Source organism: Bifidobacterium apicola (genome assembly GCF_042846865.1).
GTDB classification, from domain to species: Bacteria; Actinomycetota; Actinomycetes; order Actinomycetales; family Bifidobacteriaceae; genus Bombiscardovia; species Bombiscardovia apicola.
The window spans coordinates 1557133-1672475 of record NZ_BAAFQQ010000001.1 but is presented as its reverse complement, the minus strand read 5'-3'; the positions used below and the strand labels follow the sequence as shown (position 1 = coordinate 1672475).

106 protein-coding genes, 6 tRNA genes and 1 pseudogene (2 of these 113 only partly in view) are annotated in these 115343 nt (G+C 59.9%); 27 read left to right on the top strand and 86 right to left on the bottom strand.

The window, feature by feature from the left end:
• The 3 genes in view from ACGG9J_RS06935 to ACGG9J_RS06925 are tightly spaced (at most 44 nt apart) and all read left to right on the top strand, a layout consistent with a single transcriptional unit that may run on beyond the window.
• On the top strand, positions 1–1251 hold the 3' portion of the coding sequence (locus ACGG9J_RS06935) for a DUF4037 domain-containing protein (RefSeq protein WP_390134812.1). Its footprint begins 780 nt before the window's first position; only the last 1251 of its 2031 coding nucleotides appear in the window; the start codon falls outside the window, past its left edge; it ends in the stop codon at positions 1249–1251.
• Positions 1252–1263: 12 nt separating this feature from the next.
• Positions 1264–1920 (top strand): DUF4125 family protein, encoded by a 657-nt coding sequence (locus tag ACGG9J_RS06930; RefSeq protein WP_390134810.1) that lies wholly within the window; start codon positions 1264–1266, stop codon positions 1918–1920.
• Between the two features lie 44 nt (positions 1921–1964).
• Positions 1965–3521, top strand: a complete 1557-nt coding sequence (locus tag ACGG9J_RS06925) for an alpha/beta hydrolase family protein (RefSeq protein ID WP_390134808.1) — start codon at positions 1965–1967, stop codon at positions 3519–3521.
• Between the two features lie 349 nt (positions 3522–3870).
• Here ACGG9J_RS06925 and ACGG9J_RS06920 read toward each other — a convergent pair whose 3' ends face one another.
• A complete protein-coding gene (locus ACGG9J_RS06920; protein ID WP_390134806.1) occupies positions 3871–5775 on the bottom strand; it encodes a PspC domain-containing protein in 1905 nt (634 codons plus the stop codon).
• A gap of 139 nt (positions 5776–5914) precedes the next feature.
• Between ACGG9J_RS06920 and ACGG9J_RS06915 the strand changes: the two genes are divergently transcribed.
• Positions 5915–7201, top strand: a complete 1287-nt coding sequence (locus tag ACGG9J_RS06915) for a PspC domain-containing protein (protein ID WP_390135341.1) — start codon at positions 5915–5917, stop codon at positions 7199–7201.
• A gap of 201 nt (positions 7202–7402) precedes the next feature.
• Complete coding sequence (locus ACGG9J_RS06910; RefSeq protein WP_390135340.1) at positions 7403–8023, top strand: LuxR C-terminal-related transcriptional regulator; 621 nt, start codon at positions 7403–7405, stop codon at positions 8021–8023.
• An 8-nt stretch (positions 8024–8031) separates the two neighbouring features.
• Here ACGG9J_RS06910 and ACGG9J_RS06905 read toward each other — a convergent pair whose 3' ends face one another.
• The gene (locus tag ACGG9J_RS06905) at positions 8032–8679 is read right to left on the bottom strand and encodes an HAD family hydrolase (RefSeq protein WP_390134804.1); all 648 of its coding nucleotides are present in this window, start codon (positions 8677–8679) and stop codon (positions 8032–8034) included.
• Between the two features lie 191 nt (positions 8680–8870).
• Between ACGG9J_RS06905 and ACGG9J_RS06900 the strand changes: the two genes are divergently transcribed.
• Positions 8871–9536, top strand: coding sequence for a Type 1 glutamine amidotransferase-like domain-containing protein (locus tag ACGG9J_RS06900; RefSeq protein ID WP_390134802.1), 666 nt, complete (start codon positions 8871–8873; stop codon positions 9534–9536).
• Between the two features lie 10 nt (positions 9537–9546).
• Here ACGG9J_RS06900 and ACGG9J_RS06895 read toward each other — a convergent pair whose 3' ends face one another.
• The 8 genes from ACGG9J_RS06895 to ACGG9J_RS06860 all read right to left on the bottom strand — a co-directional run bounded on the left by ACGG9J_RS06895 (position 9547) and on the right by ACGG9J_RS06860 (position 17011).
• Positions 9547–11079 (bottom strand): ClC family H(+)/Cl(-) exchange transporter, encoded by a 1533-nt coding sequence (locus ACGG9J_RS06895; RefSeq protein ID WP_390135339.1) that lies wholly within the window; start codon positions 11077–11079, stop codon positions 9547–9549.
• Positions 11080–11233: 154 nt separating this feature from the next.
• Complete coding sequence (locus tag ACGG9J_RS06890) at positions 11234–11821, bottom strand: YbaK/EbsC family protein (RefSeq protein ID WP_390134800.1); 588 nt, start codon at positions 11819–11821, stop codon at positions 11234–11236.
• Positions 11814–12311: a hypothetical protein gene (locus ACGG9J_RS06885; protein WP_390134798.1), complete on the bottom strand. Its 498-nt coding sequence runs from the start codon at positions 12309–12311 to the stop codon at positions 11814–11816. Before ACGG9J_RS06885 ends, ACGG9J_RS06890 begins: the two co-directional genes overlap by 8 nt.
• Before the next feature lie 194 nt (positions 12312–12505).
• Positions 12506–12590: transfer RNA gene (locus ACGG9J_RS06880), tRNA-Ser, on the bottom strand.
• A gap of 99 nt (positions 12591–12689) precedes the next feature.
• A complete protein-coding gene (gene serS / locus ACGG9J_RS06875) occupies positions 12690–13976 on the bottom strand; it encodes a serine--tRNA ligase (protein ID WP_390134796.1) in 1287 nt (428 codons plus the stop codon).
• A gap of 110 nt (positions 13977–14086) precedes the next feature.
• Positions 14087–15409, bottom strand: coding sequence for an aromatic amino acid transport family protein (locus ACGG9J_RS06870; protein ID WP_390134794.1), 1323 nt, complete (start codon positions 15407–15409; stop codon positions 14087–14089).
• Positions 15410–15446: 37 nt separating this feature from the next.
• Positions 15447–16322 carry an L-serine ammonia-lyase, iron-sulfur-dependent, subunit alpha gene (gene sdaAA, locus ACGG9J_RS06865; protein ID WP_390135338.1) on the bottom strand — a complete coding sequence of 292 codons (876 nt, stop codon included), beginning with the start codon at positions 16320–16322 and terminating at the stop codon, positions 15447–15449.
• Positions 16323–16333: 11 nt separating this feature from the next.
• Positions 16334–17011, bottom strand: a complete 678-nt coding sequence (locus ACGG9J_RS06860; protein ID WP_390134792.1) for a serine dehydratase beta chain — start codon at positions 17009–17011, stop codon at positions 16334–16336.
• A 250-nt stretch (positions 17012–17261) separates the two neighbouring features.
• Between ACGG9J_RS06860 and ACGG9J_RS06855 the strand changes: the two genes are divergently transcribed.
• The 4 genes from ACGG9J_RS06855 (at position 17262) to rpiA (ending at position 22095) form a co-directional block, all read left to right on the top strand.
• Positions 17262–18356 (top strand): diacylglycerol/lipid kinase family protein, encoded by a 1095-nt coding sequence (locus ACGG9J_RS06855; protein WP_390134790.1) that lies wholly within the window; start codon positions 17262–17264, stop codon positions 18354–18356.
• 66 nt (positions 18357–18422) lie between these two features.
• Positions 18423–20096, top strand: a complete 1674-nt coding sequence (gene pgm, locus ACGG9J_RS06850; protein WP_390134788.1) for a phosphoglucomutase (alpha-D-glucose-1,6-bisphosphate-dependent) — start codon at positions 18423–18425, stop codon at positions 20094–20096.
• Positions 20097–20184: 88 nt separating this feature from the next.
• The gene (locus ACGG9J_RS06845) at positions 20185–21291 is read left to right on the top strand and encodes a ribonuclease H family protein (RefSeq protein ID WP_390134786.1); all 1107 of its coding nucleotides are present in this window, start codon (positions 20185–20187) and stop codon (positions 21289–21291) included.
• A 105-nt stretch (positions 21292–21396) separates the two neighbouring features.
• A complete protein-coding gene (gene rpiA, locus ACGG9J_RS06840; protein ID WP_390134784.1) occupies positions 21397–22095 on the top strand; it encodes a ribose-5-phosphate isomerase RpiA in 699 nt (232 codons plus the stop codon).
• A gap of 134 nt (positions 22096–22229) precedes the next feature.
• On the opposite strand, the gene ACGG9J_RS06835 is transcribed toward rpiA, so the two are convergent.
• Positions 22230–22319, bottom strand: a complete 90-nt coding sequence (locus ACGG9J_RS06835; RefSeq protein ID WP_004268639.1) for a 30S ribosomal protein bS22 — start codon at positions 22317–22319, stop codon at positions 22230–22232.
• Positions 22320–22386: 67 nt separating this feature from the next.
• Positions 22387–23037, bottom strand: a complete 651-nt coding sequence (locus ACGG9J_RS06830) for a hypothetical protein (protein ID WP_390134762.1) — start codon at positions 23035–23037, stop codon at positions 22387–22389.
• A gap of 90 nt (positions 23038–23127) precedes the next feature.
• Between ACGG9J_RS06830 and radA the strand changes: the two genes are divergently transcribed.
• The 4 genes from radA (at position 23128) to ACGG9J_RS06810 (ending at position 27172) form a co-directional block, all read left to right on the top strand.
• Positions 23128–24537, top strand: coding sequence for a DNA repair protein RadA (gene radA, locus ACGG9J_RS06825; RefSeq protein ID WP_390134759.1), 1410 nt, complete (start codon positions 23128–23130; stop codon positions 24535–24537).
• Between the two features lie 124 nt (positions 24538–24661).
• Positions 24662–25525: an ABC transporter substrate-binding protein gene (locus ACGG9J_RS06820; protein WP_390134757.1), complete on the top strand. Its 864-nt coding sequence runs from the start codon at positions 24662–24664 to the stop codon at positions 25523–25525.
• A 25-nt stretch (positions 25526–25550) separates the two neighbouring features.
• On the top strand, positions 25551–26408 hold the full coding sequence (locus ACGG9J_RS06815) for an amino acid ABC transporter permease (RefSeq protein ID WP_390134755.1): 858 nt from the start codon (positions 25551–25553) through the stop codon (positions 26406–26408).
• On the top strand, positions 26405–27172 hold the full coding sequence (locus tag ACGG9J_RS06810) for an amino acid ABC transporter ATP-binding protein (RefSeq protein WP_390134753.1): 768 nt from the start codon (positions 26405–26407) through the stop codon (positions 27170–27172). The genes ACGG9J_RS06815 and ACGG9J_RS06810 overlap by 4 nt, the downstream gene beginning before the upstream one ends.
• Before the next feature lie 22 nt (positions 27173–27194).
• Here ACGG9J_RS06810 and ribF read toward each other — a convergent pair whose 3' ends face one another.
• From ribF to nusA, 5 genes are all read right to left on the bottom strand, one after another.
• Complete coding sequence (gene ribF / locus ACGG9J_RS06805; RefSeq protein WP_390134751.1) at positions 27195–28328, bottom strand: bifunctional riboflavin kinase/FMN adenylyltransferase; 1134 nt, start codon at positions 28326–28328, stop codon at positions 27195–27197.
• Positions 28329–28447: 119 nt separating this feature from the next.
• Positions 28448–29557, bottom strand: coding sequence for a tRNA pseudouridine(55) synthase TruB (gene truB / locus ACGG9J_RS06800; RefSeq protein ID WP_390134749.1), 1110 nt, complete (start codon positions 29555–29557; stop codon positions 28448–28450).
• A complete protein-coding gene (rbfA, locus tag ACGG9J_RS06795; RefSeq protein ID WP_390135337.1) occupies positions 29517–29999 on the bottom strand; it encodes a 30S ribosome-binding factor RbfA in 483 nt (160 codons plus the stop codon). Before rbfA ends, truB begins: the two co-directional genes overlap by 41 nt.
• Positions 30000–30128: 129 nt before the next feature.
• Positions 30129–32897, bottom strand: coding sequence for a translation initiation factor IF-2 (gene infB / locus ACGG9J_RS06790; RefSeq protein WP_390134747.1), 2769 nt, complete (start codon positions 32895–32897; stop codon positions 30129–30131).
• Between the two features lie 183 nt (positions 32898–33080).
• Positions 33081–34139 carry a transcription termination factor NusA gene (nusA, locus tag ACGG9J_RS06785; RefSeq protein ID WP_390134744.1) on the bottom strand — a complete coding sequence of 353 codons (1059 nt, stop codon included), beginning with the start codon at positions 34137–34139 and terminating at the stop codon, positions 33081–33083.
• A 71-nt stretch (positions 34140–34210) separates the two neighbouring features.
• Here nusA and ACGG9J_RS06780 point away from each other — a divergent pair, with 71 nt between their 5' ends.
• Positions 34211–35095, top strand: a complete 885-nt coding sequence (locus ACGG9J_RS06780) for a hypothetical protein (RefSeq protein ID WP_390134742.1) — start codon at positions 34211–34213, stop codon at positions 35093–35095.
• A gap of 469 nt (positions 35096–35564) precedes the next feature.
• Here ACGG9J_RS06780 and ACGG9J_RS06775 read toward each other — a convergent pair.
• From ACGG9J_RS06775 to ACGG9J_RS06735, 9 genes and pseudogenes are all read right to left on the bottom strand, one after another.
• Positions 35565–35650 (bottom strand) — tRNA-Ser (locus tag ACGG9J_RS06775).
• A gap of 107 nt (positions 35651–35757) precedes the next feature.
• Positions 35758–36699 (bottom strand): tRNA pseudouridine synthase A, encoded by a 942-nt coding sequence (locus ACGG9J_RS06770; RefSeq protein WP_390134740.1) that lies wholly within the window; start codon positions 36697–36699, stop codon positions 35758–35760.
• Positions 36700–36924: 225 nt separating this feature from the next.
• Positions 36925–37443 (bottom strand): annotated as a pseudogene (rplQ, locus tag ACGG9J_RS06765) (50S ribosomal protein L17); the annotation flags it as partial.
• A 126-nt stretch (positions 37444–37569) separates the two neighbouring features.
• Entirely contained in the window at positions 37570–38565 is a 996-nt protein-coding gene (locus ACGG9J_RS06760) for a DNA-directed RNA polymerase subunit alpha (protein ID WP_015022327.1), read from the bottom strand.
• Positions 38566–38640: 75 nt separating this feature from the next.
• Positions 38641–39039 (bottom strand): 30S ribosomal protein S11, encoded by a 399-nt coding sequence (gene rpsK, locus ACGG9J_RS06755; protein ID WP_015022328.1) that lies wholly within the window; start codon positions 39037–39039, stop codon positions 38641–38643.
• Between the two features lie 80 nt (positions 39040–39119).
• Positions 39120–39497 (bottom strand): 30S ribosomal protein S13, encoded by a 378-nt coding sequence (rpsM, locus tag ACGG9J_RS06750; RefSeq protein WP_015022329.1) that lies wholly within the window; start codon positions 39495–39497, stop codon positions 39120–39122.
• A 132-nt stretch (positions 39498–39629) separates the two neighbouring features.
• A complete protein-coding gene (gene rpmJ, locus ACGG9J_RS06745; protein WP_015022330.1) occupies positions 39630–39743 on the bottom strand; it encodes a 50S ribosomal protein L36 in 114 nt (37 codons plus the stop codon).
• 25 nt (positions 39744–39768) lie between these two features.
• Complete coding sequence (infA, locus tag ACGG9J_RS06740) at positions 39769–39987, bottom strand: translation initiation factor IF-1 (protein ID WP_015022331.1); 219 nt, start codon at positions 39985–39987, stop codon at positions 39769–39771.
• Between the two features lie 184 nt (positions 39988–40171).
• Entirely contained in the window at positions 40172–40633 is a 462-nt protein-coding gene (locus tag ACGG9J_RS06735) for an Hsp20/alpha crystallin family protein (protein ID WP_390134735.1), read from the bottom strand.
• Between the two features lie 383 nt (positions 40634–41016).
• Here ACGG9J_RS06735 and gdhA point away from each other — a divergent pair, with 383 nt between their 5' ends.
• Entirely contained in the window at positions 41017–42363 is a 1347-nt protein-coding gene (gdhA, locus tag ACGG9J_RS06730; protein WP_390134733.1) for an NADP-specific glutamate dehydrogenase, read from the top strand.
• Positions 42364–42905: 542 nt separating this feature from the next.
• On the top strand, positions 42906–45080 hold the full coding sequence (locus ACGG9J_RS06725) for a MucBP domain-containing protein (RefSeq protein WP_390134731.1): 2175 nt from the start codon (positions 42906–42908) through the stop codon (positions 45078–45080).
• Between the two features lie 377 nt (positions 45081–45457).
• On the opposite strand, the gene ACGG9J_RS06720 is transcribed toward ACGG9J_RS06725, so the two are convergent.
• The 31 genes from ACGG9J_RS06720 to ACGG9J_RS06570 all read right to left on the bottom strand — a co-directional run bounded on the left by ACGG9J_RS06720 (position 45458) and on the right by ACGG9J_RS06570 (position 67839).
• Positions 45458–45793: a hypothetical protein gene (locus tag ACGG9J_RS06720; protein WP_390134729.1), complete on the bottom strand. Its 336-nt coding sequence runs from the start codon at positions 45791–45793 to the stop codon at positions 45458–45460.
• 263 nt (positions 45794–46056) lie between these two features.
• Positions 46057–46251, bottom strand: coding sequence for a hypothetical protein (locus tag ACGG9J_RS06715; RefSeq protein WP_390134727.1), 195 nt, complete (start codon positions 46249–46251; stop codon positions 46057–46059).
• Positions 46252–46525: 274 nt separating this feature from the next.
• Complete coding sequence (locus ACGG9J_RS06710) at positions 46526–48538, bottom strand: ABC transporter ATP-binding protein (RefSeq protein ID WP_390134725.1); 2013 nt, start codon at positions 48536–48538, stop codon at positions 46526–46528.
• Positions 48531–50336 (bottom strand): ABC transporter ATP-binding protein, encoded by a 1806-nt coding sequence (locus ACGG9J_RS06705; protein ID WP_390134723.1) that lies wholly within the window; start codon positions 50334–50336, stop codon positions 48531–48533. The genes ACGG9J_RS06710 and ACGG9J_RS06705 overlap by 8 nt, the downstream gene beginning before the upstream one ends.
• Before the next feature lie 337 nt (positions 50337–50673).
• A complete protein-coding gene (locus tag ACGG9J_RS06700; protein ID WP_390134721.1) occupies positions 50674–51246 on the bottom strand; it encodes an adenylate kinase in 573 nt (190 codons plus the stop codon).
• A 257-nt stretch (positions 51247–51503) separates the two neighbouring features.
• Entirely contained in the window at positions 51504–52832 is a 1329-nt protein-coding gene (secY, locus tag ACGG9J_RS06695) for a preprotein translocase subunit SecY (RefSeq protein ID WP_390134719.1), read from the bottom strand.
• Positions 52833–53016: 184 nt separating this feature from the next.
• Positions 53017–53481 carry a 50S ribosomal protein L15 gene (gene rplO, locus ACGG9J_RS06690; protein ID WP_390134717.1) on the bottom strand — a complete coding sequence of 155 codons (465 nt, stop codon included), beginning with the start codon at positions 53479–53481 and terminating at the stop codon, positions 53017–53019.
• A gap of 2 nt (positions 53482–53483) precedes the next feature.
• On the bottom strand, positions 53484–53669 hold the full coding sequence (gene rpmD, locus ACGG9J_RS06685; protein ID WP_110452580.1) for a 50S ribosomal protein L30: 186 nt from the start codon (positions 53667–53669) through the stop codon (positions 53484–53486).
• A complete protein-coding gene (gene rpsE, locus ACGG9J_RS06680) occupies positions 53669–54430 on the bottom strand; it encodes a 30S ribosomal protein S5 (protein ID WP_045924815.1) in 762 nt (253 codons plus the stop codon). The genes rpmD and rpsE overlap by 1 nt, the downstream gene beginning before the upstream one ends.
• Positions 54427–54798 carry a 50S ribosomal protein L18 gene (gene rplR / locus ACGG9J_RS06675; protein WP_015022343.1) on the bottom strand — a complete coding sequence of 124 codons (372 nt, stop codon included), beginning with the start codon at positions 54796–54798 and terminating at the stop codon, positions 54427–54429. The genes rpsE and rplR overlap by 4 nt, the downstream gene beginning before the upstream one ends.
• Before the next feature lies 1 nt (position 54799).
• Entirely contained in the window at positions 54800–55339 is a 540-nt protein-coding gene (gene rplF / locus ACGG9J_RS06670; RefSeq protein WP_015022344.1) for a 50S ribosomal protein L6, read from the bottom strand.
• A 16-nt stretch (positions 55340–55355) separates the two neighbouring features.
• Positions 55356–55754: a 30S ribosomal protein S8 gene (gene rpsH, locus ACGG9J_RS06665; protein WP_024626787.1), complete on the bottom strand. Its 399-nt coding sequence runs from the start codon at positions 55752–55754 to the stop codon at positions 55356–55358.
• Between the two features lie 80 nt (positions 55755–55834).
• Positions 55835–56020: a type Z 30S ribosomal protein S14 gene (locus tag ACGG9J_RS06660; RefSeq protein ID WP_015022346.1), complete on the bottom strand. Its 186-nt coding sequence runs from the start codon at positions 56018–56020 to the stop codon at positions 55835–55837.
• A 1-nt stretch (position 56021) separates the two neighbouring features.
• Entirely contained in the window at positions 56022–56594 is a 573-nt protein-coding gene (rplE, locus tag ACGG9J_RS06655; protein WP_024626788.1) for a 50S ribosomal protein L5, read from the bottom strand.
• A complete protein-coding gene (rplX, locus tag ACGG9J_RS06650; protein ID WP_015022348.1) occupies positions 56591–56926 on the bottom strand; it encodes a 50S ribosomal protein L24 in 336 nt (111 codons plus the stop codon). The genes rplE and rplX overlap by 4 nt, the downstream gene beginning before the upstream one ends.
• Before the next feature lies 1 nt (position 56927).
• A complete protein-coding gene (gene rplN, locus ACGG9J_RS06645) occupies positions 56928–57296 on the bottom strand; it encodes a 50S ribosomal protein L14 (RefSeq protein ID WP_015022349.1) in 369 nt (122 codons plus the stop codon).
• 79 nt (positions 57297–57375) lie between these two features.
• A complete protein-coding gene (gene rpsQ / locus ACGG9J_RS06640; protein WP_015022350.1) occupies positions 57376–57642 on the bottom strand; it encodes a 30S ribosomal protein S17 in 267 nt (88 codons plus the stop codon).
• 2 nt (positions 57643–57644) lie between these two features.
• Positions 57645–57908, bottom strand: coding sequence for a 50S ribosomal protein L29 (gene rpmC, locus ACGG9J_RS06635; protein WP_390134712.1), 264 nt, complete (start codon positions 57906–57908; stop codon positions 57645–57647).
• Entirely contained in the window at positions 57908–58327 is a 420-nt protein-coding gene (gene rplP, locus ACGG9J_RS06630) for a 50S ribosomal protein L16 (protein WP_015022352.1), read from the bottom strand. Before rplP ends, rpmC begins: the two co-directional genes overlap by 1 nt.
• 3 nt (positions 58328–58330) lie before the next feature.
• Positions 58331–59176: a 30S ribosomal protein S3 gene (gene rpsC / locus ACGG9J_RS06625; protein WP_390134709.1), complete on the bottom strand. Its 846-nt coding sequence runs from the start codon at positions 59174–59176 to the stop codon at positions 58331–58333.
• Positions 59176–59535, bottom strand: a complete 360-nt coding sequence (gene rplV, locus ACGG9J_RS06620; RefSeq protein WP_015022354.1) for a 50S ribosomal protein L22 — start codon at positions 59533–59535, stop codon at positions 59176–59178. The genes rpsC and rplV overlap by 1 nt, the downstream gene beginning before the upstream one ends.
• A 21-nt stretch (positions 59536–59556) precedes the next feature.
• Entirely contained in the window at positions 59557–59835 is a 279-nt protein-coding gene (gene rpsS, locus ACGG9J_RS06615; RefSeq protein ID WP_015022355.1) for a 30S ribosomal protein S19, read from the bottom strand.
• Positions 59836–59850: 15 nt separating this feature from the next.
• A complete protein-coding gene (gene rplB, locus ACGG9J_RS06610) occupies positions 59851–60681 on the bottom strand; it encodes a 50S ribosomal protein L2 (protein ID WP_015022356.1) in 831 nt (276 codons plus the stop codon).
• A 35-nt stretch (positions 60682–60716) separates the two neighbouring features.
• Positions 60717–61019: a 50S ribosomal protein L23 gene (rplW, locus tag ACGG9J_RS06605; protein ID WP_015022357.1), complete on the bottom strand. Its 303-nt coding sequence runs from the start codon at positions 61017–61019 to the stop codon at positions 60717–60719.
• A gap of 5 nt (positions 61020–61024) precedes the next feature.
• Positions 61025–61699, bottom strand: a complete 675-nt coding sequence (gene rplD, locus ACGG9J_RS06600; RefSeq protein ID WP_390134705.1) for a 50S ribosomal protein L4 — start codon at positions 61697–61699, stop codon at positions 61025–61027.
• 4 nt (positions 61700–61703) lie between these two features.
• Positions 61704–62357 (bottom strand): 50S ribosomal protein L3, encoded by a 654-nt coding sequence (gene rplC, locus ACGG9J_RS06595; protein ID WP_015022359.1) that lies wholly within the window; start codon positions 62355–62357, stop codon positions 61704–61706.
• Between the two features lie 16 nt (positions 62358–62373).
• Positions 62374–62682 (bottom strand): 30S ribosomal protein S10, encoded by a 309-nt coding sequence (gene rpsJ, locus ACGG9J_RS06590; protein WP_006295278.1) that lies wholly within the window; start codon positions 62680–62682, stop codon positions 62374–62376.
• 287 nt (positions 62683–62969) lie between these two features.
• Positions 62970–65753, bottom strand: a complete 2784-nt coding sequence (gene adhE / locus ACGG9J_RS06585; RefSeq protein ID WP_390134702.1) for a bifunctional acetaldehyde-CoA/alcohol dehydrogenase — start codon at positions 65751–65753, stop codon at positions 62970–62972.
• A gap of 288 nt (positions 65754–66041) precedes the next feature.
• The gene (gene rpsI, locus ACGG9J_RS06580) at positions 66042–66533 is read right to left on the bottom strand and encodes a 30S ribosomal protein S9 (RefSeq protein WP_015022361.1); all 492 of its coding nucleotides are present in this window, start codon (positions 66531–66533) and stop codon (positions 66042–66044) included.
• A 20-nt stretch (positions 66534–66553) separates the two neighbouring features.
• Entirely contained in the window at positions 66554–67003 is a 450-nt protein-coding gene (gene rplM, locus ACGG9J_RS06575; RefSeq protein ID WP_390134699.1) for a 50S ribosomal protein L13, read from the bottom strand.
• Positions 67004–67206: 203 nt separating this feature from the next.
• Complete coding sequence (locus ACGG9J_RS06570) at positions 67207–67839, bottom strand: AbrB family transcriptional regulator (protein WP_390134697.1); 633 nt, start codon at positions 67837–67839, stop codon at positions 67207–67209.
• A 108-nt stretch (positions 67840–67947) separates the two neighbouring features.
• Here ACGG9J_RS06570 and ACGG9J_RS06565 point away from each other — a divergent pair, with 108 nt between their 5' ends.
• Positions 67948–68610, top strand: a complete 663-nt coding sequence (locus tag ACGG9J_RS06565) for an IMPACT family protein (RefSeq protein WP_390134695.1) — start codon at positions 67948–67950, stop codon at positions 68608–68610.
• Between the two features lie 227 nt (positions 68611–68837).
• On the opposite strand, the gene ACGG9J_RS06560 is transcribed toward ACGG9J_RS06565, so the two are convergent.
• Positions 68838–68927 (bottom strand) — tRNA-Ser (locus ACGG9J_RS06560).
• 228 nt (positions 68928–69155) lie between these two features.
• Between ACGG9J_RS06560 and dinB the strand changes: the two genes are divergently transcribed.
• Complete coding sequence (dinB, locus tag ACGG9J_RS06555) at positions 69156–70427, top strand: DNA polymerase IV (protein WP_390134693.1); 1272 nt, start codon at positions 69156–69158, stop codon at positions 70425–70427.
• On the opposite strand, the gene dapC is transcribed toward dinB, so the two are convergent.
• The 9 genes from dapC to ACGG9J_RS06510 form a co-directional block, all read right to left on the bottom strand.
• Positions 70411–71577: a succinyldiaminopimelate transaminase gene (gene dapC / locus ACGG9J_RS06550; RefSeq protein ID WP_390134691.1), complete on the bottom strand. Its 1167-nt coding sequence runs from the start codon at positions 71575–71577 to the stop codon at positions 70411–70413. The genes dinB and dapC overlap by 17 nt on opposite strands.
• Before the next feature lie 70 nt (positions 71578–71647).
• Entirely contained in the window at positions 71648–71965 is a 318-nt protein-coding gene (gene fdxA, locus ACGG9J_RS06545; RefSeq protein ID WP_015022367.1) for a ferredoxin, read from the bottom strand.
• A 56-nt stretch (positions 71966–72021) separates the two neighbouring features.
• Positions 72022–73545, bottom strand: a complete 1524-nt coding sequence (locus tag ACGG9J_RS06540) for an amino acid permease (protein ID WP_390134689.1) — start codon at positions 73543–73545, stop codon at positions 72022–72024.
• 215 nt (positions 73546–73760) lie between these two features.
• Complete coding sequence (locus ACGG9J_RS06535; RefSeq protein WP_390134687.1) at positions 73761–75353, bottom strand: UxaA family hydrolase; 1593 nt, start codon at positions 75351–75353, stop codon at positions 73761–73763.
• A gap of 133 nt (positions 75354–75486) precedes the next feature.
• On the bottom strand, positions 75487–80046 hold the full coding sequence (locus ACGG9J_RS06530; RefSeq protein ID WP_390134685.1) for a pectinesterase family protein: 4560 nt from the start codon (positions 80044–80046) through the stop codon (positions 75487–75489).
• 181 nt (positions 80047–80227) lie between these two features.
• Positions 80228–81853, bottom strand: coding sequence for a glycoside hydrolase family 43 protein (locus tag ACGG9J_RS06525; RefSeq protein WP_390134683.1), 1626 nt, complete (start codon positions 81851–81853; stop codon positions 80228–80230).
• Positions 81854–81861: 8 nt separating this feature from the next.
• Positions 81862–82863: a carbohydrate ABC transporter permease gene (locus ACGG9J_RS06520; RefSeq protein WP_390134681.1), complete on the bottom strand. Its 1002-nt coding sequence runs from the start codon at positions 82861–82863 to the stop codon at positions 81862–81864.
• 3 nt (positions 82864–82866) lie between these two features.
• Positions 82867–83787, bottom strand: a complete 921-nt coding sequence (locus ACGG9J_RS06515) for a carbohydrate ABC transporter permease (RefSeq protein WP_390134679.1) — start codon at positions 83785–83787, stop codon at positions 82867–82869.
• 72 nt (positions 83788–83859) lie between these two features.
• The gene (locus tag ACGG9J_RS06510) at positions 83860–85257 is read right to left on the bottom strand and encodes an ABC transporter substrate-binding protein (protein ID WP_390134677.1); all 1398 of its coding nucleotides are present in this window, start codon (positions 85255–85257) and stop codon (positions 83860–83862) included.
• Between the two features lie 247 nt (positions 85258–85504).
• Here ACGG9J_RS06510 and ACGG9J_RS06505 point away from each other — a divergent pair, with 247 nt between their 5' ends.
• The gene (locus tag ACGG9J_RS06505) at positions 85505–86554 is read left to right on the top strand and encodes a LacI family DNA-binding transcriptional regulator (protein ID WP_390134675.1); all 1050 of its coding nucleotides are present in this window, start codon (positions 85505–85507) and stop codon (positions 86552–86554) included.
• Positions 86555–86605: 51 nt separating this feature from the next.
• Here ACGG9J_RS06505 and uxaC read toward each other — a convergent pair whose 3' ends face one another.
• The 3 genes from uxaC to ACGG9J_RS06490 all read right to left on the bottom strand — a co-directional run bounded on the left by uxaC (position 86606) and on the right by ACGG9J_RS06490 (position 90277).
• A complete protein-coding gene (gene uxaC, locus ACGG9J_RS06500; RefSeq protein ID WP_390134673.1) occupies positions 86606–88069 on the bottom strand; it encodes a glucuronate isomerase in 1464 nt (487 codons plus the stop codon).
• A 133-nt stretch (positions 88070–88202) separates the two neighbouring features.
• The gene (locus ACGG9J_RS06495; RefSeq protein WP_390134671.1) at positions 88203–89213 is read right to left on the bottom strand and encodes a LacI family DNA-binding transcriptional regulator; all 1011 of its coding nucleotides are present in this window, start codon (positions 89211–89213) and stop codon (positions 88203–88205) included.
• Positions 89210–90277 carry a LacI family DNA-binding transcriptional regulator gene (locus tag ACGG9J_RS06490; protein ID WP_390134670.1) on the bottom strand — a complete coding sequence of 356 codons (1068 nt, stop codon included), beginning with the start codon at positions 90275–90277 and terminating at the stop codon, positions 89210–89212. The genes ACGG9J_RS06495 and ACGG9J_RS06490 overlap by 4 nt, the downstream gene beginning before the upstream one ends.
• A gap of 301 nt (positions 90278–90578) precedes the next feature.
• Between ACGG9J_RS06490 and ACGG9J_RS06485 the strand changes: the two genes are divergently transcribed.
• Positions 90579–92165, top strand: coding sequence for a mannitol dehydrogenase family protein (locus tag ACGG9J_RS06485; RefSeq protein ID WP_390134667.1), 1587 nt, complete (start codon positions 90579–90581; stop codon positions 92163–92165).
• A gap of 74 nt (positions 92166–92239) precedes the next feature.
• A complete protein-coding gene (locus ACGG9J_RS06480; protein ID WP_390134665.1) occupies positions 92240–93367 on the top strand; it encodes a mannonate dehydratase in 1128 nt (375 codons plus the stop codon).
• A gap of 369 nt (positions 93368–93736) precedes the next feature.
• Here ACGG9J_RS06480 and ACGG9J_RS06475 read toward each other — a convergent pair whose 3' ends face one another.
• The 4 genes from ACGG9J_RS06475 to ACGG9J_RS06460 all read right to left on the bottom strand — a co-directional run bounded on the left by ACGG9J_RS06475 (position 93737) and on the right by ACGG9J_RS06460 (position 98511).
• A complete protein-coding gene (locus ACGG9J_RS06475) occupies positions 93737–95182 on the bottom strand; it encodes a tagaturonate reductase (RefSeq protein ID WP_390134663.1) in 1446 nt (481 codons plus the stop codon).
• A 96-nt stretch (positions 95183–95278) separates the two neighbouring features.
• A complete protein-coding gene (eda, locus tag ACGG9J_RS06470; protein ID WP_390134661.1) occupies positions 95279–95944 on the bottom strand; it encodes a bifunctional 4-hydroxy-2-oxoglutarate aldolase/2-dehydro-3-deoxy-phosphogluconate aldolase in 666 nt (221 codons plus the stop codon).
• A 92-nt stretch (positions 95945–96036) separates the two neighbouring features.
• Entirely contained in the window at positions 96037–97041 is a 1005-nt protein-coding gene (locus ACGG9J_RS06465; RefSeq protein WP_390134658.1) for a sugar kinase, read from the bottom strand.
• A gap of 240 nt (positions 97042–97281) precedes the next feature.
• Positions 97282–98511 carry an FAD-binding protein gene (locus tag ACGG9J_RS06460; RefSeq protein WP_390134656.1) on the bottom strand — a complete coding sequence of 410 codons (1230 nt, stop codon included), beginning with the start codon at positions 98509–98511 and terminating at the stop codon, positions 97282–97284.
• Positions 98512–98896: 385 nt separating this feature from the next.
• On the opposite strand from ACGG9J_RS06460, the gene ACGG9J_RS06455 reads away from it, so the two are divergent.
• From ACGG9J_RS06455 to ACGG9J_RS06435, 5 genes are all read left to right on the top strand, one after another.
• Positions 98897–99961: a uroporphyrinogen decarboxylase family protein gene (locus ACGG9J_RS06455; RefSeq protein ID WP_390134653.1), complete on the top strand. Its 1065-nt coding sequence runs from the start codon at positions 98897–98899 to the stop codon at positions 99959–99961.
• Positions 99962–100011: 50 nt separating this feature from the next.
• On the top strand, positions 100012–101202 hold the full coding sequence (locus ACGG9J_RS06450) for an ABC transporter substrate-binding protein (RefSeq protein ID WP_390134651.1): 1191 nt from the start codon (positions 100012–100014) through the stop codon (positions 101200–101202).
• 9 nt (positions 101203–101211) lie between these two features.
• Entirely contained in the window at positions 101212–103032 is a 1821-nt protein-coding gene (locus ACGG9J_RS06445; protein WP_390134649.1) for an ABC transporter permease, read from the top strand.
• Positions 103029–104810 carry an ATP-binding cassette domain-containing protein gene (locus ACGG9J_RS06440; RefSeq protein ID WP_390134647.1) on the top strand — a complete coding sequence of 594 codons (1782 nt, stop codon included), beginning with the start codon at positions 103029–103031 and terminating at the stop codon, positions 104808–104810. The genes ACGG9J_RS06445 and ACGG9J_RS06440 overlap by 4 nt, the downstream gene beginning before the upstream one ends.
• Positions 104811–104922: 112 nt before the next feature.
• Positions 104923–106254 (top strand): O-acetylhomoserine aminocarboxypropyltransferase/cysteine synthase family protein, encoded by a 1332-nt coding sequence (locus ACGG9J_RS06435; RefSeq protein ID WP_390134645.1) that lies wholly within the window; start codon positions 104923–104925, stop codon positions 106252–106254.
• A gap of 144 nt (positions 106255–106398) precedes the next feature.
• On the opposite strand, the gene rpmG is transcribed toward ACGG9J_RS06435, so the two are convergent.
• The 12 genes from rpmG to ACGG9J_RS06375 form a co-directional block, all read right to left on the bottom strand.
• A complete protein-coding gene (gene rpmG / locus ACGG9J_RS06430) occupies positions 106399–106566 on the bottom strand; it encodes a 50S ribosomal protein L33 (RefSeq protein WP_015022386.1) in 168 nt (55 codons plus the stop codon).
• 46 nt (positions 106567–106612) lie between these two features.
• Positions 106613–106686 (bottom strand) — tRNA-Met (locus tag ACGG9J_RS06425).
• Positions 106687–106690: 4 nt separating this feature from the next.
• Positions 106691–106762: transfer RNA gene (locus ACGG9J_RS06420), tRNA-Thr, on the bottom strand.
• A 1-nt stretch (position 106763) separates the two neighbouring features.
• A tRNA-Tyr gene (locus ACGG9J_RS06415) sits at positions 106764–106845 on the bottom strand.
• 116 nt (positions 106846–106961) lie between these two features.
• On the bottom strand, positions 106962–107957 hold the full coding sequence (gene nrdF / locus ACGG9J_RS06410) for a class 1b ribonucleoside-diphosphate reductase subunit beta (RefSeq protein WP_029678084.1): 996 nt from the start codon (positions 107955–107957) through the stop codon (positions 106962–106964).
• A gap of 170 nt (positions 107958–108127) precedes the next feature.
• Entirely contained in the window at positions 108128–110323 is a 2196-nt protein-coding gene (gene nrdE, locus ACGG9J_RS06405; protein ID WP_390134641.1) for a class 1b ribonucleoside-diphosphate reductase subunit alpha, read from the bottom strand.
• Between the two features lie 51 nt (positions 110324–110374).
• Positions 110375–110872 carry a class Ib ribonucleoside-diphosphate reductase assembly flavoprotein NrdI gene (gene nrdI / locus ACGG9J_RS06400; protein ID WP_390134638.1) on the bottom strand — a complete coding sequence of 166 codons (498 nt, stop codon included), beginning with the start codon at positions 110870–110872 and terminating at the stop codon, positions 110375–110377.
• 175 nt (positions 110873–111047) lie between these two features.
• The gene (gene nrdF, locus ACGG9J_RS06395) at positions 111048–112043 is read right to left on the bottom strand and encodes a class 1b ribonucleoside-diphosphate reductase subunit beta (protein WP_390135336.1); all 996 of its coding nucleotides are present in this window, start codon (positions 112041–112043) and stop codon (positions 111048–111050) included.
• Positions 112044–112108: 65 nt separating this feature from the next.
• Entirely contained in the window at positions 112109–112597 is a 489-nt protein-coding gene (gene nrdI, locus ACGG9J_RS06390) for a class Ib ribonucleoside-diphosphate reductase assembly flavoprotein NrdI (protein WP_390134636.1), read from the bottom strand.
• Positions 112598–112775: 178 nt separating this feature from the next.
• Complete coding sequence (locus ACGG9J_RS06385; protein WP_390135335.1) at positions 112776–113876, bottom strand: histidinol-phosphate transaminase; 1101 nt, start codon at positions 113874–113876, stop codon at positions 112776–112778.
• Between the two features lie 145 nt (positions 113877–114021).
• Positions 114022–114315 carry a co-chaperone GroES gene (groES, locus tag ACGG9J_RS06380; protein WP_015022393.1) on the bottom strand — a complete coding sequence of 98 codons (294 nt, stop codon included), beginning with the start codon at positions 114313–114315 and terminating at the stop codon, positions 114022–114024.
• Positions 114316–114489: 174 nt separating this feature from the next.
• Positions 114490–115343, bottom strand: partial view of a hypothetical protein gene (locus ACGG9J_RS06375; RefSeq protein WP_390134633.1) — the 3' portion only. It continues 517 nt past the right edge of the window; the window shows 854 of its 1371 coding nt (coding positions 518–1371); its start codon lies beyond the right edge, outside the window; its stop codon occupies positions 114490–114492.

Below are 115343 nucleotides of genomic sequence, written 5' to 3'. Positions count from 1 at the left end.
GCAGACACCTACCGCAAGGCCTTGGCCATCATTGAGGATCGGTACGGCAAGGGCAGCGACTACTACCAGATCACCAAGGCCAATCTGGACCAGGCCCAGGCCGCTGCTGAGAAAAACAGGGACAAGGACCAATCCAACCAGGCCGACGCACCTGCATCCAGCCAGCCGAGTACCGGCTCAGGCCGGCCACCGGCCGGCAATCGCAGCAATGACAACGATCAGCATGACTCCCGCCCGGATATTCAAGGGCTGGACCTGGCCAAGGCCTACTGGGAGCAAGTGGGCCGTCCCATGCTGGCGGAACGCTACCCCCAATATCGCAACCGGATCGCCGTGGGCCTGATGGGCCATGGCTCAGACTGCTACGGCTTTGACGATGTCACCTCCCGAGACCATGATTTCGGCCCCGGCTTCTGCCTGTGGCTGACCAGTGAGGATTATCAGGCCATCGGCGACCAGCTGCAGAAGGACTATGAGGCCCTGCCCGCCGAATTCATGGGGTTCGGGTCGCGAACCGACAGCGTCAGAGCCAAGGGGGCCAACCGACGCGTGGGCGTTTTCGAGATCGGCGCCTTTTTCGAATCTCTGACCGGCTACCGGCAGGCGCCCCCGGAAGATCACCCCCACGAGTGGCTGCTCCTGGACGAGGCCACGCTGGCGGCGGCGACCAATGGCAAGATCTTCGCGGATCCTCTGGGACAGATGCTGGCCGCCCGGCAGGGGTTCAAGGCTATGCCCGACGACGTGCGCTTCTGTCTGATCTCCCGTCGCTTGGGCATGATCGCCCAGGCGGGACAGTACAACCTGCCGCGGAGCCTAAATCGGGGCGATGGGGCTGCGGCAATGCTGTCGATCAACGAATTCGTCAAAGCCTGCGCCTCTCTGATCTTTCTGATCAACAACCCGTTGACAGTCGGCTATCTGCCCTATTACAAGTGGACCTTCGCGGCCTTACGGCGACTGAGCGGGCGAATGGCCACCAGACTGGCCGACCTGACCGAGCAGCTGGAAGACATCCTGCGCCTGGCCTCGGCGGCCTGTTACGGTGGGCATGGCTTTGGCGAAGGCGGCAAGGGAGCCCGACCTGCTGCCGGACGCGTCACCAAACTTGTGGAGTCAATCTGCGCAAGAATCGTAGAAGAGTTGCAAGCGGAGGGCTTGACCAACAGCCCTGAGACCTTCCTGGAATGGCAGCGCCCCTATGTCGAGGCTCACATTTCCAGCGACGATCCGGTTCTGCACAGCATCTGAAAGGAGCCAAGGATGACAAACGACGAGCAGTGCCAGGATGACGAGTCCCTGCGTGAGCGGATCGTCCGCCACGAATGGGCACAGTTCCAGCAGGTAAACAACGAAGGCGGGCCAGCCAACTGTCAGGGCAACTGGCCCATGTTCCACCAGATGCGCCTGAGCCAGTTTCTGACCTGGCCGCATCCCCTGCTGGCCAGTTATGCGGACGATCTGGATCAGGCTGACACACAGGGGCGCAACCTGCTGACTGAAAAGTACGGGCGGATGATGGAATCCACCGCCCCGGAGCAGTACCACAAGAGCATTGCCCCCTACCTGCCCAGGCTGGGCCTGGAGCGCCAGGAGCAACAGGAGCGCATCATCGATCGACAGGTGGCCTGGGCCAAGAACTTCCGCGAGCGCTACCCCCGTCTGGGTCAGGAGATGCGGGTCCTGCGCACCAGCGAGGACACGCCGGAGGCCACTTCCTTCGAGACCTATCTGCGTGGCGAACTGGGCACCTATTCAGCCGAGACGCTGGATCTGTATCAGTCCATGGTTGACCGAATCGAGGCACGGGGCGGCAACTTGACCGAGGAAACCATCCTGGCCACAGTGCGGATGAACGGTTTTAAGACCTTGGACGAGGCCGAACAGGCCCAGGATCGACCTTCTGAACCACAATCATGAGGTCGATCTCTGCAACCAGTCGAGCGGTCGGGTAGAGTTGACGGGTGCAAAAGCTGAAACGGGCGGGTTTCACCGCCGCCTCCTTCGTGATCATCCTGCTGGTCATGCTCCTTTTAGGCCAAGCCATGACGCCGGACTGGCAGGTGGAACCCTACCGTGGCCATCTGCAGGTCTCGACCCGGTCCACCGCAGTCGCCTCGAGCCTTGGAACCACCACCCCTGAGGGCACCCACCCCGTCAGGGAACAGAAAATCAGCATCACTCTGGATGGCGGAGTTCGCATCCAGGCCATTGTCAGAGAGCCGAGCGACCGAAAGGGCACTGGACCAGCCTGCCTGTTCATCCATGGCGCCGGCACAGGCAAATCCTCCGAAGTTTATGGCGACCTGGCTTCAGCTATGGCCTCGGCCGGCATTACCACCCTGGTGCCGGACAAGCGTCTAGACACCTACACCACCTTTCACCGCGACTATCAGGCCATGGCCGCCGACTATGGGCGCTCCCTTGACCGTCTGCGCTCCTGGCCTGGCGTGGATCCAACCAAAACGGGTCTGTACGCCGAGTCCGAGGGCACCTGGATATCGACCATCATGACCGCCAAGGACCCCAGCATCGCCTTCTCCGTCCTGACCTCGCCTCCCGTCTACCCGGGACGACGGCAGATGGCCATGGCGGCCACCAGCTACTTGGATCTGATTGGCGCGCCCAAGGGAATCCGCAATGTGATACCCCGACTCATGGGCATGGACCTGTCCCTGCTGGGTCTGGAGTACGCCGACTTCCCCTCCTTGCCCTACCTGGATCAGCTGCGGATGCCGGTCATGATCAACTTCGGGACCATGGACGTCTCCATGCCAGTCGAGCAGGGTGCGCGCGAGATCATCCGCAGAACTCATGCAAGCGGCAACGACAACGTGATCCTGCGCTACTATCCCACCAACCATCAGATTCGCACCGGCAGCCGGCTGGCCAAGGCCGGGTTGCCCCTGGAACCCAGGTATACGCATAATTTGGAAGACTGGATCAACGCCGTATCACTGGGCACCAAAGCCGATCAATGGTCAACTCCTATGATTGCCGGCAGCCAGCCCCATCAGCTCAATCAAGTGCCCAAGCACACAAATACAGGGTTGATACCTTCGTTGACCGCCCTGTTGACCCTGATGGCCAGCGGTCCCATTCTACTGGCTGCCGCCCTTGTATCTGCCCTGATTGGAGCCTTGAGCTCTCATCTGCGGGCACGAGGCAATGACCACCGACAGTCAGGTTTCAGCAAAGGCCTGGCCGGACGGCTCTGGTTGCTAGGCCTGCTAGCCGCAGGACTTATGGCTGCCCTGCTGGCCTATGCCTTTACTGTGGTCCGCCAGGCGCTTGGCCTGGCCCATCTGTCCTCGATGATGGCATCATGCTGGTCCCTGTTGTCCGTCCTGTGTCTGGTGCTCATCCTGCTCTTGGCGAGCACCCTGACCTCTATCTTCAGCCGATCTGACGGCAAGTCAGCTGTTGCTGGGACGGGCCATTGGCTGACCCTGACCCTGACCTTGCTGGGGTCTCTGACCATCCTTGGCAGCCTGATCTTCTGGAATATCCTGGTCTTTTGAGACAGATCGGGTGCGCCTTGCTGATGCCAGCCAGGCTAATACAGACGCGCCAATCAACACCACGCCCAGGCCAGCAAAAATCAATGGAATAATCCGCTGCCAGGGTATGACTATGGTCAGATCCGTACCGTAACGCAGAAAGACCAATCCTAGAGCCAACATGGTCAGAGCCAAAAGTCCAACCAGGGCGCCAAAAATAATGGTAGGCAGGCTGGGGCCGCTAGGACGGACCGGCTCCGGCGGCTGCATCCGAACCTGGTATATCGGGGGTGCCGGTGATTCAACCGGCATGACCTTGGTGGCGCGCTCCTGGCGATCCAGCGGCTGGCCTCCTTCTGGTTGCTGCATATCAGTCATCTTCCTGATCCTCCCCAAACTGCCATGGATTGTAGCTATAATCCCAATATTCATTGATCAAGCCGCTGTAGAGCTGCGCCCGCTTCGGCTGGGTAGCACTCCCCTGGGCGTGCACGGTGACCCGTGCACCGGCCATGAGATTGGCTTCGACGATCAATTCGGGATCGTCGGGCATATGCCACTGATCCTCCTTGGACGCTCGCAAAGCTTCCTCCCAATTGCATCGTTCAGCTGATGACGACGTATCGCCCCACCACATCCGGTTTCCCTGTTCCGTCTCGGTTATCCAGTCAGCCGCGCCCGATCCCAAGACCCTGTAGAGGTCGGTGTGTTCCCTATAGGACAAACTGCATCCCTTAGGAATGAGCAGGCGAACGTCAGCATAGGCCACAGCCAGGCGGACGGTGCCCGTCGGGCAGCCTGAGACTGTGCTCACCGCATCATCCATAATCTGAACACGATGGGTGCCGTGTTCCTGCTCAAAACCAGTCAGATCAATGACGGCACTTCCCCGATCCTGCGGGTCTCCAACCAGCGCGGTGCCGCGGCGGTAACGCCTCATGTCTGCACTGTTCGCCCCCAACAAGCGCCCATAGTTGTTGCCGTTAACTTGAACTGTGGAGTAGTCAGCCAAGATCCTGCGGTTCTGGGTTTGCTCAATGCCTGGTATGGCCGAACCGGCAGCCAGAATCAGGACAACCAGGCAGGCCATCAAGGCAATGGGGGTCAATCCTCCTGACCTGCGGCCCATCAAGCCCAGGATCAGTATGACCACGCCAAGTATCAGCGTGACGCCTCCAGCCCAAATCAGAGCATAGGTCAAGGCCGCATTCAATCCGCGATAGGGGTTCGTGGCCATCCACCAGACCCCTGCTCCGGAGACCAGGATGAGTCCTGACAAAAGACTGACCAGCACAGGTCCGGCGGGGCGACGTCGCAGCCGGGGCGGAACCGACGGAGCCTTGCAGGCTATTCCCGGCCTTGCCGAGAATGACCCTGCTGTGCCATAGCCCGGCCAGGCACTGAATCCATATGACTGATTCATGTTCCCGGCAGGTTCTGCAGAACCCTCTGCCTCCGTCCAACCTCCGGGAGCTGCACCGATGACAGGATTCTCACAGCCATGCGTATTATTCGAATCCCTAGCAGCGTTTGCAGAATCCGCTGTCTCAAAAATATGTCCGGAAGCAGTCGCATCCCCTCGTTGTTCCCGAGTTTCATACGAATCGGAATGCCCTGGCTGGTCCTTGTATCCTTCTGTGCTCGCATTGCTGCCTGTCTGCGTATTGCTTCGTGTCCCTGTGTAATCCTGGTACCCCTCATACCCCGAAAAGCTTGGGTACTCAGGCTGATTCGGATACCATTGCGAACCTGCACCACTCGGCCGTTCCGAATACTGAGGTCCCATCACCCAAGGATCGCCGGAAACCGGCCTGCCGGCATCCGGCCCAGCCCAGTACCCTCTTTGGTACTCCAGGGCCTTATTGCGACTCCACCGGATGAAGAGATACAGGATCAGGGCACCAAAGGCCAGTGAAAAGATTCCGACTCCAGGAATCAGGATGGCCAGCAACCAATAAATGATGATGCCCACCATGGAAGCGTGCCAAATTCCGTGAATCAGCTCCTGGGCGATAATGACTCCACGCCGGTCCGGTAAGACGAACCAGGCAAAACCGTAGAAGGCGGCACCGGTGCCGAAGAGAAAGACCGCCAAAATCATCAGCGCTCTGACTAGGGTCACGCTCCAGCCCAGCCGACGGGCCAAGGCTACGCAGACGCCTCCGATCCATCCCTGGTCGCGGATCAGGTAGGACTCCCTGCAGGCGCGGAAGAACTTGTCGGACTTCCGCTGCCAGCCGTTATCAGGGCCAGTGCCGTTCATGTCGCTGTTCATATCTTCATTACAACACCCTACGAGCGCAAATCTTATGGGGGAACACCCTGATTCGACCCTGATTTCTTCCGCTTATTGCCTTATCGCACCATCCGAAAACGATAATGGAGACATGAACGCACCCATGCAGGAACAGCAAATGCTGAAGGAACCACCTCCTCTGCACCCGGCGCGAATACCCCTGATGAGGCCGCACAAGGGCAGGATCCTGTGCGGAGTCTGCAAGGGCGTCAGCCTGCACCTGGGCATTCCCGTCTTCTGGATACGCCTGGTCATGGTTCTCCTGGCTCCCAAAATGGTCACCTGCGTGGTCTACTGCTTTCTTTGGTTGACGCTCCCCCAGGGCGATCCCACCCAGGCAGTCCAACCGAATGACCCGAAGTCAGCCCCGCTGGCGCCCAGCATCCTTACTGAACAGCCAGATCAGAAGGAGGATCACGGCATCAGTCCCGGGCGGATAACCAGACTGCTGGCAGGCCTGGGCATCATCCTTCTGCTGACTGCGGTCTTTCTGCTCAACAGCGGTATGCGCCCCGCCTTTGTCGTCCCCTGCCTGCTTTTCTGCGCAGGACTGGTTCTGGCCTGGCTGAGGCCGGAAAACCAAGGAACTGGCTACCACCTGCCGACCCTGATAGGCAGCCTGGCCCTGATCCTGTCTGCTGCGGTGATCTTTCTGCTCTCCACCCAGGAACTGCATTGGGCCCTGACCCTGATAGTCCTGGCCGGCCTGCTTCTTGTGGGCGTGACCGCAGTGGTCGTGCCCTGGGTAGGCTCAATCCTCAGCCAGCTGGGCGATGCACGGGCCATGAAGGAACGCGAGGAAGAGCGGGCCGATATGACGGCCCACCTGCACGATGGCGTCCTACAGACCCTGGCCCTGATCCAGCTGCACGCCGACGATTCGCATACCGTCTTCTCTCTGGCCCGATCCCAGGAGCGCGATCTACGCAACTGGCTCTACCAGGAACGCACTCCCTCAGACCGGTCCGTCAGCACCGGACTGAGCCAGATAGCCGCACAGGTGGAGGACGAATCCGGCAAGCCGATCGAGGTGGTCACCGTGGGCGACGCCATGCCCTGCGCCCAAACTGATGCCCTGCTCAACGCGGCCCGACAGGCCCTGGTCAATGCCGTAACACACGGTGGTGAACCCGTATCCGTATATTGCGAGGCCCGCAGGAATCAGGTTGAAGTCTATGTACGCGACCACGGTTCGGGCTTCGATATGGATGCAATTCCAGCTGATCGCCTGGGAATCCGCGAGTCCATCATGGGCCGGATTCGGCGGCGTGGCGGCAGGGTCGAGATCGTCTCCCGTCCTGGTTGGGGCACCGAGGTCAGGATGCACATGCCGCTGTCCGAGGCCAGCCAGCACCAGGAAGGCAAGGCTGGTCGGGCTGAAAAAGGGACTGAGGCCCAGCAATGATAGGATGCATGGTGAACCATTCATTCACAGACGCATGCCGGTCCGATCCCACCCACACTTGAGGACCCCGCGTCGGGAAAGGCGGGCTGAACCACGCCCATGACCACGACTGCAAAAGAGCCCCATCAAGCCAAGGATGGCCCCAAATCTCGTGACAGTGGGTCTGCAAGCATCCGCGTGGCCGTCGTCGACGACCATGAGATGTTCCGCACCGGCGTCATCACTACCCTGCAGCCGCATTTCCACGTCGTGGGACAGGCGGCAGACGTGGAGTCCTCCATCCTCATGGTCAGGCAGACCCGTCCCGATGTGGTCCTGCTGGATGTGCACGTGCCCGGTGGACAAGGCGGTGGAGGCGCAGAAATTCTCAGCCGCTCCCATCCCCTATCCCCCAGGTCGGTCTTTCTGGCTCTTTCCGTATCCGACTCGCCCAGGGATGTGGGTTCGGTCATCCGCGCTGGAGCCCGTGGTTACGTGACCAAGACCATCTCCGCCAAAGATCTGGTCTCCTCAATCCGCCAGGTTCACGAGGGGTACGCAGTCTTCTCCCCCAAGCTGGCAGGATTCGTGCTCTCCGCCTTCCAGGAGGACGAGGCAGCAGATGCCGGTTTGGCAGAAGACGACGAACTGGATCGGCTCTCCGCACGCGAGCAGGAGGTCATGCGCCTGATCGCCCGCGGCTACACCTACCGCGAGGTAGCCTCCGAGCTTTTCATCTCCATCAAGACGGTCGAAACCCACGTCTCCAACGTCCTGCGCAAGCTCCAGCTATCCAACCGAACTGAACTGACCCGCTGGGCCGCAGATCGCCGCATCGTCTGAACGTCCGATCAGCAGGCAATGCTCCGCTGACGAAGGAGCCGACGCAGACTTGGGATGTCATTGGCGACGAGTCCTTCCATGCCCAGTCGGTCAGCTACAGCCACATGTTCAGGATCCGCATCAACAAAGATCGTATGCCTAGGACTGATGGCAAAACGGCGCAGAGCCAGACGATAGAAGAGCGGATCGGAAAGATCCAGATGCTCCTCGGCTGAGATCAGGACACCCTTCAGAGCGGAGAGCGGCGAAAGGGACTCGGATGTCGCTTCAATCAGCCGACTGGTCGTTGCCGCCAGGCCCCAAAGAGTCAGGCCAGCCCGTCGCAGATCCCTCAGCAGATCCGATGCTCCAGGGAACAGACCCTTTACTGCCAAGGTGTAGTGTTCCAGGCAGACGCGGACCACCCAGGCGACAGCAGGCCCGTGAGTGGTTTCATAGTCGGACAGCGCTTGCTGTGGATCCACGCCCAGATTGATCTGTCTGCCGACGCAGGCAAAGCCCCAAGAGTCATCCGGGTCCAGCACCATATCGACCACCCCATCAGGGTAATATCCGACCAGAGCTCGACGCGGGTCGCAATCCACCAGGGTGCCTGGCAGAGCGAAGAGGACGCTCCCCCCTGGGGCTGCGGGATCAGAGCGATCGTCGCTGAACATATCCTCGCCTGACACGTCGCACGATAAGCTTTGACCTGATCCCTGCCGGAACTCCTGATGCTGCCTCGCCATGCCCCCCAGACTAGGCATATGGACCTACAAGGCCTGCCGCAGATCCAAGCCAACATGTGGTCAATCACTATGCGGTGGCCCTTGCATGGATATATTGAGGACAGCAATGGTCGGATCTTATGTTTTGCGACCCGCCCGGGGCGGAAGTCCCGCCCGGCACGAAAGGAGCCGTCATGCGTCGGCTGCTGCTCACATCCTCATTCTCCGCTACCGCTGAAAGGTTGCCCGCATTTCTGCAAAGCTCTCCTAAGAATCATACGGTAGCTTTCATCCCCACGGCCAACCTTCCACAGCGTTCGAATAGTTATGTCCAGGAGGCTCGCCAAGATTTCACCGACATGGGCTGTCGAATCGACGAGCTGGAAGTCTCGACCGCCGATCCGGAGACCATACGTCGCAGCCTGGAGGAAGACGACCTGATCTACCTGTCCGGCGGCAACACCTTTTTCCTGCTCCAAGAGCTGCGTCGCTCAGGCGCTGCCGATCTGATCAGGCAGCAGGTGGATCAGGGCAAACCCTACATCGGCGAATCGGCAGGCGCTGTGGTGACCGGTCCCGATATCGGTTTCCTGGATGCCATGGATCCACGCTCGGCCGCCCCGAATCTGGACTCCACCGCCGGATTGGGTCTGGTGGGTTTCCGTCTCCTCCCCCACCTTGATTCCGAGCCTTTCGCCGAGGTTACCAGAACAATTCTGGACCGCTACGGCGACGGCGCGCCCATGGTGGCCATCAGCAACAGCCAAGCCGTGGCAGTCCGCGGGCAGTGCCTGACCATTCTTTAGAGAACGCCAGTCAGCGACAGAGGCCTTCCATGACCTGACGGGCCTGATCCAGACGATCGCCCGGACAGAGCAGGATGACTCCATCCCCAGCGAGCAGCCGCAGATCACCTGCGGGAATCAGCCGATGCTCGCCCCTTCGCAGACCTACTACGGCGCATCCGTGCGGCCAGGGGACCTGCCCCAGCAGACGACCAGCCGCCGGACTGCCGTGCTCGATGGGAAACTCCACAGTGACCCTGTCGGGAACCTGGGCGTCGGGAGCATGACCGCGACGGTAACGCTCCAGCAGAGCCTCGTAAATGGGCTGAACGCTCAGCAGATCTGACACCATCAGGGCCGTAAAGGCGCAAAGAGCTACGGGGAGCATATGGACCAGGGTGCCAGACATCTCCACAGTCAACAGAATGGAGGTTATAGGAGCCTTGACCGAGGCCGTCAGGGTGCCTGCCATGGCGCAGACCGCGCAGACCGGAATAATCCGAACAGGCATTCCCAGGGCGGCCGCACCCATCCCACACAGTGAACCAGTCAGCGTGCCAACGGCCAGGATGGGCATGAAGATGCCTCCGGGAGCACCGCTGCCGAAAGAACTGGCTGTAAAGAGCATCTTGACCAGAAGCAGAACCAGAAGGTTGACGGCCACCGACCAGACCAACTCATGCACAGACTCCGCCTTGCCGATCAGGTTCTCTCCGCCACCCAAGGCAGCAGGCAGCAGCAACCCGACCGGCAAGGCCAGGAAGAGGGAGATCACCGGCCCCAGCTTCGCGGGCAGATGGCTATAAAGGCTCTGCGCGCCCAGCAGCAGGCGGTTCATTGCAGCCCCCACCAAGCCGGCCACCAGCCCTAAGGGGATCATCAGCAGATACTGGGCGATAGTCAGCTGTGGCAGAGCTGTGAAATCCAGGACCGGGCGTAGACCGAAACGGTTCTTGGCGATGAAATCGGCGCTCAGGCAGGCCATGGCCGCCGAAAGAAGGATCATGGGTGAGAAGGACCGGTGGACTTCCTCCAGGGCGAAGACCATCCCCGACAGAGGCGCGTTGAATGCTGCAGACAGACCGGCTGCAGCGCCGGAAGTCACCAGGCAGGTCTCCTCCACACGGTCACGGCGCAGTCCACGGGAAACCAGCTGGGAACCGGCAGCGCCGATCTGCACCGAGGGTCCCTCCCGTCCCAGAGACAAGCCAAACATGCCGCAGGCCAGACCACCCAGGAATCGCACACCCAGCACAGGCAAAGCAGGCATGCGCATGCCGTGGATGACCACTCCCTCCACCTGCGGAATGCCTGAGCCTGAGGCCATGGGAACCCGGCCGACCATCCAGGCCAGAGCCAGGCCTACCAGCAGGGCTGCCAACAGCCAAGGAAGAACCATCAACGGATGGACATGCATCTGTGCGTAGGCCCATCGAGCGAACCTGGTGCCGTAGCCGATGCCCTGCCTGTAGAGCACCACCAGCACTCCAACCAGCAGTCCGCAACAGGCGGCCCTGAGTGCCACCAGCCACCGGCTTGCTCGCCCCGGTCTAATCGCCTGCATCGGGTCGGTAGAGCCGGCTTGGTCCGCATTATCTGCCGATGGCCCCCTCCAAGACAGATTCAGCCTCACCGGCCTGCTCCTTCTCTCCTTCGCAAACAACGGTTTCCAGCATCCCTCTGGGCAGAGACCAGAAGCAATGACTGGTTCGACAACATCAATTCCCTGGCAGTATGAACACCTGGGATACCAGCTTACGAGCAAGATCCGGCAGGCAGGAGCCAGGCAGACAGACTGATATATCGTCAGAGCCCAGCGGCAGGGCGGTCTGCCGATCGGTTGCCGTCAGATTACCGTCTAGGACGACAGTGTCCACTTTGCCTCGATGACCCACAAGATCCAACAGCGAGACCCGGCCTGGCACCGTATCAAGGCATTCACGCAGGGTGGCAGCCGAGGCCATGTGCAACCTCCGGCATCCGACCAGTGCTCGTACCTGGCGCAAATCAGGGCGTGTTATGCCCTTGGCCACCAGGAGTATCAGCAGACTTCCAACATCCTCCAGCAACAGGAACTTGGACAGGTTCTCAGCAGGCAGTCCCAGAATGTCGGCAATGCCCAACTCCAAGCCCTGGTCGATGGTGTCCAAAGGCGGATGCCGAACGACGCGCCAGTCCGCTCTTGCACTGTCCAGCAACTCCCGCACAGCCGTTGGCACGAACTTTTCATTCAAATGAGCTGACAGCGATTCATGCACGGATCCCGATCCATAGTCTCCTGTTCTTACGGGTGACGCATCAGTCATTGGCCACCTCCGAATCAGGCTTCAGCTCCTCCTCCTTCTGACCGATGCGCTTTCTGTCAATGCGATAGTAAGCGTTGAAGAGACCGCCGGAGGTCAGCAGGAAGACAAGGAGAACAAGCATCCATATATTCTCCGCGGCATCATATGTTTCAAGCAGTTCATAGGAGGATGAGATCATCTTCAACCAACCTGCAACTGACACGAAGTACCAGGCAGTCGCCTGGTCAAGAAAGCTCAGCGCCCGCCGGCGCTCGGACCTGGTTCTCGTGGCCTGGCGAAGGATTTCATGCCCGCGTTTGCGTTCCAAGTGGATCTTGACAATAGGGACCAGCCACCACCACGGCGAAACCTCATCCCAATTCTTGCTGAGCTGATCGAAGTCATCCAATAGCTCCTGGTACTCCTGCAGCTCCATCAGTCCTTGGAAGAGCGGGAAGGTGAACAGCAACCAATCTCCGATCAGCGAGACAATGGCGATAAATTGATCCACAACCTGACCTTTCCCTTGCAGCGTCAACGCACAACGGTCGACTCCCGTGATTACTCACGGATATCCTCCATCATTGTAGACACCCCAGGTTCAGTCCGGACTGCCAACTCGTCACCCTGCTCCCCGTAGGATCATGATCCAGCAAACCGTGGATGCAAAAATGCCCCGAGATTGCTCTCGGGGCATTGATAGTGCGGACAGGGCGGGATTCGAACCCGCGGTGACTTGCGCCACAACGGTTTTCAAGACCGTCTCTTTCGACCGCTCAGACACCTGTCCATCAGGCGTGCCAAGTAGGCACGCCCTTTATCATACGACATCAGGGTCCATCGAACCACCAACGGAATGTCGGCGTATCCTGACGCAGACGGCTACGACTTACATCTCCCAGGACCTGGGCTCGATGACCTCTTTGCCGCCCACATAGGAGCGCATGGCCTCAGGGATGACGATGGAGCCGTCGGCGTTCTGATGATTCTCCAGGATGGCGACCAGCCAGCGTGTGGTGGCCAAGGTCCCATTCAGAGTGCTGACGGGCCTGGTGGAACCGTCCTCCAACCGCTCACGCTCGTTGAGGCGACGGGCCTGATACTCGGTGCAGTTGGATGTCGAAGTCAGCTCACGATAGCGACCTTGGGTGGGCACCCAGGCCTCGCAATCGAACTTGCGCGCGGCCGAGGATCCGAGATCTCCTGCAGCGGTGTCGATGATCCTGTAAGGCACGTCCACCTTGGCCAGCATCTCCTGCTCCATGGCCAGCAGCTGCTTGTGCTGGTCGCGGGAGTCTTCCTGCTTGCAATAGACGAACATCTCCACCTTGTCGAACTGGTGGACGCGGATGATGCCCATGGTGTCCTTGCCAGCGGAGCCAGCCTCGCGCCGGTAGCAGCTGGACCAGCCGCAGTAGCGCAGCGGCCCATTGCTCAGATCCAGGATCTCATCCTCATGCATGCCAGCTAGTGAGACCTCAGAGGTGCCTACCAGATACTGGTCGTCAGGTTCACGCAGACGGTAGATCTCGTCAGCATGGGAGTTGAGGAACCCAGTGCCTGCCATGATCTCGGGGCGAACCAGGGTAGGTGTGATCGTAGGAATGAATCCATGTTCCATGGCCTGGTCCACAGCCATGGTCAGCATGGCGATCTCCAGCCGTGCCACATCGCCACGCAGGAAGTAGAAGCGGGATCCGGAGATCTTGACGCCCCTGCGCATATCGATTCCAGCGACGCCCTCACCCAGTTCCAGATGATTCTTGGGTTCGAAGCCCTCCTTGGCGAAGTCACGCGGGGTGCCGACTTTCTTGACCACCACGTAGTCATCCTCGCCGCCCTCGGGAGCTTCCGGCTCCACCAGGTTGCTGAACTTCCACATGAGTTCGGTGTATTTGGCGTTGGCCTCGTCAGATGCCGACTTGCTGGCATTCACCTTGTCTGACAGGCTTTTGGTCTGCGCCAACAGCTTGGCCTTTTCATCTGGGGAGGCCGAAGCCACGCGCTTTCCGAGCGACTTCTGCTCGGCCCTGGAACTCTCGTAATCCTGGAGCGCAACTCTGCGCTCTTCGTCCGCCTTGAGCACCTCGTCGACGAGTTCAACGGATTCGCCGCGCTTACGCTGTGATTCACGGACCGCATCCGGATGTTCCTGAATGAACCTTATATCTAACATATCTGAATTGTATTCCTTTCAGAGGACACAGGAATCCATCCCAGACCCTTGCACATCCTGCAACTCAGCAAGAGAGAGCGAATGGATTCCGTAGCGCCTCACGGCCTCACTCAGACAAACAAGTGGACGATGTTGTAGAAGATTGCACTGACTGCGATCAGACCGATGACCACAATGAAGACGTTGCTGGCCTTGCCTGAATACTTCTTGAGCGAAGGCACGGTATGGATGGCGTACATGGGCATGAGGAAGAGGACGAAGGCGATGATGGGGCCGATCATGGTTTCGATCATGTTCATGACTGAGAAGTTGGCCCAAGCCACCAGCCAGGCCACCACAAGGATGAAGCCTTCCACCATGATCTGCATGGTCTTCTCAGGCACCTGACGATCGGCCTTCTTGGCCACCTTCCTGATGATGCCGCTCAGCCCCTCGCTGGTGCCCAGATAATGGCCCAGGAACGACTTGGCAATGGCCACAAAGGCAATGAAAGGCGCCACATAGTTGATGATGGGGTTGTTGAAATGGTTGGCGATATAGGTCAGGATCGACACATTCTGCGCCTTTGCCTGGGCCAGGTCTGCAGGCGACAGGGAAAGCACGCAGCTGAAGACGAAGAACATGACCACGCTGACCATAAGCAGTTCAGCCCGCTTGAGAATGCTGGTCACTTTGCCATCGACATACTGGTCGCCATACTCCTCGCGCTCAGCGACTGAGAAGGAGGAAATGATAGGCGAATGATTGAAGGCGAAGACCATGACGGGAATGAGCAGCCAGAGGCTTTCCAGCAGCTCGGTAACGCTGAAGCCGCCTGAGCTGTTGCGGGGGAAGCTGGAGAAGATGGCGGTGTTCCAGTGAGGGATCAGATAGAGGGAGAAGAGCACCAGCACGGCTACGAAAGGATAGACCAGGATGCTCATCACCTTGGTGGTGACTCCGGTGCCCAAGCGCACGATAGCCATGAGTACAACCACAAGCACCAAGGACAGAAGCCAGCGTGGAGGAGCCGACATGTGCATCTGGTTGACGATGAAGCTTTCAGTCGTGTTGGTGATGGAAATGCCGTAGACCAGCAGAATCGGGAAAATCGACAGGAAGTATATGATCGTGAAGATCAAGCCGAAACCATATCCATAGTGCTCTTCCACCACGTCGGTGATGTCATCGCCGGGCTTATCGGCTGAAAGCACGAATCTGCTCATGGCTCTGTGAGCAAAGAAGGTTGTTGGGAAAGCAATGATCAGCATGAAGATCAGACCAATGATGCCGCCGCTGCCCGCATCAATGGGCAGGAAGAGCACTCCGGCTCCGATGGCGGTGCCAAACAGGCTCAGCATCCATACTGTGTCGCCCTTGTGCCATTTGGCAGCATATTCCTTGGTGCCCTTTGCCGCTTCAACGCTGGCAGTCGGGTTTTGAGAGTTCGTCATACCGGAACCTTTCTTCTTTCTTCCTTAAACTTCATCGTCACTTGTTGAACACGGTCTTGCGGAATCGCTTGCCTGTAGGAGTACCGGCCAGACCGCCAATGCCGGTTTCCCGCAATGAGGAAGGCATGCTCTCACCAATGGATTTCATTGCCCCGATAACCTCATCAGGCGGAATTTGGCTCACACCGCCCGAAAGGGCAATATCAGCCGCGACAAGAGCATTCGCTGTGCCGATGGCATTGCGCTTGACGCAGGGCACCTCCACCAAACCGGCGACAGGATCGCAGACCAGACCCAGCAGATTGCTCAGCGCAATGGCGAAGGCCTGGGCACAGGTGGCGGGATCCCCTCCGGCTCCTTCCACCGCTGCTGCAGCCGCCATGCCGGAAGCGCTGCCTACCTCGGCCTGACAGCCGCCAGTGGCCCCGGCGATCATTGCCTGGTTGGCGGTGACAAGCCCGAAGGCCGCAGCAGTGAACAGACAATGGATCAGCTTATCGTCGTCCAATCCCAGCCGGTTCTTGAGCACTACGATCACGCCAGGCAACGTGCCCGAAGAGCCTGCAGTAGGGGTCGCGCAGATGATCCCCATGGCAGCATTGACCTCGTTGGTCGCCATGGCTGCCACGACGGCCGCCAGCATGGCATCGCCGCTCAGGCTGGTACGCGTCTTCCTGTAGTTCTCCAGCAGGGCCGCCTCCCCGCCCGTCAAACCGGTCTTCGAGAACACGCCCTTGCCTTGCGAGCCCCTCTCCACAGCCGATTTCATTGTTTGCAGGTTCTTGGACATCTTCGTCCAAACTTCTTCGCGAGTCTCATGATATCGTTTCATCTCTTCATCAATTGCTACATCCGATATCGACAAACCGCGATCCTGTGCCATACTCACCAATTCGGCAATCGAACTGAACATTTCCATGCCTCCTAGTCGATGTAGATCATCCGGGACGAGTGACCGGCGATCTCTTTTTGCATCTGTGCTGACAATGGGTTGTCCAGATCGAAGTCATAGAGCGTCATGCCAGGCCGACCCTCGGACTCGCATCGGGTCTGTTTCGTCACGCCTGCTTCTTGGAGCAGATCCTGAGTCCGCTCCAGCCAACCGTCACCGTCATTTTCAGACTGATCACGTTCCACCAAAAGAATGGGCAGAAGTCCGGAAGGGGCGATTGCGCATCCGTCCAAGCTGATACGCCGCACCTCAATGGTCCCGCCCCCTATGGAGCAGGCCGCATAAGACACCTGGCTGTGGTCTCCGAACAGGTCCACAACTGCAGTATTGGGGTGGCCAATGGGACTGGGCTCTTCCTCCTCATGGAAAGTCACGGTCATACCCTCCTTTTCCGCAATTTCTACTGCATCAGGGACGCGGGTGTCATCAGGCGCAAAACCGAGCAGACCGCCGACTATGGCATAGTCAGTGCCGTGCCCCTTGTGGGTTTGCGCGAAAGAATCGTAATAGTGAACATCGGCTCGACGTGGCGCCCCTCCCATAAGAATGTGACCCACTCGACCGATAGCCACCGCTCCGGCCGTATGCGAACTTGAAGGACCGATCATTATGGGGCCGATGATGTCAAATACGCTTTTGTATTTACTCATGCCTACTTCCTCTTCCCGTGCCACCGGGCATCCAGGTTTCGTGCTCTACGAAACCGCTATTGCACCAGACCGACGGGTCCAAGTGGACCGTCTTCATACTACCTTTGCAATTTTCATATCACAAATCAAAAAAATTATCAGGACTCTCGGGAGTGTTATCTCTTCGCAATTCTTCGCTCATACGTAGAGGGTTCGTTCACGTCGGACACACCCAGGGGCATCGGGTCGGCACCGCGCGCACAATGGAGTCATGCCAATTCCAGTGGTCGTCATCCTCGGCATCCTGGCGGTGGCGGCCATTGTCGTCACGGCAGTGGTGCTAATTGTCCGCGCCCAAAGGCGGCATAGGCTCGCCATGCAGCTCTTGGCTCGTGACGACGACCAACTCAGCTACGCTTTCGTCATCAACCCCTCCAAGCCTCAGGCCGCCGCCGCTCGCGAGCGCATCCAGCAATACTGCCGCGACAAGGGCATCCGCGAGTTCAGCTTCATCGAAACCCGGCTGGACAGGGACGGAAGAGCTTGCGCCCACATGGCATTGGAGCATGGAGCCAACGTAGTCGTTGCCGTGGGTGGGGACGGAACCGTACGCACAGTGGCCAGCGCTATGGCATCCAGCGGCCATGTCATGGGCATCATCCCCATCGGGACCGGAAACCTCTTCGCACGGAACATGGGCATACCCGTAGGAGATCTGGACGCAGCCCTGGCCGTGGCCACCTCGCACGGATCAACCCAGGTCGACGTAGGCCGCATGGCTCTGCTGGACGAGAAGGACCAGGAGCGGCGGCGGGGCCATGCCTTCCTGATCATCGCCGGCATCGGCTTCGACGCTTTGATGATCGACGACACCGACCCCAATCTGAAGAAGACTGTCAGCTGGCTGGCCTACTTCATCAGCGGCGCCAAGCATTTGTTCGCGCCCAAGTACACTGCCGACATCGCCATTACACGGCCCGACCAAATCACGCAGACCAATACCTCAGTGACCTTCCGCACCTTCATGGCCGGCAACTGCGGGGAGATACCCGGATTCTCCCTGATGCCCGACGCCTCCTACGAAGACGGCATCCTGGACTTCGAGATCATCGACACCTCCGCTGGACTGATCGGCTGGGCCAACCTCTTTGGAGACGTCATGCATCAGACCATCACCCGCAAGGCCAGCCAGAGCCCGCTGTCGACCAACTCCACCATCGTTCAGCTGCAGGGACCCAAGGCGGAGATCCGCCTGGAGAAGCCCGCCCTGGCCCAAGTGGACGGCGACATTCTGGGCGAGACCCGCCATATAGCGATCAGCGTGGAACACCGGGCACTGAACGTTCGAGTGCCCCGGTCAGCCTGAGACTGAACGAGCCCCCTTCCCCCTCTCCTGTCATCTTTCTCATGACGGGGTGGCATGATGGGAGCCATGACAGCACAGAATGCGGGCAAGCCTGCCAGCCCAGAAGATCTGATCAACGTCGACGATCTGATCGGCAGGTACTACGATCTCATCCCCGATCCCTCCACTCCCTCCCAGCGGGTGTCCTTCGGCACCTCCGGTCATCGCGGCTCCGCCCTGACCGTCTCCTTCAACGAGGCTCACATCGTGGCCATCAGCCAGGCCATAGCCGAGCAGAGAACCAAGGATGGGGTCACCGGACCACTCTATTTGGGCCGCGACACGCATGCCCTCTCCCTGCCCGCCTGGAAGACGGCCATCGAGGTCCTGACCGCAAACGGCGTACGGGTGCGCATCGACGCCAACGATGACTACACCCCCACTCCCACTGTCTCCCAAGCCATACTGACGCACAACCGGGCGGCCGACGGCACCCAGAGATTCTCTGGCAAGGACCTGGCCGATGGCATCGTGGTCACCCCCTCACACAACCCGCCCACCGACGGCGGATTCAAATATGATCCGCCTACGGGCGGCCCGGCTCCGGCCGAAACCACCAACGCCATAGCGCGGCGGGCCAACGAGCTCCTGGGCGACTACAGGCAGGTCAAGCGGATACCTTTCGCAGATGCCGTCAAATCCGACCTCGTAGAGCGCTTCGACTACCGCGAACATTACGTGGCCGACCTGGGCAATGTCATCGACTTCGACCTGATCAGATCCTCGGGGGTCCGCCTGGGCATCGATCCGCTGGGCGGAGCCTCGGTCAATTATTGGCCGCTGATCAACGAAAAGTACGGCCTGAACATCGGTGTCGTCAACCCGGAAGTGGATCCGACCTGGCGGTTCATGACCATCGACCACGATGGGAAGATCCGCATGGATCCAAGCTCCCCCTATGCCATGAAGGGCCTGGTGGATCGCCTCAATGCAGGAGCCTGGGACTCCTACGATCTAGTAGGGGGCACTGATCCGGATGCCGATCGCCATGGCATCGTCTGCCCGGGGACCGGGGTCATGAACCCCAACCACTACATCGCCGTCTGCGTGGAATACCTCTTCTCAGGCAACCGACCCGGATGGCCCCAGGGCGCCGGCATCGGCAAGACCCTGGTGTCCTCTTCACTGATCGACCGCGTGGCTTCCTCCATCAACGCCAGGCTGATCGAGGTGCCTGTGGGCTTCAAGTGGTTCGTCGACCCCCTCTTCAAGGGCGAGGTGGCCTTTGGCGGCGAGGAGAGTTCCGGAATGAGCTTCCTGCGCCGGGACGGCCGTGTCTGGACGACGGACAAGGACGGGCTGATCCCCGACCTCCTGGCTGCCGAAATCACAGCCAAGACCGGAAAGAATCCGGCCCAGCTCCACCAGGAGCAGGTGGAGCGCTTCGGCCAAAGCTGGTACAAGCGGGTGGACACCCCGACCACCCTGGAGCAGAAGCAGAAGTTCGCCCAACTGAACGGCGACGATGTGACGGCATCCACCCTGGCCGGCGAGCCCATCATTGCCAAGCTGACCGAAGCTCCGGGCAATGGGGCCAAAATCGGCGGCATCAAGGTAACCACCAAGAACGACTGGTTCGCCGCCCGCCCCTCCGGCACCGAGAACATCTACAAGGTCTACGCCGAATCCTTCGTTTCCCCCGAGGCCCTGGACCAGGTTCTGGACGAGGCCGGCCAGGTGGTCGCCAAGGCCCTCGACTGATCTGCAGACAAAACCGCCTGTCCTCCCTCCCCCGCATCAGTCATCGCTGGCGCGGGGGTTCTCTATCTCCCTGTCTAGGCTGGAATCCATGATCAACGGCAAGAACCTGGTCGTCTCGACCGACGGCAGCGCACTGAGCAATCCCAACGGCCCCATGGGCTGGGCCTGGGCCGATCATGAGGGCGGCGACGCGGATGCAGGCGGCGCAAGCAATGGCACTAATCAGATCGGCGAACTGTGCGCCGTGCTGCAGGCATTGCGAGCCCACCCAGGCGAGCGCCCGCTGGTCATCGAAACCGACTCCAAATACGCCATCAATTGCTCCACAATCTGGTTGCCCGGGTGGAAGAAGAAAGGCTGGAAGAACTCCCAGGGCAAGCCTGTCAGGAACCGCCCCCTGATCGAAGCCATCGAGCGGGAGATCCAGACACGGCCGGGATCAGTCAGGTTCATCTGGGTCAAGGGGCATGCCGGCGACACCTTCAACGAGAAAGTGGACACTCTGGCCCGCGGCTACGCTACAGCAGCAGGCAAGGGTGACCGAGAAGGATGTCTGCCCATCGAGGGCTGGCGCTCGCTGCTGGCCTCCCCCTACGCCAAGGGTACGCAGGTGCCGTCCGCAGTCCAAGCCGAACTGGACGGAGGACCCCAAGTTCTGGACAAGCTGGGTCGCAAGAAGGTTGGCCTGGACCAGGAAGAACAGAAGAATCTGGCCGAAACCGCCGTCGAGTCCGAGGCTGTGGATCCTGAGCAGGCCGAGTCGGTGAAAGAAACATTCCCAGGGTCGCCAAAGGCACAGGACGTCGAAGAGAACCAAATCACAGCAGCGACAGGATCGGAGCCGTCGCATTACCAGCAGACAGCGGACGCAGAAGATGATGCGACGCCTGAGGCAGTCGATGGCACACCCGCCCCTGACCTACCCGCTGGTCAGGAGGATGAAGTCTCATCTGCTTTCGACAACACTTCGGACACCGACCCGATTGACCGGGAGGCCAAAAATTCAGGCGCTCGAGGACTGAGAGCCAGCGGCCGCATCCGCATCACACCGCCCCCGTCCGGCAGCAGCATGTTCACGGGGCACGACCTGCATATCGTCGGCAGCATCGATCTGGACGCGGCCATTGACCCTGACGGCTACGTGACCATACAGGAGGCGCCTTTCCGCCTGCACGCCATCGAAGTGGAGGATTGAGCGGCACATGAACCGTCAGGGGCCATCGTCTACACTGGAGTGAACCCGAACCAACAAGACCCGCAGACATCAGCCATTAAGCGCATGCGGGCATGAAGGAGCGTTATGGACAAGACCGAGCAGGACAGACTGAAGAAGGCCGCCGGCATCGAGGCAGCCAAACTGGTCGAGAACGGCATGACAGCCGGACTGGGCACCGGATCCACAGTCCGGTTCTTCGTGGATGAACTGGGCCGGCGCGTCAAGGAAGAAGGTTTGGAGTTCACTGGCGTGACCACCTCACGGCGGACCAAGGAGCAGGCCGAAAGCTACGGAATTCGCATCGTCGACATCGACAAGGTGGACCACATCGATGTCACCATCGATGGTGCCGACGAGGTCGACAAGGACTTCAACGGCATCAAGGGCGGAGGCGCAGCTCTGCTCTGGGAGAAGATCGTGGCTGTCAACTCTCGAAAGATCGTCTGGATTGTGGATGAGTCCAAGGTGGTTGACACCATCGGCCGCTTCCCCCTGCCGGTGGAGGTCATCCCCTTCGGCGAGCGCCACGTCCTGGATCGTTTCAAAGAGCGCGGCTACAACCCGGTACTGCGGCTGGACGGCCAGGGGCAGCCGGTTCTGACCGACGAGCACAACCACATCATTGATCTTCATTTGGACCGGATAGAGCACCCGCAGGATCTGGCCCAGGACCTGATCACCACCGTAGGCGTCGTAGAACACGGCCTCTTCCTCAACATGGTTGACACGGTCATCGTGGGCGACCCCAATGGGCCCCGAGTCATGACCAACGCCAACAAGTGATCACCAGCGATCATCCTGCCTTCCGGCCGGAAGCATTCGGCTGGCCGCGGTGACAAATGATGATATATGAGAAGCCCCTCGCATCCATCGATGCGAGGGGCTTCATCGGCCTTAACAGGCCATAAGTCATAAAGCTACTTGCGCTGGTGACGAGTCTTGCGCAGCAGTTTGCGGTGCTTCTTCTTGCTCATCCGCTTGCGGCGCTTCTTGATGACAGAACCCATCCGAGCCTCCGATCCTTAGTTACCTGGAAGTGTCCAACTTGCTTATCGTACACCGGTTGCGGGACGATCATAACGGGAAGGCCTTGTAGAAAGCCTCCAGCGCCGCCCGCTGTCCTTGGGCGCGGAAAACCACCGTATCATTCTGCCAGATGACCAGGGCTGTGTGAGCGTCTTCGCCGTCTGCCTTTTCCAAGTATGATCCGGTGACTGTGCCGCCGCTGCGGACCTTGCCCGACGCCAGCTCCTTGCCGGACATGCCCGTGGACTGACTGTCGTAGAGCGCCTTGGCATCTTCATTCCTGGACCACTGAGCCAGGTGAAGGGTCACATCCCCGCCGGACTTGCCGGATGAGTAAACCAGGTTGTACTCCTCGATAGGCGTACGGGTGCTCCACTCACTGCCGGAATCCGCTTTGACACGGGCGAACTCGCCCACCGTATCAGGCATGGCCTTGAGCAGCTCAGAGGCCGAGCCGGGCAGGGGAACCGCCGTGGCCTTGGGACTGGATTGCGAAGGTTGGGAGGAAGCGGAGACGGAAGTCTGAGCGCCAGGCTCCTGGCTGCGCACCGCCCAGTGCGGCCAGACGAAGGCCGATAAGAGCACCAGGACCACCACTGCCGCCAAGGCGATGACCAGACCGATCCTTCGACGGCGCTGCCTGGCATGCGCGGAAGAGTCGGGGGAAGAAGACAGGGGTGCAGAAGGATTGTCAGCCATGACTCTATTCTCTCATGAGCATGGTGTCGGCACTGCGAAGATGGCGTAAAAGCCTGGGCTCTCGTCCCTGAATCCCGATAGCGTGCAGGTATGGCCAAGACGACGACGCAATACGTATGCACGGAGTGCGGGTGGACCGGAGGCAAATGGTTCGGACGCTGCCCGGAATGCGGCCAGTGGGGAACCATCGAGGAATTTCACGAGGCTCGCGTCGTAGGTGCAGGCGGGGGCCTGTCCTCCTCTGGCGGCAGCCATACGGCACCTGCGCCCCAGAAAACCGGCCTGGCCCGGCCCATCACCCGAGTGGGCACGGACCAAGTAAAGCGCATTCCCACAGGATTCGAGGAGTTCGACCGAGTCCTGGGCGGGGGCATCGTACCCGGGTCAGTAATCCTCTTGGCTGGCGAGCCAGGCATCGGCAAGTCCACCCTTCTGCTGGAGACCGCCGGCCGTGTGGCCGACCGGGGCGGCGAAAGAGGCAAGGTGCTCTACCTGTCAGGCGAGGAGTCCCAGACCCAGGTGCGGATGAGGGCCAGCCGGGTGGGTGCCCTCAAGGATTCACTGCTGCTGGCTTCGACTACCGACCTGGCTACGGTGCTGGGGCTGATCGAGCGCGAGAAGCCGGCATTGGCTATTGTGGACTCCGCCCAAACCATCGTCTCCAGCCAGGTAGACGGCATCTCCGGGGGCTCCACCCAGGTACGCGAGGTGGCCATCAGCCTGATCGACATGGCCAAGTCGCACGATATCCCCATCCTCTTGGTAGGCCACGTAACCAAAGACGGCTCCATAGCCGGACCGCGGACCCTGGAGCATCTGGTTGATGTGGTCTGCCAGTTCGAGGGCGATTCCCAGACCGCCCTGCGCTTGCTGAGAGCCGTCAAGAATCGGTTCGGCCCCACCGACGAGGTGGGCTGCTTCGACATGGGCGAGCAGGGCATCGAGGAGGTCAGCGATCCCACTGGGCTCTTCCTGTCGACGGCTGGACAGGAGGTGGAAGGCACCTGCGTAACATTCACATTGGACGGCCACCGCAGCCTGCCCATCGAAATCCAGGCTCTGGTCACCTCCTCTGTTCTGCCCACTCCCCGTCGCAACACCAACGGGATCGACGCCAACCGCCTGGCCATGCTGGCTGCGGTGCTCTACCGCCACGGCCGCGTCAACCTGCTGACAAGGGACCTGTATGTATCCACCATCGCCGGTGGTCTGGCCAAGGAGCCCGGTTGCGACCTGGCCATCGTGGCCGCCCTGGCCAGTGCAGCCAAGTCCCGGCCCATCATGCGCACGACCTGTGCCATGGGCGAGATATCCCTGACCGGGCAGGTCAGGCCGGTGCCGCAACTCAACCACAGGCTGCAGGAGGCCGCCCGGCTGGGATTCGCCAGGGCGCTGGTCCCGCCTGATCGGCACTCAGGAGGTCGAAAGCCCGTCCAGGGTTTGGAAGTGGTCGAGGTTACCAATCTGGCCGAGGCACTGGCAGCTCTGGGACTGGTCTGAACCCGGTGACCGCTCGTCCCGTATCGCACAATACGGCTCCCACCTGCCGACTCGTTAACCTGCCGGACTAGGATGGAGTCGCCGGAAGACCGACACTCATCATCATCGCGAGGAGCAGATCAGCATGACCATCTTCACCAGGAAAACCCTACGCAGGCTGACGGCGGCCGCACTCACGACAGTCACGCTCATGGCCGGCGCAGCCTGTGGCTCCTCATCGAGCAGCGGCGGGCAGTCAGCAACCAAGCAGGACATCACCCAGCAGACCATCCACCCCGGCACTCTGACCATTGCCACCGGAGACCCGGCCTACGCCCCCTACGTGGTGGACAACAAGCCAGAATCCGGCAAGGGTTACGAGGCAGCCGTGGCCTACGCAGTGGCAGAGAAAATGGGATTTGACAAGGCGCACGTCACTTGGACCAGGACCACCTTCGATGCCGCCATCGCCCCGGGAAGCAAGGACTACGACCTGAACATCCAGCAGTTCTCCATCACCTCGGAGCGCCGACAGGCTGTGGACTTCACGCCCAGCTATTACAACTCCACCCAGTCACTGGTCGTCAGAAGCAGCTCTCCATATGCTTCCGCAACCTCCCTTGCCCAGATCAAGGACGCCAAGATAGGAGCCATGGTCGGCTCCACCTCCTATGAGATGGCTCACAAGCTGGTCAAGCCTGACATCGACACTTTCAATGACGACGTGGCTTCGTCCCAGGCCTTGGATGCCAATCAGATCGACGCGCTTGTCGTGGACACCCCGTCAGCCGTGACCATGGTCGATTCCGGGCAGGTCAAGAACGCCAAAATCCTCGGGCAGATCAAGGGCTCTCAGGACCCGGAGGGCATGGGTATAGTCCTGCCCAAGGGCTCCAAGCTGACCCCAGCCGCTTCCAAAGCTGTCACGGCCCTGAAGAAAGATGGAACCTTGGACAAGCTGCAGAAGCAATGGCTGCACGTCTACACCTCTCTGCCTATGCTGGGCTGAGAAAAGAAAGGAAACCTTGTCGTTCATGGCCACCTCGGCACAGGACGCGGTCAGCGATATCCAACGGGAACGGGAACGCTACGGGCGTCGACAGAATCTGCGTTCCGTAGCGGTCAGCATCGCCAGCACGTTGGTGTTGGCATTGCTGATCGCCCTGGGGCTTCACGCCTCACCTGGCTGGCCCCGAGTCAAGCAGTCGTTTTTCTCTGGTGCCTACTTCGCCCAATCCTTCCCCAAAGTCCTACAAGGACTCTGGCTCAATCTGGAGGTCCTTTTCTTCGCGGTCATCGGCGTGGCACTGCTGGGCACCCTGCTGGCCATGATCCGCACCAGCCGGAACCCGCTGCTCTTCCCCCTGCGGGTGCTGGCCCAGGTCTACACCACAATCATGAGAGGCATACCCATGATTGTGGTCCTCTACCTGATCGGCTTCGGCATTCCTGGACTGGCTATCTTCAACCGGATTCCGGCAGCTCTGCTAGGCACTGTGGCGATCATCCTCTCCTATTCGGCCTACATCGCCGAGGTGCTGAGGGCAGGATTCCAGGACGTCGGCCCCTCCCAGAGGGCATCGGCACGCTCGCTTGGCCTGACCTCGGGGCAGACCATGCGTCTGGTCGTCATCCCCCAGGCCCTGCGCAAGGTGGCTCCGGCACTGATGAACGACTTCATCTCCATGCAGAAGGACGTGGGACTGATCTCGGTTCTAGGAGCCGTGGACGCGGTCAGAGCTGCCCAGATCATCGTGGCCACCTCCTACAACTTCACTCCATACGTGGTGGCCTCGGTGCTCTTCATCGCCACCTCGGTCCCTTTCATTCTTCTCAACGACTGGTACTCCAACCGACTGCGCAAGCGCGAACAGAGCGGAGGCATGGTATGAGCGAACAGGCAGACACCGAGCAGGACCAGCCGGTGCTCCGTCTGGAGAATGTTCGAAAGACCTACCCTGGCGGCAACCAGGTCCTGCGCGGCATCTCCATGACCATCATGCCTCATGAGACCGTGGCCCTATTGGGCCCATCCGGGTCAGGCAAGTCCACTTTGATGAAGTGCATCAACCTGTTGGAGACCGTCAACGACGGAAGGATCTGGCTAGGCGGCACCGACATCACCGACCCCAGGATCAACCAGGATGCCTGCCGGGCCAGAATCGGCGTGGTCTTCCAGCAGTTCAACCTCTTCCCCCACATGAACGTCCTGAAAAACGTTACCCTGGGAGCTATCAAAGTCCACGGCATGCCCAAGGACCAGGCCAGGGAGCGTGCCCTGGAACTGCTGGATCGAATCGGCATGAAGAAGAAGGCAGGAGCATACCCTGACCAGCTCTCCGGCGGCCAACAGCAACGGGTGGCCATTGTGCGCGCCCTGATGACCGACCCGGAGCTGCTCTTGCTGGATGAGATCACCTCAGCCCTGGACCCCATGCTGGTGGGAGAGGTCCTGGCCATGGTCTCTGAGCTGACTGCCGGAGGAACCACCATCCTCATGGCCACCCATGAAATGAGTTTCGCGCATCATGCAGCCAACCGGGTTGTCCTGCTGCTGGACGGTGTCATCGCCGAGAATGGAACGCCGCAAGAGGTCATGGACGAGTCGGAGAATCCGCGTACCAGGGAGTTCTTCAGCCACTTCCGAGGGCTGTGAGTTTCAAGATCCCTGCAGGCCTTCAGTTGATGGGAAACGCTCTTTCTGCAGCCTTGGTCAGATCCAGGGTTCGATCTGCATCCAAGGCCAGCTGTCGTTTGAGGGGTTTCTCGCCCGCATACCGCTTCTGACCGCGCAGACGGCTGAGAAACTCCACTCGGACACGGTGGCCGTACAAATCCACCCAATCCGACCGAACGGCATTGGCTTCCAAGACTTTTGGCATATGCTCGCCCGGGGCCAGGAAGGTCTCCTTGGTGCCGATGGAAATGGCGGCAGACATCCGCCAAGGCGAACCCTGAGCCAGCCGACCCTCCTGTCCTTCCGGAGTCGCCATGGGGTCCGTAGGCAGTCCCAGGTCGACCAGCCAGCCCGCATAGACTCCATCCGCAGGCATCATCCCCTGGCTATCAGGGGCAAGATTGGCAGTTGGAAATCCCAGACGGCGGCCCCTTTGCTCCCCATGGACCACTGTGCCTTGAACCATGTGCGGCCGACCCAAAATACCCATGGCCGCATCCACGTCACCGTCCTGGATCAGTTGCCGAAGGTGAGAACTGCTCCAAGCCCTTACCTGATGACGCTCCAGACCGTCAGCGTCAGGCAGGGTGCAGTCGCCGGGACCCTGGTCGTCTACAACTTCCAAATTGAACAGTCCTGTGTCGGCCAGGTCGCCAATGGCTCCGATGTCGCCGATTCGTCCTGCGCCCATCCGTGCATCGCGGCCCAGGACCAGAGTCCGCATGGCCAGCTGTTCGGTAAGCTGCTTGAGAAAGAATCGATAGGACTTGGCCGCGAAGGCCAATGTGTATCTCACCACCACAACCTGTTCCAGCCCCAGCTGGGCCATGAGCCGCAGGCGCTCCTCAAGCGGCATGATCTGATCAGGGTCATGGCGAACCAGATCCGAGGACGGTTCAGCCATATCATGGCTGTCAGCGTAGCTGTGAACCAGTTTGGGACTGGGGTCGAAAACCAGAGCCATGGGCCTGTCCTTGCCTTTGGCAGCGAGCTCGACCACCCGGCTCAGAAGGGCCTGATGACCCCGATGCATGCCATCAAAGACACCGATGGTGACCACGCTGGACCGGGCACCCAAGGTTCCCGGCCAACTGACAATGCCCGACTCATCCGGGCTGACCTGGCTGACCTTCATCCGCTTCCCATCACTTAGTCATGGCGGCCCCCGCACCCGGGCGCCTAAAATTCCTTAAGCACTGTATTCCCACAGTCGCTTCCTGGCAAGACCTTCAGACTAAACCTGTATCTGCGCGCTCAGCCCTCGGGGTGGAAGACCACGTCCGGCTTAGCCCCGCCTCGTGGACCGGGCACTAGGATCGCAGCCAGACGCTGCTTGCCTGCAGGTCCAACCAAGGCGGCTGTGGGCCTGCCGACAGGCAGATCCAGAAATCCGCCATTGGCCACTCTGGCGGCCTGGTCAGCATCCAGATTCATGACGGGCATGGTCTTGCGTGCTGCCTGTACGAGATTCAGGGATCCATCCAACAGCCCCTGCCGGTCGCAGTCCGGGACCATACGATTGCGCACTACCGCCTGACCCTGACGGTTTCGGTAGGTGTGAGGGACGACCTGGCCACCCAAAACCATAGAGGCAGGGTCAGGATTCTCCAAGTCGAATGGCCCCACGCGAATTCGTCTTAAGGCAGTCAAGTGACCGCCCAGATCCAGCTGATCGCCCAGATCACGGGCTAGGGCCCGGATATAGGTGCCGCTGGAACAGGTCACCTCCACATCTGCATCAACCACCCTGATGTCTTCGTCGGGCAGAACCACGCGGCGCAAGTCGAGCAGACGGAAAGAGGCGATCCGTATTCGACGAGGCTCCAGCCTGACCTCCTGACCTGCGCGAGCCAGGTCATAGGCTCGCCTGCCCTTGACCTTGATGGCCGAAAAAGCATCAGGCACCTGGTCAATCCAGCCGGTGAAGCAGCGATCAATCAAGCCCTGCAGACCTTGGACTGTCAGCTCGTCCACCCTCTGCGCAGCTCCAGGACGCATAGGCAGCAAATCCCCGTCAGCGTCATCTGTGGTGGTGCCCAATCCCAGGCGCATGGTGGCGCGGTATGTCTTGTCATGACCGACAATGACCGTCAGCAACCGTGTGGCCTGACCAAAACCGACCACCAGCAGGCCGGTAGCCATGGGGTCCAAGGTCCCGGCGTGGCCCACGCGACGCATACCCAGGCTCGACCGAACGGCTGCCACCACGTCATGACTGGTCACACCGCTCGGCTTGTCAACAAGGATGATGCCCGATGTCGGTTCACCACGACCAGAATTAATCACGGCAGATGACTCAGAAGCCGTTGCTGCACCGATGCCCTCAGCGGTCGACTTCATCCGCACCCTCTGCCGCAGATTCATCGGACTCTTCCTCGTCGTCATGCCGGTATGGGTCGGGGTCGCCCGCATAGCTGGCGTTGACCCGGGCCTCGGCCATAGCCTCGTCCCGGTGTCGGGCTACGGTCAGCACATCCTCGATCTCGGTCGCCTCAGCAGGCACCTCATCGTAGATGAAGCGCAGCGTAGGCGTCAGCCGCAAACCAGCCCGAGCGCCGACCAAGCTGCGCAACCGTCCCGAGGCCTGCCGCAGGGCCTGCTGGGCTCGCTTGCGTTCCCCGGCCTCGTGTCCGGACCGGCCTAGCTGGGTCCAGTAGATCTTGGCTATCTGCAGGTCATTGGTGACACGAACCTCAGTGACAGTGACCCCTGCCAAGCGCTTGTCATGCATCTGGGACTCCAGCGCAGAGGCCACGACCCGTTGTATCAGGGCCGCTATGCGTACGGCGCGGGGATTTCCTGCCATCATGGTTCCTTTCTCGAATCGTCCATGACCAATCTTCGCATTCATGAACATCCGCCCCGGCCAGGAAGCACCCGGACCGGGGCGGATCGCCACGAACTCTCTGCCGTGCAGCCAGATGGCCCGCCGGCTCTACTTGCGTTCCACTTCTTGCATCTCGTAGGTCTCGATGATGTCGCCCACCTCGATGTCGTTGAAGGAGCCAAGATTGATGCCAGCCTCGTAGCCTTCGGACACCTCGTTGACATCGTCCTTGAACCGGCGCAGGGAGGAGATCTCCAAGTCGTTGACAGTGACCACCCCGTTGCGGGCGATGCGGGCCTTGGTGCCTCGCTTGACGGTGCCGTCCTGGACCATAACACCCGCGATATTGCCGAACTTGGAGGAGCGGAAGATCTCGCGAATCTCGGAGTGGGAGGTGGTGACCTCCTCGTACTCCGGCTTGAGCATGCCCTTGAGCGCGGCCTCGATATCCTCGATGGCATTGTAGATGACCGAGTAGTACTTGATCTCTACACCCTCGCGGTCGGCCAGATCCTGGACCTGCCTGTTAGGCCGGACATTGAAGCCGATGATGACGGCCTTGTCGACCGTGGCCAGGTTGACATCGTTCTGGGTGATGGCTCCCACGCCCCGGTGGATGACCTGGATCCCGACCTCGTCGGAGACTTCGATCTTCATCAGGGAGTCCTCCAGCGCCTCGACCGAGCCGGAGGAGTCGCCCTTGATGACGATGTTGAGCATGTCCACCTCGGACTTGGCGAACTGCTCCTTCAGACTCTCCAGAGAGACCACCTTGCGACGCTTGGCCAGCTGAGCGGCACGGGCCGAGGCCTCACGCTTCTCGGCAATCTGACGGGCGGTGCGATCATCGGGGGCAACCAGGAAGAGGTCACCAGCGGTGGGCACCGAGGTAAGCCCCAGCACCTGGACAGGTGTGGAAGGACCGGCAGCATCCATCTGCTGACCGTTCTCGTCCAGCATGGCGCGCACACGGCCATAGGCGGACCCAGCCACGATGGCATCGCCCACATGCAGGGTTCCCTGCTGGACCAACACAGTGGCCACAGCTCCGCGTCCCTTGTCCAGACGGGCCTCGACCGTGGCTCCGCGAGCGTCCATGTCGGGGTTGGCCCGGAGGTCAAGGTCAGCGTCAGCAGTCAGCAGGACGGCTTCCAAGAGCTTGTCCACGTTGGTGCCCAGCTTGGCGGAGATGTCGACGAACATGGTGTCGCCGCCATACTCTTCGGAGACCAGGCCGAACTCGGTCAGCTGACCACGCACCTTCTGGGGGTTGGCCCCCTCGACATCGATTTTGTTGACAGCCACCACGATGGGCACATGAGCGGCCTGGGCGTGGTTGATGGCCTCGACGGTCTGCGGCATGACGCCGTCATCCGCAGCCACCACCAGGATGGCCACATCGGTCAGCTCGGCACCGCGGGCGCGCATGGCCGTGAAGGCCTCGTGGCCAGGGGTGTCCAGGAATGTGATCTTGCGATCTTCCCCATCAAGGGTGACCGTGGCCTGGTAAGCGCCGATGCGCTGGGTGATGCCGCCGGCCTCCTGGGTGGTCGTGTTGGTCTTGCGGATGGTGTCCAGCAGACGGGTCTTGCCATGGTCGACGTGGCCCATGACCGTGACCACCGGAGGCCTGGGCTGCAGGTTCTTGTCATCCTGATCATTGCGTTCTTCGTCCAGGTTGATGTCGAACTGCTGAAGAAGCTCCTTGTCTTCTTCCTCGGCGGAGACGATGCGGATCTTCCATCCGATCTCGTCGCCCAGGATCTGGAATGTGGCCTCATCCAGGGACTGAGTGGCCGTGGCCATCTCGCCCAGGTGGAAGAGCACCGTAACCAGGGCAGCAGGGTTGACGTTGATCTTGTCGGCCAGATCAGCCAGGGTCGCACCCTGGCGAAGCTGAACGGTACGGCCATTGCCTGCAGGGATGCGCACGCCGCCGATGACGGGGGCTTTCATCTCCTGGAATTCATGCCTCTTAGCCATCCGGTTCTTGCGAGCCTTGGAGGACTTGCCTCCCTGGCGGCCGAAAGCTCCAGCAGCACCGCCACGACCGCGACCGCCACGGCCCGAACCGCTTCGGAAACCACCCGCGGGTGCCGAAGTGCCACCGAAACGGCTGCCGCCGCCCTGATGCGACTGCTGACCGGGGCGGCTATGGCCCCACTGTCCTGGACGAGCAGCCTGCCCGGAGCGACCGCCTCTGCCGTTGCGGAATCCGCCACGGCCTCTGCGTGAGTCGTTGACAGTAGGCCTGGCCATGGGGTGCGGCCTGGGGATGTCCGAAGGCATGGGAGCCTTCATCCCCTGCTTGCGGCTGAAAGGATTGTTGCCTGGACGAGGCGTGGAAGCTCCCTGCCGTGCACCATGACGTGCCGCCGAAGCGCCGGAGCCGCCGGGGCGACCGTTGTTGCGCGATGACTGGGGGCCGGGCCTGCCCATGGCTGAAGGTTTGGGTCCACGGGACTGACTGCGCTGCTCATGCTCGTTGCGGCTGCCCTGGGAGGCACCGGGTTTGGGGAAGTGATTTGCGGGATGCTGCTGACCCCGTGGCGCGTTGCCTCCGGCTGAGGGCCGATGGTTCTGTCCAGGCTTGGGCGCAGGCGTGGATTTCTGGGTGCCACCGGACTGCGGGCGGCCATGCTGACCCTGGCCGCTTCCATGACTGGGGCTGCCGGGGCGTGCATTTCGTGCAGCGGCCTGACCAGCGTCACCCTGCCCCGTCTGAGGGAAAGCGTTCTTAAGTCGACGAACCACAGGGGCCTCGACAGTGGATGATGCGGACTTGACGAACTCGCCCATGTCCTTCAATTTCGCCAGAACAGTCTTGCTGTCTACGCCAAATTCCTTGGCCAGCTCATACACGCGTGCTTTGGGCACTTACTTTCTCCTTACCGGACCGCGCATATGACCGGCGCGATCACTCTTTCATGACGGCGAACATATCCTGTCTCATCGTGCGACCATGATCGTGTTACCTCGTCTCTGTGCCGGGGCCGACGGCATAGACCACCGGACTCGGGATACCGGATCCAGCATACTCGCGTAGTCGGATGTTTGCTCTCAGGCGTCTTCACCAGCAGCCGAAGCAGATTGCGCCTGCAGCTCACGCAATTTCTGTTGATGGGCTTCCTCGGACTCAATGCCGATCTTCCAGCCTGTCAGCTTGGCGGCTAGACGGGCGTTCTGGCCCTCTTTTCCTATTGCCAGAGAGAGCTGAGCATCCTTGATGAAGGCGATAGCCGTGCGGTTGGCCTCGCTGACGATCTGCACCTGGCGGACCACGGCCGGCGACAGGGCCGCAGCCACGAACTCGGCAGGGTCCTTGGACCAGTCCACAATGTCGATTTTCTCCGGCCCCAGATTCTCCATGACTGCACGCACGCGCGCACCGCCCGGACCGATCAGCGCACCCTTGGGATTGACTCCCTTGCTGTTGGCCCGGACCGCAATCTTGGTTCTGGCCCCGGCCTCACGGGCGATGGCCATGATGGACACTGCACCGGAGACCAGCTCGGGCACCTCCCGCTCAAAGAGGCGCCGAACCAGCTCTGGATGAGAACGCGACACGATGATTTCCGGACCCTTGAGCCCACGGGATACATTGACCACGTAGACGCGGATACGCTGACCGTGCCGGTAATGCTCTCCAGGAACCTGCTCGCGGCGCGGCAGAATGGCCTCAACATTATCTACAGCCACATGCACATTGCCTGGATCGCTGGCATCCTGCTGCACGACTCCGGTGATCAGATGGCCCTTCTGACCAGAGAAGGCCCCAAAGACACGCTCATCGTCGGCCTGGCGGAAGAGCTGCCGAATGACCTGGCGGGCCGTGGAGGCCGTCAGCCGTCCGAAGTCCTTCGGTGTGTCGTCGTATTCCTCGCCCAGATCATAACCCGGCTCAGGCTCTTCGGCAGTAGGCTCGCGAGCGATCTCGTCCTGCGCCCAGATAGTAAAAGTGCCCGCACGCTCGTCCAGCTCCACCCGTGCGTGTTTTGCTGCATGAGGCGACTTCTGATAGGCCAGAAGAAGAGCCTCGCTCAGTGCTTGATCCAAGGTCTCGGCATCAATCCCTTGTTCGTGTGCCAGCTGATGAATTTCAGCCAGGTCCAGTTCCATGTCAAGACCTCCTATGAAGTTATTCAGACCGCGCTTCTTCTGGTCTGCAATGCCTACTATTCTAGCCTTTCATGCAGACACAGCCGGTTCCTGAATACCAAGGGTGGGCGAGTCGTCGACTGACGATCCCGGCACGACGGGTGACCGCTGGTATCGGAGCACTTCTGCTGGCCGTCACCATGTCCGGATGCGCACCTTCAGCGGTACACGTCAGTCAGCACGACCCCGACAATCTGCGTCCCACAGCCTGCGAGCAGGCATGGACCCGAGCCCGGCGGTCGGAGCAGCTCCGGCAGAAAGATCAGGCAGACGGCCGGGCCCAGGCCTGGATCCAAGCGGCCCGCGAGTGCCCTTCCCGGATGGATGAAGCCACAGTACACGCAGCCCAGGCTTTGACGGCCTCCCAGGGCGGACAGACAAATCGTCGGGCAGCCACGCTCAGACTGGTCCAAGCTGCACAGCAGTTAGATCCGCTGTCCAAGACGCTGCCCGCCGAATTGGCCAATCAGGCCGTCTCAGGCGAGGATCGTTCAGGGTTCTATCTATCGGTCCTCGCAGCCCGCAATACTGATGCCGCATGGATGCTGACCCTGGCTGATGCGCACACCACGGCCGCGCAGATTCTGGTCGGTCACGCCAAGCACGATCCTCGACAGGGGGTCTATCCCACCACTGATCTACTGACACATCCCGATGATCGCGTCGACCCCGCCAACGGAATACAGGTACCTACCCCAGCCCTCATCGAGATGGACACGGCCCGGACCCTTCTGGCCGTGGGGAGGAAACTGAACGGCTCCTCAGGCACGATGCACACTGATGCCAGTCAGAGCGCGAAAAGCCGCCAGGAAGCCGCATCCGCCTTGGTTGACATGACTGTAGCCCACATGTCCATGGCTATGAACCTCGGCTACCCAACCGCTTCATCAGCCCTGCTGCACATCCCCAAGCACTGACAGCTCCGGATCACTCCTCGCAAAGTCCTCTTTTTTATGAGCGAGCCCTCACTGCCAGCGTATGCCCGCGGCTTGAACAAACGCCTAAATCAATGTTCAGACATTTCAAATTCATCGAAACCGCCAGGCATATGAGGACACTGCGTGACGGCATGAGTATGGGCAGTGATAACATAGAACGTGTTCCACAGGAGCATTCCCTAGGAACGCGGGGGGTATGAACCCGTGCAATGTAGGAGGCGACTTGGTGTTGGCCACTGCATCGCCTCCTACGTTGAACGGCCTTTTCGTTTGCGCAGCATCAAGACACAGCGCCGTGTCGAATCCGGACAGCCAACGAGGGCATAGGGGAAGACTGCATATCAGCAGCAGGCACGAAACCCAATTCAAGGGGTGGGCTGCCGCAACTGTGAAATACGGCAACAGAATCAAAAAAAGGTCCCGACCGTCAGGCCGGGACCAATAGGGGCGGTTGAGGCGAGATTCGAACTCGCGGAGGGATTCGCCCTCACACGCTTTCGAGGCGTGCTCCTTAGACCGCTCGGACACTCAACCATAGTCGTTGCCCGACACAGCCGAACAACAACTTTTCTATTATGCCACAGAGTCCCTACCTGGCAAGCGGCGTGGCGCAACCACAGTTGCACCAAATAACCAAGTCATCACAGGGTACGGCGGGCGCGGATGGCCTGTGCCCGTTCCGCAAGCTGTTCATCAGGCGGATAGGCCACATGCTCCAGGGTCAGCCCATGGGCCGCTATGGGGCCTGTTGATCCCTCCCGCAGAGGATGAGACACCTTGTCGGCAAACCATTGCACAGACCGACGGCCCAGGCCGACCTGAATGCAGGCCGCCACCAGGGAACGGACCATGTTATGAGCGAATGCGTCAGCCACAATACGAAAGACAGTCAGCCCTGACTCCATGAAAGCCGGAATGTATCCGACTGCATTCTGCCTAGGAGCAACCCCCCGCAAACTCATGGTCGGGACCAGGTCCCAGTGCGCGGTCAGGACCTTTCGTATGGTGGTGCCGCCAGGGTTTGGCGTAGCGAAGGACCCGAAGTCATGCAAGCCAATGCACTCCGCCGCAGCCTCGTTCATGGCCTGCAGATTAAGACTCCCCTCCAGATTCAGCACATAGCCCCGCATGCGCGGATCCCTTGGCTGACCGCCCTGACTGACCCGATAGAGGTAGGTCCGTTCCAGTGCAGAAAAACGTGCGTCAAAGCCTTCAGGCGCTGGACTGAGTCCTTGCAGAGCAATGTCCGAAGGCAACAGGTGTCGTAGGCGGCGCTCCAGGGCCTGTACGCCATCCACACCCATGTGCCCCTTGCACGATTCGAGCACAGCCTCAGGAACGTCCAAGTGAGTCACCTGATGGGACGCATGGACCCCGGCATCAGTTCTGCCGGCCACGACCAGCCTAGGTTTCCAAGGATTTAGATCACCGTGAACACAGCCATCCCGTCTATGCCCTTCTGCGATCAGAGTCAGCGCTTCTTCGATGCAACCTTGGACCGTACGGAGACCAGGCTGTCGGGCCCAGCCATGGAAGCCTCCGCCGTCATAGGCCAGGTCCATGCGCAGTCTGATAAGGGACATTCTCCCCTCCTGATCCTCCATCAAGACCTCCCCGGCACAAATGGCAAACGGGGTCGGAGAGCCATGCTCCCCGACCCCGTCACGAGATGCAATGATCGATTACTCGGCGGCCTTCTCGGCATCCTCTGCCACAGCGGCATCTTCCTCAGCCTGGGCTTCGGCCTGATCCGCCTTGTCGGCGGCCTGCTCCAGGTCTTCTGCAGCCTTGTCGGCCTGGGCCACGTCCTGATCGGACTCATTGGCCTCGGCAGCCTGGTCGACAGCATCCTTGGCAGCGCCTTCGGCGACGGCGGCATCGGTGGCTGCAGCCACTTCCGCGTCCTCGTCCTTGGCAGCCACCTTGGCTGCTGACTCAGCCTCCTTGACAACGGCCTTCTTGGCCGACAGGGGCTCGGTGACAAGCTCGATCACAGCCTGCGGAGAGTTGTCTCCGCGACGGGGTGCGATCTTGGTGATGCGGGTGTAGCCGCCTTCACGCTGCTGCATCTGCTCGGCGATCTGCGTGAATAAGATGTGGACCACAGACTTATCGCGAATGACGCGCATAACGCGACGGCGGGCAGGCAGATCCCCTCGCTTGGCGAAGGTGATCAGCCGCTCAGCCAGCGGACGCAGACGCTTGGCCTTGGGCAAAGTGGTCGTGATACGGCCGTTGGCGAAGAGGCTGGTGGCCATGTTGGCCAGCATCAACCGCTCATGCGCTGGACTGGAGGCCAGACGTGGGCCCTTGCTAGGTTTTGGCATTGGACTATCTCCTTATGGCCCGGGAGGACAGGTGGGCATACGCCCGAACATCCGACTTCCCGGAATTGCTGTCAGCAGGCGACGGAACCCTTCCCCCTCGCCCGCTCATACGAAGGCTGCGATCCCTCACTCGTCGTCAGGCGAGAAGAAGGTGCCTCCCTCGAGATTATTGGTATCGAAGCCCAGCGGGGAGGCCTTCAGCGACAGCCCCATACCCTCAAGCTTCTCCTTGACTTCGTCGATGGACTTCATGCCGAAGTTGCGGATGTCCAGCAGATCCTGCTCGGTATGCGAGACCAGCTCGCCGATGGTGTGGATTCCTTCGCGCTTGAGGCAGTTGTAAGAACGCTGCGTCAGGTTCAGATCCTCAATCGGCACGGACATCTGCGGATCAGCCTCTTCCACCACAGGCTCGGGCCCGACCTCCACGCCCTCGGCCTGCGTGTTGAGCTCGCGGCAGAGGCCGAAGAGCTCGACCAGGGTCGACCCAGCGGAAGCCACCGCGTCACGCGGCGAAATAGCCGGCTTGGTCTCCACGTCCAGGATCAGCTTGTCGAAATCCGTGCGCTGCTCGACACGGGTGGCCTCGACCTTGTAGCTGACCTTGAGCACTGGCGAGTAGATGGAATCAACCGGGATACGCCCGATCTCATCGTTGTCCTGCTTGTTGAGCTGGGCCTGGACGTACCCACGGCCGCGCTCCACCGTAAACTCGATTTCCAGCTCGCCATCCTCAGCCAAGGTCGCGATGTGCAGATCAGGATTGGCCACGGTGACGCCGGCCGGCGGAGTAATATCTCCAGCGGTGGCCTCGCCCTTGCCGCTCTTGCGCAAATACATGACTACAGGCTCGTCGTACTCGCTGGTCAGCACGATGCCTTTGATGTTGAGCAGGATCTCAGTGACGTCCTCCTCCACACCAGGCAGCGTGGTGAACTCATGCAGAGCACCCGATATGCGGACCGAGGTTACAGCCGCACCTGGTATGGAGCTCAGCAGGGTACGACGCAGGGAGTTGCCCAAGGTGTACCCGAATCCGGGCTCCAAGGGCTCGATGGTGAAACGGGAGCGCTGGGCATTGACGACTTCTTCAGTAAGAGTCGGACGCTGTGCAATAAGCACTGTTGCTATCCTTTCAGCTCCGACCGGTGGTGCACTCACCGGTCATCGCGGGTGGATTCATGGGTTTTCTAGTGCTCAGACGCGACGGCGCTTGGGAGGACGAACGCCATTGTGTGCCTGTGGGGTCACATCGGAGATGGAACCGACCTCCAGGCCTGCGGACTGCAGGGAACGGATAGCGGTCTCACGGCCCGAACCCGGGCCCTTGACGAAGACATCCACCTTCTTGACCCCGTGCTCCATGGCCTTGCGGGCTGCAGATTCGGCAGCCATGCCCGCTGCGTAAGGAGTGGACTTGCGGGAGCCCTTGAAGCCTACGTCGCCGCCGGAAGCCCAGGCCACTACAGCACCGGAAGGATCGGTGATGGAGATGATGGTGTTGTTGAATGTTGACTTGATATGCGCCTGCCCGACCGGAACCGACTTGCGATCCCGACGACGAGGCTTGCGCGCGGCCTGCTTTGCTGCTGCCATTGATCCTCGTTTCCTTGTCACGAATAACTGATTGCTAGTGCGAACCATCGGGGACCCTCATCCCCGCTTCGCATTCGGCCTTACTTGGTCGCCTTCTTCTTTCCGGCGACGGTGCGCTTGGGTCCCTTGCGGGTGCGGGCGTTGGTCTTGGTCCGCTGGCCGCGCACAGGCAGGCCCCGGCGGTGGCGCTGGCCCTGATAGCAATTGATTTGGATCTTACGGCGAATATCAGCGTCGATCTCACGACGCAGATCACCCTCGATCTTATAGTTTCCCTCGAGGTAATCACGCAGCGTAATGAGCTGCTCATCCGTGAGATCCTTGACGCGGGTGTCCGGATTCACTCCGGTCGCGGCAAGTGTTTCCTTGGCACGAGTACGCCCGACACCGAAGATGTAGGTGAGGGCTATCTCGATGCGCTTCTCGTTGGGGATGTCGACTCCGGCAAGACGTGCCATTGCGATTCCTTTTTGCTCTACGCAGGTCGTGCACCGAGTCTTCCGGTCTCCCGGCCCGGGCCTGCGCACCCGGGGTTCAGCTTGTTAGCTGTGACTCAGCGCCTTTGGTGTTCGTTGCCGCTGGGAATCCGCTCAGCCCTGGCGCTGCTTGTGGCGTGGGTTTTTGCAGATCACCATGACGCGGCCGTGACGACGAATCACGCGGCAGTTCTCGCAGATTCTCTTCACACTAGGGCTGACCTTCATGGTTTTCCTTTGCTTGTGTACCTTGTTACTTGTACCGGTACGTAATCCGTCCGCGGTTCAGATCATAGGGACTCATTTCGAGCACCACCCGATCCTGAGGCAGAATGCGGATGTAGTTCTTGCGCATCTTGCCGGAAATGGTGGCCAGCACCAGGTGCTTGTTCTCGAGCTCGACGCGGAACATCGCATTCGGGAGGGCCTCGACCACACGCCCTTCCACCTCGATCACACCATCTTTTGCCATAAACCTTCTATCCGATCCTCGGCCGGTTACACAGCGCGTCGAAAGACACGCCAAATGGTAAGTATAGCATTAATGGGCCAAAATTGGGCAATAGCGTGTTGACACGACAAAAGGGCCGTCTGAACGGCTGTCGCTCAATCAGTATAGCAGCCGTGCAGGCGGTCCGATAGGGCCTAAAAAGCCTTCAGTCCTCAATGGCGATGGTTTGCGTGTTGTCAGCCGGTTCGATGCTGGCCTTGGGCAGGGTCACGTCCAGGGTGCCGTTGGCATAGTGGGCATGAATGTCCTCCTGGCGGACCTTGTCGCCAACGTAGAAGCTGCGGGAGCAGGACCCGGTGTAGCGCTCACGCCGAATCCACCGGCCCTGGTCGTCCTTGTCGCCTTGATCGCCGTTCTTTTGTGCAGAGACAATCAGGTAGCCGTCCTCCAGGCGAAGACCGATGTCTTTCTTATCGAAGCCAGGCATATCGATGGAGAGCTGGTACTGCCCGTCCTTCTCGCGCACGTCCGTGTTCATCAGCGGGCTGTTCAGCGCGTTCTTGGATCCCTGGACCTGCCGGCGCCCGTCACGCCAGTTGTTGAAGAAAGGATCATCAAAGAAGTCGCTGAAGATCGAATTGTTCATCAATGCGGGAAACATAGCCATAATCGCATCTCCTGATTCTCTAAGTCAATAGTTTTTGCGGACCGGAACCCCAGGCGAACATCCTGACCTGTCCTCCCGGGTTCCCTGCCCTTCACTTTGTCCAAACCGCGGGCCCCGAGTTCCATGCCCAATGTTCACCCAAGGAATAAAAGTTGAGTCGTTGTGACTCAACTTTGGCCTATAGCCTTGTATTGCATCGTATTCCTCTCATTCTTCGGGCTGCGAATGACCACATGTCAGACATTGTGGGTCAAAATTCTTGTGACGTAACTTGGGGGCATTTACCATGGGATGAGATTCCGCCAGCCCCCACAGGCTCTTGAGGGCGGACCCAATCGCATGTGGACCGGATGGACCGGCCATTCCTAGTCAAAGGAGCTCAGATGCTCACCAACGAATACATCAAGCGCGTATACCAGCAGGTTGAGAAGCGCGACGGCGACCAGCCGGAATTCCTGCAGGCTGTTCGCGAGGTTTTCTCCAGCCTGGAGCCTGTGGTGGAGCGGCATCCCGAGTATGAGGCCAACGGCGTGCTGGAGCGCCTGGTCGAACCCGAGCGTGCAGTCAAGTTCCGTGTGGCCTGGACCGACGATCAGGGCCACGTGCAGGTCAACCGCGGCTACCGGATTCAGTTCAACTCGGCCATCGGCCCCTACAAGGGCGGCCTGCGCTTCCACCCGACCGTGACCGAGTCGGTCATCAAGTTCCTGGGCTTCGAGCAGATTCTGAAGAATTCGCTGACCGGGCTGCCTATGGGAGGAGCAAAGGGCGGATCCGACTTCGACCCCAAGGGCCGTTCGGATGCCGAGGTCATGCGCTTCTGCCAGGCCTTCATGACCGAACTGCAGCGCCATATCGGACAGTTCACCGATGTGCCTGCCGGCGACATCAACGTGGGCTCGCGCGAGATCGGCTACCTGTTCGGCCAGTACAAGAGAATACGGGACGAGTATTCGGGCGTTCTGACCGGCAAGGACCTGACTTTCGGCGGATCCCTGGCCCGGACCGAGGCCACAGGATACGGCCTGTGCTACTACACTCAGGAGGCCCTGCAGACGCTGCGCAAGGACTCCTTCCAAGGCAAGACAGTCGTCATATCCGGTTCGGGCAACGTGGCCATCTTCGCCACCGAAAAAGCCCAGCAGCTGGGCGCCAAGGTGGTGACGGCATCCGATTCCAACGGATACGTCTACGATCCCAATGGGATTGACCTTGATGTCGTCAAGGACATCAAACTGGGCCACCGTGGCCGAATTCGCGAGTATGCAGACCGCGTTGATTCCGCACAATACCACGAGGGCTGCAAGGGCGTCTGGACTGTGCCTTGCGACATCGCTCTGCCCTGCGCCACACAGAACGAAATCGACGAGGAGTCCGCCAAGGCCCTGGTAGCCAACGGCTGCACCGTAGTCTGCGAGGGCGCCAACATGCCTTCCACCCCCGAGGCCATCCAGGTCTACCAGGACAACAATGTGCTCTATGGGCCCGCCAAGGCGGCCAACGCTGGCGGCGTAGCCGTCTCCGGACTGGAGATGAGCCAGAACTCCCTTCGCCTGCAGTGGACCTTCGACGAGGTGGACCAGCGGCTCAAGGACATCATGACTGGGATCTTCCAGAAGTCCTACCAGGCCTCCAAGGAATACGGGCATGAGGGCGATCTGATGCTGGGCGCCAACGTAGCCGGCTTCACCAAGGTGGCCGATGCCATGGTGGCCCAGGGAATCCTGTAAAAGGACGGCCCTCCAGGTAATCCGCAGCAGGGCATCGTCACTATAACCCAACCATATTGAGGGGTGTTCCTCCCACAGCGGCCCAACATCGTATCGGGCCGAGGGAAGGGGTGCCCCTCACCTGTAACAGCCGAAGATCAATGCTGCTCGGCACCCGTGCGCAGTCATCGACCAGACCTGGTGGGCTTGGATCGGCCCTTTCCATGGCTGGCCATCCGTGTGATTTTTGGCGCTTGCGTCCGTGACGGCCTTGTCGGCGTTGCCATGCAACGACAGATCCGACGGTCAGATACGTTTGTGACCCAATATACATTGAGCGCCATTATGCCTTCCAACAATCACCCTGTTTAGGGTTCTCCTGCCCCGGTTTTCAAAGGCATCAGCCAGTATCACTGAGGGGGAGCAACGAGATTATTTTCGCAGTCCACTCATGCCTGCCCGACCTTTGCCGGCACACCTTTTATTCACCTTTGTTAATATGGGACTATACGGGGGCAATTACACACAGAAACAGAATTGAGAGGAAGCAATTGCGAAAACCAATGAAAACCGCACTGGGACTTGCAGTAGCGGCGGTTTTGGCCATGCCCACTACTGGTTACGCCCTAAGTCAGGGAGGAAAGCCTGAGACCACCACAGGAGCGAATGGGGCTTATGCGCTGAGTACGGCGCCGTCAAGCACTCCGTCCACACGGTCTGACCCTGCATCGACGCAGGGTGTCACAGTGACTTCACTGTTCGATCAGGGAAGCAATATGTGGGGTCAGGTTCTGGCTTTCAATGTCAAAATCGACCAGACGGCTTCAATCAAGAGCGGCTCCACGCTCACTCTGACGTTCTCCAATCCTGATTCCCTGGATTGGAACAACATACAGCCCAATGGCGATGAAAAATACGGCAAGTGGTCTTACGATGCCAAGAAAGGCACCGCCACCCTCACCTTCGCCATGGATATTTCCCAGGCCAACATCACATTCATCATCAATTTCCATCCCAGCGGCAACCCCAGCAAGAACAACAAAGTCAGCGCCACTTTCAATGGTGAAAATATAGAGCTGAAGGGCGCCAACCAATACGATTTGGACAAGCCCAGCCCTGACCCCGGTGGAGGCTATGGCGATAACCGCATGATCCCTTCATGGGGCAGCTATAGCATCAAAGGCTTGGGAGACAATTACATCGGCCCCATTCAGGGCAAGCAATGCTACCTGCCCGACAGAACGACCATGGATTTCAACATCGTGGTCGATCCTGGCTACCTGTCAAAGCCCGAGGAGGAGAAATCCCGCACCATTACACTGAGCACATCGGGAGAATCCTCATCCATCTCCCCTGATGATGTCATGCTGTCAGACACAGGCGGGTGGCCGAATACCTTCACACACTATGTCCCGCTTGCCGACCATGGCTGGACCACGCGCCAGATCGATCCCCAGACCCTGGAAGTAATCATCCCTGACGGATTCCAGATGAGCTGGTTCGTCATGGGCATCAAAGTCCAGGTACGCGATGTGACGGCTGCAGGGAAGCTGACCATGGTGTACAAGTCGAATCTGATCCAGAAGCAGGTGAAATACCTCGAAGGGTATTTCCAGAATCTTGGCAACCTCGGGTTCATACCCCAGTTGAATGCAGGCCCCGATCGCGCCCTCAAGCAGGGGGAAACCATGAACCTCACCAAGTGGCTTTTGGACCCGGTCACTGCCACTGATGTCGAGGACGGCGATCTGTCAGGCAAGGTCGAAGTCGACCAGGCAAGTCTGAAAGCCCTCATGGACAATCTCAGCGTACAAAAGAACGGCCCGGTCAAGATCAAGTTCAATGTCAAGGACTCGGATGGGAATTCACGCACTGCGGAATACACCGTCACCGTTTACTCGGACGTCGTCGTGCACTACCTTGACGAAAAGGGCGAAAAAATCAAGGAGGATGCCGTTCTTTCCGGCAAAGTCGGCACGGAGTTCACCGTGGATCGTAGCGACGTGGTGAAGGGCGACAGCCACTATTACTTCCTTTCCTCTCAGCCGGATGTGGCCAAGGGGACTTATGGGAACGATGGACAGCCAGCCGAAATCACCCTGACATATAAGAAGGATCTGACCAGCCTGACCGCCGAGGACTACACCATGTACGTGGGCGACCCCGAGCCGACCGTTGACAGCTTCAAGGCCAAGGCCACCGACCGGGACGGCAAGCCCGTCGACACCAGCGTCGACCTGTCCAAGGCCGACCTGTCCAAGCCCGGCACCTACCAGGTCACCATCAAGACCGCCGACGGCCGCGAAACCCAGGCCAAGCTCACCGTCAAGGCCGATCAGCGCAGCCTGACCGCCGAGGACTACACCATGTACGTGGGCGACCCCGAGCCGACCGTTGACAGCTTCAAGGCCAAGGCCACCGACCGGGACGGCAAGCCCGTCGACACCAGCGTCGACCTGTCCAAGGCCGACCTGTCCAAGCCCGGCACCTACCAGGTCACCATCAAGACCGCCGACGGCCGCGAAACCCAGGCCAAGCTCACCGTCAAGGCCAAGCCTGCAAACAACGGGTCGAGCAGCCACACGGTAAACAACCAAGACGGCAATAAGGATCCAGCCGGCCTGTCAAGCACCGGCGCAGATTCCGCCTGGCCTATGGCCGCAGCCGCAATCACCCTGGCAGCAGGGATCACCCTCCTGCTGGTCGCGATCCGGCGCAGGGGAACTGACAAGCACTGACAGAACAACGGCCTGGCCGGCTCGCCAATCTCTGAAAGACCAGCCAGCCAGGCCACGAATACCATCATCAACACTGTTCCCCCGGATGAATAGAAGAACCGGCTGAATCCCCAAACAGGGGTCCGGCCGGTTCTTCTATTCCAGATCCAAAGTCCCCCATATAAAACAGGCAACCCTCCACGCCCAGCAAGGGCCATTGCTATGCGCGGGGGACTATATCATCCCCAAGGAATTGGAAAAACAGTAGTCCGAAAGCGCCGCATCAGCGGCCTGGAAGGCCTGCAAGGCATGATCTCTTCGGCCCCAGAAGTTGCAGCGCAGTCGCGGGCCGTCTGCAGCAGGTTGAGGTAATACCCGCGCCTCAGTCTGGACAGCCCTTACGAATCACAGCCTGCCAGGACTCGCTCGTAGCCGGATACGGAGTCGAACCCATCCAGGGCCAGGTTCTCGCCTGGGGAGATGCGATGATCAGCCACACGCTGATTTCCCGCCTGCCGCGAGAAATCGTAAGCGCCGACGAAATCATAGTTCGAAGAATGGGCCGCCAATAGAGGGTGGGCACCGGCGCGTTCTTGTAGCGACTGATGTCCGCTCCCTATGAGTAGTCGTGCCTGTAATAGAATGGGATAGCGGGACACGTCGCGCTTGCCGTAGCCCAAGATCGAAGTGACATCTATTGGAATGACGGTTCTGGTGTGCTCGTTGACTGTCACGGCTGGGTTGACCCACCAGGGAACAATTGCAGCAGAGGCGTGCCGTCATAGAGCCGGGTCGGGATTTCGATGACGCTGACCCCAGGATGCATGGGCGATAGTGGTGACCTGGGTGCTCGTAGATGCGATCGGTATCATGGCAGACCGCGGCCTTGTCACCGTCCGGCAGATCCCACAACGTGCAGTCCGCCGAAATGAGGGTGCTGTGCCAATGCTGCTGCGGCCAGTCGAACTCCAATGCCCCCCCCCCCCCCCCCGAAGATTCAGGTGCCGATCAGGCTTATCAGGACAGGTTTGATGACCCGGTTGCAGTAGACGAAGTCATAGTTTGCTGGTTTTGTCCATGAATAGCCCTGGTAGACTCGATTTTTAATAAATCGCGGATTCTTGTCTGGTTTTCCGATCCCGGAGGTTGGAATCGCAAGCTCTGTGACTTTCTCTGTGCCGCCCAGGGTCATCAGCCCCTTGTCTGCTCCGCAAAACTGTATATATTTGCTCTCAGTCTGTAGCCGGAATCAGCCCTGAGAACTGCATAAGTTGTTCGCAAATATTAAAACCAAGTCAGTAGGACTGACCATCACTTGTTGAACTCGGGACAATTGCAGAAAATGGCCGAATGCACAAACATGTAAAAGGTCGGCCCATGAGGACCGACCCGTTACGCTGGCATTCGCTTAATGCTGGATCATGCCTTTCGGCATCTTCCTCGACCGTCCGGCATTCCTGGTGAGCCTACTCCAGTTCCAGGGCTCCGGTGTAAAGCTGATAGTACTCGCCATGCTTGGCTATCAGCTCATCGTGGTTGCCGCGCTCGATGATCCGCCCATGGTCCAGGACCATGATCACATCGGAATTGCGGACCGTGGAGAGCCGGTGGGCGATGACGAAGACCGTCCGGCCCCGCATCAGTGCGTCCATGCCCTGCTGGACCACCTCCTCGGTCCTGGTGTCGATCGAGGAAGTCGCTTCGTCCAGGATCATGGCCGGGGGATCCGCCACGGCAGCCCTGGCAATGGAAATCAGCTGGCGCTGGCCCTGGGAGAGTCCGCTTCCATCCCCCTCAAGAACGGTCTGATAGCCCTGTGGAAGCATCCGGATGAAGCTGTCGGCGTTGGTCATCCTGGCTGCTTCGATGCACTCCTCGTCCGTGGCATCCAAGCGCCCGTAGCGGATGTTGTCGAGGACTGTTCCTGTGAAGAGGTTGACATCCTGAAGGACAATGCCCAGGGAGCGGCGGAGGTCAGGCTTGCGGATGTTCCTCACATCGATCCCGTCATAAAGGATCTGCCCCTGCTGGATGTCGTAGAAGCGATTGATCAGATTGGTGATCGTGGTCTTGCCGGCACCAGTGGCGCCGACCAGCGCCACTTTCTGCCCGGGCTTGGCGTACCAAGTGATGTCGTGCAGAACAGGCTTGCTCGGGTCATACCCGAAGCTGACGTCGGTGAATCGCACATCCCCCTGGAGGAGGGTGTATCGCCCATCAGGAGAGGTGATGGCCTGATCCTTGGCCTTCAGGGCTACATCGCGGGCATCGCCGGGAAGCTTCATGGCGGCCTCCAACGAGCGCCTGCCATCGTCATCGGCCTCACGCTTCCAGGCCCAGTGCCCTGTTTCATGGTCGACGGGCGTCATGGTCCGGCCGTCCGACGCCAGTTCGACGCTGACCAATCTGACCGTGCCCTGGTCGGACTCGGCAGGCTGGTCCATCAGGTCGAAGATCCGGGAGGCGCCGGCCAGAGCCATCATGACCATGTTGAACTGCATGGAGACCTGGCCGATGGGGTTGATGAAGGAGCGGGAGAGGGTCAGAAGGGAAACGATGGTTCCCAGGGTAAGCGGCCCTGCCCCGGTCAGCCCTACGTTGCCCATGCCCGCGATGCCGGCCAGCCCGCCGACGATGGCCAGGATGACATAGAGCAGGTAGCCCATGTTGCCCACGACCGGCATGGTGACGTTGCCATAGGTGTTGGCCTGGGCCGAGGCCTGGAAAAGCTCTTCATTCCGTGCCTCGAAGACCTTGGCGGTGGCACCCTCGTGGTTGAAGACCTTGATGACCTTCTGTCCGTTGACAGCCTCTTCCACGAAGGCGTTCACCTGGCCCAGATAGCGCTGCTGGTGAACGAAGTACCGGCCGCTTCGGGTGACCAGGACCCGGACCACCACAATCAGGACGGCCGCGAAGACCAGCGTCAGGACAGTGAAGGGGATGGAGAGCCAGAGCATGGAGATCAGGGCTGCCAGGGCGGACAGGACCGAGGAGACCATCTGCGGGAAGGACTGGGAGATGGCCTGACGAAGGGTATCCGTGTCGTTGGTATAGCGGCTCATGGTGTCGCCGTGCTCATGGGTGTCGAAGAAGCCGATGGGCAGCTCCTGCTGGTGGGCGAACATCTGGTCGCGGATGGTCTTCAGGGTGCCCTGCTCCACCTTGACGATGAGCCAGTTCCAGAACCAGGAGCAGAAAGTCCCCACCACATAGAGGCACCCCATCAGGATCAGGGTCCTCATCAACGGTCCCCAGTCAGGGTCGGCGGCTCCGACCAAGGGCAGGATGTAGTGGTCTATCAGCGGCTGGAGGAAGAAGGCCGATGCCGCCTGGGCTCCGGCGCTGATGATGATGCAGACCACGATCACCGCCAGCTGCCAGCGGTAGGCCAGCAAATAGCTCAGGATGCGACGGGTCGTTCCCGGCGCGGCCTTGTCCAGGCGGGGCTTGCGGTTTTTGAATGATCCGTCACTCATGGTCCTTGTCCTCCTCGCTCTGGTTCCTGGTCTGTGATTCGTAGATGGATCGGTACTCCTTACATGTTCGCAGAAGCTCCTGGTGGGTGCCCTGGTCGAGAATCCTCCCCTCCTCCAGGACCACGATCAGGTCGGCGTCCTCCACAGAGGCCAGACGCTGGGAGATGATGATCTTGGTGGTCTCGGGAATCTCCTGACTGAAGGCGCGGCGGATCAGCTGGTCGGTCTTGGTGTCCACGGCGCTGGTCGAGTCATCCAGAATCAGAATGTCGGGCTTCTTCAGAAGGGCCCGCGCTATGCACAGGCGCTGCCGCTGGCCGCCAGAAAGGTTGGTGCCGCCCTCGTCCAGGTAGGTCTGATAGCCATCTGGAAACTCCCGTACAAAACCGTCGGCCTGGGCCAGGGTGCAGGCGCGCACCAGATCTTCGTCCGAAGCCTCAGGATTGCCCCAACGCAGGTTCTCGGCAATGGTCCCGGTGAAGAGGACATTCTTCTGGAGCACCATGGCCACCTGGTCGCGCAAGACAGTCAGATCGTATTGGCGCACATCCACCCCGCCCACCTGGAGGGACCCCTCGGTCACGTCGTAGAGACGAGGAATGAGCTGGACCAGGCTGGACTTGGAGGAGCCGGTCCCGCCCACGATGCCCAGGGTAGAGCCCGAGGGAACGTCCAGATTGACATGGCTCAGAACGGGACGTTCGGACCGGTCCGAGTAATGGAAAGTCACATCCTGGAAGCTGATGGAGCCGTCGGCCACCTTCATGACCGGCTTGGCGGGATCATGCACGGTGCTGACCTCGTTCAGCACCTGGCAGATGCGCTCCGCCGATGCCTGGGAGATGACGACCATGACCACGATCATAGAGACCATGTTCATGGCCATCATGATCTGGATGGCATAGGTGACCAGGGCGGTCAGGTCGCCTGTGGTCAGCCCTAGGGCGGCATTGTTTCCGGATGCCACAATCTGGGAGGCGCCCATCCAGGATATGACCAGCAGAGAGGCGTAGATGCAGAAGTTCAACAGCGCCGGGTTCAGGCTCATGATCCGCTCGGCCTTGCAGAAGGCCCGGTAGATGGCCAACGAAATACCACCGAATTTACGCTCCTCGTAGTCCTCCCGATTGTAGGACTTGACCACCCTGATGCCCTGAAGGTTCTCGTCCACCACGTTGTTGAGGTGATCGTAGGTGTGGAAGACCCGCTCGAAGATAGGGTGAACCAGCAGGGACAGACCAATCAGGCCGAAGCCCAGGATGGGGATGGCGATCAGGAAGACCAGGGATATGGGCCTGGAGATCTTATAAGAAAAGAGCCAAGCCACGATGACCATGATCGGCGCCCTGACCCCGACCCTGATGACCATCTGATAGGCGTTCTGCAGGTTGGTCACATCGGTGGTCAGCCTGGTGATGATGGATCCGGTGGAGAAGCGGTCGATGTTGGTGAAGCTGAAGGACTGCACCTTGGCGAAAAGATCGCTACGGACATTCTTGGCAAGCCCGGAAGAGGCAATGGCCGCATACTTTCCGGACATGAACCCTGAGAACAGAGAGACAGCCGAGCAGGCCAGCAGTATCAATCCGAACTTGAAGATGGCCGGCATGGACCGCCCCGAGACCCCCTGGTCGATCAAAGAAGCCATGATGGTCGGAATCACAATCTCAAGGACGCTCTCAAGAAAGACGAAGGCCGGAGCCAGAAAACTGGCCTTCCGGTATTCGCGCAGGGAGCGCAGAATGGTTCGGATGGTGTGCTTCGGACGAGCTGGTTCCTGTTTATCCGATCTGACCACGGATGCCGTAGACCCCTTCAAATGGACCTCTTCTGTTTCTGTACTGATTTCTCTATCTTTTACGGCCAATCACCGACATGCAATACCCTCGAAAGAGGGTATGAATGCACCTAGGCTATCATCCTGTCCGCCGGAGTTGGGCGGATGCGCGGGGATTTCCGCCCTCCACAAAAAGAAGCTGTCACGCCCCTTGGGGTCATGCAGCTTCTATGCTTCAGGCAGTCTTATCAGCGAGCCTTACCAGCATGTTTCGAACAAGGCATTCTTAGTCTTGCTCATTGTCTGGCATCGGTTGTGATTGAGCCAGCGGCAGGCCTCTCGACTGACAGGCTGTGAATCAGCGCTTGTCCAGCTGCGCGATGATCTCCTTGGATATCTGGTCGACCTCGCCCTGACCATCCACTGCGACAAGAAGGCCACGTGACTTATAAGTGTTCAGCAGGGGGGCAGTCTCCTTGGCATAGATATCCAGACGCTTGGCAATGGCCGCGGGGGTATCGTCTGCCCGCCCCTCTTCCTTGGCTCGTTTGGCGATGCGCTGCATGAGCACTTCATGGTCGGCATCCAGCGCCACCACAGCCGTCAGCGGAGTGCCGAGCTCCTGGAGCATCTTGTCCAGCGCCTCGACCTGGGAGGCCGAACGGGGGTAGCCGTCCAGAATCCAGCCCTGGGCGGCGTCATCCATGCCAAGACGATCCTTGACGATCTTGTTGGTCAGCTCGTCTGGCACCAGCTCACCCTTGTCCGTGTAGGCCTTGGCCTGCCTGCCCAGTTCGGTTCCGTTTTTCAGGTTGTAACGAAAGATGTCGCCGGTGGAGATGGCCGGAATCTCGTAATGCTTGCTGAGCAAGGCCGCCTGCGTGCCCTTGCCAACACCTTGAGGTCCCATGATCAACAGTCGCTGTGCCATTCCCTATCCTTTGCTCGATGTTCTGTGTTCTATGCTCTTGATTCTCCAGCCCCGGACGATCCTAGCTGTCTTAGCCGCGTAGAACCCTCATTTACTTATGCTAGCGGGTGCCTGACCCAATGCAGGTTCCACTCACTAAACCCATGCAAACCGTCTTCCCAGCGCAAAAGAATCCGGCCCCATGCCACCAAGGGCCAGGGCCGGACCTTCATCAGTTTTAGCCTGATAACACTCGCCGGCATTTGGGCGAAAGGCCGTCAGCCTTCCTTGTGATCGCCCTCCAACAGGAAGCCGGTGTACTGGAACTGCTCGGTCTGCGCCCTTGCCTGGCGTAGGGTATCCAGGCCGACGCCAGCGATAATCAGGATGGTGGTTCCTCCGAAGGGCAGTTTGGAATTGATCTTCAGCAGCATGATCAGCACCGTGGGAATCAGAGCTACAAAGAGCAGGTAGATGGCGCCCACGGTGTTCAGCCGGTTCATTACGTAGGAAAGGTACCGGCTGGTGGCACGCCCCGCCCTGATGCCTGGAATGAAGCCGCCGTACTCCTTCATGTTGTCGGCCGTCTCATCAGGGTTGAAGGTGATCGAAGTGTAGAAGAAGCAGAAGAAGACAATCATGACCGAGTAGAGCACGATGTACCAGACCGAGGTCGTGTTGGCCATGTTCTCGTTGATCCACTTGACCCAGCTCTGATCGGGCTTGCCGAACTGAGCGATAAGGGTAGGAATGGCCAGAATGGAGGAGGCGAAGATGGGGGGAATCACGCCTGACATATTGATCTTGAGCGGCAGATAAGTGGAGGAACCGCCGTACATCTTGCGGCCGATCATTCTACGGGTGTACTGGACGGGAATGCGGCGCTGAGCCAGCTCCACGTAGTCAACCAGAATCAGAATGACCACCAGGACGGTCACGACAATGCCGAATTTGACCCAATCGCCGTTCTTGCCGTTGGTCCCCCAGCCGATGTTCCAGAGCTGGGGCAGGAAGCCGGAGCAGATGGAGATGAAGATCAGGACGGACATGCCGTTGCCGATGCCCTTGTCGGTGATGAGCTCGGCCATCCACATAATCAGACCGGTGCCGCCGGTCATGATCAGGACCATGACCACCAGATTCCAAACAGAGCTGTCAGGGATGACCTGCTGCTGGCATGCCCCGTTGAAGAGCGCGCCATTGCGGGCCGTGACCAGAATAGTCGTGGACTGCAGCACGGCCAGGCCGATGGTCAGATACCTGGTGTACTCGGTCAGCTTGGCTTCGCCGGACTGACCCTCCTTGTGCAAAGCCTCGAAGCGAGGAATGACCACTCGTAGCAGCTGCACCACGATCGAGGCGGTGATGTAGGGCATGATGCCCAGTGCGAAGATGGACAGCTGCAGCAGGGCTCCGCCTGAGAACAGGTTGACCAAGCCTATAAAGTCCTCATTGCCGGCCGTGGTGATGCACTTCTGCACGGAAGGATAATCCACGCCTGGGGTAGGTATGAACGACCCGATGCGATAGATGATGATGATGCCAAGAACGAAGAGGATTTTCTTCCTCAGCTCCTTGGTCTTGAAGGCCTGGATTAACGTCCTCACCTAAGTTCCCTCCCTACGCGCCCGCGCGTTGGTCCCGGTGCATCGCACCTTCTTGCTCCGACCAGCTTAACTGATGGTTCCGTCAAATCCTGACGGCACCCGGGCCGGAAACGAATTCCGGCCCCGCCCGCTTGGAGCGGGGAGGGCCGGAATCATCTGCCTTGCGGTCTGTCCCCTGTGAGTATCAGTCCTCGGAGACGGACCCGCCTGCGGCTTCTATCTTGCTTTTTGCCGAGGCCGAGGCCTTGACGCCCTTGAGGGTGAAAGCAGCCTTGACGTCGCCGTCACCCAGGATCTTGACGGGATGACCCTTGCGGACCGCTCCCTTGTCGACCAAATCCTCGACGGTAACCTCGCCGCCCTGGGGGAAGAGCCCTTCCAGAGCGCCCAGGTTGACCACCTGGTACTCCTTCTTGAAGGGGCTCCTGAACCCGCGCAGCTTGGGCAGCCTCATGTACAGAGGCAGCTGGCCGCCTTCAAAGCCCGGACGGACCTGGTAGCGGGCCTTGGTGCCCTTGGTGCCGCGACCGGAGGTCTTGCCCTTGGACCCTTCGCCACGACCCACACGGATGCGGTCGCGCTTGGCGCCCGGAGCCGGACGCAGGTCATGCATCTGCAGGATGGTTGGCTCTTGCTTGTCGCTGGCCATAATCAGTCTGCCTCCTCTACGTTCACCAAGTGGCGGACCTTGTCGGCCATCCCCCGGTAGACGGGGGTGTCCTCACGCAGGACGGTCTGGCCGATTTTGTGAAGGCCCAGAGACCTGACGTTCTCCTTCTGGCGCTCGGTGGCATGAGCCACGCCCTTGACCAGGGTGATCTTGATCTGCTTGGTCATCACTCACCTGCCTTCGACTGCTCGTCAGCCTTGGCCTTGGCCTCTTCGCGCTCCTTGCGCTCGTCGGCGATGCCTGCTGCACGTGCGCGCAGGAGGGAGTCAGGAGCGACCTCCTCCAGAGGCAGACCGCGGCGTGCCGCGATCTCCTCGGGCTCCTCCAGTTGCTTGAGAGCAGCCACAGTGGCCCGCACCATGTTGACGGCCGTGGCCGACCCCATGGACTTGCTCAGAATGTCGGTGATGCCAGCGCACTCCAGAACGGCGCGGACCGGACCGCCGGCGATAACGCCAGTGCCTGGTGCTGCAGGCCGCAGGAGAACAGTGCCCGCCGCATCGTGGCCGATCACCGGATGGGTGACGGTGCCGCGGATACGGGGAACAGTGAACATGTGCTTCTTGGCATCCAGCTGACCCTTGGAGATGGCTGCGGGAACCTCGCGGGACTTGCCATAGCCAACGCCCACGGTGCCCTTGCCGTCGCCCACGACTACCAGAGCCGCGAAGCTGAAGGTACGGCCTCCCTTGTGGACCTTGGACACACGGTTGATGGTCACGACCCTATCGAGCATGTCGTCGCGGTCATCGCGATCGCGGCGGCCACGACGACCATCCCTGCGGCCGTCACGGGAACCGCCACGACGACCGCCGCGGCGATCATCGTTCCGATCGTTCCGGTCCCTTCTGCCACCCTGGCTGGACTGAGCGTTTGTGGAATCTTCAGTCACCTGGGTTGTTTCCTTTGTCGTTTCGTTGTCGCTCACAGTGCCAAACCTCCCTCACGGGCGCCTTCCGCAACCGCTGCGACCCTTCCGTGGTACTTGTTGCCACCACGGTCGAAGACCACGGTGGTGATGCCGGCCTTCTTGGCCTTGGCCGCGATCTGCTCGCCCACCTTGCGGGCGGCCTCGGTCTTGGTACCCTTGAAGGAGCCGTAGTCCGAAGCCATGGTCGACTCGCTGACCAGGGTGACGCCCCTGGTGTCGTCGACGATCTGGGCGATCATATTGCGGTTGGTCCGAGTGACCACCAGACGGGGACGCTCTGCCGTGCCGGAGACGTGCTTGCGCAGACGGGCATGGCGGCGCAGACGGGCGATCTTCTTGCCTTTGCCTAGTATCGAGACCGTCATATCACTTACCAGCCTTTCCAGCCTTGCGCAGGATGTGCTCATCGGCGTACTTGATGCCCTTGCCCTTGTAAGGCTCGGGAGCACGCAGGGCGCGGATGTTGGCCGCAGCCTGGCCGACAGCCTGCTTGTCGATGCCGGAGACGACCACCTCGTTGGCATTCGGCGTCTCGAAGGTGATGCCCTCCGGAGGGTCAACAGTGATGGTGTGCGAGTAACCCAGCGAGAACTCCAGGGACTTGCCCTTGGCGACCACGCGGTAGCCGGTGCCGACGATCTGCAGGTGCTTGCTGTAGCCCTTGGAGACGCCTTCGACCATGGAAGCCACGATGGAGCGGCTCAGTCCGTGCTTCGCCTTGGTGGTGCGGTCCTCGTCGGCGGGGGTCATGATGATCTCATTGCCCTCGACCTTGCCGGTAATGCCCTCGGGCAGCGTGTACCCGTCTGAGCCCTTGGGACCCTTGGCAGTGAATTCCTGGCCCTTGAAGGCCACCTCCACACCTGCCGGAACGGCGATGGGGAGCTTACCAATATGCGATGCCATGTTCAGCTCTCCTTTCTCACCATACGTAGGCGACGATTTCGCCGCCGATGCCCCTGTCGAGGCATTCCTTTTGGGTCATCAGTCCCGAGCTTGTCGAGATGATGGCGATTCCCAGCCCGCCCAGGGGCATGGGCAGGGAATCCGACTTGGCGTAGCGGCGCAGACCGGGCTTGGAGACGCGCTTGATGCCCTGAATGGACTGGCGTCCATCGGGACCGTACTTGAGCGTGATCTCCAGATCCTGCCCGACGCGCGCCTCCTTGGCGCGATAATCGGCGATGAAGCCTTCGCGCTTCAGAATCTGCGCGATGTTCGCCTTGAACTTGGAGTACGGCATGTCGACTGTTTCATGCTTGGCCGCACTCGCATTACGCAGACGTGTCAGCATGTCTGCGATGGGATCTGTCATTGTCATGTGGGCTTATGCCCTTCCTCGCCGTGGTTTCCGCCGCCGGGCAGCAATCTGCCCTGACCGCGGACCTTCAGCGTCGATCTTTACCAACTGGACTTCGTCACACCCGGCAGCTCGCCGCGATGGGCCTTCTCGCGAAGGCAGATGCGGCACAGGCCGAACTTGCGATAGACGGAATGAGGACGACCGCAGACCTGGCAGCGCGTGTAGCCACGCACCTTGAACTTCGGCTTGCGTGCCGCCTTGTTTCTCAGAGCGGTTTTTGCCATATCAGTTCTCCTTGAAGGGGAAGCCCAGCTGCTTGAGCAGCGCCCGGGCCTCCTGATCGTTCTTGGTGGAGGTCACCACGGTGATATCCATACCACGCTGGTGATCGATCTGATCAGGATCGATCTCGTGGAACATGGACTGCTCCGTGAGACCGAAGTTGTAGTTGCCCTGGCCGTCGAACTGACGGTCGCTGATGCCGCGGAAGTCGCGGATGCGGGGCAGAGCCAGGGTCAGCAGTCGATCCAGGAACTCCCACATGCGCACGCCGCGCAGGGTGGCGAAGGCGCCGATGGCCTGCCCCTCACGCAGGTGGAACTGCGCCACGGACTTCTTGGCCTTGGTGATCTTGGGCTTCTGGCCGGTGATGGCCGTCAGGTCCTTGACCGCGCCCTCGATCAGCTTGGAGTCGCGTGCCGCGGCCCCCACGCCCATGGAGACCACAACCTTCTCGATCCTGGGCACCTGCATGGGGTTGGAGAACTTGAACTCCTTCTCCAGCTCGGGCACGATGCTCTCGCGGTACTGCTGCAGCAAACGAGGGACTGCCGGTGCTTCAACGGTGGTATCGCTCATGACAGCTCCTTGCCTGACTTCTTGGCGAAGCGGGTGCGCACGACCTTGACCTTGCCGTCACGCGCCTCCTCCTTGATGTTCACGCCGATGCGAGTCGGCTTCTTGGTCTCCGGGTCGATGACCATCACGTTGGAGCGATGGATGGGCGCCTCGGTCGGGACGATGCCCGACTCCTGACCCTGCTGGGTGGCCCGCACATGCTTCTTGACGATCTGAATACCCTCGACGATCAGACGGTCATTGGGCAGAATCCGCAGAACCTTGCCCTCCTTGCCGCGATCCTTGCCGCGGATGACCTTGACCTGGTCGCCTGTCTTGATCTTGGCTACCACTTCAGATCACCTCCGGTGCCAGGGACACGATCTTCATGAAGCGCTTGTCGCGCAGCTCACGACCGACCGGTCCGAAGATACGAGTGCCGCGGGGTTCACGACCGGTGCCGAGGATGACCGCCGCGTTCTCGTCGAACTTGATGTAGGAGCCGTCATGACGACGATGCTCCTTGACCGTACGGACGACGACCGCCTTGACGACCTCGCCCTTCTTGACCGACCCGCCGGGAATGGCATCCTTGACGGTGGCGACGATCACATCGCCAATGCCGGCATAGCGTCGCTTCGACCCGCCGAGCACGCGGATGGCCAGGATCTCCTTGGCACCCGTGTTGTCGGCGACCTGAAGCCGCGATTCCTGCTGAATCATTGATTCTCCTTAGCCGCGCTGGTTCTCCGCAGACACCCCACGCCGGGGCGGGATGAAATGCGGAGCCTGGCCGAACTTGTTACTTGGCGCGCTCGACGATGGAGTCGAGACGCCAGCGCTTGGTCTTGCTCAGAGGACGGGTCTCCATGATACTCACGAAGTCGCCCACATGGGCCTCGTTCTTCTCATCATGGGCCTTGACCTTGCGGTTGCTGCGGACGACCTTGCCGTACAGGGGGTGGGTCGAACGCTGCTCCAGCTCTACGGTGATGGTCTTGTCCATCTTGTCGGACACGACATAGCCGCTGCGAACCTTGCGGAAGTTGCGCTCCTGCTTGTCAGCCATGCTTACTTCTCCTCAGCTTTGCTGTCGGCCTTTGCTTCGGCGGGCTCCTGGCTGATGCCCAGCTCGCGCTCACGCAGGACGGTGTACATCCTGGCGATGTCGTGCTTGACGGCCTTGAGGCGGGAGGTGTTCTCCAGCTGACCGGTGGCCGACTGGAAGCGCAGGTTGAACAGCTCTTCCTTGGACTTCTTCAGGAAATCCTCGATCTCCGCATTGGTCTTTTCATTCAGATTCTTGATGGAATACTCGGCTGTTCCGACTGACATCAGATGTCACCGCCTTCACGTGCAATAATCCGGCACTTCATGGGAAGCTTGTCAGTAGCGCGGCGAAGGGCCTCGCGGGCCACATCCTCGCTCACGCCGCCGATCTCGAAGAGCACCCGGCCGGGACGGACGTTGGCCACCCAGAACTCAGGCGCACCCTTGCCGGAACCCATTCGGGACCCCAGGGCATGCTTGGTCAGGGGGCGGTCAGGGAAGACCGTGATCCAGACGCGGCCACCACGCTTGATGTACCGGGTCATGGCGATACGGGCCGCCTCGATCTGCCGGTTGGTTAGGTAGGCCGGAGCCAGGGCCTGGATGCCATAATCGCCGAAAGCGATCTCGTTGCCGCCCTTGGACATGCCGGAACGACCCGGACGATGCTGCTTGCGGTATTTAGTCCTCTTTGGGATAAGCACGGCTCACTCCTTTGCTTCGGTTGCGACGGGGGCCGAGGCGGTTTGCTCCTGAGCCGCCGTCGGCGGCACGGCCACACCGCTGTTCTGCTTGGCTGCATCCTGCTCGCGGCGGGTGCGTCCCTCAGAGGGACGGACGCCACGACGTGGACGACGATCGCCGCGCCGACCGGGACGGTTGTTCTGCTGAGCCTGCTGCTCCTCGAACTGACGTTCGGTCATATCGCCCTTGTAGATCCAGACCTTGACGCCAATGCGACCGTAGGTGGTCCTGGCCTCGAAGAAGCCGTAGTCGATCAGGGCGCGCAGAGTCTGCAGGGGCACACGGCCCTCCCGGTAGAACTCCGAACGGCTCATTTCGGCTCCGCCCAAGCGGCCGGACAGCTTGATCCTGATGCCCTTGGCACCGGCCCGCATGGCATCCTGCTGAGCCTTGCGCATGGCACGGCGGAAGGTGACGCGGTTGGTCAGCTGCTCGGCAATGCCCTGAGCCACCAGCTGGGCATCGATGGAGGCGTTCTTGACCTCGAAGATGTTCAGCTGGACCTGCTTGCCGGTGATCTTCTCCAGCTTGGCACGCACGCGCTCGGCCTCGGCCCCCCGACGGCCGATGACGATGCCCGGCCGGGCGGTGTGGATGTCGACGCGCACACGATCTCGAGTCCGCTCGATGACGATCTTGGAGACGCCTGCGCGCTCCAGGTCCTTATTCATCTCCTTGCGGATCTTGTCGTCCTCAAGCACGAAGTCGCTGTAGCGCTCCCCCGCCTTGTTGGAGTCGGAGTACCACTTGCTGCGGTGCTCCTCGGTGATGCCGAGTCGGTACCCAAACGGGTTGATCTTCTGCCCCATTATCGGGCTCCTTCCTTGTCGGCCACCACGACAGTGATGTGGCTGGTCCGCTTGTTGATGCGGGCCGCACGACCCTGGGCGCGGGCGCGGAACCGCTTCAGGGTGGTTCCCTCGTCCACATAGGTCTCACGAACCACCAGCTCGTTCTCGCGGAAGGGCTGGTTGGCCTTGTCCGCCTTGACACGGGCGTTGGCGATGGCGCTCTCCAGGCACTTGCGGACCGGAACGGCCGCGTCCTGGGGAGCAAATTTCAGAATGGTCACGGCCTCGGTCGCCTGCTTGCCTCGGATGAGGTCGACGACGCGGCGAGCCTTGCGAGGCGTCACGCGAACGTGACGTGCAATTGCCTTAGCTTCCATGTGTCTCTACTCTCCCTCGCCTCAGCGGCGTGCTTTCTTGTCGTCCTTCACGTGACCCCTGAAGGTCCGGGTGGGGGCGAACTCGCCGAGCTTGTGGCCGACCATGGCCTCGGTGACGAAGACCGGGACATGCTTGCGGCCATCGTGCACAGCGAAAGTGTGCCCGATGAAGTCCGGGGTGATCATGGAACGACGGGACCAGGTCTTGATGACGTTCTTGGTGCCCTTCTCGTTCTGCTCGTCGACTTTCTTCTGCAAGTGGGCGTCGACGAATGGGCCCTTCTTGATGCTACGAGTCATCTTTCCGACACTCCCTTACTTGCGGTTCTTACCATTTGGACGACGACGCACGATCATCTTGTTGGAGGCCTTCTTGGGCCTGCGGGTGCGGACCTCGCCCTTGCCCCAGGGAGACACTGGCGGCTTGCCGCCACGAGTACGTCCGCCATGCGGGTGGTCGACCGGGTTCATGGATTCACCACGGGTGATGGGCCTGCGTCCCATCCAGCGGGCACGTCCTGCCTTGCCAAGCTGGACGTTGGCGTGGTCGTTGTTGCCGACCTCGCCCACCGTTGCGCGGCAGCGTGAGTCGACGTTGCGAATCTCGCCGGAGGGCATACGCAGCTGAGCGTAAGCCCCGTCCTTGGCCACCAGCTGGACGGCAGCACCGGCTGAACGGGCGATCTTGGCTCCGCCCAAGGGCCGCAGCTCGATGGCGTGGACGATGGTACCGGTGGGGATGTTGCGTAGAGGCAGGTTGTTGCCGGGCTTGATGTCGGCCTGGGGACCGGTCTCAATGACATCGCCCTGCTTGATGCCCTGCGGCGCGATGATGTAGCGCTTCTCGCCATCTGCAAAGTGCAGAAGGGCAATGCGGGCCGAGCGGTTGGGATCGTATTCGATCTCAGCCACCTTGGCGGGCACGCCGTCCTTGTCCCAACGACGGAAGTCGATGAGGCGGTACTGGCGCTTGTGTCCGCCGCCGCGGTGGCGGCTGGTGACGCGACCATAGGAGTTGCGTCCGCCGGTCTTGCTCAGCTTGCGAACCAGCGACTTCTCGGGCTTGGAGCGCGTGATTTCGGCGAAGTCCGAAACCGAGGCGTTGCGACGGCCCGCGGTCGTCGGCTTGTATGTACGGATAGCCATAATCTAGTTCTTCCTTAACTTTTCTCGGCTAGCCTTCAGTTGTTCGTACCGAAGACATCGATCGACTGGCCCTCGGCCACCTTGACGATGGCGCGTTTCTCTGCGGCGCGACGACCCCAGCCCGTACGGGTCCGGGTCCGCTTGCCCTGCCGATTGAGGGTGTTGACCGATGTGACCTTCACATTGAAGATCTGCTCGATGGCCTGCTTGATGGCGACCTTGTTGGCATCAGGGTCCACCACAAATGTGTACTGGCCGCGGTCCGAGTTGGCGTAGCTCTTCTCGGAGACGACCGGACGCAGAATAATATCGTGCGCTGGCTTGTGAATAGCTGCCATGAAAATCAGGCCTCCTTGACGATCTCGGACTTGGCGCCGCCCTTGACAGCCAGGAAGGCATCGAAGCCATCCTTGCTGAAGACAACATCCTCGGCCGTGACCACATCGTAGGTGTTGAGCTGATCGGCGAAGAGGACATGCACGGTGGGCAGGTTCCTGACGGAGAGCCACTCGTTGATGTTCTCACGGGACAGCACGACGGTGGTGAATCTGTTGTCGACCAGGGGCAGCAGGGCTGCCTTGGCGGCCTTGGTGGACGGGGTCTCGCCAATGCCGAAGTCGACCACGTGCACGCGTCCGGCGTTGACCCGGTCGGACAGGACGTAGCGCAGTGCTGCGGCCTTCATCTTCTTGGGGGTGCGCTGTGAGTAGTCGCGCGGCTGCGGGCCGTGGACAATAGCGCCACCGGCCCACTGGGGAGCGCGGATGGAGCCCTGACGAGCACGACCGGTGCCCTTCTGCTTCCAAGGCTTGCGGCCGCCGCCGGAGACGGTGGACCGGGTCTTGACCGAGTGTGTGCCCTGGCGGGCCGCAGCCAGCTGGGCCACGACCACCTGGTGGATCAGCGGCACATGGGCGCGGACATCCTCCTCGGCGATGCCGAAGATCTGCTCGGGTGCATCCACGGTCCCTGTGTTCTTGCCCTGGGCGTCGGTGATGTTCAGAGTCAACTTAGCCATGGTTTCAGGCTCCCTTCACTGCCGAACGAACCAGGACGATGGCGCCGCGGGGCCCGGGCAGGGCACCCTTGATGGCGATGACGCCCTTCTCGGCATCTGCGGAGACGATGGTCAGGTTCTGGACGGTCGAGGTGTCATGACCCATACGGCCGGCCATCCGCTTGCCCTTGAGGATGCGGCTGGGCGTGGCGCAGGCGCCCACTGAACCGGGACGGCGCTCGTTCTTGTGCGAGCCGTGGGTGCGGCGGTAGGACTTGAAGCCCCAGCGCTTGATGGTGCCGGCAAAGCCCTTGCCCTTGGTGGTGCCAGTCACGTCAACCTCGCTGCCCTCAGGCAGCAGGTCCAGACCTAGCTCCTGGCCGGGCTGGTAGCTGTCGGCATCGGCGGTGCGAACCTCAACCAGGTGGCGACGCGGGGTCACTCCAGCCTTGGCGAAGTGACCTGCCAGCGGCTTGGTCACCTTGGTGGGATCGATCTGCCCGTAGCCGATCTGGATGGCCTGGTAGCCGTCCTTCTCCTGGTTTTTGACCGCGGTCACCACGTTGGTGGACACGTCCACCAGGGTCACCGGGACGAAGAAGCCGTTCTCGTCCCAGACCTGGGACATGCCCAGCTTGCGGCCCAGGAGAGCCTTGCGGTTCCTCTGCTCTTCAGCCATGCGGTTTCCTCCTCCCCTACAGCTTGATCTCAATGTTGACGTCCGCCGGCAGATCGATGTGCATCAGCGAATCCACAGCCTTGGGCGTGGGATCCACGATGTCGATCAAGCGCTTGTGGGTGCGCATCTCGAAATGCTCGCGGGAGTCCTTGTACTTATGAGGAGAACGGATGACGACATACACGTTCTTCTCAGTCGGCAACGGAACGGGGCCAACCACAGTTGCGCCCGCGTTCGTCACCGTCTCGACGATCTTCTTCGCCGATTGGTCGATGACCTCATGGTCATAGGACTTTAGCCTGATGCGGATTTTCTGTCCCGCCATTGCCGTCCGCCCTTTCTAGCGATCTATGAACTGATTACCCAGTCTGTTTCGAGGGCACGGAACGACGGCCGCAAGGAGACAATCCTCCCGACAGGCCTCAGCCGGATCCATGCGCAGCCGTGGAGAATCCCGTGGGGATAGGACTCCTCGCTGCACCCGCTATTGTGATTGACAAAATGCGAGCCCAAAACAGGCAACTTCCTTATTAAAGCACGAGGGTTCCCCTAGAAGAATCCGGGCGTGTCGCGCCGCTTTCAGGGGGAACCCTCGACTCAATTATGGCCCCATCAGGCCCGCCGTGAGGCCTCCTGGGCCACGTCCTCGCCCTGGCGGGCGACCCTCATCCGGTGCCCCTCCTCCTGGCTGACCCCGTAGTAGGCGGCCACGGCAATGTCTTTCATGTCCTCAATCAGCGGAATGCGGGGGTTGGCGGGCGTGCACTGGTCCTCATAGGCGCGCATGCCGATCTGATCCAAGGATTCCCAGTAGAGGTCCTCGTCCACTCCGGCAGCCTGGAAGGAAGCATCCATGCCCAGACGCTCGTCCCTGTAGGATTCCACAGCACGTGCCAGGAGCTCCACACCCTCCTCGGGAGTATCGGATTCAATGCCCAGCACATGGGCCAACTGCCTATAGCGCTCCGGAGCCACATACTCGCTGTACTTGGGCCAGCTGGTCGGCTCGTCCGGGATCCGTCCGTTGTATCGGATCACATAGGGCAAGAGTATGGAGTTGGCCCGCCCATGGGCCACATGGCAGAGGGCTCCAATGGTATGCGCCATGCCGTGGCACATGCCCAGGAAGGCCGACCCGAAGGCCATGCCTGCCATGGTCGCCGCATTGTGCATCTTCTCCTGGGCGCGTACCTTGGCCTCCCCGCCGGCAGTGCCCACGGCTGGCTCCAGGTTGTCCCAGATCAGCTTGGCTGCGTGCAGGGCCATGGCGTCGGTGTAGTCATTGGCATAGACCGAGACGAAGGCCTCCATGCAGTGGGTCAGGGCATCGAAGCCCGAGTCACAGGCCAGCCTCTTGGGTTGGGTTCGGGCCAGAACCGGATCCACGATGGCCACGCTGGGGGTCAGGGCATAGTCGGTAATGGGATACTTGTATCCGGTCTTATGGTCGGTGATGACCGCGAACGGGGTGACCTCCGAACCTGTGCCCGAAGAGGTGGGAATGCAGACCAGCCTGGCCTTGGTGCCCAGGGGCGGAATCTTGAAGGCCCGCTTGCGGATGTCAAAGAACTTCTCCCGAACATCGGCAAAGGAGATCTCCGGGTGCTCATAGAGCAACCACATGATCTTGGCTGCGTCCATGGGGCTGCCGCCGCCTACAGCGATGATGGTGTCGGGGGCGAACTCATCACGCATCATGGCTGCACCGCGCTCCACCGTCTCAACGCTGGGCTCCGGCTCTACATAGTCGATGATGCGGAAGGTGACCGGCTCGGACCGAGACCGCAGCTGATCGATGATCTTGTCGACGATCCCCAGCTGCTCCATGACCTTGTCGCAGACGATGACGGCACGGCGGATGCCGAACATGTCACGCAGGTAGCGGATGGAGTTGGGCTCGAAGTAGGTCTTGGCCGGCACCTTGAACCACTGCATGTTATTGTTCCTCCGCGCGATCCGCTTGATGTTGATCAGATTGACCGCCTGAACGTTGCCCGAGACCGAATTGCCCCCGTAGGAACCACAGCCCAAGGTCAGGGAAGGGGCGATGGCATTGTAGATGTCGCCGATGCCGCCCAAGGAGCTGGGCTGGTTCCAGACGATCCGGCAGGCGTGCATGCGCTGGCCGTATTCGCGCACCAGCCTCTCGTCATCGGTGTGGATGGCTGCCGTGTGCCCGGCACCGTAGCGCAGCATCTGCTCACAGAGGGTGAAGCCCTCCTCCTTGTTGCGAGCCTTGAGCACAGCCTGCACCGGAGCCAGCTTCTCCAGGGTCAGGGGTTCCATGGGGCCGACCTGGTCACATTGGGCTGCCAGGATGGTCGCATCCTCAGGTATCTCGAAGCCGGCCTGACGGGCGATGAACTGTGGGGACTTGCCCGGAACCTCGGAGTTGAGCCTGGGAGCGGGAGCATCGGCACCGGCATGGGCCTGCACGCCAAACATGTACTCCTCCAGCTTGGCCTTCTCCTCAGGGTTGACGAAGTAAGCCTTGCGCCGCTTCATCTCCTCGATCACCCGGTCATGCACATCCTGATGGGCGATGATGGCCTGCTCTGTGGCGCAGATCATGCCGTAGTCGAAATGCTTGGACAGGATCAGGTCGTTGACGGCCCGGGGAACATTGACTCTGCGGTCCACATAGGCCGGGGCATTGCCGGCTCCTACACCCAGGGCCGGTTTGCCCGAGGAGTAGGCGGCCTTGACCATGCCGGTGCCGCCTGTGGCCAGAATGGTGGCCACGCCTGGGTGCTGCATCAGGGCGCCGGTGGCCTCGACTGAGGGATGCTCGATCCACTGGATGCAATCCTGCGGAGCGCCTGCCTCGATGGCTGCGTCGCGGACGATCCTGGCCGCCTCCACCGAGCATCGCTGGGCATAGGGGTGGAATCCGAAGACGATGGGACAGCGGGTCTTCAGGGCCAGCAGCGACTTGAAGATGGCAGTCGAAGTGGGGTTCGTCACCGGAGTTACGCCGGCCACTACACCCACCGGCTCGGCCACCTCGATGATGCCGTCCACGTCGTTCTCGCTGATGATGCCTACAGTGCGCTGCCTGGCCAGATAGTTGGTGACATGCTCGCAGGCGAAGATGTTCTTAGTGGCCTTGTCTTCCACCAGGCCGCGTCCGGTCTCTTCCACGGCCATCTGCGCCAGTGACAGGTGCTTGTTCAGGGCCGCGATCGAAGCCTTGGCCACGATCCGATCGACCTGCTCCTGGTCGAGCTCTTCAAAGGCGCGTAAAGCCGCCTGCGCTCGGACGACCAGGGCATCAACCTCCATGCGCGCCGCCTCACCGCTGTCGGCCCGGCCATCCTCCCTGCCAGCTGCCAACTTCTTGATTTGATGCTCATGCTTCTGCTTCTGCGTTCCAGCCAAGATATTGGCCCTCCTCATGTTCAGCGGATTCCAATGAGGGCCCAAAGACGGTCTCAGACCGTGCCAGTCCACAAAGGACATCCGTCATAACGTGACGAAAGTCACAATATAGACCAGAGGGGGCACCATTGAGCTCCAGGATGAGTGAACGTTCGCTTGCCGCGTGTCGTGTGGGATTTCGTGGTTTTTCTGGTCATTTTGCACACTCCAACGTGCGCTTTGCCGTTCGATTCGAATCAGGGCCGTCAAGGCATGAAAAAATCCCCAAGGTCCATGAGAACCTCGGGGATATGGAAACCGCGAATGTCAGCGCTTGGAGAACTGCGGAGCGCGACGGGCCTTGTGCAGACCGGCCTTCTTGCGCTCCACCACGCGGGCGTCACGGGTCAGGAATCCGGCCTTCTTCAGGGCAGGACGGTTGGCGTCCCGGTCGATGGCGTTCAGAGCGCGTGCAACGCCCAGACGGACTGCGCCGGCCTGGCCGGTCACGCCGCCGCCCTCGACGCGCACAACCACGTCGAACTTGTTCTCGAGCTTGAGCAGCACGATAGGCGAGTTGACCTCGCGCTGGTGCAACTTGCTGGGGAAGTACTCCTCCAGGGTGTGTCCGTTGATGCTCCACTTGCCAGAGCCCGGAATCAGACGAACGCGGGCGACTGCCTCCTTGCGGCGGCCGGTGCCGTAGCCCGGCTCAATGGCGGAGGTGCCGGTGCCTGCACCGGCGTTGGTCTCGGAAGTGTAGGAAGCGCTGGTCTCCTCGGCCTCAAGGACCGCGGAGCTGTTGTTGTTGTCAGCCATGATGATTATCTCCTCTGGTCCTACTTGGCCTGCTGGGCGACCTGATGGATCTTGTACTCAATGGGCTGCTGCGAGGTGTGAGGATGCTCCTCGCCTGCGAAGACCCGCAGCCTGGTCAGCTGGACCTTGGCCAGCTTGTTCTTGGGCAGCATGCCCTTGACCGCCGTCATGATGATGCGCTCCGGGTTGTGCTCCATCAACTGTCCATAGGAGTCGCGACGCAGACCGCCGGGACGGCCGGAGTGGGTATAGAGCACCTTGTCGCTCTTGTTGCCCGTCAGCACCACCTTGGACGCGTTGATGACGATGACGTTGTTGCCGGAGTCGGCGTAGGGCGCATAGGTGGGCTTGTTCTTGCCGCGCAGCAGATCGGCCACCTGGGCTGCCAGACGTCCCAGCACCACACCGGAGGCGTCGACGATATACCAGTCATGTGTCAGATCGGCTGGTTTCGGGGTGAAAGTCTTCACGATTCAACCTTTTCCTTGCATTGTGTTTCAGGCTCTCCGACACCGCATGCTGCCATGCTGGCCGAAAGCCATGTATTCCGTGGGCTCCCTGAAAGTCCTAGACGGCGAGTGGGAAAAGCGCTTTGAGGACCCCTTAGGGAAACACAACAATCCATTATTGTAACGCCTGAGTGCCGTTCGTCAAAATTCGCGTCGGCCTAGCCTCAGCGGGAGGCGGCTGCCCGTGCCACCTGCCCGTCCGGGTCCTTGCGCAGGGCCGCAAGGGCAGCCTGCCCGGTGTTGGGATTCAGAGCCACGGCCCTGCGCACCATGGCGGCCAGCACATGGGGTGCATCCTGCTCGTCACGAGTGCCCAAAGCCGCCAGAAAGTCCAGGGTATCGGCATCGGTGCGCTCGTCCTGTGCCCCCTCCAGACGCATCTTCCAAGAGGTCATGGGGTTGGTCAACGCAGCAGCCCTGACACCGGCGTCCTCGTCCTTGGTGAGCAGACCGGCCAGCCAGTTCTTGTCGTCCTTGTTGGCAGCCACCGCCCGGCGGACCTCCGGGCTGGAATCCTGTGAGAGCTTGACCAGAATGTTGGGGAAAGGCATGGTCTGTGCCAGATAGACCCTGTCCTCCACCGGCGTATGCTCATTGCCGGCCACGGCTTCCAGCAGTGCCGTAAAACGGGAGAAGGCGGCCTGATCGGATCTGTCAGGCAGGGGGCTGCGTGCGAATTCGTGCAGCTCAGCCGTATCAGTGGAGTGCCTGAGCCTTTCATAGAAAACGGTCAGGGCCTCGTGGGGCTTGCCGGCTGGCGGGGATTCGGGTTCCGGTTGGTCCTGGGGATTGGTCATGCGGCCAGCTTAGGTCGCCTCCCTGATATCAGACTCCGCCCTGGATCCCCTCTAACATGGAGATAAGGCAGGCATTGAGGAAACGATGGGTATAGGAGGCAAGCCGATTTGCTCACCATATTGGATACGCCCCAAGAACCGGCCACAGGCTCTCTGACTGAGCGAAAGTCGGAGTTCATCGGCCAGGCCTGCCATGTGGAGGGCCAAGAGGCAGCCATGGCCTTCGTCCAAGAGGTCCGCATGCAGAACCCCAAGGCCCGGCACGTCTGCTACTGCGCGATCTGGGGCCCGGAGGGCCGCACCAGCGAACGTATGAGCGATGACGGAGAGCCCTCCGGGACGGCCGGCAAGCCCATACTTGAGGTCATGCGTCGGCATGGGCTGACTGACTGCGTTCTGACGGTGACCCGATACTTCGGGGGAATTCTTCTAGGATCAGGTGGATTGATCCGGGCCTATTCCTCAACAGCTTCCCTGGCGCTCAAAGCGGCAAGGTCCGCACGGGTGCTCCCGACCCAGCGATTCACGATCACCGTGGACTATCCAGAGTACGATCCCCTGCGCCGTCTGATCCGCAACTCTGGAGGGCAGGTGGAGACCGAGGAATTCACTGATCGGGTCCGGCTGACTTACGACTTGGGACCCACAGCTGTGCCGGTCTTTCATGGTCGGCTGGACGACCTTCTGCAGGGCCGGGCCCAGCCTAGTGCACTGGGCGAAGGCCGCAGGCTGATTCCCCTGTCGAAAGACCAGGCTTCGCCTGCCTCATGATCGCCCGGACGGTCCGTGCAACCAAACTCGGCTGCGGCTTTCCCTGTCATACAGATGCCTGCCAGACACCGTCGGTCTACCGCCACGCGGACTGGCATTTCCCAGACCTGAGCTTCGCAAAGAAAAAATATGGAAATAAACGCCCTTGGCAACGACTCTGCTAGTGATGAATCCCTTAACAATGGATAAGGCCGATGATCGTCCAGAATCAGCGATCATCGGCCATCTGGCGGAGACGAGGAGATTCGAACTCCTGGACCGCTTGCGCAGTCAACACCTTAGCAGGGTGCCCCTTTCGGCCACTCAGGCACGTCTCCATGCCGGCTCCCGAACCGGAGACTTGGTCCCAAAGTTTCGAGAACAAAACAATAGAATACCATGATTGACTGATCTGACTCGCCGGAGCAGGCGGACCCAATGAATCGGAGAACAGACCTGTTTCATTTTCTTGGATAAAAACCAGAAAAAATGATTCTTTCCCCAGAATTGAATTTTGAGAATAATGTATTACACATTCCTCCGGGGTCGCCTTATATCATAGAGCTATGAGTACAGCGCCAAGGCTTGCAGCCGCCAAGAAAGACTGGGGGCATGACGAGACCGGCTGCACAGTGCTGCACATTGACATGGACGCCTTCTACGCCTCCTGCGAAGTCGCCCGCCACCCGCAACTGCAGGGCCGACCGGTCATCATCGGCACTGGACGTCGTGCAGTGGTCTCCGCGGCCAGCTATGAAGCCAGGGCTTTCGGCATCAATTCGGCCATGCCCCTGGCACGCGCCAGGCGACTGTGCCCTCAAGGGATCTTCCTCCCGGTTGACATGACCTATTACCGGAACATCTCACGACGGATATTTGATACGGTTTTCTCACAGATCACCGATCAGATCGAGCAAGTCTCGGTGGATGAATGCTACATGGATGTGTCAGGGGCGCTCATACGCTGGGGCAAGCCCACAGCCATAGCCCGGTGGATCCGAGCCAGCGTGGCCCGTCAGTTCCACGTCACCTGCTCAGTAGGCATCGCTACCAACAAGTTGGTGGCCAAAATGGCCTCGACCAACGCCAAGCCCGACGGAATGCTGTTGATCCCCAAGGCCAGGCAGGCCGAGTTCGTCCAGCTGATGCCTCTGCGCGGCATTCCCGGCATCGGCCCCGCCCTGGAGAAGCGGCTCAACGACTGGGCCATCAAGGATGTGGCTGATCTGGCTAGCATGAGCGAGCGCGACCTGACTCGGGCCACAGGCTCGAGCCTTACAGCCAGGAAGCTGGCACAGGCCTCCCACGGGCTGGACGACGATCCGGTCCAGCCACGAGCACCTGAGAAATCCCTGGGCGCAGAACGTACCTTCCTGCACGACACCACCAGCATGAAGCAGGTCTGCGACCTCCTGCGCGTCTGCAGCAACGAGGTGGCCACCGGACTGCGAGCGCATGACCTGGTCGCCCGGACCATCACCGTCAAACTGCGCTTTGATGACCTGCGCTATATGACCAAGGCCCATACCTTGGAAACACCGGTCAACTCAGCCAATCGAATCTATCCGCAGGCGGTCGGACTGCTCAAGGCCATGTTGGGGCTGCCCGAGGGCGCGCCCATGGACACCCCCCTGCCCCGGCTGATCCGCTTAGCCGGTGTCAGCGCATCCGGTCTGAGCCGGGTGGAGGATACCCCAATCCAGCCATCCTTGGATGACATCATGCGCGAGAGCAAACGTCACACCGGCAGCGAGGCCCAGCGCCTGGATCAGGCAGAGGCCACCATGGACTCCATCAGGAGCCGCTACGGCAAGGATTCAGTCAGCATGGGTCTTTAGGGCCGGTACGCAAACGCTCCAGGGCCAGCTCCAGCTGCTCGTCAGATATGGTGGATGAGAATCGCAAACGGCGACCATCCCCGTAGAACTCCCCAGGACTGGCCAGGATCCCCATACGGGACAGGTCAGCCATATCCGCCCAGCAGTCACCCGAACGGGCTTGCGTCCAGACATAAAGGCCTCCTTGGGGCATGACGGCCTCATACCCGTAAGCCCTCAGAGCTTGAGCCAAGGCTCGCAGGCGACGGGCGTAGACCTCCCGCTGGGCCAGCACGGCCTCTCCATCGTCCAGAGCGGCCCGCATGGCCCGCTGCACCGGACCTGGCACAATCAGTCCCACCTGTTTGCGGTAGGCGGTCATGGCCTCCACCAGATGAGCGTCTCCGGCCACGAGGGCTGCCCTATAGCCGGCCATGTTGGACTGCTTGCTCAGCGAGTACAAGCAAAGTATCCCGCTGGCATCGCCACCACAGACTTGAGGCTCCAGGATGCAGGGCGAGGCCGGGAACGGCGCATTCTGCCCGGCTTGGGCGGGTCTTGACCAATCCAGCATGGCATAGCACTCGTCACTCAGGACCATAGCCCCTATCGAACGGGCCGCCCGCACGATCTTAGCCAACCCGGCTCGGTCTATGACCTGCCCACTGGGGTTGCCTGGCGAATTGACCCATATTGCTCGCACGCCGGGCAGATCCACCCATGAATCCGTATCAGTCGGATCATCCACGGTCGTCACCTGGGCCCCGGCCAGCTGGGTTCCGATGGCATAGGTGGGATAGGACACCGCTGGTTGCACCACCCGGTCCCCCGGGCCCAGATGCAGGAGGGAGGCCATGAGCGCCACCGCCTCCTTGGACCCTACTGTGGGCACCAGGTCCGCACCCAGAGCATCAAGATCGACCCCACGGCAACGACGGAACCAATCGGCGGCAGCCTGCCGAAGGAGACCATCGCCGGTAGTTTTCGGATAACCTCGGGCCTGGCCATCATCCGCAGCCGCCGCCAAGGCCTCCCGGACCGATCTGGGCACCGGATCCACCGGCGAACCCACCGAAAGGTCGACCAGACCGCCGAGGCACTGCTCAGCACGCCGCCGATAGGGGTCAACTCTTGACCAGTCATAGGGGGATTCGAAAGAGTGAAAACCCATGGCCCGCCTTTCTTTTATGAATAAGCCGCGGTGGGATGATTCCCATCCGCGGCTGGTCAGCCTTATTCAACTACTTGTTGGGCGGCAGGGCTGCCACACCCTCCGGATCGTGATCGTAGGGGCCGACTGCAGCAGCGCCGCCGGCATCGCCCACCTGGGCGAAGAAGTCCGTCGCAGCGTCCTTGTACCAGGTCCACTCTTCGGGCAGGTCATCCTCGTAGAAGATGGCCTCCACCGGGCAGACCGGCTCGCAGGCGCCGCAGTCCACGCACTCGTTGGGGTTGATGTAGAGCGAACGGACGCCCTCGTAGATGCAGTCCACCGGGCATTCGTCCACGCAGGCCTTGTCCTTGACGTCCACGCAGGGCTGAGCGATGACGTAGGTCATGGGTTACCTCCTGAGTATGCGAATATCCACTCTACACTGCCACACAGACCCTCACGTCAGTCAAGACCGGCCTGGGTGGCCTCGGATATCTTTTCGCTAAGCTGATGACGCCCGAGCATGGAATGCCGATAGGAATAGCCGAAGTAGATGGCCAGACCCGCAGCCAGCCAGACGACGAACCGGATCCAGGTCAGCACAGTCAGGTTGAGCATGAGCCAGAGACAGGCCAAGGCAATCAGAATGGGGACCCAAGGATTGCCAGGCATCTTGAAGGACCGGGGCAGATCCGGCCGACGCCTGCGCATGATGGGCAGTGAGATGGCCACCAGCAGGAAGGCCGAAAGCGTGCCGATGTTGACCATGTCAGACAAGACGTCTATGGGGAAGCAAGAGGCCACCACGGCCACCACGATGCCTCCCAGGATCTGAATGCGGGCCGGGGTACCATGACGGCCTGTGCGGGACAGGGAACGCGGAAGAAGCCCGTCGCGGCTCATGGCGAAGACGATGCGGGTCAGCCCCAGCAGGAGCACCATGACCACGGTGGTCAGCCCCACCACAATGCCGAAGGAGATGATCTTGGCGGCCCAGGGAGCTCCCACCATCTCGAAGCCGGTTGCCAGGGAGGGGTTCTTGGCCTTGGCCAGGTCCTTGTATGAGACCATGCCGGTGGTGACGATGGCGACCAAGATGTACAGGGTGATGACGATCAGCATGCCCAGGCCGATTCCACGAGGAATGGTCTTATGAGGCTCCTTGGCCTCCTCGGAGGTAGTGGCGACAATATCGAAGCCCACGAAGGCGAAGAAGACCAAGGCAGCGCCTGAGAGGATGCCAGGGACACCGTAGATGGTGGGCTGCATGCCTGAAACCCACTGCCAGAGAGGCTGTCCCATGATTCCTGGCACGCTGGCCCCCGGGACAGCCGAAGCAGGCTCGGAAGGCGGGATGAAGGGCCTGTAGTTGTCCATCTTGACGTAGAAGAAGCCCACCACGATGACGAAGACCACGATGCCGATCTTGAGAACGGTCAAGGCGCCGTCGAACCGGGCTGAAAGCTTGGTGCCCAGGACCAGAAGGACCGTGAAGAGGGTGACGACCACCAGCGGGGCCAGGTCCACATCCAGGCCGCCTACATGGAAGCTGGAGCTGAACGAGGTGCCGCCCATCAGATGAATGAAGTCATTCAGATAGACGCCCCAGTACTTGGAGATGACCGAGGCGGCCATGAGCATCTCCAGGATCAGGTCCCATCCGATGATCCAGGCCACCAGTTCGCCCATGGTGTTGTAAGTAAAGGTGTAGGCCGAGCCTGAAACCGGGATCATGGAGGCAAACTCCGCGTAGCACATGACGGCCGCCGCACAGACAATGCCTGCGATGACGAAGGAGATGATGACGGCAGGGCCTGCGTGGAATGCCGCTGCCTGGGCACCCACCGAGAAGATGCCGGCGCCCACGGCCACTGCGACGGCCATGATGGCCAGGTCCCAAGTAGTCAGCGTCCGTTTGAGCGACCTGCCCTCTTCCCCGGTCTCTGCCAGGGTCTGTTCAACCGATTTCTTCCTGAATAATTCCATCCTGCTCCCAATCGAGACGCATTGTGTCGTAAACCTCTCCGGCCCATCACTATAGGAGATGGGGGCGCACAACTTTGAACTTTGCTCATTTCGGGATATTGCCCGCCGGAGAATCTCCCGGGATCGGCGACTCGAGCAGGGCGCAGCAATCCGCCAAAACACAACAAAGCACCCCAGCCGTTCCGGCCAGGGTGCCCATGGGTGCAACTCGGACGCTATTCAGTCGGGCCATCCTTGAATATTGCTATGTCCTGCATGCCGTTTCGCTCATTGCAGGTCTGCTCGCCGTTGACGACTGCAAGGATCTTCTTACGAAAATCATTGAAGACCTGATCTCCGGGTTCATCCAGAAGACGGCCGGCGTCAAAGTCAATCCAACGATGCTTCTTGGTGGCCAAAGGCGTGTTGGTAGCTACTTTCACAGTAGGCACGAAGGTCCCGAAAGGAGTGCCCCTTCCAGTAGTGAAGAGGACCACTTGCGCTCCTGCCGCGGCCATTCCCGTACTGGAGACAAGGTCGTTGCCTGGCGTTTGCAGCAGAGAGAGCCCAGCCCTGGAGATATGGTCGCCGTAGTTGAGCACATCCTCAACCTCGCAACGACCGCCTTTGCGGATGCATCCCAAGGATTTGTCCTCCAGAGTGGTGATTCCGCCCTTCTTGTTGCCTGGAGACGGGTTATCGGAAATGACTTCGCCGTATTTGCGGAAGAATCCCTTGAAATTGTTGATAAGGTCGACGATATCATGGAAGACCTGCTCGTCGCGTGCCTGGCTCATCAGGACCTGCTCGGCACCGAACATTTCAGGAACCTCGGCCAAGACCACGGAACCGCCTTGGGTAACCACCCATTCAGCGAACCGGCCGACCAGCGGGTTGGCCGTGATGCCTGACATTCCATCGGATCCGCCGCACTTGACGCTGACCTTGAGTTCAGACAGGGGCACCTCTTCACGGTGATCGCCTTTGGCGGCCTCGTTGATCTGGTCCAGGAGGGCATCGGCCTCATCCAGCTCGTCCTCCACCTCCTGGCATATGATCCAACGAACCCTGTTCGTGTCATACTCGCCCAGGGTGCTCAGCATGTCCTCCATCTGATTGTTCTCACACCCCAGACCGACAAGGAGTACACCCCCAGCATTGGGATGGGTGGCGATGTCCTGAAGACAACGCCTGGTGTAGACCAGATCGCCGCCGAGTTGGGAGCATCCATAAGGATGACGCGCCACGATCACCGAGTCAAAAGACCCGTTGCCGGGATGGCGGGCTGAGAAGGACCGTGCCATGGCGTTGCACAGACTATTGATGCAACCTACGGTTGGGACGATATAAAGGTCGTTGCGGATGCCTACCTTGCCCGTCGCGCGCCGGTATCCTTGGAAGGTCCCGGTCGGACTGCCCGGCTTGACCGTGTCGGTAACCGGCTGATAACGGTAGTTCAGGTTAGCGCCCAGGTTGGTGGCCAGATTGTGCGTATGGACCCATTGCCCTCTACTGATAGCCTCCTTGGCATGGCCAATGGCATAGCCATACTTGATGACGTCCTCACCCTTGGCAATGTCCTGAAGCGCAAGTTTGTGCCCACGGGGAATTTGGTCGAGCACCCTCACCTCGCCATGACCCTGCACCACGACCCTATCGCCGGGCTCCAGATTCCTGGCAGCGACAGCCACCATATCCGTAGGATTGAGCAGAATCGTGTCTTGACCGGTCCGCGCCGGTATATCCTTGATATAGTCGTGCTTCAAACCAGCGGCTTTGCCGTCGCCACAGGTGGAGACGAATCCTGTGGAGCCGCCCTCTGGTATCATGCAATGCCTCTTTGCCTCACTCATACCCTCAAACTAACGGGCGCTCTAAGATACCAGTCACTTTGTTGCCAACCTTTGCGCAGAAAAAGGTCCCGGACCCTGCCTCTGAGGCGGGGTCCGGGGCCATATCCGACTAGCGTTCCGACTTGGGATGCCGGTTAACCCCAAACAGGGCCGCCAGCCCCATAAGGATCCCTGCGACAGAAGCCAGAACGAGCCCGGTCACATCCGTACCGGTCTGGGAAAGGGCCGAACCTGGATCCTTCGATCCTGCTGAGTATCGGTTCTTTCCTCCGTTGTCCGTCTTCCCGACCGGATGGGCAGGCCCGGGCCTGGCCGTCCCTGTCCCGCCGGCATTGTTTGCGCCATCCGTTCCGGCAGAACCGGAATCCGAACCTGGCCTGACCGTAATCGCATAGGTGGATACGTTGGAAGCAACGGTCCCGTTGAAGGCCTGGAAGGTGAACTGATCACTCCCGCTGAATCCTGGCTGAGGAGTATAGGAGAACGTACCGTCCTCTCGCATGGTAAGCAGACCATGCTGAGGCTGATTCTTGGCCTTGAAGGAGAGCTTCGCGCCATCCTCGCTCTGGGCATAAGGCACCAGGGTCGCGTTCAGCGTAACGCCTTGGTCAGTGGAACCCTGAGCATCCACAGTGATCGGCATAGCCGGTGACGGCGTGGGCGAGGCTATCTTTGTCGGATCCCAGTCGTCGGCTGCATTGATGCCTGCAGAGCGCGCGAAGACCCGCTGGATCGTATAGCCGGAGGCCTCTTGCTCAGACAGAGTCTTCGCCCATGGGACGCGACTTGGTTTGGCATCGTTCTCATAGGTGGACCCATACTCGGAGAACCTTGCCGTGGACTGGTTTGACGCCTTCCCCCAATCGTTCCATCCTTCAGACAGGATGTGCCGCGCCATACTGGTGTCGATGAAAGCCACGCTTGCATATGGTCTCCAAGGACGGCCCAGATAGGTTTTGAGGGAACCGCTGTAGGGGTTCTCGGCAGTCAGCTTGCTATGCAGGAAGACGAAGCCGTACTTCTGCTCCTTCGGCGTGCTGGCGGCAGTCACATATCCGTTCAGAACGGAATGCAAATCGCAATGGTCGAAAACAGCGATGGCTGATCCGAAAACGAAATCCACCGACCCCGCAATAGTCGAATTCCTGAAGTACATTCTGTTGGTCTGCGCAGTCGGCTGATCCGGAGGATTGCTGCTGGCGGTCTCATCCGTACGGTTCTGCAAGTACAGGGTGTCCTGGTAACCCAGGATCCGGCAATTGTCGAAGGAGGCATGATCCGCGTTCACATCCAGGGCAACTGCCTGGCCGACAGTAGAACCAGCCAGAGTCTGTATGGTGATGTCCCTGGCCACGAAATCCCCGCCGGTGATCTTGACGGAATAGTCGCCATAAGTGCCCAGGGGATTGCCGTCAGGTCCCAGATCAGAGGGCTTGTCGTCATAAGTCAGGACGGTGCCATCTGGATCCTGGCCCTGGATGGTCACATAGGGACGGTCAATAAGAAGCTTCTCCCGATAGGTCCCATGCTTGACGAAAATCACCCTCCGCTGGGCGTTCCTCTCCGGAATCGAAGCTAGAGCCTGCCCAACGGTCCGGAAGTCACCATGCCCATCAGCCGAAACCACGATGGGGGTGACCCCCTCTTTGTTGGCTGGAAGGACCAGGACCCTGGCCACTGCTTTGACGTCTGTGCCGGGAACAGTCCCCTGCACATCGAAACCATCGATATTCTGGCTGGCGTAGCGAGAAGGCTCGACCTTATCCCAATTAACCGGCAGAATCCTTCTGCTTCCGTCATTGAGGGCGGCCTTGACCGCGATGGGCATTACCAGCTTGCCAGGGGTGGTTTTGACAATGCTGTCGTCGATCGAAGCTATCGCTGCCTTGGAAACATGAACTGAGGCCGTGATCTTGTCGCCCCCGGAGTTTCCGGCAACCTGGAAGTCGCCCTCGTGGCTGTATGAATCAGCGCTGATATCCTCCCATGTTGCCTTGGCAGGTATGGCGCTTCCGTCGTCCAATGTACGATAGATGGTCGTCGGCATGACCGGAGCCACACCCACCGTGGTCATCACTTCAATCGGGACGTATCCGGTTTGTACCTGCTGATTGGTGATCAGTACCGGCAGGATGCCCTGAATGCCGGAGCCATCCGTGGCTGTTGCGGTAACGAGCACAGTGCCGTTGGACTTGGCTTGGAGGAGACCGTTCTGATCAATCATGGCAGCACTGGTCTGTCCCAAATCAGGACGAAGGACCTGCCAGCTCACTGCATTAGAACGGTCGGAGCCAATCAGGCGCGCAGCGATCTGAAGAGTTCCGCCTCTGCGATCGATGACGCCAGCCGGAGCCGTCAGCTCTATGCCTTGAAGACCAGCACCTGCGGCGGCATCGGACTCGACGACCAGATCGTCCAAGGCCATGGAGACCTCTTGGGTGTTGGAATTGGCCATGTGCACTTCAAGCGCAGCCACTCCGGCGGCCTTGGTGTCGCTCAGAGGCACCTGAGTGACTGAACCCTGTCCGGCGACAGAGGCATCGATCTTCTTGGCATCGGTGTCCATGTGAACCTCAAGGGTGTACCAGGTACCAGCCTCCAACTCATTGGTGAGGGTCCGATCGCCTGATTTCCCAGTCAGAACCAACTTGGACTGCCGGAAGACGAAAGAAGCCGCAGCCTTGCCATTGCTGTCCTTGTAGGTGAGAACGGCATTGGAGGCCGTGGCAGGATCACCCGGGAACATGAACGAGAGGGAGGACTTGACCCGCCCCTGCTGCTGGCTGAAGACACGCTCAATGGTCTCATAGCCAGGGCCCTTGTCGTCCAGGAGAAGGTATCCCCTTCCGCCATCGTGGCGCACAACCGCACCGCCGCCGGTCTGGGAGTCCTTGGTCTTCCAGCCCTTGGGCAAGGAGGCGCCCTCAGCCTCGAAATCGTCATGGACCGGGAACCCGTCGTCCTTGTAGACCTTGCCGTCGCGAGTGACATTGACGGAGCGGGAAGCCGAGAGGCCATCGGTCAGGCTGGAATTGACAAAGGACACATTCTGGGTTGTATCCAGGAAGGCGCTGTGGAATCGGCAATCGTCGAAGCGGATGTCCTTGAGATACTTGACCAGGCCGTGTCCGAAGTTGGAGCCGCTGATATCGATGACGTTGTCCTTGCCGGCAGGCTTGTCCCAGTTAGGCGCCGTAATATGGGAGAACTTGAAATTCTCGGTCTGCGGCAGAGGGGTCTGCGAATCCAGGTCATCGACCGACGTCCGGTCATAGTTGGTGATGACGCTGATCTTGTTGATCACGCTGTCACGCACCTGGATGTTACGCACGTACCCGCCCCGCTTGGGGCTGACCTTTACTCTGATGCCGGGATTGACCGCGCCCGAAGTAAGATCGACAGGAACGATGGTCGAATCCTCCACGAAGACGTTGCGGACTCCTCCTGACATCTCGCTGCCGATGGTCACACCGCCATGACCGGAGTTGAAAACGTCACCACGAAAATAGATGTTTTCAGAGGGGCGGGCTATGGCGATGCCTTCGGCATCCTTCCCGGACTTGATGGCGCTGCAATCATCGCCGGTAGAGAACGATGTGCCAAGGATCCAGACGTTCGACGAGGAGTTCGGATCGAAACCGTCGCCATTATGGACCGAGGTGACCAATTGGAGGCCATACGCCGTGATGTCCTGGCTGTAGACGGGAACCACGGTCCACATCATCCCGTTGCGGATATGAATGCCATCCAGATAGACGCCACCCACGTTCTTCATGCTGATCAGGCTGCCGCCGCCCACATGCTGGCCTGGCTGATAGATGTCTGAAGGTATATCCAGATTCCCGCCGTCGCCGTTGTGGGTGAAGTCATCGTAGGCCTTGCGAAGGAGCAGGCCATTGGCTTCATCGCCGATGGTCCCCGGACCCATGATTTTGATGTTCCTGGTGGTCACTCCTGCCTTGCTGTCCATCTCACCGGCGTTGAGGAGACTGGAATAGGCGGGGTTGCGGCCCATCACGTCCTCGATGTCATGCCGTGCGGAGGTGAACGGATAGTCAGCCAGTTCCGTACTGGGCTTGAGCTGAGCGCCAGCATCAACAAAGAAGCTCATGTCGCTGTGCAGGTTCAGCGCCCCGGAAAGGTAGGTGCCGGCAGGCAGGTAGACCTGGCAGTTCTTCTCTTTGCAGGCGTCGATGGTCTTTTGGATGGCTGCCGTATCTTTCGTGCTGCCGTCGCCCGAGGCGCCGTAATCACGCACATTGTAGCGCTTTGGAGTAGCCATTGTGGTCAGGTGAAGCTTGGCTGACTGGTATGACAGCGTACCGTCGGCGCCAACCGCTCGAACTGTGAAGTCATAGCTATGCTCTGGCTGCAGGCCCAGGACCTTGAAGTAGGTCATGGAGGTGGTTCCCGCCTCCCTGCCGTCACGGTAAACCCGATACCCGGTGATCTTGTCATACCCAGCTGGCTTGCTCCAGGTCAGCACCACCGATTGGTCGGTCAGCGATGCAGGCGCCTGAGCCAGAGCCGATGGCGTCTCAACCGCTATGGGACCGGTTTCGTCCGCCCATGCGGTTTGTACTCCGATGACTCCCATGGAGCCCATACCCGCCAGCATGGCCACTGCAGCTATAGCAGCCCAGACAGCGGAATATCGTTTTCGAATCATCAGTTTTCCTCCTTGAAAACCGTTATTGGCCCTTGGGGCGCTGTCGCTGCACAAGATGCACAAAGGCTCACAAGCCTTGCAGACCATATCTTCCCGACAGATCTGATACGCCGCTCAGCCCGGAAAGTCTTGCAGCACAGTTCCCCTTACACCCCAGCGGGCCTATTGAATGCTGCTGCTCTTATTGATCTCTTGGCACCTCCTTATAGTCAAAACTCTTGAAGTCAGCATACGAACGATGAGCATCCATATCCTGAGCGCAGATGCCGACCATGGCCCCGGAGAAAACGGTCTTCCCCCGTAGCGCTCCTACATGGTCATCACTGAGATGGTTGGCAGGCAGGGCGTCTCCCAAAGGCCGGAGATCGTTGCACTCACTTCGCAAGCCATCCTGGTCCTGACTGCAATAGAAGCGGGCCCGCGACCCCCGGACTTTCACAGCAAGACCCACTCCCGCACCAGGCTGAAGAGGCAGCAAGTCGCTCCCGAACCTAAAGCGATCCCCCTCATTGATGAGGATGCGGGCCACCGGGCAGTTGCGCTTTTCCTCCTGTGCAGTGACGTAAGCGTACATCCAGTTGACAGTATCGTAGAAGAGGACCAGGCCGGCGGTCTGCTGGAAGTTGGCGGGTTCGAACTCCATCCAGGTAACGGCATCGAAGTTGAAGGTCTGCCAGCGGCGGGCCAGGAGGGTCTGCCTGTGCAGGCTGGACAGGCTCTGACCGCCATGGAGCCGCAGCCATCCCGGACGCTCCTTAAGGGAGTAATCGATCTCAGGACGCAGAGGACCGCGAAGGGTCTTGAAGGAGGCAGGCAGGCCGCCGGTCGGCGCGAATCGGACGGATTCGGAATGATCTGCAACCTGCTTGGCCGTGCTCCCCTTGACCTCCACATGAAGAGACGGATTATGGCCGCCATTCGCCAGGAGCGGCCAGTCGTCCTGATCCCAGACGATGGGATCCAGGCTGGTCTCCCTGCCCAGAACGCAATCACCCCTGTGGCCCAGAGGACGCGAGCAGAGATAGGCTATGTACCATTGACCTTTGTATTCCAAAAGACTGCAGTGTCCTGCCTTTTGGATGGGCCCGTCCGGATCGTCCTTTGAAGTGATCAGAGGCGTATGCGGGGACTCCTCCCAAGGTCCTGTCAGCTTGCGGGAACGCACTACCGTAGCTGCATGATTCCACTCGGTTCCACCTGCCGCGCACACCAGATAGTAGTAGCCATGACGACGATAGATCTGGGGCCCCTCACAGACTCCCAGGCTCGTGCCACGAAAGATGTGGCGGCGGGGTCCGACCAGACGCTTGGCATCGGTATCAAACTCCTGAATTACCACGCCGGCGAAACGCTCATGGTCCATTCGCCAGTCATAGAGCATGTTGACGAACCATGAACGCCCATCCTCATCATGGAAGAGGGAGGGATCGAAACCAGACGCCGTCACAAAGACCGGTTCGGACCAGGGGCCGGTAATGGAAGGAGCGGTGACAATATAGTTGAGCGTGTCCTTGTATATGGTCCCGGTCTTCACATCGGTGAAGACGAGCCAGTACAGCCCCTTGGCATAGGAGAGATGAGGCGCCCAGATAGCGCCCGCATTCGGGTCCCCCATCAGGTCGGCCTGGCTGGTCCTGGTCAGGGGCGAGCACACCCACTCCCAGTTCACCAAATCCTTCGAGTGATATATATCGACCCCTGGCCACCATTCGAAGGTGGAATTGGCTATGTAATAGTCCTCCCCCACTTGGAGGGCGGACGGGTCGGGATGGAATCCCGGGATGATGGGATTGGTCAGACTGCTCATAATGTTCCTCACTGCTTGACCGCGCCGGCCGAAAGACCGGATTGCCAGTACCGCTGCAGGAAGAGGAAGGCGATGATCAATGGCACGATGGCTATCAGCGAACCAGTCAGAATCATATTGTTGGGCACCACATGGTAGGTGGCGTCGCCCCCCATCTTCATCCAGACGTTCAAGCCCACAGTCAGTGGGTAGTCCTTGACGTCGGAGAGCATGATCAGAGGCAGGAAGTAGTTGTTCCAGACACTGACCAGCGCGAAGAGAAGCGTGGTGACGAAACCTGGGGCAAGCAGCGGCATGGCGATCTTCCAGAATATGGTCCAGGTGTTGGCGCCATCGATTCTGGCGGCCTCCACAAGGGATATAGGGATGGAAGTCTGAGCATAAATGATCATCAAGTACAGACCAAAGGGGTTGGACAGCTGAGGAATGATGACGGCCCACGGTGTATTGGTCATGCCTATCTTCGAGTACAGGAGGAAGAGGGGAACCGTGATGACCGTAGAAGGTATCGACATGAAAATCAGCGTGACCCAAAGCAGGGCTTTACGGCCGTGGAACTTCATGGTGGCAATGGCATACCCGGCGAAAGTGGCGAAAAGCGTGGCTCCTAAGCCGGCTACGACTGCGTAGACCAGAGTGTTGATCAGCCAACGGCCGTAAGTTCCATCCTGAAAAACGAACACGTCATGGATGTTCTGGAAGAAGGCGTTTTGGTCAGAGAACCAAAGCCCTGGGGAACTGTAGAGCCCCTCATTGGTCTTGGTCGAAGAGAAGACCAGCCAGATCAGCGGAATCAGACAGTAAATGACCATGATCAGCATAATCAGATGCAGGAGGACATCCATGACTTTTTGCGCTGGAGTCAAACGGACAGGGACGCCATTGCCGCCAGAGGCCTTTCGTAGCCTTATGGCATGATCTTTCCGCGCTAATTTAGCATCACGCCTGCTCAGTGATGCAGAACGCTTTTGGGCAGGTGCGGGTTGGGGTTCGGTTTGTGCACTGGACATGGTTTACCTCTCCTCCCAGCGGTTGCCCAGGGTCTTGACAACGGTGATGATGATCATGGTGAACAGGCCGACGACCAGAGAGACGGCGGCCGCGTAATTCAGATCATTGCCGCTGAAAGCCAGGGAATAGGTATACAGGTTTGGCGTGTAGTAGCTGGTCACAACCTCAGGCGCAATGGTCTGCATCATGCTGGGGGTGTTGAACAGCTGCAGCGCATAGATGATGTTGAAGAGCAGGGTCATGACCACCGAGGAACGGATCTGCGGGATCTTGACGGACCAGGCGATTCTGAACTCGGACGCTCCGTCCACCCTGGCCGATTCATAGAGTTCCTCGGGCAAAGCCTTCAAGGACGAATAATAAATCAAGGTGTTGTACCCCATGGATACCCAGATGCTGATGTTGATCATGGCGAAGATCATCAGCTCCTTGGACATCATGTTGGGCGCGTGACCGTTGAAAAGCCTGAAGAACTGTCCAATCAGGCCATAATCGGTGCCGTAGATATAGCTCCACATCAGAGCGGCGATGACATTGGGAACCGCATAGGGCAGGAAGAGCAGGATGCGCGGGAGGGCCACGTGCCGAATCCTCTGGGAATCCAGCATCAAGGCCGCCAGGAGGGCAAGGAAGGTCATGAGCGGCACTTCAATGATCGCAAATACGGCAACTCGCTTGAAGCCATCCCAAAGCAGGGGGTCCTGCAGGGCCCTGATGTAATTGGCGAAGCCTGTGAACTGCTCGCCGCCTATCATCTGCTGCTTGAACAGACCCAGATAAAAAGCATAGACCATCGGGATTATCGTTCCGCCGAGGAAGACGATCACGTAAGGCAGGCACCACAACATTCCAATGTGCTGGAGCCGTTCCTTGCGCGATCCCGTCCGGGACCTGGGCCCGGCGGATACACTCACTGCGCTCATGGCGCTTTCCTTTCTTGAAAAATCAAAATGGAGGCCCCGAGGCCAAGCCGGCCTGCGGGGCGATATCCGCTGTTACTTGACAGTGATCTTGAAGCCCTGCCCATCGGCATAGGTCTTCAAGGAAGACTGCCACTTGGTGAAGGAGCCAAACAGGTCTCCGCCCTTCTTCATTTGAGGCACGACGATATCCTTGAAGTCTGTGGCGTACTGCGAGTTGAAGGGGAGAACCGACCAGTCGGCATTAAGAGCATCAGCCGACTTGAAATAGACCGCATTGACCTTCTGACCGCCAAAGTAGTCGTTGGGCACGTTGGCGGCATCCTTGTCCGTCTGGAAGGATTTGGCTGCATTGAAGAAGCTTCCCGTCTTCTGGAAGAGGTCGATGGACTGCTTGTCCGAACCCATCCAGTTGATGAAAGCGACGGCTGCAGCCTGCTTCTCCTTGGCGCACTTTGAGGTTACGGAAAGCAGCGATCCGCCTATCTCGCCAGTCTTCAGACCAGTTGACCCATCGCCCCATGCCGGCGGGAGGGCCACTTCAAACTTCCCCTTGAGGGAGGGCTGCTGCTGGACGAAGGAGGTGCCCTTCCAGCAACCATCGAACTGGATGCCCCATCGGCCCTGGGCAAATCCGCGGTTGTACTGGTCGCTCTTATTGGCTACCGGCTCAAGCACATCCTCATCAATCAGTTTTTGAATGAAATCGGCGGACTCCTTGACCTTGGAATTGGTCATGTCAAGGGTCACATCTTGAACGCCCTTGACGGTCCAGGGCTTGGCGCCGGACTGACGGATGATGGAAGCCATGTAGCGAACATCAGTGGTGTCGATGAAGCTCATATACCTGTTGGGGTCGGCCTTGTGCAGGGCGATGCCCTCTTCCTCGAATTCCTTCCAGGTGGTAGGCACTTTCAGGCCGAACTGATCCAAAACGTCATGACGAACGAACATGACCTCGGGCCCCTGATCCAATGGGGTGCCATACAGTCCGTCGGCTACATGGACATTTTTCCAGGCTGCGTCATTGTAGAGTTTGCCCATGTCGGACTCAATGCTCTTGTCTGCGAAGTTCAGGAGCGAATTCGTCACTGCGAACTGGGGCAGGTAGTCATATTCCAGCTGGACGATGTCAGGAACATCCTTGCCCGACTTCAGTATGTTCTGAAACTTCGTGTAATGATCGGACGAAGCACCCGTTTGCGTCACGTTGATCTTGATATTAGGGTACTTGGCCTGAAAAGCGTCGATATTGGCCTGCTCGATGTCATAACGCCAGGTCCAGAAGTTCAGCGTTACCTTCTTGTCAGACTTGAGCGCCTTGTTAACATCGCTCATCGTCATGCCGCTGCTTTCCTTGGCTACTTTTGACGAGGAGGAATTGCCGCTCCCTCCGCAAGCCGATAAACCGATGATCATAGCCAGCCCGGCACACAGGCTCAAGGCTTGCTTCCCTTTTGTTCTCCAGCTCATACCAGCTGCCTTTCGATAATCTTCATTGATTTTGCGAATATCATTTTCGCTATTTTCGATAGTAGTTGTGACGTCGCTCACAGTCAAATCGTCTAACTATTAGAGTCAATGCCTACAATTGCCGCTTTATTCCTCTTTCTTCATTGTTTGAGCGCAGAAAATCAACACGCAGAACTTTACATACTCATTACATTATCGTCTCAAAACGGTCGAAAATTTTCGTTATACTAATCCTGTTTGATCCGTGATGCTAGGGGGAGCTGTGAGCCCAAAATCGTCGCCTCGAAGTGAAAAGAATCCAACCTTAGCCGATGTCGCAGGTCTAGCCAGAGTCTCTATCGCCACTGTTTCCAAAGTGATAAACGGAAAGAGCGATGTGGCCGAGAAGACTCGCGAGCGGGTTGAGGAAGCCATTGATCAGCTTGGGTATTTCAAGTCGGGCAGGATCGGGACCTCTTCCAACCTGATTGAATTGGCCCTACAGCATCTGGACAATCCATGGACTCTGAATCTTCTGGATGGAGCCGCCGAGGTAACTTCCAGTCGCGGAATTCGACTGGTTCTGAGCGAGATAAGTGACCCTCGCCTTCTGGCCACAACCTGGCTGGACGAGGTCTTGGCCCGCAGGCCCCTGGGAGCCATCCTGATCTTTTCCAATCCATCAGCTGACTTGTCCAGACGATTTGCATCCCGCCGCATACCGGCGGTCTTCGTTGACCCCTGGGGAAACCCCGTCATGGGAACCATGTCGGTTCAGTCCGACAACTGGTCCGGTGGTCTGTTCGCCACACGCCATTTGATCGAGCTGGGCCATCAACGCATTGGCACCATCACAGGACCTGATGGGGTCATGTGCTCCATAGCTCGCCTTGACGGCTACCGTACCGCCCTGCACGAGGCTGGCTTGGAACCGGACCCAAGATTGATACGCCAGGGCCAATTCAGCGTGGCCGACGGTGAACGGTTCGCCATGGAGCTGCTGAACCTCGCCGATCGCCCCACCGCCATCTTCGCCCAAAGCGACTTTCTGGCCATGGGGGTCTACAAGGCAGCCAAAAACCTGGGGATCAGCATCCCTGAGGAACTCTCAGTGGTCGGCTTTGACGATATACAGACTGCGGCGTTCATGGGCCCTGCTTTGACCACCATCCATCAGCCTTTGACCGAGATGGCAGCCAGGGCAGCAAAGATGATCCTGGATGCCAGGTCAGGCAAGGCTGTAGACCCCAGAGCCATCCTGCCAAACACCCTTGTTGTCCGCGAATCGACCTGCCCGCCGTCTGATTGCATGAACTAGGTACGGGCAGGAACCGTACAGAGCCAGCCGACCCTGGGGCCTGCTTGGGCGTCAGCTCTCAAAAAGGGCCAGAGCGTTCTCATAGGAGACCGCGCGCACCAGAGGAGCCAGATACTCCTTGTCATCAGGTATGACGCCCTGGGCGGCCCAATCGCCTAAGAGCCCGCAGAGCACTCTGCGGAAGAGCTCATGCCTGGGGAAGGACAGGAAGCTGCGGGAGTCCGTGGTCATCCCTACCGCATTGCCCAGGAGCGAAGTTTCAGCCAGAACTTCGAGCTGACGGCGCATCCCGGTGACAGTGTCGTTGAACCACCATGCGTTGCCCAGTTGAAGCTGACCGCGGTCGTCGCCTCCGAAGCAGCCTAAATCAGTGGCTATGGCCATATAGTCGTTGGGGTTGAGGGAATAGACGATGGTTCTGGGCAAAATGTTCGAGCTCTGGGCCTGGTCAAGAAGGGCAGCAAGGGGGGCCGCAACCGAGTTGTCGGCCATGGAATCGTAACCCGTGTCGGCTCCAAGCTTCCGGAAAGCCGTCGAGTTGTTGTTGCGGCTGGCCTGGAGGTGGAGCTGCATGGTCCAGCCCTTATCCTTATAGATTCGCATCAGCTCAAGAAGGAGGGCGGCACGATATTGGGCCTGTTCCTGCCTGTCCAGGCCTAGTCCGGCCTTGGCCTTGCTGAAAATGGCATCCAGATTCTCGACAGTCGCCGGAGCAAACTCCACCACATCGACAGCATGGTCGGAAAGTCTGGAACCATGCTGGTGGAAGTAATCCACCCGATCGCGCAGAGCGTCGACCAGTTCGCTGAAGTTATTGATCGGCTTGCCGCAGACCGACTCCATTGTGCCGATCCACTCGCCATACCCTTTGGCGGTCGGATTCAGGGCCGCATCCGGACGGAAGGCGGGAACCATCCTGAAGGGCTCCCCCTCCTTGGCGAATAGATCGTGATACTCCAGATTATCCTCAGGGGAATCCGTGGTGCAGACGATCTTGACGTTCATGCGACGCAGAAGCGCTCTTCGCGAGAAGTCCGGGGTGGCCAGCTGTTCATTGGTCTGGTCAAAGATGGACTTGGCGGTCTTGGCGGTCAGAGGTTCGGAAATACCGAAGTACCTCTGCAACTCCATGTGCGTCCACAGATAGACCGGGCTGCCCACAGCCTGTTCCATGGTCTGAGCATAAGCCATAAATTTGTCCCAAGGGTCGCCTCCCCCGGTGATCAGCCGTTCCGGAACGCCATTGGCCCTCTCCAGCCGCCATTTATAGTGGTCTCCATAATTGTGGCCATCAGTCAGCCAAGCGTCGACAATATTATCGAAGTTAGGGTCCTCATAGATCTCTTCAGCGTGCAGATGGCAATGATAATCCACCAGGGGAAGATTCTCAGCTACGTCATGGAACAACTCCCGAGACAACTGCGTCCCAAGAAGAAAATCGTCATCCAGGAAAGCCACTACAAACTCCTTAGTCGAAAACAGCAGGTCCGGCATTCGAATTTCCGCGATGCTCAAAATCCTCCTGTACAGACCAGCGGACAGGCAGAACAGTCACACGATCGGAACTCACATATGCTATGCGTCAGCCTATGCGCGCTTGAAAAGACACGGTCATGATGTTGCCATGATTTGTCGGAACCCACCCTGATCAGGAATCTGACGCAGCCTTTCCCGTGCTTTCCCGGACGATCAGGCAGGAGGGGATCATGATGCTCTGCGGCAGATCGGTTCGGCCATTCAGCCGTTCCAGAAGAATGTCTGCTGCTGTCTTGCCCAGTTTCGGCGGGGTGTTGCCCACGCTGGACAATGGTGGATCACTGACTTGCGCCATAGTGTCGTTGTCGAATCCGATGATCACGTAATCGTCCGGACAGCGAATCCCCTGACGACGCATAGCAGCCATGAAGCCCAAGGCCATCAGATCATTGTGAGCAATAACGGCGCCTGTAGGATCATCCAGATACTGCTTGGCCAGGGCATACCCCCCGACAAAAGTGGGAAGACCCGGCCAAATTCGACGAACAGCCACCCCACGCTTGCGAAACTCTTCGTAGGTGTGATTCCACCTGACTCCAACCGACCAGGATGAAGAAGGCCCATCGAGATAGGTCACTCGTGAAAAACCCATGGAAACCAGCAGTTCAGCGGCTTGACGGATACCAGTGCCAATATCGATGGCCACACTGGGCACCCCACGCACGGTCCGGTTGACCACGACGATAGGCCTGGTCTGGGCGCACTTGCGGATCATAGCATCAGGCATTCTCGAGGAGGTCAGAATCACCCCGTCCACATAGGCGGCGATCTTGTTGAAGGCCGCCCGTTCCCTGCTGGCGCTTTCCTCGGATTCAGCGACGATAAGCGCGAATCCTGCCAGATTGAATTCGTGCTGTACAGAACGGATGATGTCAGAGAAGAACTGGTTGGCGATGTCCGGAACGATGATGGCGATCATGCCCCGCAGCGTCCTGGACGGAACCGTATCGACCGGTTCCGTATAGTACCCCAGTGCGTCGGCTGCAGCGAATATCCGCTTGGTTGTGGACGCACTGACCCTATCTGGCCGAGCGAATGCCCTAGATACCGTGGAGGGCGAAACGCCGGCCTTGTCGGCCACCTCTCTGATCGTCACGCGACTGGACCGGTTATGACCGCTCATGACCGAGATTCTCCCTCTGCCCCGTTTCGCCCCAAGGGCTTGCTCGACCTGGCACCAGTGCTCTGCCTGATGATCAGGCGGGCCGGAACTGTAGGGGCTACAGACAGGTTGGCTCCGGAAAGACGCTGCATAAGGAGATCGGCGGCCCCCCGCCCAAGGACTGAAAGGGACATATGAATGGTGGTCAGAGGCGGACTGCTCACCATGGACATGGTGTCGTTGTCGAACCCGATGACAGAAACATCACGAGGACACTCGCAGCCAAGCCGTCTCAGTGCCACGATCAGGCCGATAGCCATCAGATCGTTGTGGGCGATGACCGCTCCTGTAGGGTCGTCCAGATACTTCTCTGCGAAGGAATAGCCTCCGTAAAAGGTTGGAGCGCAAGGCAGCGAACGCTTGACGCTCATCCCCTTGGCATCGCATTCATTGAAGATGTGCCGCCACCGGATGCCCCCAGACCATGAGGCCGCCGGACCATCCAAATAGGTCAGGCTCCGGTAGCCCAATGAGTAGAGATAGTCGACCGCCTGGCACGCCCCCTTGGACACGTCGATGCTGATGCTGGAGACACCACGAACGTCACGGTTGACGCTGACCAGGGGACGCAGCTGGGCGCACTTGCGGATCATGGCATCGGGCATCCTAGGTGAGACCAGGATGATTCCCGAGACCACAGGGGCGACCGTATCGACGATCCTGCGCTCCCTGGTTATGGATTCCCGGGTATCAAGAATCAGGGTTTCAAAGCGGAAACGCTCGCACTCGTCCTGGATGCTGCGAATGACGCCGGTGAAAAACTGATTGCCCAGGTCGGGCACAATGACTGCCACCAGCCCCCTGCCCTGCGAACCTGACCGACTGTCGACGATATCGCTGTGATAGCCCAGCGAATCAGCGACCTGCTGAACCATTCGAGCCGTCGAAATGCTGACCCGATCCGGGCGCGAGAAGGTGCGTGAGACCGTTGAGGGAGAAACTCCGGCCTGGCGGGCAACGTCGTATATGGTGACGCGGCGGTTGTCCGCGGGGGAATCGCTATCCGAATCTGCTCCGGTCTTCATCTATATGTATCAGCCTTCCTTGTCTGCCCCAGATCGCATGAAATACACGCCAGCGACGCCGAGCACTTCCAGCTTTCAAGTATAAGTGACTTCTCGGCCCCATAGCAGCCGACAGCAGTCCGATGAGAAACAAACGGCAACTCCGAAAGCATACAGGCACTGACTTGATAGGTTCGGAAGCAGGATGGGCAAGCGGGTACGCCTGGTCTCCGCGATATGTTTCTCTTAATAAAGGAAGGCACTGATGCTTCACCTTAACGACGATATACATAATGAGTCAGCAGCATGGCAGAAGGCCGGCGTGACACTGCCAACCTACGACATCGAGGCCATGCGCCAAGCCACCAAGCGCTCGCCTTCCTGGGTCCACTTCGGGGCAGGCAACCTCTTCAGGGCAGTTCACGCCCCCATTGCCCAAAAACTTCTGGACTCAGGCGCCACCGACCGAGGCATATTGGCGGCCGAATCCTTCGACCCCGCCATCGTCGACCAGGCATACACTCCCTTCGACGACCGCTATCTTCAGGTGATCCTGAAAGCAGACGGATCCATGAAAACCTCCTTGGTCGCATCTGTTGCTGGCGCCTACCCGCTGGGCGAGGATCCGAAGCCGATGCATGATCTGAAGCAGGTCTTCCGCAATCCCAGCCTTCAGATGGTCACGGCGACCATCACCGAGAAGGGCTATGCCTTGGTCGATTCCCTAGGCCAGCCGCTGCCATGGATCGCTCCGGAGTTCGAGGGAGGTCCCGCAAAGGCCAAAAGCGCCATTGCAGTCATCACAGCACTCCTGCTGGAGCGTTACCAGGCAGGCGCCCTCCCCCTGGCCCTAGTCAGCACCGATAACTTCTCACAAAACGGAGAGCGGTTCGGTCAAGCCGTCAGGCAGATGGCCGACGAGTGGATTGAGAGGGGCCTTGCCGGAAAAGGTTTCGGGGATTATCTCAGGGACGGGGACAAGATCACCTTCCCGCTGACCATGATCGACAGAATCACTCCCAACCCTGACGCGGAAGTGGGTCGTCGTCTCAAGGCTCTGGGCATCGCCGATGCGGAACCCTTCCGGACTAGGGGCGGAACCGCTATGGCCCCATACACCAACACTGAGGAAACCTGGTATTGGGTGGTCGAGGACGACTTCCCTGCAGGCCGACCTCCGCTGGAGAAAGCGGGGGTTTACATGACCGACAAGGATACGGTCAATGCCGCCGACCAGATGAAGGTCACCACCTGTCTGAACCCCCTGCACACAGCCTTGGCCGTCTTCGGGATGCTCCTGGGGTATCCGACCATGTCGAAGACCATCGCCGACCCGGACCTTAAGGCCCTGGTCACTCGACTGGGCTACGTGGAGGGGCTGCCTGTGGTCGAGGACCCGGGCATCTTCTCCCCCAAGGAATTCCTCCGCCAAGTCATTGAGATCAGGGTTCCCAATCCTGGTCTGCCCGATACACCGGCACGCATCTGCGCCGACACCTCGCAAAAGATTCCGGTCAGGTACGGAATCACCATCAGCAAGTACATCCGATCCCAGGATCTTGACACAGCCGATCTGGAAGCCATCCCGCTGATAATCGCAGCCTGGCTGCGGCTGCTGATCGGTTCGGATGGCAATGGAACCGACGACGCCGGGCAGCTGGTCAAGCTGAGCCCAGACCCACGTCTGGAAGAGCTTCAAAGGATTCTGGCCGACATCCCACTCAATGGATCAGCCAAGAAGGAGACCCTGGCGACGACCATCAAGTCAATCCTGGCCGACACCTCCATTTTCGGAACAGATCTGAACGCCACCCCGTTGGCCGACAAAATCGAGACCTTCCTGGCCGCCATGTGCCAGGGCAATGGCGCCGTAGCGAACACCCTTCACAAAGCTGCAAGCGCCTGGTGACGCCGGCAGTCTACGGACCGAACAAGGCAGGCAATGACCGGGTCCGCCCGATTCGAATGTAAGGAGAGAACATCATGCACATGGGATTCCGCTGGTATGGCCAGGGCAACGACACCATCAGCCTGGATGACATTCGTCAGATTCCGGGGGTGGAGACCATTGTCTGGTCCCTTCATCATAAACAGGCCGGCGAGGTCTGGCAGCCGAACGAAATCGAAGAGGCCATGGCGGCAATCACCGAGTTGTCTGCCAGGGATAGGGCGGCAGGCATAACCAAGACCTTCAACGCCGACGTGGTTGAGTCGGTCAACGTTCACGAGTCCATCAAGACCGGTTCGACGGTCCTGGGAATGAGCCGCGACCAAGCCATTGACGCCTATATCGAGACCGTAGCCAACCTGGGCAAGGCAGGGGTCAAAGTCGTCACGTACAACTTCATGCCGGTCTTCGACTGGCTGCGCACGGAGATGTTCCACCCCTGCCCAGACGGGTCCACCGCCCTCTACTACAACCAGCACCAGGTGGACCAGCTCAGCCCCCAGGGCATCATCGACGAAACTTTGAAAGGGGCCGGATCCCTGACTGTGCCAGGCTGGGAACCTGAACGGCTTGCCCATCTGCCTGAACTGATGGAAGCCTATCAGGGAATGGACCACGAGCAGATGTACGCCAACTACAAGTACTTCCTGGATGCCGTGATCCCCACTTGCGAGCGCTACGGGGTCAAGCTGGCCGTCCATCCTGACGACCCCGCCTTCGACCTGTTCGGCTGGCCGCGTGTGGTCTCCAGCAAGGAGGGGATCCAGCGAGTGCTGGATCTGAATCCCAGCCCCTGCAACGGACTGTGCCTGTGCCTTGGATCCTTCTCCTCCAGAAGGGGCAACGACGCTGTGGATGCAGTCAAGACCTTCATGGACAGGATCTACTTCAGCCACGTGCGCAACATCCGATTCACCGACGATCAGGGCTCATTCTACGAGGTGGGCCACCGCGCCTGTGAGGGGAACGTAGACACCGTCGGCATCATGAAGGCCTACGCCGAGGCCGATTATCAGGGCTACATCCGCCCCGACCACGGACGGCATTTGTGGAGCGAGAACACGGAGGCCGGCAGACCGCGCCCGGGCTACGGCCTTTATGACCGCGCCATGGGCATCCAGTATCTGCTTGGAGTCTGGGACGCTTACCGCTACAACCGCTGATGAAGCAGAAAATAAACAAGCTCCCCTTGTCGTACTGCTCGGCAAGGGGGCTTTATTTTCTCATTGCCGCCATTTTCGCAGCTTATTGCTTGGTCTCATCGGTCGAGACAAGTCTCGACCGACGCAAAGCAGACCTGAAGATGAAGCAGACCGAAGATGCATCAGCAGAAATCCTGAACAATAAGCAAGTGTCTGATGCCAGTCTGGGTCAATCGCAAACCCGGTCTGGCATCAGACACGTATTCATTGTTCCCGTCAGGACCATGCCCTGAGGGAAGTCTCTTTCAACCTTGGAAAGCCGGCAGACTTGTAAATGCGAGAATCAAACCGCCCCTTGGCAGGAACTGATCCCTCGTCCGCACTGTTGGCTCATGCCAATCGGTCAATCAGGGGCTGGACGCCCCGGTCGGCCAAATCGTCCAAGTTCTTCCGGACAGCCTCCGCCAACCCTGCGATCCTGGTCAGGTCATGGCCCCAGACGGAGGCATCAGAAAGAATCCGGCTGACAAAGTCATCCTGACCAGCAGCCTTATGGAAGGCATCGATGACCTTTTGATCATCCTGAATCTTCACAGCATCACCGGCCTTGCCGCCATAAATCCACAAGAGGCAGGACAGCGCCAGGACGATGCGTTCCGGAAGCCCGCACCCCTGCTCTACGTTTGCCGTAACCAGCGGGAGAAGGCGTGAAACGAATTTGGAGACCGAGTTCAGCCCTATGGAATCCAGAGAATGCTGGACAAAGGGGTTGTCGAAACGCTCACGAACCGCAGCGGCGAAGTTCTCCAGCTCCTCCTTGGGCAGGGTCTGGACGGGGATGATCTCCTCCTCCATCTCGCGGGTGATGAAAGAGCGCATGGTCTTATCGCCCATGACCTGTCCTACAGTCTTGAATCCGGCCAGCCGAGCCACCTGAGCCATGGTGGTATGAGGACCATTGAGCAGATAAACCTTGCGCTCACGGTAAGGCTGCACAGCATCGCAGGTCACCAGGTCGATTCCGGCCTTCCGGGCGGGGAGCAGCTCATCAACCTTGCGCTGGGCGGTCTGGTCGCCGGCCACGACCCAGAGCAGGAAGGGCTCGGCCTTGACCATGTTCTGGTCCTCGTAGCCCAGCTTCTTCCAAAGCTCCTGTGCATCGTCGTGCGGGTAGCCGGGGACTATCCGATCCACGAGCGTGGATACGAAAGTGTTCTCCCGATCAAGCCAGTCAATGAAGTCCTTACCCCATCCGAACCGTTTGGCCACATCTACCAGAGCCCGGTGCAGGGCCGGACCGTTGTCCGCGATAAGCTCGCAGGGCATAATCAGGAAGCCTGGCATGGATCTGTCGAACCTGCGCTTGAGCAGGTGAGCCAACTTCGCCGGATATCCCGATGGCGGCTGGTCTGTGACCTTATCCCCATCGTTGACGGCAATTCCTGCTTCGGTGGTATTGGAGATGATGATCTGCGTATCAGAGTCATCCGCCAGAGCCAGGAACCCCTCCCAGTCCTGGTAGGGGTTGACTGTCTTGCCGATAGAGTCAATCAGCTCGTGGCTGCGGACGGGCTGTCCATCCTTAAGACCTTCCAGAATGACTGTATAGAGCCGATCCTGGTCCTCCAGGGCTTGGACTCTGCCGTTTTCAAGGGGCTGCACCACTGCTACGTTCCCATCCAACAAGCCCTTGTTGTTGAGCTGCTGAACTATCCAATCAACGAATGCCCTGAGGAAATTTCCTTCACCGAACTGGATGATCTTGATGGGTCGTTGAGCTGCCTGTGCATTGGTCAGCCCCAGATGCACGGCCACTGCTTCCTGTAATCTTTCCACAATGCTTCCTTTCCGTCCGTCTGCCTCCCGCCCATGCGGAAGATCCGGCCAGATCATCGAGCTTGGCGACCGATGACCGGCCCGGGATTCAGACACTCAGCCTTGCACAACCTGCCTGGCCTGGGCACAGGCATCAGCGACGGCCTTCCAGTCGCCCTGGCGCTGGGCCTGGGACGGTACGGGGAAACTCCCGCCCACAGCAAAGACGTTGGGCAGGTCGATGTATTCCCGAGCGTTCCCGAACCCCACTCCTCCGGTGGGCAGGAAGCTCATCTCGGCAAACGGACCGGAGAGCGCCTTCAAGGTCTTGATGCCGCCGTAAGCCTCGGCTGGGAAGAACTTAGTGAAACGCAGACCAAGATCATAGGCTTTCTCAATGTCGCTGGGAGTCGCCGTTCCAGGCAAGACCGGTATCCGGGAGCCCATGCACCAGTCGACCACAGCATCACTGAAGGCCGGGGAGACGATACCCTTGCAACCTGCCTCCACTGCCTGGCGCGCCTGGTCGACCGTGTGCACAGTTCCCGCCACCAGGGTCACCTCAGGCACCTGGTCGTGAATAGCCCGCATCCCGTCCAGGGCGGCAGCCGATCGGAAAGTGACCTCGGCGATGGGCACCCCGCCGGAGGCCAGGGCCTTGGCCAGCGGAACCGCTTCCTCGGGTGAATGCAGGGTCACCAGGGGGACCACTTTGATTGTTCTGATCAGATCGATCAATCCGATCCGGTCCTCCGATGTGTCCGTCTTGTCAAACTCGCTCATGCCTGCTTCCTTCTCTTGTGGAACTGAACTTGTGGAATCGAATCCATCGCTGGTCTATGGAGAGCTTCTGATTGCTGCCCGGATAAACCGGCTCAGCCAATCCGTCTGGCTGCCGCCCGCTGGTGTCCGGCAATAAAGTCAGTCAACTGGGCCTTGGTGGGCAAACCTTCGTTGTCGGATACCACCTGGGTCTGCATGGCACCAACAGCACACCCGCGTTCCAGCGCCTCGGACATGCGTCGACCTTCAAGCAGTGCCGACAACACGCCGGCTGCGAAGCCGTCGCCGGCACCGACTGTGTCCACTACCGAATCAACCTTGAAACCAGGAACGTAGACACCTTCGTGACCGTCCGTCGCATATGCTCCATCGGGCCCGTCCTTGACCACCGCATAACGGGCGCCATTGTCGATGAAAGCCTGACCGATATCGCGGACATTGTCGAGCCCGAACAGATGCCTGCCCTCGGAGATGCCTGGAAGCACCAGGTCAGCCTTGGCGCTTAAGGACAGGAGCGTCTGCTTCATTTGCTTGTCGCTCTTCCAAAGAGCCGGACGTTCGTTGGGATCAAAGGAAACGAAGATCTGATTGGCCCGTGACAGCTCAACCAGCGCATTGCTGGCTTCCAGGGCGCTTTCCGAAAGCGCCGGAAGGATTCCGGTCATATGCATCAGCGAGATGCCGCTGCAGTCGATGGCCTTGACATCGGCCGGCCCCAAAGCCGAAGCCGCCGATCCTTTGCGAAAGTAGTAAGTCTTGGGATCTCCCTGCTCTACCTTGGACTTCATCATAAAACCAGTGGATCGGGTGGAGTCCTTGCCGACCAAGGATGTGTCCAGGCTGTTCTGCCGCATAAAGTACAGGATTCGTTCGCCTATCGGATCCTGGCCTATGCGAGTCATATAGACCGGATGCTGGCCCAACCGCTCCAGGCCGATAGCCACGTTGAGCTCCGCACCAGCCACCGAGGCGCTGAAAGACCCGACCTCGCTGCAGGGCCCCTCCTCGCCAGCCGCGAAGAGCCCCATACCCTCGCCGACCAGGAGGACCTTGCCGGGACGGATGCCGCTGACCGCTATGTCGTGGGAAACCGCCATGCCATTCCTTCCATAACCAGGACTGATGGATCCGACAGGCCTGTCTCAACCCGCGCCCACGCGAGTGACGGTCCGATTGGTCCTTTGACGTTTTCAAACTATGTGATAGAGGGATGGCAGAGGAATATGTTGCCAGCTGTTGCTTGTCCTGGCATAGTTGATGGCACTTTTTAAAAAACAGACCCTCAGATCTTTGCATCGATCTGAGGGTCTGAAGAAACGAGGCTTGGGGGGCAGGGGCTACCAGGCCAAATCAATACCCGGAGTGACGGGTTCGGGAATCAGGCGGATGCCGAAGGTGGAATCCACGCCTTTCTGGATGGCACGGGCCAGGGCCACCATGTCGTCTGAGCGAGCACCTCCCCGGTTGGTCAAGGCCAGCGTGTGCACGTCGGACAGTGCGGCTGCCGACCCTTCTTCCAAGGCGAATCCCTTGTGGAAGCCTGAATGATCGATCAGCCAGGCCGCTGAGGTCTTGACCAACGCCGCGCCCTCGACAGGATAGCGCGGGGCATCCGCTGGCAGAGCATTCGCGGCCTCAGGGCTGATGATCGGATTGGTGAAGAAGCTCCCGCAGCTGTGGCGGTCAAGCAGCACCCGCTCGCCCCTAGGACCGTGAAGGTCATCCTGGACCGCCTCCAGAGCCTCTTCCAGGTCGGAGGTTCGACGACATGATCCCATCCATTTGGTCAGATACCGGTAGGGGTCCTCCAACATCCCCTTGCTTGCTCTGACGGTGAGAACCGCCTGGCGAATCCGCTCCAGGGGAAGGGTTGCTCCGGGCTCCACGCCCAGGGCCTTGGCCAACTGGGCCGAACCCACCCGAGCTTCTGATCCGTGTCGCAGGACCAGGGTGACCGAAAGAACCACGTAGCGCGGCGTGGGGAAGAACCGTGCATCAGGCACAGCCGGCGCCTGATACATGGTCTGCTTGAGCAGGGAGGCCCTGTACCCGAAATCGAGATCCGAGGCTCTCAGATAGGCAGTGACCTTGTCCTGGCGGTCCCAGACCTCGACCGAGTCGACAAGACGTCCGACCTCCTGGCCGTAGGCACCGATGTTCTGGACCACCGAGGCTCCTACAGTCCCAGGGATGCCGGATAGACCCTCTGCCCCGATCAGATGCATACGCACGCAGTATGAGACCAGATCATCCCAGTTGGTCCCAGCGGTGGCGTTGATGTGAACGGCGGGAACGCCGCCCTCAGGCGGAGCCACCTCGTCGGGAACGCTGATGTCCTGAAGGGTGTCACGCACAACCACGCCGGGAAAGTCCTGATCGGAGGCCAGCAGGTTGGACCCCCCGCCGATCAGGCATAGGGGCAACCCCTTGGAATCCGCGCCCTCCACAGCCTCGATCATGCCCACACGGCTTCGAGGCTGAACGAAAGCGGCCATGCTCCCGCCCACACCCACAGTGGTGATATCAGCGAAGGTTGGAATGGTGTCTCTGGAGGATACGTCAGACATGCAATTCACTGTATCATCGTCCCCTTATGAGGGCCTTTCCCGGGCAGGAGCAATGCCGGGACTGCCCACCAACCTTGGCAGCGACCAATTAGCCATGATCATAGGGGGAATCAAGACCGCATCCAGACGGCTGCAAAGTCCGGTCCGACCACCCTATCAGCTTTTCCTATAGCTTTTCCAAGACCCGCACTAGGCCAGGGGACGATTAGCGGCGATAGATATTACCTATATGGCGGGTCGTTGACCGGCCTGCTACCTGGGGGTTTTATGTGACAAGGGCTTTGGAAAGGGGAATCTCCAAAGCCCTGTTCCGGAGGAAGAGTACCGGAAATATCTGGACACCTGACCAGGCGTCCATAGGACACGCACCAGGAAATGAGCAGCAATGACAGAAGACAGAAGAACCCAGTTCCACCAGATAGCCCATGGCCAGGGGAATCAAGCTTGGCTGACCTCGGCCTGGCAACACCACATCGGGCACGAGTACGGTGCCGAGAATTTTGCCGCAGCCACCTTGGGCTTCGTTCGCAAGTGGGATTGGGACTGGGTCAAGATCAACCCAAGAGCCATCTACTACGCCGAGGTCTGGGATGCGGTCTACGACAGGGATCACTATGATTGGCTGATTCCGCGAACTGTCCGCACAGCCGTCCAAGAGGCAGGGGACATCGCCCGCATCGACTATCGTGACCCCGAAACCAACAAGGTGCTCCAAGAACAGATCCAGGCCGCCAGGGCTATCCGAGACGGCCTGGAGGACCGCGCAGTCATCGACACGGTCTTCTCCCCGCTCTCGGTCCTCCTTCTGTTGGCTGATCTCCCCCTCTATCCCGAGGGGCAGGGCTCCGCGCAGGAGGATGACAGGGATCTGAACAGACAGACGCTGATCTTCGACCAGCCCGAGGCGGCCAAGCAGGCGCTGGACAACATCGCCCGAACCCTTGCCGACTACGCAACACTGCTGGTCAGCCCTAAGGAGCAGGGCGGATCCGGTCTGGACGGCATCTTCTTCGCCGAGACCGGTCTGGCCAGCCATGGCTACTTCAACCAGGCACAGCTGGAGGAATGGGCCAAGCCCTATGACCGGATCGTGATTCAAGCGGTCAGACAGGCCAATCCGGAAGCCCTGGTCCTGGTGCATACCTGCCGGGAGGATGCCCATCCCGAAGAATTCACCGATCTGAATCCCGATTTTCTCCACTGGGACCAGTTCCGTTCAGGCAATCCTGAAATCAGCACCGACTTTCCTGCCGTGCCCGTTGGCGGAGCCGACTTCGAACTCTTCAACCCAGGCGGCGATGTGAACCAGATCCGCGAGGAATTGGACCAGACCATCCAGGCTCGTCAAGGCCATCCCTTCCTCCTGGCACCCTCATGCACCATTCCCACGCCCGCCGACGAGCAGGCCCTGCGCGTTCTGAGCGGAACCCGGGCCCCCAAGGAACTCTGAAACCGCAAACAACCCACCGACATCAACCGTAAAACTCCAAGGGAGACATCATGGTCATCACATCAAAACAGCACCGGCGGCATCGTGGCACCATCAGGGCAATGGTTGCCCTCATGATCACCATGGCCATGGCAGGAGCGCTGCCAGCCTGCGGATTGGGAGGCGACCAGGGCTCCTCTGCAGGATCGTCGGATCATGTGACCGTCGCTGCCATTTACCCTAAGACCGGTCTCTACGCCGAGTACGGAAAGATGTTCCAGCAGGGCTTTGACCTAGCCAAGGACCAGGTCAACAAGAAGGGCGGAATACAGGGCAAGCGCTTGGACATCGACTACTACGACACCCAATCAGATGCCAAACAGGATGCCGCCGTCGCCCCAAAGATCGCCTCCGACAAGTCAGTCATCGCCGTTGTGGGCGACTACTCCTCACCGGCCTCCTCAGCCGCATCGCCCATCTTCCAGCAGGCTGGACTGGTCCATTACGGCTTCAACAACTCCTCGCCGACCTTCACGAATTCTGGTGACCATGTATGGACACCTCAGATATCGCAGAAGACCTACCAGGAAGTGAATGCTGAAGCGGTGTCCAAACGAGCCAAGAAGATCTCCGTCGTCTATATAGAGAACGACTGGGGAAAGGAATCCTACCAATACTTCAAGGAGGCTGCGGAACGGCTCGGGGTGCAGATCGTCTACCAGTCCTCTTATCTGCCCGATTCCACGGACCTGACCCCGATACTGATCCCGGCCAAGAATGCTGCCCCCGAGGCGGTGGTGGACATCGGCTACGGGCCAGACGGGGCGCTGATCGCCAACACCCTGCGGGACAAACTGGACTATAAGGGACCCTTCTTCGGCGGTCAGGAGACCAAGGAGTTCCTCTCCTTGACTGGAGCGAATGCCCAAGGAGCCATCATCACCGGCGTTTTCTCGGCGACAGGCACCAAGGATGCGAAGGCCAAGGCTTTCGTCAAGAGCTTTGAAGACCGGTATCACACCGTCCCCGGCAACTTCGAAATCACTGCCTACCAGGCCATCATGGACCTGGCCTACGCGGGAGAGAAGACCAGCCCCACCAGGGAGGGCATCCAGGAGGCCTTAGGCAAAGTCAAGGACTTCCCGCTCTACCAAGGCCAGGGAGGGACTTTCCAGTTCAACACCCAGACTCGACGGGCGGATACGATCAAGCCCATCCTCCTTCAGGTGGATCAGGGCAAATTCAAACAGATCGAGGAGTGATCAGCGATCATGGTCGAGACGCTCTTTTCCGGACTCATCCACGGCGGCGTATACGCCCTGGCCGCAGTGGGCATGTCCCTGGTCTTCGGAGTGACCAATGTGGCCAACTTCGCACAAGGGTCACTGGTAGCGGTCGGCATGATGACAGGATGGTGGGTGGGCTCCACCCTAGGCTGGGGGCTCATCCCCACCATTCTGGCTGTCGTCCTGGTCACAGGCCTGGTTGGTCTGGTCACCAACCTCCTGGTCATCATCCCCCTGGAGGGCCGGCAGCCAATTGCAGCCCTCCTGGGCACCGTTGGCCTGGGACAGGTCCTGGATAACGGGATGCAGCTGATCTTCGGCTCTCAGACCAGGGCCTTCCCCCAGCTGCTGCCCACCCACAACCTGCATGCGCTAGGCATCAGCTTCGGCACCTCCGACCTGGTCATGGGTCTGGTCGCCCTGGCCAGCATGGCTGCGCTCTGGGCATTCTTGACCTACGGCAGGACCGGACAGGCCATCAGGGCCACCTCCCAGGATTCCCAGGCCGCATTGCAGATGGGGGTGCCTGTCACCTCCATTCGCACCATAGCCTTCGTTATCGGCTCGGTCCTGGCTGGTATCGCCGGAATTTTCATCGGTCTGTTCAAGACGAACATCAACCCCATGGACGGCAATGCCATCGGCATGACGGCCTTCGTGGCCGCTGCCATCGGCGGGCTGGGCTCCATCCCCGGAGCCATCATCGGCGGCCTGGTGCTGGGTTTGGCCGAGGCCGTAGGCGTAGGACTCTTTGGCGATGGCGTGCATGATCTGATCACCTTCGGCACCCTCCTGCTGGTTCTGATCCTCAAGCCCTCAGGATTCCTGGGACGCAAGGCAGACATGGGCAAGGAGCCCATGACCGGAACACTCCCGGAAGCCGCCAGACCCATCCGACTGCCGCTTTGGGCCAACCTCGGCCTTGCAGCAGCCGCCCTGGCTACCCCCTTCATTTTCTCCGACCATCTGGCCGGCATCGGAACTCAGGTTGCCATATATGCCATTGCCGCAGTGGGCCTGACGCTGATCTCGGGCTCGGCCGGGCAGACCATCCTGGGCTTGGCGGGACCTGTGGCCGTAGGGGCCTACGCCTCGGCTCTGCTGACCATGCGTCTGCATTGGCCCTTCATGCTCTCCTTGCTGGGTGCGGCCGTCATCGCCGCTCTGGCTGCGTCCCTGCTGACATTCCCGGTTTGGAAGCTCAGTGGCCACTATGTGGCTATCGCCACCATAGGGGTGGGAGCAGTCATGGTCGCCATCATCCGCATCTGGGAACCTCTGACCAGGGGCTCGCTAGGGCTGCAGGGCATTCCCCTGCCAACATTCCTGGGCAAGCCGCTCTACACCCAGCAGATGCAGTACCTACTGGATCTAATCATCCTTCTTCTGGTCCTCGCAGTGATCTCTCGGATCAGGTCCTCACATCTGGGCCACGTCTTCGAAGCCATCGGCGAGGACGGACAAGCGGCCTGGTCCCTGGGGATCAGGACAGGGGCCTACAAGGCGCTGGCCTACGCCCTGGCATGCGGATCGGCGGGTATCGCAGGCGCCCTGCTGGCGCACCAGTACACCTACATCGATCCGACCCTCTTCAACCCGACCATGTCGACCCTGATTCTGACCATCATCGTCCTGGGCGGCATGAAGTCCCCGACAGGAGCCGTGATCGGCTCCCTGATCCTGGTAGGCGCCCCCGAACTGCTGCGCATCCTGCCCGAGGTGAGAATCATGGCCTACGGACTCGTCCTGATCATCTTCATCATCTGCAGACCACAGGGTCTGTTCTCAACCAAAAGGAGGGCATGATGACGGACAGCCGGCACAATCCCGAACCTGTACGCGACAATGCTGATCAGCCCCTGCTCAGCGTGCGCAATCTGAGCAAGAGCTTCCAGGGACTGCAGGCAGTGGCCGACGTGAACATGGATCTGGCATCCGGCCAGGTGATAGGCATTATCGGCCCCAACGGATCAGGCAAGTCCACGACCATCAACCTGATCTGCGGCTTTCTCAAGCCCGACTCGGGCCAGATCAGCCTTAAGGGGCGCACCGTGACCGGCCTGCCCGCTACGGACATGGCCGAGCAGGGGGTGTCCCGCACCTTCCAGAACGGCAGGGTCTTTCCGACCATGAGTGTTGAGGAGAATGTGGCCGTAGGATTCCATAGACACCTGGAAGCCCGCAGGCCCTTTCGCCGCCTGGAGCGGTGGCCCATCCTGCGATGGATCCCCCTGCTCACGCAGACCTGGCTGACGCTGGTGCCCGGTCCCGCCTGCCGGAGGGAGGCGGTCGTCGAGCGCAAGGCCGTCCAGTCCGAAATCGACAGATTCAGCGAGCGCCTGGAGGAACATCGCACCCAGGCCGCCTACACACTCTCCTACGCCAACCGGCGACGCACCGAGATAGCCAGAGCCCACGTCAGCTCCCCCGACATCCTGGTTTTGGACGAGCCCACGGCAGGAATGAACCAGTCGGAGACTGCCGAGGTGCTGCAGCAGCTCCTGGAACTCAAGGCCCAGGGGCAGACCATGCTCCTGGTCGAGCATAAGATCGACCTGATCGAAGCACTGTGCGATCAGGTCATCGCCATGGACGGCGGCAGGATCATCGCCTCCGGACCTCCCAAGCAGGTCAGTGCCGATCCCCGCGTCATCACCGCATACCTGGGTGACCGCAGACCCCGCAACGATGCCCCCATGAACGGGCAGGCGAATGTCTTGGCCCGGCAGAACGCCCTGGCCCCGGTCACTGCTGCAGAACAGATCGATGGGCAGGATCACGGCAGTGCAGGAACCGGGCTGAAGCCCAAAGCTGATGTCCATGCTGACAGCGAGGGGAAGCCAACCGCCGAGGAAGATCGAACATTGCTCTCCCTGGATGCCGTCGATGTGAGCTATGGCCCGGTCAAGGCCCTGGACCATGTCAGTCTTCGCGTTCCCCAAGGCGGCATCGTCTCCCTCCTTGGCGGAAACGCTTCAGGCAAGTCCACAACCATGAAGACCATCCTGGGCCTGCTGGCTCCTAAGAAGGGAACCATCCGTTTGGATGGACGGGAAATCACCCACACCCCCACCAAGGATCGGGTCCGTTCCGGCATCGCCTCGGTGCCTGAGGCGAGAAGGGTCTTCGCCGCCATGAGCGTGGAAGAGAACCTGCGTATGGGCGCCTACACCCAAAGGGAACGCAGTCAGATCGAGCAGGATCTGGATGCTATATATGAGCGTTTCCCCCGCCTGGCCGAACGTCGTGGGCAGCAGGCCGGCACCCTTTCAGGAGGCGAACAACAGATGCTGGCCTTCGGCAGGGCCCTGATGAGCCATCCCCGGTTGATATGCATGGACGAGCCGACCATGGGTCTCTCGCCCAAGCTGGTCGACCAGGTGCTTGAGCAGATCGCCTCCCTTCGCGACCAGTTGGGCATCTCCATCCTTCTGGTCGAGCAACAGGCCGAGCTGGCCCTGTCCATCGCCGACTACGGGTACGTGCTGCAGAACGGCCTGATCCGTCTGGAGGGGCCCGCCCGACAGCTCTTGAATGATGAACGTGTCCGCCAGGCTTACCTGGGCAAGGCAACCTCCCGATAGCGAGCAATAAGGAACACCTATGAGCGGAGCCTTGCCCGAGACCCTGAAAGCAGATTCGATGGTGGACTAGCGAGGGATTCACGACCAGACACAAGCAGAGGAAGACACCCGCATGAGCAAAGGATTTGCAACAAAAGCCGTCCATGACGGCTATGACTGTCAAAGCCTGGGCGGAGGCGCGGCCAGCGTCCCCATTTACCAGTCGGCCGCCTTTGACATGGTCACCGCCGACCGGGGAGACGCTCTGGCCGCCGGCGAAATTCAAGGGTTCTCTTACTCCCGCCTGGCCAACCCCACGGTCAAGGTCCTGGAGGAGCGCCTGGCCAGCTTGGAGGGTGGCAAGGGGGCTGTGGCCATGGCCTCAGGGATGGCCGCCGTCTCGTCAGCTCTCATGTGCGCAGCCGAAGACGGCGGAAGGCTGATCTCCCCTGTCGATCTTTATGGAACCTCCGTGGATGCCATGAAGACCTTCTTCCCCAACTTCGGCATCGAAACGGATTTTGTGGACGATATCAACGACCTTGACGCGGTGGAATCCCTGATCCAGGACAACACCAGGGCTATCTTCGCCGAGTCTGTGGCCAATCCGTCCACAGCCATAGCCGACATCCCCGGTCTGGCTGACCTGGCCCATCGGCATGGGCTTGCCCTGATCATCGACAATACGGTGCCCACGCCGTATCTGCTCAACCCGATCGACTTCGGTGCCGACATCGTCATCCACTCGACCACCAAGGGAATCTGCGGCCACGGCAACGCCCTGGGTGGGGTCATCGTGGATGCAGGACGGTTTGACTGGGGCAACGGCCGCTTCCCGCAGATGAGCCAGCCCGAACTGATCATCAGCGACGAGCGGCACGGTTCCATGGTCAGCTTTCTGGATGCCTTCGGCAAGATGGCCTTTCTCCACAGGGTCCATACCAAGTATCTGCACACCTTCGGAGCGGTCATGAGCCCCTTCACCGCCTACCTGCAGCTGACAGGCCTTGAGACCCTGGCCCAGCGGGTCGCCACCGAGGTGAAGACTGCGACAACCCTGGCCCGCCACCTGCTGACCATTCCCCAGGTGGGGCAGGTCAATTATTCAGGCATTCCCGAGGGTCGGCACCAGGGCGATGCGGACCAGCAAGACCATCTGGCATCGACCTTGCTGCCCAAGGGCGTCGGCACGATCCTGTCTTTCAAAGTCCAGGGAAGCTACGAGCAGGTCAAGCGCATCGTGGACTCGGTGCATCTCATGAGCTACATGCCTAACATCGGCGACTGTCGCACCCTGATTGTGGACCCGGCCAGGATCACCCATAGGGAGGTCCCAGGCCCTTACCGTCTCAGCGCCGGAGTGGGTGACGACCTGATTCGAATATCCGTAGGCCTGGAGAACCCGGACGACCTGATCGCCGACCTGGATCAGGCCTTTGCTGCAGCCTACCAGGACACTCTCTAAAGGTTGGGTCTTCCTGCATCACAAAGCCTGTTCTGCTCCCAAAATCATCCTCGGATAATGCGGAGCAGCCATATATGCGAATTTGTATAAAAAAGAACCCGGCCAAATGGTCGGGTTCCGATGAAGCCAAAAGACGGGAAGAACTCAGCGGGTCTCCCGGTGCAGGGTATGCTTGCCGCAACGGGGGCAGAACTTCTTGAGCTCCAGACGGTCAGGAGTGTTACGACGGTTCTTGGTCGTAATGTAGTTACGCTCCTTGCACACGGTGCACGCCAGCGTAATGCCAGGACGGATATCTGCGGCTTTTGCCATGGTTCACCTCTATAGTCGTTGCACGACCGACGTATGTCGGCCACAGTAGCGAGGAAGAGACTCGAACTCTTGACCTTACGATTATGAGTCGTACGCTCTAGCCAGCTGAGCTACCCCGCCAGAGAGCCTCGGGTGAGAATCGGACTCACGACCTCTTCCTTACCAAGGAAGTGCTCTGCCACTGAGCTACCGAGGCGTGGCGGATAGAGGATTCGAACCTCTGAAGCATTACGCGGCTGATTTACAGTCAGCTCCCTTTGACCGCTTGGGAAATCCGCCATGCCGCACTAGAACCGGAGCTCCGTACGGCAACTTGCCTATGATGACATGTTTTTTCGTTTTTCGCAAGTCCCGCTCCAACGTCGTGTCCCTCGCGTCGGAGCGGGACAGACAGATCAGAAATCCCAGTCGTCGTCGTCCGTCTCCACGGCCTTGCCCATGACATAGGAGGAGCCCGAGCCGGAGAAGAAGTCGTGGTTTTCGTCCGCATTGGGGCTCAGCGACGCAATGATGGCCGGATTCACGTCGGTGGTGTCCGAGGGAAAGAGTGCCGGATAGCCCAGATTCATCAGGGCCTTGTTGCCGTTGTAGCGCAGGAACTTGGTGACGTCCTCCACCAGGCCCACCCCGGAGTACAGGCTCTCGGTGTACTCCACCTCGTTGTCGTACAGGTCGCCCAGGAGCTCATAGGTATAGTCGCTCATGGCCTGACGCTCGGAGTCAGACACCTTGGCCAGCCCCTTCTGGTACTTGTAGCCGATGTAGTAGCCGTGAACAGCCTCGTCGCGGATGATCAGACGGATCAGATCGGCTGTGTTGGTCAGCTTGGCATGGCTGGAGAAGTACATGGGCAGGTAGAAGCCCGAGTAGAAGAGGAAGGACTCCAGCAGGGTGGAGGCCACCTTGCGCTTCAGGGGGTTGTCGCCCTCGTAGTAGTCCAGGACGATCTGGGCCTTGCGCTGGAGGAACTCGTTGTGCTCGCTCCACTCGAAGGCGGCGTCGATCTGAGGCGTAGAGGCCAGGGTGGAGAAAATTGAGGAGTAGGACTTGGCATGGACCGACTCCATGAAGGCGATGTTGGTGTAGACCGCCTCCTCATGGGGGGTCAGTGCATCCGGGATCAGGCTGACGGCACCCACGGTCCCCTGGATGGTGTCCAGAAGGGTCAGCCCGGTGAAGACCCGCATGGTCAGAGTGTGCTCCTCCTCGCTCATGGCCTGCCAGGAGGGCAGATCATTGCTGACAGGAACCTTCTCGGGCAGCCAGAAGTTGCCGGTCAGACGGTCCCAGACCTCCAGGTCCTTCTCGTCCTCCAGACGGTTCCAGTTGATGGCGGAGACCCGGTCGATCAGCTTCAACGGCTGCCGGGGAATGGAAATGGGTGGGACCATAGTTGATTTGCTCCTTGTTGGATGGATGTCGACAGTGCGACGCGGATCATGACCGGACAGTCAGTCTACCGCATGAGCGGACCCGACCTGTGGATGCGGATCCGAAAGGACCGGCACCGTTGTGAAAGGCGGTACCGGCCTGGAATCTCCTATGCTTCAGGACATGCGCCCTAGAGCATGCAGCTGACGCAACCTTCGACCTCGGTGCCCTCCAAGGCCTGCTGGCGGATCCTGATGTAGTAGAGGGTCTTGATCCCCTTGCGCCAAGCGTAGATCTGAGCCTTGTTCAGGTCGCGGGTGGTGGCGGTGTCAGGGAAGAAGAGGGTCAGCGAGAGCCCCTGATCCACATGCTGGGTGGCCTCGGCGTAGGTGTCCACGATCTTTTTCCAGCCGATCTCGTAGGCATCCTCGAAGTAGTCCAGGTTCTCGTTGGTCATGTAGGGGGCCGGGTAGTAGACGCGCCCGATCTTGCCTTCCTTGCGGATCTCGATCTTGGAGGCAATAGGGTGGATGGAGCTGGTGGAGTGGTTGATGTAGGAGATGGACCCGGTCGGGGGGACGGCCTGGAGGTTCTGGTTGTAGATGCCGTCCTTGAGGATGGCCGCCTGAAGCTCCTTCCAGTCCTCAACCGTGGGGATGTGGACCTGGTACTGGTCGAAGAGGTCCTTGATCCGCTGGGTCCTGGGCTCCAGGGAACGGCTGCCATCGGTGTACTTGTCGAAGTAGTTCCCCTGGCCTGCCGGCTTGGCGTAGTCGGACTTGGAGAAGGAAGCGAAGGCCTTCCCCCGCTCTACGGCCAGGGCGTGGGAGGCCCTGTAGGCGTGGTAGGCCACGGTCATGAAGTACATGTCCGTGAAGTCCAGCCCCTCTTCGGATCCGTAGTGGATGCCTTCGCGGGCTAGGAAACCGTGGAGGTTCATCTGACCCAGGCCGATGGCATGGCCTTCGTCATTGCCCCGCTTGATGGAGGGGACGGCCTCGATGTTGGTGTGGTCGGAGACGGAGGTCAGGGCCCGCACCGAGGTCTCGACCGTATCGGCCAGGCCGCCGTCCATGGCCTTGGCGATGTTAAGGGACCCCAGATTGCATGAGATGTCGCGGCCGATATGCTCATAGTTCAGGTTCTCGGAGTAGGTGCTGGGCTCCTGGACCTGCAGGATCTCCGAGCAGAGGTTGGACATGGTGATCCGGCCATCGATGGGATTGGCCTTGTTGACTGTGTCCTCGAAGAGGATGTAAGGGTATCCGGACTCGAACTGGATCTCGGCCAGGGTCATGAAGAAGTCGCGGGCATCGATGTACTTCTTGTGGATCCGCTTGTCCTTGACCATCTCCTCATAGTGCTCGGTAATGGGAATGTCGGCAAAGGGCTTGCCGTAGACCCGCTCCACGTCGTAAGGCGAGAAGAGGGCCATAGGCTCCTTGCGCTTGGCCAGCTCGAAGGTGATGTCAGGGATGACCACACCCAGGGCCAGGGACTTGATGCGGATCTTCTCGTCCGCATTCTCCCGCTTGGTATCCAGGAAGCGCATGATGTCGGGGTGATGGGCCGACAGGTAGACGGCGCCTGCACCCTGGCGGGCGCCCAGCTGGTTGGCATAGGAGAAGGAGTCCTCCAGGAGCTTCATGACCGGGACCACGCCGCTGGACTGGTTCTCAATGTGCTTGATGGGCGCGCCCATCTCGCGCAGGTTGCTGAGCAGCAGGGCCACGCCGCCGCCCCTCTTGGACAGCTGCAGGGCGGCGTTGACGCCGCGGGAGATGGACTCCATGTTGTCTTCGATGCGCACCAGGAAGCAGGAGACCGGCTCACCGCGCTGGGCCTTGCCCAGGTTAAGGAAGGTGGGGGTGGCGGGCTGGAAGCGGCCGGAAATGATCTCGTCCGTGTACTTCATGGCGGCCTGCTCGTCCCCGTCGGCCAGCTCCAGGGCCACGGCCACGCAGCGCTGGGGGAAGTCCTCCAGGTAGCGCTTGCCGTCGAAAGTCTTCAGCGCATAGGAGGTGTAGAACTTGAAGGCGCCCAGGAAGGTCTCGAATTCGAAGCCGCTCTCGGCTGCATGCTTGTAGATCTTGTCCAGGAATTCAGGGGTGTAACGATCAAAAACCTTCCGGTCGTAGTACTCGTGGTCCAGAAGGTAGGCAATCCTCTCAGCTGTGGAAGGGAAGGCCATGGTGTTGGTCCGCACATGCTTGTCCATATACTGGCGCTCGGCCTCGCGGTCCTTGTCGAACTGGATCCTGCCGTCCTTGTCGTACAGGTTCAGCATGGCGTTCAGGGCATGGTAGTCGTGAGCCGGATCGAAGGTCTCCTCATCCTCGGATGCGGTCCTGTCCAGGCCCAGGGATGTGTCCTCGTTTGCTCCCATCGGGTGTCCTTTCATGAATGTGACGGTGATGATACGTGTAATGAAACCGACTCAGGATTCGGGGTGGTTGCGGAAGAAATCCACAACCCCGCGGCGGACCTTCTCCTGGTCCTCCTTGGTGCCCATGAGCTCGAAATAGTAGAGGAAGGGCACATTGCACTTGCGGGAGATGATGTCCCCCGCCATGCAGAAGGCCTCCCCGAAGTTGGTGTTGCCCGAGGCAATGACCCCGCGGATCCCGGCCCGGTTGGCCGGGTCGTTCAGAAAGCGCTTGATCTGGGGCATGACCGCCTTCTTGGCCGATCCGCCTCCGTATGTCGGGACGATCAGGATGTAGGGCTGGCGAATGTTGAGCGGCGGATCCTTTGGCCTTAGAGGGATGCGGAAGACATCTATCCCCTCTTCATCCAAGCGGCAGTTGGCGATGAACCGGGCGGTGTTGCGCGAGGCCGATGAGAAGTAGACCACGGCCCCCAGGCGCTGACCCTGGGCAGCGAACTCGGGAGCGCTGAGCTCCGAATCAGTTCCGGCAGTCTGCTGTTGCTCCATGCTTCCTCCTGAGCAGGCCATCCCGAGCCTGTCTTGACAGTGATGCCCGCTCTGGAGACGGACCATTCAGCACCCGCCCAGCGCGAGCCAAAACTACTATATGTGCTATTGATAACGGAAACGGTGAGCATATCTAGGGTTTTCTGTGCCCAATATCACACCGGTTCCGATTCGGTCAGAAGTCCCAGTCGTCGTCGTCCGTGGACTCGGAGTGCCCCATGACGTAGGAGGAGCCCGAACCCGAGAAGAAATCGTGGTTCTCGTTGGCCGAGGGCGACAGAGCCGCCAGGATCTCCGAGCTGACATCGGTCTGGTCGGCTGCGAACCGGGCCGGGTAGCCCAGGTTCATGAGCGCCTTGTTGGCATTGTAGCGGACGAAGGCGAAGACATCCTCGACGAAGGGGAAGCCCTGATAGATCTGCCCGGAGTAGACCATCTCCAGGTCGTAGAGCTTGTCCAGCAAATCATTGGTGAACTTTTCCAGCATGGCCTGGTCAGCCTGGGTCCTCTCCTCCAGGCCCCGCTGATACTTGTAGCCCGAATAATAGCCGTGGATGGCCTTGTCACGCAGGATCAGACGGATCATGTCAGCCGTGTTCATCAGCTTGGCATGGCTGGAGAAGTAGAGGGGCAGGTAGAAACCTGCATAGAGCATGAGCGAGGAAAGCATGGTGGAGGCCACCTTGCGCTTCAGGGGATCCTCACTGACATACTCGTGCAGGACCGTGTGGACGCGCTCCTGGAGGACATCGTTGGCCACGGCCCAGCGGTAGGCCTTGTCAATCTCCTCGCTGGAGCAGAGGGTGGAGAAGACCGAGGAGTAGGAGCGGGCGTGGACAGACTGCATGAAGGCGATGTTGGTGTAGATGGCCTGCTCCTGCTCGGTGCGTGCGTGATCAATCTGCACCAGCTCGCCGATGGTGGCCTGGGTGGTGTCCAGCATGGTCAGTCCGGTGAAGACACGGACCGTGGTCTGGCGCTCATGATCGGTCAGGGTGTTCCAGGATGGAATGTCATTGGACAGCGGCACCTTCTCGGGCAGCCAGAAGTTGGAGACCAGGCGGTTCCAAACTTCCAGATCCTTTTCGTCGGTGATCTTGTTCCAGTTGACCGGACGGATCCTGGCCTCAGGAGTGATTCGGTATTGGGGCGGGGTGATGGATTTGCGCATCATCTCGTCGTCGGCATAGACGCTGGACTCTGTCTTGGTGCTTTCTTGGGTGTTTTCCTGCTGGCTCATGACAGAACCGCCTTTCGTGAATCAGTCGACTGCTGCTGGAGCCGCACTCCCATCCCGGCCAGAATGGCCCTGACCGCTTGAACATCCTCCGAGGTGCCCAGCAGCTCGAAGCGATAGAGCTCAGGGACGCCGCACCGGCGGGCTATCAGCGGGCCGGCCGCGCAATAGGCGCTGCCGAAGTTGCGATTGCCTGAGGTGACGACTCCGCGGATCAGCCCGCGGTTGACCGGATTGTTCAGAAAGTGGATGACCTGTTTGGGCACTGCCCCCTTGGCTGACCCGCCGCCATAGGTGGGCACCAGCAGAAGGTAAGGCGCATCCATGACGAGCATCGGCTGGCGCCGCTCGTACAGGGGAATGCGGAGAGGCTCCTTCACGCCCAGCCGCTGCACAAAGCGGTGGGTGTTATTGGAGACGCTGGAGAAATACACCAGCCTGGAGGCGCCATCGGGAGGATCGCGCCGATCCACATCTGCTAAGGACATAGGGACTGCTGCTCCTTGATAAACACTATATATTGGATTGGTTTGGCCAGCCAACCACAATATATAGGTTTATCCAAGACGACACAAGCTCATCCAAGCAAAACCGCCTCCGCTGTGACATTCCATACAACAGCGAAGGCGGCAATCAAATACGTTTATGTTCGAGCCGGTGCAATCTTCAATCGGAGATCGGATCTTGCAACAGACCCTCTCGGCGCAGGTCGGCGCAGACCTCCAAGACCCGGTCGTTCGCCTCCCGCTCCCCCACGGTGATGCGGATGCCCTCGCCCGGGAAGGTTCTGACCGACAGGCCGGCATCGCGGAAGCGCTGATCAGCCTGCGCGGCGGCCTGACCCAGAGGCAGCCAGTAGTAGTTCGCCCGAGGTTCAGGAATATTCCACCCTTGATCCTGCAAACCAGCCAGTATCCTGGCCCGCTCCTGCTTGAGCGCCTGGACCCGTTCGGACAGGCGGTCCTGTGCGTCCAGGCTGGCCATTGCCGCCGTCTGGGCCACATCGGTGACGCCGAAGGGCAGGGCCACCTTGTTCATACCGGCGATGATCGGCTCGGCAGCCACGGCGTATCCGATCCGCAGCCCCGCCAGTCCGTAAGCCTTGGAGAAGGTCCGGGCGACTATCACATTGGGATGCTCGCGCATGAGCGCCAATCCGTCGGCTCGATCGGGGTCGTCATTGAACTGTATATACGCCTCATCGAAGAGCACCGGCAGGTCTGCCGGCAGGGCTTGCAGCAGACGCTCGGCCTGAGCCCGGTCGACGTTGGTCGCAGTCGGATTATTGGGATTGTTGACAATGACCAGTCTGGTGTGGTCATTGACTGCGGCAATCATGGCCTCGACGTCATGCCGCCCCTCCTTATCCAGGGGCACGGGCACCCCGGTGGCGCCGGCCATGGTGACGATGATGGGATAGGCCTCGAAACTGCGCCAGGGATAGACCACCTGGTCGCCATGACCGGCCACCAGATCAACCAGCTGGGTAATGACCTCGGTGGATCCGCATCCCAGCTGGATGCATGCGGGATCCACTCCGTGCAGCCGGGCCAGCCGCTCTACCAGAAGGGTGCCATGCATGTCCGGATAGCGGTTCAGATGGCCCAAGGCCTGTTCGGAGACAGTCTGGAGCACGCCGGGCAGGGGCGGATACGGGTTCTCGTTGCTGGAGATCTTGTAGCTGGTCAACCCGGGAATGGCAGGTGCCGGGCTGCCCTGCCGGTACCCGGGCAGGGCATCAATACTGGCGCGATGACGATAGTGCATGGGCACCATGCTAGCGGCAACCATATGTCCCTGCGGTGCATGGTCCGCTGCACGGTCCTCCTGTGACACGCAAAACGGCCCCTGGTCCCGCTAAAGGACCAGGGGCCGCCATCACCACCGCGTGCGGCGATGCAGAACCAATGCCTTACTTGAGAATGGCCAGAACATCGCGCGCAGACACGATCAGGTAGTCCTCGCCGCCGTAGTTGACCTCGGTGCCGCCGTACTTGGAGTACAGAACCTTGTCGCCAACCTTGACATCCATGGGGATGCGCTCGCCCTTGTCGTCACGACGGCCGGGACCCGCTGCCAGCACCTCTCCCTGCTGAGGCTTCTCCTTGGCGGTATCGGGAATGACCAGCCCTGAAGCGGTCTTGGTCTCCGCCTCAGCCTGCTTGATGACGATCTTGTCTTCCAACGGTGTGAGTGAAATCGACACTGTGGACCTCCTACATCTTGTGAGAACAGCCAATGAACCCACGCCGGAACGTCGATGAGAGGCTGACGAACACTCACCACGCATTCCTTTGCGCTACAAGTCATAGTAGCGCGAAATTAGCACTCTGCCAACTTGAGTGCTAACGCTGGTGGTGAAAGGATATCGCCGATTGATTCAGGACTTGGCTGCCGGACGGCGCCGGGCCAATATGGCCTCCACGCCGATGGACAGGGAATCGTCGCTGCGGTCAGGCGCATCAACCTGGGCCTGCATCTCCTGCTTGTGAAAGTCGTCGGGCCGTCCGCCGGCCTTGGTGGTCTGATTAGACTGCTGCTTTTTAGGGGGACGAGCAACGGAGACCTGCTTGGTCGACTTGATCTCCAGGCTGTGAGGACCCTCGTCTTCGTTATTCCTGCCGCCCTTGTCCGATCCTTCGCCACGGGGAGATCCCAGGGAGAAGGAGATCAGATCCTGGTTCGCCGCCATGCCGAAGGCATCCAAGGCCGGAGAGGGATTGATGCGTTCGAGTTCATTGGTGGCATCCTCCTGGGCACTTGCTGAGGACGACATCGTAGACTTTGAGGTCGGAGCCGTCGATGCTGGGCGCTCACTGCCAGCAGACACAGAGACCGATTTGGATTTACCTGAGGGGACGACGAATTGCACAGCTGCCGACTGCGGGGGAATCGATCGGGCGGCGGACTTGGAAGCAGTGGGTTTGTCGGCCGACTGCTTGGAGGCTGCCATTGAGGCCCTGGCGGATTTGGCAGTTTCCGGTTTGGAAGCCGTCTGCTGAGCGACTGCTTGCTTGGCGGGAGTTCGTTCAGCGGCCTTCTCAGTCAACTTGACGGAACCGGCTGAGTCCTTAGCCTTGCTGCTGACTGCCGACTTTTCAGGCTCGGCTGAATTGTGCTGCCTGGCCTTGAGTGCTGCCTGCTGATCGGCTTTGGCTTGGACCAGCGTTCGACGGATCTCACCCTGATCCAGCACATCCGTAGCCGTTTCCGTGCGGGCCTCACCTTTGGCTT

Excerpts from the sequence above, each read along its gene's own strand:
- ACGG9J_RS06930 (WP_390134810.1), top strand. The coding sequence starts at position 1,264 with ATGACAAACGACGAGCAGTGCCAGGATGACGAGTCCCTGCGTGAGCGG.
- ACGG9J_RS06920 (WP_390134806.1), bottom strand. The coding sequence starts at position 5,775 with ATGAACAGCGACATGAACGGCACTGGCCCTGATAACGGCTGGCAGCGG.
- ACGG9J_RS06915 (WP_390135341.1), top strand. The coding sequence starts at position 5,915 with ATGCTGAAGGAACCACCTCCTCTGCACCCGGCGCGAATACCCCTGATG.
- ACGG9J_RS06910 (WP_390135340.1), top strand. The coding sequence starts at position 7,403 with ATGTTCCGCACCGGCGTCATCACTACCCTGCAGCCGCATTTCCACGTC.
- ACGG9J_RS06905 (WP_390134804.1), bottom strand. The coding sequence starts at position 8,679 with ATGTTCAGCGACGATCGCTCTGATCCCGCAGCCCCAGGGGGGAGCGTC.
- ACGG9J_RS06900 (WP_390134802.1), top strand. The coding sequence starts at position 8,871 with ATGTTTTGCGACCCGCCCGGGGCGGAAGTCCCGCCCGGCACGAAAGGA.
- ACGG9J_RS06895 (WP_390135339.1), bottom strand. The coding sequence starts at position 11,079 with ATGCAGGCGATTAGACCGGGGCGAGCAAGCCGGTGGCTGGTGGCACTC.
- ACGG9J_RS06890 (WP_390134800.1), bottom strand. The coding sequence starts at position 11,821 with ATGACTGATGCGTCACCCGTAAGAACAGGAGACTATGGATCGGGATCC.
- serS (WP_390134796.1), bottom strand. The coding sequence starts at position 13,976 with ATGTTAGATATAAGGTTCATTCAGGAACATCCGGATGCGGTCCGTGAA.
- ACGG9J_RS06870 (WP_390134794.1), bottom strand. The coding sequence starts at position 15,409 with ATGACGAACTCTCAAAACCCGACTGCCAGCGTTGAAGCGGCAAAGGGC.
- sdaAA (WP_390135338.1), bottom strand. The coding sequence starts at position 16,322 with ATGTTCAGTTCGATTGCCGAATTGGTGAGTATGGCACAGGATCGCGGT.
- ACGG9J_RS06860 (WP_390134792.1), bottom strand. The coding sequence starts at position 17,011 with ATGAGTAAATACAAAAGCGTATTTGACATCATCGGCCCCATAATGATC.
- ACGG9J_RS06855 (WP_390134790.1), top strand. The coding sequence starts at position 17,262 with ATGCCAATTCCAGTGGTCGTCATCCTCGGCATCCTGGCGGTGGCGGCC.
- pgm (WP_390134788.1), top strand. The coding sequence starts at position 18,423 with ATGACAGCACAGAATGCGGGCAAGCCTGCCAGCCCAGAAGATCTGATC.
- ACGG9J_RS06845 (WP_390134786.1), top strand. The coding sequence starts at position 20,185 with ATGATCAACGGCAAGAACCTGGTCGTCTCGACCGACGGCAGCGCACTG.
- rpiA (WP_390134784.1), top strand. The coding sequence starts at position 21,397 with ATGGACAAGACCGAGCAGGACAGACTGAAGAAGGCCGCCGGCATCGAG.
- ACGG9J_RS06835 (WP_004268639.1), bottom strand. The coding sequence starts at position 22,319 with ATGGGTTCTGTCATCAAGAAGCGCCGCAAGCGGATGAGCAAGAAGAAG.
- ACGG9J_RS06830 (WP_390134762.1), bottom strand. The coding sequence starts at position 23,037 with ATGGCTGACAATCCTTCTGCACCCCTGTCTTCTTCCCCCGACTCTTCC.
- radA (WP_390134759.1), top strand. The coding sequence starts at position 23,128 with ATGGCCAAGACGACGACGCAATACGTATGCACGGAGTGCGGGTGGACC.
- ACGG9J_RS06820 (WP_390134757.1), top strand. The coding sequence starts at position 24,662 with ATGACCATCTTCACCAGGAAAACCCTACGCAGGCTGACGGCGGCCGCA.
- ACGG9J_RS06815 (WP_390134755.1), top strand. The coding sequence starts at position 25,551 with ATGGCCACCTCGGCACAGGACGCGGTCAGCGATATCCAACGGGAACGG.
- ACGG9J_RS06810 (WP_390134753.1), top strand. The coding sequence starts at position 26,405 with ATGAGCGAACAGGCAGACACCGAGCAGGACCAGCCGGTGCTCCGTCTG.
- ribF (WP_390134751.1), bottom strand. The coding sequence starts at position 28,328 with ATGAAGGTCAGCCAGGTCAGCCCGGATGAGTCGGGCATTGTCAGTTGG.
- truB (WP_390134749.1), bottom strand. The coding sequence starts at position 29,557 with ATGAATCTGCGGCAGAGGGTGCGGATGAAGTCGACCGCTGAGGGCATC.
- rbfA (WP_390135337.1), bottom strand. The coding sequence starts at position 29,999 with ATGGCAGGAAATCCCCGCGCCGTACGCATAGCGGCCCTGATACAACGG.
- nusA (WP_390134744.1), bottom strand. The coding sequence starts at position 34,139 with ATGGAACTGGACCTGGCTGAAATTCATCAGCTGGCACACGAACAAGGG.
- ACGG9J_RS06780 (WP_390134742.1), top strand. The coding sequence starts at position 34,211 with ATGCAGACACAGCCGGTTCCTGAATACCAAGGGTGGGCGAGTCGTCGA.
- ACGG9J_RS06770 (WP_390134740.1), bottom strand. The coding sequence starts at position 36,699 with ATGTCCCTTATCAGACTGCGCATGGACCTGGCCTATGACGGCGGAGGC.
- rpsK (WP_015022328.1), bottom strand. The coding sequence starts at position 39,039 with ATGGCAGCAGCAAAGCAGGCCGCGCGCAAGCCTCGTCGTCGGGATCGC.
- rpsM (WP_015022329.1), bottom strand. The coding sequence starts at position 39,497 with ATGGCACGTCTTGCCGGAGTCGACATCCCCAACGAGAAGCGCATCGAG.
- rpmJ (WP_015022330.1), bottom strand. The coding sequence starts at position 39,743 with ATGAAGGTCAGCCCTAGTGTGAAGAGAATCTGCGAGAACTGCCGCGTG.
- infA (WP_015022331.1), bottom strand. The coding sequence starts at position 39,987 with ATGGCAAAAGATGGTGTGATCGAGGTGGAAGGGCGTGTGGTCGAGGCC.
- ACGG9J_RS06735 (WP_390134735.1), bottom strand. The coding sequence starts at position 40,633 with ATGGCTATGTTTCCCGCATTGATGAACAATTCGATCTTCAGCGACTTC.
- gdhA (WP_390134733.1), top strand. The coding sequence starts at position 41,017 with ATGCTCACCAACGAATACATCAAGCGCGTATACCAGCAGGTTGAGAAG.
- ACGG9J_RS06725 (WP_390134731.1), top strand. The coding sequence starts at position 42,906 with ATGAAAACCGCACTGGGACTTGCAGTAGCGGCGGTTTTGGCCATGCCC.
- ACGG9J_RS06715 (WP_390134727.1), bottom strand. The coding sequence starts at position 46,251 with ATGACCCTGGGCGGCACAGAGAAAGTCACAGAGCTTGCGATTCCAACC.
- ACGG9J_RS06710 (WP_390134725.1), bottom strand. The coding sequence starts at position 48,538 with ATGAGTGACGGATCATTCAAAAACCGCAAGCCCCGCCTGGACAAGGCC.
- ACGG9J_RS06700 (WP_390134721.1), bottom strand. The coding sequence starts at position 51,246 with ATGGCACAGCGACTGTTGATCATGGGACCTCAAGGTGTTGGCAAGGGC.
- rplO (WP_390134717.1), bottom strand. The coding sequence starts at position 53,481 with ATGGCCAGCGACAAGCAAGAGCCAACCATCCTGCAGATGCATGACCTG.
- rpmD (WP_110452580.1), bottom strand. The coding sequence starts at position 53,669 with ATGACCAAGCAGATCAAGATCACCCTGGTCAAGGGCGTGGCTCATGCC.
- rplR (WP_015022343.1), bottom strand. The coding sequence starts at position 54,798 with ATGACGGTCTCGATACTAGGCAAAGGCAAGAAGATCGCCCGTCTGCGC.
- rplF (WP_015022344.1), bottom strand. The coding sequence starts at position 55,339 with ATGGCATCGCATATTGGTAAGCTCCCCATCGCCGTTCCGGCAGGTGTG.
- rpsH (WP_024626787.1), bottom strand. The coding sequence starts at position 55,754 with ATGACAATGACAGATCCCATCGCAGACATGCTGACACGTCTGCGTAAT.
- ACGG9J_RS06660 (WP_015022346.1), bottom strand. The coding sequence starts at position 56,020 with ATGGCAAAAACCGCTCTGAGAAACAAGGCGGCACGCAAGCCGAAGTTC.
- rplE (WP_024626788.1), bottom strand. The coding sequence starts at position 56,594 with ATGAGCGATACCACCGTTGAAGCACCGGCAGTCCCTCGTTTGCTGCAG.
- rplN (WP_015022349.1), bottom strand. The coding sequence starts at position 57,296 with ATGATTCAGCAGGAATCGCGGCTTCAGGTCGCCGACAACACGGGTGCC.
- rpsQ (WP_015022350.1), bottom strand. The coding sequence starts at position 57,642 with ATGGCTGACAAGCAGGAGCGCAACTTCCGCAAGGTTCGCAGCGGCTAT.
- rpmC (WP_390134712.1), bottom strand. The coding sequence starts at position 57,908 with ATGTCAGTCGGAACAGCCGAGTATTCCATCAAGAATCTGAATGAAAAG.
- rpsC (WP_390134709.1), bottom strand. The coding sequence starts at position 59,176 with ATGGGGCAGAAGATCAACCCGTTTGGGTACCGACTCGGCATCACCGAG.
- rplV (WP_015022354.1), bottom strand. The coding sequence starts at position 59,535 with ATGGAAGCTAAGGCAATTGCACGTCACGTTCGCGTGACGCCTCGCAAG.
- rpsS (WP_015022355.1), bottom strand. The coding sequence starts at position 59,835 with ATGACTCGTAGCATCAAGAAGGGCCCATTCGTCGACGCCCACTTGCAG.
- rplB (WP_015022356.1), bottom strand. The coding sequence starts at position 60,681 with ATGGCTATCCGTACATACAAGCCGACGACCGCGGGCCGTCGCAACGCC.
- rplW (WP_015022357.1), bottom strand. The coding sequence starts at position 61,019 with ATGGCAGCTATTCACAAGCCAGCGCACGATATTATTCTGCGTCCGGTC.
- rplD (WP_390134705.1), bottom strand. The coding sequence starts at position 61,699 with ATGGCTAAGTTGACTCTGAACATCACCGACGCCCAGGGCAAGAACACA.
- rplC (WP_015022359.1), bottom strand. The coding sequence starts at position 62,357 with ATGGCTGAAGAGCAGAGGAACCGCAAGGCTCTCCTGGGCCGCAAGCTG.
- rpsJ (WP_006295278.1), bottom strand. The coding sequence starts at position 62,682 with ATGGCGGGACAGAAAATCCGCATCAGGCTAAAGTCCTATGACCATGAG.
- adhE (WP_390134702.1), bottom strand. The coding sequence starts at position 65,753 with ATGAGGAGGGCCAATATCTTGGCTGGAACGCAGAAGCAGAAGCATGAG.
- rpsI (WP_015022361.1), bottom strand. The coding sequence starts at position 66,533 with ATGGCTGACAACAACAACAGCTCCGCGGTCCTTGAGGCCGAGGAGACC.
- ACGG9J_RS06570 (WP_390134697.1), bottom strand. The coding sequence starts at position 67,839 with ATGACCAATCCCCAGGACCAACCGGAACCCGAATCCCCGCCAGCCGGC.
- dinB (WP_390134693.1), top strand. The coding sequence starts at position 69,156 with ATGAGTACAGCGCCAAGGCTTGCAGCCGCCAAGAAAGACTGGGGGCAT.
- dapC (WP_390134691.1), bottom strand. The coding sequence starts at position 71,577 with ATGGGTTTTCACTCTTTCGAATCCCCCTATGACTGGTCAAGAGTTGAC.
- fdxA (WP_015022367.1), bottom strand. The coding sequence starts at position 71,965 with ATGACCTACGTCATCGCTCAGCCCTGCGTGGACGTCAAGGACAAGGCC.
- ACGG9J_RS06540 (WP_390134689.1), bottom strand. The coding sequence starts at position 73,545 with ATGGAATTATTCAGGAAGAAATCGGTTGAACAGACCCTGGCAGAGACC.
- ACGG9J_RS06535 (WP_390134687.1), bottom strand. The coding sequence starts at position 75,353 with ATGATACCAGAGGGCGGCTCCACAGGATTCGTCTCCACCTGTGGCGAC.
- ACGG9J_RS06530 (WP_390134685.1), bottom strand. The coding sequence starts at position 80,046 with ATGATTCGAAAACGATATTCCGCTGTCTGGGCTGCTATAGCTGCAGTG.
- ACGG9J_RS06525 (WP_390134683.1), bottom strand. The coding sequence starts at position 81,853 with ATGAGCAGTCTGACCAATCCCATCATCCCGGGATTCCATCCCGACCCG.
- ACGG9J_RS06520 (WP_390134681.1), bottom strand. The coding sequence starts at position 82,863 with ATGTCCAGTGCACAAACCGAACCCCAACCCGCACCTGCCCAAAAGCGT.
- ACGG9J_RS06515 (WP_390134679.1), bottom strand. The coding sequence starts at position 83,787 with ATGAGCGCAGTGAGTGTATCCGCCGGGCCCAGGTCCCGGACGGGATCG.
- ACGG9J_RS06510 (WP_390134677.1), bottom strand. The coding sequence starts at position 85,257 with ATGAGCTGGAGAACAAAAGGGAAGCAAGCCTTGAGCCTGTGTGCCGGG.
- ACGG9J_RS06505 (WP_390134675.1), top strand. The coding sequence starts at position 85,505 with ATGCTAGGGGGAGCTGTGAGCCCAAAATCGTCGCCTCGAAGTGAAAAG.
- ACGG9J_RS06495 (WP_390134671.1), bottom strand. The coding sequence starts at position 89,213 with ATGAGCGGTCATAACCGGTCCAGTCGCGTGACGATCAGAGAGGTGGCC.
- ACGG9J_RS06490 (WP_390134670.1), bottom strand. The coding sequence starts at position 90,277 with ATGAAGACCGGAGCAGATTCGGATAGCGATTCCCCCGCGGACAACCGC.
- ACGG9J_RS06480 (WP_390134665.1), top strand. The coding sequence starts at position 92,240 with ATGCACATGGGATTCCGCTGGTATGGCCAGGGCAACGACACCATCAGC.
- eda (WP_390134661.1), bottom strand. The coding sequence starts at position 95,944 with ATGAGCGAGTTTGACAAGACGGACACATCGGAGGACCGGATCGGATTG.
- ACGG9J_RS06465 (WP_390134658.1), bottom strand. The coding sequence starts at position 97,041 with ATGGCGGTTTCCCACGACATAGCGGTCAGCGGCATCCGTCCCGGCAAG.
- ACGG9J_RS06460 (WP_390134656.1), bottom strand. The coding sequence starts at position 98,511 with ATGTCTGACGTATCCTCCAGAGACACCATTCCAACCTTCGCTGATATC.
- ACGG9J_RS06455 (WP_390134653.1), top strand. The coding sequence starts at position 98,897 with ATGACAGAAGACAGAAGAACCCAGTTCCACCAGATAGCCCATGGCCAG.
- ACGG9J_RS06450 (WP_390134651.1), top strand. The coding sequence starts at position 100,012 with ATGGTCATCACATCAAAACAGCACCGGCGGCATCGTGGCACCATCAGG.
- ACGG9J_RS06445 (WP_390134649.1), top strand. The coding sequence starts at position 101,212 with ATGGTCGAGACGCTCTTTTCCGGACTCATCCACGGCGGCGTATACGCC.
- ACGG9J_RS06440 (WP_390134647.1), top strand. The coding sequence starts at position 103,029 with ATGATGACGGACAGCCGGCACAATCCCGAACCTGTACGCGACAATGCT.
- ACGG9J_RS06435 (WP_390134645.1), top strand. The coding sequence starts at position 104,923 with ATGAGCAAAGGATTTGCAACAAAAGCCGTCCATGACGGCTATGACTGT.
- rpmG (WP_015022386.1), bottom strand. The coding sequence starts at position 106,566 with ATGGCAAAAGCCGCAGATATCCGTCCTGGCATTACGCTGGCGTGCACC.
- nrdF (WP_029678084.1), bottom strand. The coding sequence starts at position 107,957 with ATGGTCCCACCCATTTCCATTCCCCGGCAGCCGTTGAAGCTGATCGAC.
- nrdE (WP_390134641.1), bottom strand. The coding sequence starts at position 110,323 with ATGGGAGCAAACGAGGACACATCCCTGGGCCTGGACAGGACCGCATCC.
- nrdI (WP_390134638.1), bottom strand. The coding sequence starts at position 110,872 with ATGGAGCAACAGCAGACTGCCGGAACTGATTCGGAGCTCAGCGCTCCC.
- nrdF (WP_390135336.1), bottom strand. The coding sequence starts at position 112,043 with ATGCGCAAATCCATCACCCCGCCCCAATACCGAATCACTCCTGAGGCC.
- nrdI (WP_390134636.1), bottom strand. The coding sequence starts at position 112,597 with ATGTCCTTAGCAGATGTGGATCGGCGCGATCCTCCCGATGGCGCCTCC.
- ACGG9J_RS06385 (WP_390135335.1), bottom strand. The coding sequence starts at position 113,876 with ATGCACTATCGTCATCGCGCCAGTATTGATGCCCTGCCCGGGTACCGG.